A 115,343-nucleotide genomic window follows, 5' to 3' on the forward strand; every position below is an offset into this window, starting at 1 on the left:
GCGCAAGAAGTCCACCTTCATGGATATCAATAGCACTGTGACCATCCATACCGATGCAAACGCTACCGTTGACGATGCCACATGGCTTTATCAAAAAGGTGGGGCGCTTATGGATATCTATGGTAATAATGGTGATAGTCGACTGACGCCTTACCGCATCACGTCGGCCTCGCAACTCCTGTCGTTTGCCAAGGAAGTAAAGGCTGGTGTGGATTTCAAAGATAAGTTTATCCGCCTGGATGCCGACATCACCATGCAGTCGAGTACGGCCAAGACGAGTGCAGAAGACTCTACTGCCACTCTCAAGGCCGTCGAGTGGATTAGCATCGGCGATGCCGACCATGCTTTCAATGGCACCTTCCTTGGTGGCGACCGTTATATCAACCGTCTCAATGGTAACCCTCTGTTTGCAAAACTGGGCCCGGCTGCTCTTGTCGAACAGCTTTATATCACATCTATTGGTAGTATCACAGGTGGTGGAGCCCTGGTCGATTCCAATGAAGGCGTTATCGGTGGTTGTAAGGTGGTAGATGATGTCATCACCACCGGTGGTGCACTTATCGGCACCAATACGGGTACGGTCTATGCCTCCTATTATACGGGTGAGACCGTTACCACTCAGTTGGTAGGCACTAACAATGGTAAAATGGTTGGCTGCTATCAGTCTGCAGATATCGCATCCTTTGACGAGTCCCTGTTGGTGAACCTGGTAGAAAGACTGAATAATGAACTCACGGCATGGTATAAGGATAACGCCTATACCCGGTTCTTCTTCGTCTATCTTACTGCCAGCTACCCTACGGTACAGAAACAGTAACCCTCATGGTATAGGCAAAAAAAACTTAAATAGTTTGCAGAATCGAAAATAGTTTGTATCTTTGTGGCCACCAATGTTGTATAATATATATAAATAAGGTATGGCACCTCTTCTTCAACCAAGGTTAGTTCTGAAAGGACACGAAGAAATATTCTTCATCGACCTAAACAACGTACTCTATTTTCTTGCAGATGATCATTACGCTCACGTTTACTACGCCAGCGGCTATCATTGCATGGTGCCTTATGGACTGTCTAAGATCGAGACCCTCTTGCAAGAGATGGACGATGATACCTCGTTTATGTTGCGCCTCAGTCGCAAATACATTATCAATATCAATAAACTTCAGCGCATCAGCACCGTAAAGGCAGCCATTGTTCTCCTCGACGATGCTGGCAATGCTGTTACGCTCCCTGTTTCAAAGGCTGCTTTACGTGAAAATATAGACGTGCTTTCAGGATTATAGAGTGTTCTTTTTCCTTAAATTAAGCGAAAATGTGCCAAATTCTGTAATTTCACGTAAAATTCTGTATGTTTCACGAAAGATGTCGGTACTTTTTAGATGCCTTAAGTTTTTTTCTTGTATCTTTGCGCTTGTTAGCATGTGAATGCTATGTGTATATTAATGACACTTTAACTGAATTACTAACCATTTTACTGTACCATCTAATATCGAATTCTAGCGTTTAGATACGTGTTAAATATATTATAAAATTATTAACTTAAAAACGACTAACTTATGAGAACAGAATTTGTTTACTCGGTAATTGCTTTAGGCGCAATTCCAGTTATGGCAAATGCAGCCGACGTTAATGTGAAGGCAACACAAATTAATGCTCAGGTACTCCAGTCTGCTAATGGCAAATTGGATCTTGGCAAATTTGCGCTTGCTCCTGGTATGTATGCTTTGAAGGGCATAGTTACAACAAATGTTTATGATGTTAAGATTAAGGTTGATGGCGAAGAAAAGTGCCGCATCTCTGCTGGTCCATCAGCAGTAGAACTGGGTGATAATGATGAAAATAATGTTGTCATCGATCTGACCAAAAAGACAGGCATCACTGAGGTTGCAATTTCTCTTGAAAGTACCGATCCTGAGGAGTCTGGTGCTGATTTCACGTTTGGTGCCCCCTTTATCAATCTGACATTCGATTTTGCTGGTGCTGTTGAAGCGCTGAAGGGCCAGTCTTCCACTTTAGCTGCCAAGATTAATGGCTATGCATATTCTGATGCTTTCGAGTCATTAGGCAAGAAGTATGCTGCTAAGAAAGAGGATGCTGATTCTCTTGAAAGGATTAACCTGAAGATTGGTAATATCAAGACAAATGCAGAAGCCAGCTATGATGACTATGTGAACTTCAAACTTTATGCGGAGAAGTCTACTATCCAGAAAGAGATTGAGGATTTGGATGCTAAGACTGCTGCTGCTGAGGCTGCTTATCTGAATGAGCAGGCTTACGCCCGTGTAAATGCTGTTATCACAACCATCAAGGGTAAGTACAACGCTGCTGTTACAGAATTGGAGCAGGCTCTTATTAAGGAGGCTGCATATCTGCTTGGTAATGCTGAGAAAGAAAACACAGCCAAGTATGATCTGAATGAAAACATTAATAAGAAGATCACTGAGGCAACTCAGGCCAGCTATGCTTCTTATACCGGTAAGACCGCTGCTGCTGACGAAGTTACAAATAAGGGAAAGATTCCTACAGAGGAGCAGATTAGTGATATCGTTGCAAAATGGAAGGGTAAGGCAGTAGATAATCAGAAGGCCTACGATGATTTGCATGCCATTGTGACAGGTTTCCAGACCCGACTTGATAATGTTAAACCTAAGTCTAATGATATTTCAACCGCTTGGCCTAAGACTGAGGCTGAGAACGCAATTAACGCACTCAACACCAAGATTGAGAATGCTAGGAACTCTGCTGCTCAGGTAGGTCTTGACATTACAACAGAGCAGAAAGCTGCTGAGACAAAGCTTAGCACCCTGGAGAGTAAGGTGGCAACAGCTAATGCTGAGTTTGATGCCAACAAGGCTACAACTGAGGCTATCGCTACTTTGCAGACCAACTTGAATAATGCTAAGACCGCTGTCAACGCATTGAAATCTACCGATGGTCTGTATGAGGCAAAGAACTACTATGAAGCATACGTAAATGACATTCAGAATAAGATTTCAAAACTCACAAGTGATGCTGCTAAGGCCTATAAGGCAGACGGTACAGGTACCGCACGCACCTTCAATGAAGCACTGAAAACCAAAGATATTCAGGATTTGATTGATACTTATGCTGGTACTACAGAGCCTGCTGTTGATGGTATGCCTAAGCAGGCTGTTGCTAAGTATAATGCTTTGCAGACAGCTATGGCTAAGTACAAGACAGATCTCGACGCTGCTCGCGACCAGGTGAAGGATCTTGCAATCTATACTGCTGAGGGTTATGACTATAAGACAAAACTCGACCTGATTCAAAAGCGTATCAATGACATTAAGAAGGCTATTAAGACTGCTCAGGAAAAAGTTGGTGCAGAGCACTGGGCAGCTATGCTCGACATCAATGCTGATGAAGCTATCACTACCGACATTGCAACTTTGCTGACTAACGTTCAGGCCGACCAGAATAGCTTCGACGCTACTGCATTGGCAGATTCTCTTACAGCCCTGAATGATAAGATTGGGGCATTCTCCGCTAAGGACGCTTCGAAGCTTGGTGCTGATGTTGCTGCATTCCAAGGCGTTGAGGGTGAAATTCAAGCTAATTACGCTGCAGTTGCTAATGCAAAGAATGCTATCAATCCAAGTTCTGAGACAACAGATTATACCGCAAAGGTTAGTACAGCAGCAAGTGCTTGGGGTGGTGTGGCATGTCCTGGTGATAATTCATTTGCAGAAACATACGGCACAGCAAATGCTGTAGCTCAGACTGGAGTAATCATGCAACAGAAAGTGAATGTCGAGAATGGCATCTACACTGTTGAACTTTGCGCTAATGCAAACTTCACTCCAGGTCGTGGCTTTGAAAGTGACTTGGTTGACGGGGCTACTGATGTTGCTTATGTTTTTGCTAATGGAAAGCAAACTCCAGTTGTTGCTCATGTTAATGGTGGTTTAGATGGTTCATATACTATTGAAAATGTCATTGTCAGCGATGGTGTGTTAACTATGGGCTTAGGTAAGGCTAAGGCTGGTACCAACTGGCATACCCTCAAGATTAAGTCTCTGAAGGCTAATACAGCTTCTGTACTTCAGGGCTTGGCTAAGAAGGTGGCAGACCTTAACAAGCAGCAGACAGCTCTTGAGACCTTTGCAAAGAATGTTGAGGATAGGGTTGCTGCCAATGGTAAGGCAAAAGCCGATCTCGCTACAAGCATTGGTAATAAAGAAGCCACTCCAAAGACTGGTTTGTGGAAGAAAATCGATGACTTCAAGACAACCTATAAGATCGGTACTGATGAATCGACGCTGGGTAACACTGGTAAGGCCAGCGGTGCTGTCGCAACAGAGGTTGGTGATCTGGAGAAGGCTCTCACCGCGCTGCAGGGTAGCAATGATGGTTTTGATCCGACAGCAGTAACCAATGTTGACAAGACAGATAAGGTTAGTAAAGAAGCTGCTGCTTGGGGTGGTTCTGTTCCTCCATTTGGAGATCAGACTATTGTTGAAAAGTACGAGTCGACAACGGAAAATACTGGTAATATTATGAGCCAAAAAGTCACGGGTCTGGATAATGGTATTTACGATGTGACACTTCGTGCAAATGCCAACTTTACCCCGAATCGTGGTTTTGATGGTCTAAGTGGCGATGCTACTGACGTTGCTTACATTTATGCTAACGATATAAAGCTTTTCATTACTGCAAAGAAAGATGGTGGCACCGACGGAGAATATACTATTTCTAATGTTTTAGTAACTGATGGAACATTGAATCTGGGTATGGCTAAGGCTAAGCCTGGTACCAACTGGCACACTATCCAGATTAAGTCTCTAAAGTATCACGAGAATGACCAGACCCTTGTCTATAACAATACTGATGAGAAGGCTCCTGGCTTAAACGTTAAGTACACTAAGTTGTCTGCTCAGCTGACTGCTCTTGAGGAAGCTGCTCCTGCCATTAAGGCTAAGGTGGAAGCTAATGGCAATCTTAAGACTTCCGCATTAAAGGCTGTTACTGATTTGCAGGCTGCAGAACTTGCTGCTCTGAAGAGCTTGAAGAATGTAACGAACGAAACTGCAGTGAGCGATGATGCAACAGCTAAGAAGGGAGACTTCAAGGTATTTGAGACTGGACTTGCTGCCGACAAGTCTTATACTGCTAAGAAGGCCGCTATCGATGCCGACATCGAAGCTATGAGCACGGCAATCGCTGATTCTGCTGCTGCAGAAACACTGGGTAGTGCATGGAAGGACAATAGCATCTCTGTCACCAAGAAGGTAAATAATAAGGATGTTACCACCGTTTATTCTATCGCCACAATCACTCAGGCTATCAATAACTTGAAGGCTGAAGCTAAGGCTGAGAGCGATAACTGGGAGGCTTACAAGGCTCTGGTGGACAACAATATGGCTAAGTTGCAGCCTGACACCATCTTCACGAAGACGGATGGAAATAACCTCGTTGCATTGTCTGAAGCAGAGATTGCAGCAGTTTGCGGTGAAGCTGCCAAGGATTACTACTTAGGTTTACAGCAAGACTACGCTACTAAGAAGGCTACTATCCTCACTAACATGAAGAAAGACCTGACTGATCGTAAGTCTGTAAGCACTAAGGATGCCTTCGTAACAGAGATTACTAACCTTATCGCCAAGGTGAAGGCTGTTAAGAGCGATGCTATTGCCAATAAGAAGAAGTACGACGAGCAGAAGAAAGCTGCCGATGCTACTCAGACTCTGTGGAACAATACTTATACAGAGATTGCTGCTACCGACCTTAGTTCTAAGGTGCAGGATTGGCTCAATGAACTCGATTCTATCCAGGTAACACTGACTGGATATAAGGAGGCTGTAGAGGCTAACTATAAGGAAGGTAAGTCTGTTGCCGGTACTAAGGACTTCGCTGCTATCCAGGCAAGTATCGAAGATGTGAAGGCTCGTCAGAACGCATCTTACAGCGAGTTCGTTACTGCTGACAATAAGGCTGCTCACGAGAGCTTCATGGGTTACGAGAAGGATGGTAAACATGTAGATGGTACTATTGACCTGGCAACAAAGGCTTATCAGACAGCCGTTGAGGAGCGTGCTAAGTACAGCTCAACCAATGCAGCCATCAAGGATGCTGTAGATGCTGCTGCCGCTGATCTCGATGCAGCACTCTATAGCTGTCCGACAGACATTGCAACTCTGACACAGAAAGAGAATGCTGCTTATGTTGCTACTGTTAGTCCTGAGGTATTCAGTGTGGACGACTATAACACTCAGGCTACCACTATTCAGCAGAATATCACAACCGCTCTCAATACCTTCAAGGATGCCGTTAAGACTGCTATTAAGGACAATGTATGGACTCCCAAGAAGGATACATTCAATGACAAGCTGTCTGCCGCTAAGAATGCTATCAAAGCATACGATGCCGATGCCCAGAAGGATGCCTTCAAGGATGTTGAGGACTTGATTGCCGCTGGTGAGAAAGCTCTGAATGAATGGAGTCTCGCAGACGTTGAGGCTGCTATCGATGGTTTGGCTGATATCGACAACATGCTGGCTGACGACAAGGACGCTGCTGCTGCTAAGGATATCGACAAGCGCATTAAGGCTGCTGACGATAAGTATGCAGAGATTAAGGCTGACATCGAAAAGAAGACTATTGCTGACGACGTGAACAACGTTAAGGCTACTCAGTTGGATAATCTTGAGAAGGCATACGACGACAAGGATGATAAGACGAAGACCGACGTGGCTTACGCAAAGTCTTTGAAGAAGAATTTCGCAAATCGTGACGAAGCCGCTGGTATCCTCGATGAATTCCTGACAATTGCAGACAATGCTCAGAAAGCAGTTGACAATGCTATTGCTGCCGATAAGGATAATGCCAAGGCTTACGAAGAGATTCTGGCTGCAATTAAACCTCTGGAGGATAAGTTGACTGAGGCTAAGGCTGCAATTGCTCCTTATAAGTATGCCACTTCGTCCGCTACACTCGAAGGCTTGGTAAAGCAGGGTAAGGATGCTGCCAAACAGTATAAGGAGGCAGGTACTGCTGTTGCAAAGAAAGCTACATTACTGGGTTATATTGAAAGTCATGCTAACGATGTCGAGGAATATCTGACTACTGCCTTTGGTACTGAGAAGACAGGCCTTTCTGCCGACATCACCGAGCTGAAGAACCAGTACAATGCTTATGTGGCTGCTAATGGTCTGGGCGAGACAGCAACTGCTTATAAGAAGGATATCGACGATCTGGAGGCTGCTGTTGCTGCTATCGCTATCGAGGACCTCGACAAGCCTGCAGATGACATCCAGTATGACGAGATCTTGGCTGCTACCGCTAAGTTGGTTAAGCTGCAGAACGATATCGCCGACAAGGAGACTGAGTTGCTCGCTGCTAATGCAAGCACAGCTAATGCCGACGTACTTGCTGACTTCAATACTCAGATTGGAACTCTGGAGACTACTGCTTCACTCGAAGGCAACGATGCATGGGTAGGTGATCAGAAGGTTGGCGACAAGAAGATTTCTGACGCTATCGCTGAGATCCAGGCACAGATTGCTGATGTCAAGGCTGCTATCCAGGGCGAGGATAACATCTCGTTCTACAAGGATCAGTATCAGGCTAAGCTCGATGCTATCAAGACAGCTCTGACTCCTGTTGCCAATGCTATTAAGGGTTACCAGGATCAGTTTACTACTAACGCTACGGCTTATGAAAAGCTGTCTAAGGAAATTGACGATCTCCAGAAGGCAATCAATGATGCTAAGGCTAAGGTTGGTACATACGAGTATGTTGGTGATGCCTATCTTTATAGTATTGAGGAGTATAACGATGCTGAAGAACCCGAACTAACCGGTGGCGCTCAGAAGTATTTGAATGATGCTGCAAAAGCCATTGAAGATGCTAATAAGACAAAGTCTTTGACAGAAAATTCTGCAGTGGCTAATAAGGCCAACATTGAGTCTCTGATTCAGAACTATCTTAATAATAGTGCCTACTCAGAACTTGATGCGCAGAGACAGGCACTGTCTGATGATCTCACAAATGTTATCAATGTTAAGTACAAGGCAAATACATACTCTAATGCACTTTGGGCAAGAGTGATTGCTGAGAAGGTTAATATCGTCAAACATATTACGGCTCTGTGGAAGGAATATTACACTTCTATGCAAACGTATGTTGGTTCATTCGACGTTGAAGCACAATACTTCCTCAATGTTTCTGGACTTGGTTACTATTACGTCAAATATGAAGATGGAAAATTCTTCTATAAGGATTGCACCAGTGATGCCGACTTTGCAGAACAGATGAAGACTGTAGCTGCTATTGCTAAGGAGATTACTGACCTTGCAGATGCAATAGATAACCTCAGCCTGCTTGGTGATGCTAATGAGGATAAGGCTGTGAACGTGCTCGACTACCAGAAGGTACTCAACATGATTCTCGATCCTACTGCTCAGCCTGCCGGTGATAGCGACTTGTTCCAGAATGTCGATATCAACCAGAATGAGGTGATTGAGGTTGGTGACCTGACCGCCATTGTCAACTACATCCTGACACACGACTGGAATGGCTATGCTGCCGCTCGTGCCGAGAAGATGGAGGGCGAGAGCCTGACAATGACACAGGGAACAAACCGCATCGCTGTCAACCTGGCCAACGTTACCGACTACACCGCATTCCAGATGGATCTGGTACTGCCAGAGGGTATGAAGTTGGTAGGTGCTCAGTTGAGCGACCGTGCTGGCGAGAGCCACAAGCTCTACAGCCGTACACAGTTGGATGGCAGCATCCGCATGGTAGCTTCTTCTGTGAAGGGTGAGACCTTCAGTGGCAATGAGGGCGCAGTGCTCTACCTCGAGGTTGAGGGCACAGGCACACCAGAACTGCTGAACATCCTCTTCTCTGACGCTAATGCCGTAACTCGTAGCTTCGCTATTGGCAATGATGCTACTGGTATCGATACTGTTAGCACCTTTGAATCACTGAAGCAGAAGGTTTACGACCTCGGCGGACGTGTGAAGAACGGTCTGAAGAAGGGTATTAATATCATCCGTCGTGCTGATGGTACTACCGGTAAGGTGGTGAAGTAAGCACGCACTTCTCTAAAAATGTAATTGTTGGGTGGCAGCTTCGCTGCACTCGGCATCGCTGCCACCCTCATTTCTAATACATTAATCAATAAAATTCATGAATATGATTAATATAACGACAATTAGAAAACGGATGACTAAAGGCATGCTGCTGATGTTGCTCTTCTTGGCACAGACAGTGATTTCATCCGCTCAAGTGAAACTCTATTTGGAGGACTTTTCTGTATCAAGAGCTGATATAACAAGTGCTGAAGGCAAGGCTGTTTCACTGATACTTGACAATAATGCAGTTGCCACACAGCTGCAAGTGACTATAGACCTCCCTGAAGGTCTGGAATATGTTCCTAACTCAGCAAAAAAGACAGACCGTATTAAGAGTGGTGATGCATATGTTGATGCTTCTACCGCTACTGGTAAGCTGGTTATTGTGGGAACAGACGTGAATGTGGCTGTTGGCAGTGGTGCTGTGATTACTTTCAATGTAAGACCCGACGCCACGCTGAAGGACGGTGATCATCAGATTAAACTGACTGAGATCGTTGTTTCTGACGAGAATGCCAATCTGCTCAACAATGTTACTGCATCCACAAGCACAGTGACGATGCTTAGTCTGGGTTCTTGTAAGATGGAGGCTCCCGCTATGCTGGAGGCAGAATTAAACAAGGAGTATCAGATTGATGTCACCCTGAGCAATGAGGGCGTTGATAATGTTGCTGCTGTTTCAGGTACTGTTACTGTTCCTGCCGGCTTGGAGATTATCGCAGGCGAAGAGGGTAAGTTCATCCGTTCTGACCGTGCCCAGTCTCCTCTGAGCTTCAAGGTGAAGGAGTTTGATGGCTATACCAACTTCGTACTGAGTTCTAATAGAAACACTGTGATTACTGGTACGGATGGTGTCCTCTTCTCTTTCAAGGTAAAGGCTGATGCCTCTCTGGCTGCCGGCGCCGCTATCAAGTTGAGCGACCTCCGTGTTGCTGATACAGATGGTAAGTCTGCTCCGATGTCAGATATCGAGATTAAGGTGGTTATCAACAAGCTGAGTGTTGCTAAGTACGAGTTGAGCACTGCTATTGAGAAGGTGAAGGCTATCGAGACAGAGGGTATGGAAGGTGCCGACGCACTGGCTGCCGCAATCCGTCAAGCTGAGGCTGCTCTTAATGCCACAACTATCGATGATGTTGACGTTGCCAAGGAAGCACTGGCACAGGCTGTATCTGTGTTCAACAAGGCAAACTTGGCCGATGGCCTCGTAGAGATTGCCCAGAGTCAGGGTAAGGATCTCGACGACTTCACACGTGCTGAACTGGTAGAGGGTGAGGGCTATAACACCTATACTGTAAATGGCGATCTGAACATTGCTATCAAGATGATGAATATCGATGTAAAGGGTTGCGACTATGTAGTTATTAAGTTTGCTGAGCCTGTTGCTGCAGGATGGCATCTCGCATTCTGGTCTAACCAGGATCTGGTTGATGTTCCTGCCGGTGCTACCGAGTTCAAGTATGTGTTTGCCGATGATCCCAAGTGCGGTGTTTCTGCAGATGGCATTCTGCCACAAATCTGCATGATGACCTTCTTCGGTGGCTTCCAGGCTCCCCTTGTTGCCAAGGTTGAGGGTATCTACAAGCATGTTGAACCCGTTCATACTTGGAACTTCACAAAGTGGAGCGAGGCTACTGTTGCCAACCTGAAGGCCGATGCAGCTGCTAGTAAGGTTGCCGGTTGGAGCGATGTTGAGAAGAAAGCTGATGCCGAAGCTGGTAACGATGCTCCTGCGGCTACTAAGGACAACTGCTTCTGGGCAGTTATTGCCGAGGGTGGCGAGTTGACCGCTAATGGTGAAGTTATCGAGGAGTTGAAGGGCCTGCAGTTTGGTGCTACCTTCGCAGGCAACCGTTCACTGGCTATCGCTGTGAACTATCCTACAACAAGTCTTGGAACTTACGCCGGTCCTGCATACCTCTGGCTGGGTGGTAAGAACTTTGAGTGCTTCACTATCCCTGCTGTCAAGGGTGGTACCACCATCAAGATGGGTGTTGAGTCACACAAGTTGACTGAAGCTCGTGGCGTACAGCTGTTCGCAGGTGAGACAGAGTTGAAGGATGCCGCTGGCAATGCTGTCGCAGCTCCAAAGACTTACACCGAGCAGACTTGGGTTGTTCCCGAAGGCAACGCTTTCGACATCGTCGTAAAGAATACAAATGGTTGTCACATCTATTTCATCGATGCTGAGCAGGATGAACAGACACTGACAAGTATTAATACCGTGAAGAGTAGCATCAATGATGGTGTTATCTATAATCTGAACGGTCAGAAGGTGAGCAAGGCTCTGAAGGGTCTATTCATCATCAATGGTAAGAAGGTCGTTATTAAGTAATAATATCAAGCCTTAACACGATCCGCCCCCTGTTGTCGAGTTTACAACGGGGGGCTTTTTTTGTGGTATTGTTTGGATAATCCGGGGAATATTTGTATTTTTGCAGCATCAAAAAATATCATGATGATGAAAAGACTTTATATCACACTGGTAGCGCTGACGACAGCAGTGCTCGGCATAATGGCTCAGAATCCGCAAAAGGGCAATTATGGTTATTTGTATTGTCACATGAGCGACAAGGGTCAATGGACGGCCTTTGCCGTGAGTCGCGACGGCTATCACTATCAGGATATCAAGGGAGGCAATCCCGTGATGGACCCCAAGGAGCATGCCCGTATCGAGGGCGGCCAGCGAGATGCCTATATCTGCCGCTCATGGAACGGAAAGGGTTACGTCATGGTCACCACCGACATGAACAATGCCATGACCAAGGCACTGAAGAAACAGAACGACTGGGACAACTACGGCATCGACCTGCTCACCAGTAAGGACCTGATCCACTGGGAGAGCGTGAGCTTCGACTATCGCCAGGGTGTGACCATCTTCTCTAATCCCGAGGCCGAGAGCGTGTATAAGGACTGGAGCACCATCAACCGTGTGTGGGCACCACAGATTTTCTGGGACCCCGACTACGTATGGGAGAATGGCGACAAGGGCGGCTATATGATTTATTACTCCATGTGGAACCGTGCCGAGGAGAAATACGACCGTATGTACTACTCGTATGCCGACAAGAGTTTTACAAAGTTAACCCAGCCCAAACTGCTGTTCGACTGGGGCTATGCTACCATCGATGCCGATATCAATCTGCTCAGTGATGGCAAATATCACATGCTGATTAAGAAAGAAGGCGGCAAGCCTGGCATCTATACTGCTACCAGCGACCACCTGACCTACGGCTGGGGCGAGCCCATTGAGGACGATTATGTATCTTTTGAGGGTAAGAAGAAATGCGAGGGCTCCAGTGCCTTCCAGCTGATTGGTGATAAGACATGGCGCGTGGCCTATATCCAGTATAGCGACCGTCCTAAGCACTATCGCATCTGTAAGGCCGACGAGAACCTGCGCAATTTCCACGACCCTGTGGATATCGAGGGCGTCACCGCTCCACAGCACGGTTCGTTTATGCGTCTAACCAAGAAGGAATACAAGCGGCTGCTGAAGTGGTCGAACGGTTCCCTTGCTGAATAAGCAGCATCACCTCGTGATTAAAGTCATCGGCATTGAGCAGTTGTTCAATGTTCAGGTGCATGCGGTAGCGCCAGTAGTGACGCGGATTGGCAGGGATATTGATACGCTCGGCATTCTGGTCGGGCAGACGCAGCTTCTCATCAATAGCAATCCAGTCCTGAAACGACATCAGACAGAGCATTGAGGGCGATAGCAGATGGCGTGATAGAACTTCCTTTGCCAGTTTGCCGGGCAGGGGATGCGGTGCCTCACCATCCATGTGGAGCACGGTCTCGTAGTATTCCTGGGCACGCTCCTCATCCTCGTCCCACCATTGGCGCAGCGTGGGCATGTCGTGCGTAGAGAAGGTACATACCGAACGGTAGGGGTTGCGCTGCAGATGACCGAAGCGCACACCATACTCCTTGGGCATGGTCTGAATCTCGAGCGAAAGGATACGCAGGTCGTTCATCACCCATGCCACGCATTCGGGCACCATTCCCAGGTCCTCTGCACATACCAGCATACGGGTGGCCTCCGTCAATCGGGGCAGTTTCTTCATGGCCTCGTTATACCAGAACTGGTTGTTGCGACGATAGAAATAGTCGTCATATAACCGACAGAAATGCCATTGCTCACCTTCGGAGAGTTGCTTGAATGCCTCCAGTTTGGTGGCGTTGATACGTGGGTGCCACATATTCTTGCGATAATGATCCTCCAGAAATAGATCTTCCACAAAGGGCAAGCCATAGGCTTCCACCTCTTCACGTGACATTGGCAGTGCCGGCTGGAACTGTCCGTAGAGGCCGCTCTTCTCGGGCACGGGAATCTCCCAGATGCGGAAGAAGCCCAGAACATGGTCTATACGGTAGGCATCGAAATACTCAGCCATCTTGCGGAAGCGGCGTACCCACCATGAACAGCCGTCCTTGAACATCTCCTCCCAGTTGTAGGTGGGGAATCCCCAGTTCTGTCCGTCCTCACAGAAAGCATCGGGTGGGGCACCCGCCTGTCCGTTGAGGTTGAAATAGCGCGGTTCTACCCATGCCTCCACACCGTCGCGACTGATACCGATGGGGATGTCGCCCTTCAGAATTACGCGTTGTTTACGGGCGTGGACATGCACGTCGTGCATCTGTTTGTCCAGATGATACTGCACGAAATACCAGAAGTCGAGCACTTTTTGCTCGGGCTTTGGCAGTTTCTCGGGCCAGGTGGAGAAGACCGCCGTGCCAAATTTATCCCTGTAGTAGCAGAAGCGGGCATAGGGCTCCAGCCACTCACGGTTGGCCTCGAAGAACTGCTTATAACTGGCGCGGCGCTTCAGTCCCGCACGCTCCTGTTCGAAGATAATCTGCAGATAGGCCATCTTTGCCTCGCTCATGCGCTCATAGTCTATCTGAGGCAGGGCGTTGAGCTCCTGTCGTATCTCCTCATATTTCCTGTTGAGTGCCTCGTCTTTTATCTTGGGCAACTGTCGCAGGTCCATATACTGCGGATGCAGGGCATAGATACTGATGGCATTATAGGGATAGGAGTCCTGCCAGGTGCGCGACATCACGGTATCGTTGATAGGCAGAATCTGCAGGATGCTCTGATGCGTCTTGGCACACCAGTCCACCATCATCTTCAAGTCACCGAAGTCGCCCACGCCGAAGCTGCCCTCACTGCGCAGGGAGAAGACGGGAATCACGGTGCCGGCACCCTTCCACATCGGGATAGAGAACCAGGCCTGCGGCAGTTCATACACCATCACCTGTCCCTGTACCAGTTCCGGCTTCTCTAGGATACGGTTCTCACAGTTCTCCCAGATCACGGTCAGTGCCTGCTTGCGGTCCAGTGGCAGTATCACGAACTTATATTCCGTGCGTTGCGGCAGTCGGTCGGCATCCAGACTAGCCACCCACTCATGACATTCATGTTCGGCCATGGGCATGGCCTTGGCGCAGTTCCAGCAACCCAGGTAATCCGCAGAGCCCACCAGGGCCAGACGCTCGCCGTTGCGCAACTGTGGCGCACGTACTTTCAGACGGATGGTGTGGTCGTATTCTGTCTTCGTGCTCAACTGGCGTTTGCGTGCCATCACACAGTCCGTGAAGGCCGAAGAATACATATAACTGTCCTCTGGCATGTCCAGCCAGTGGTCGTTCACGGTATAGTATGCCCCCTTCACAGCAGCTAGTTCCAGTCGGTGCGGCTCTGTCAGCCACTCATGGCGCATCTCTTTCTCGCCGCGCATCACACTATAATAGTAGTCCATATAGGTACCACTATCTTTCAGGCAGTTCATCTCTATCTGCCAGTGCAGTCCGTCGAGGCTTTGCATGGCATGCCTGTCCACTTGTCCGTTATCTTCCAGAAAATTCAGTGCAACATGCTCACCGAATCCCGTGCGGTATTCCAGGTTAAACTGTAGTCTCATATATATATATTATCTATCGTCTTCGCTCGGCGCTTGCGACGCTTTTACAAAGGTCGCAGACCGACTAAAAGAACTCCTTTAACTCCTTTAACTCCTTAACTCCTAAATAAGAACCAGATATGCATCGCCACCGTCGTCAGCAATCCGTAATGGCGTCGCATCACGTCGAAGCGTTCCTTCAGCGAGGCACGGTGATTCTTGGTTGTTGCTCCCTCCTCGGTATAGTTGGCCACCACCATATTTATATTATATAGAGGTAAGCCCATGCGTTCCGACTCGCGCATCACGCGGATACACCAGTCCACATCGGCCGAAAAACGGTAACGCGTGTCGTACGTCAGGTTCTTCGCGATATCCAGTCGGGCATAGAATGCCTGATGACATACCAGCATGCCCTGACGGAATGAGCGCCATGTCAGTTTTGCCGGCGGTTGCAGACGGCGGGGATGCAGGAATCGTCCCTCGTTATCCACGATGTCCGTATTGCCATAGAGCACACCCGGCAGTGCTTCCGAGGGATACTCCGTCAGTTTGCAGCGGTGCACTATCTGTTCCAGTGTATCATTCTGTGGAAAGAAATCGCCGGCATTCAGATAGACCACGTAGTCGCCATAGGCCTGTGTCAGTCCTTTGTTCATGGCGTCATAGATACCGTGGTCGGGCTCCGACTTGATAATCACCTTATGTCCGCTGTCCGAGGCATCCGACTGTTGTTTGTAGGCTTCAGCCATAGCCAGCGTGCCATCCTTTGAGGCACCGTCGATAATCAAGTGTTCCACGCCTTCGTAGGTCTGGTGCAGCACACTCTGCAGCGTACGTTCCAACACCTGTTCTGCGTTATAGGTTATCGTGATGACTGTAAATCGAATCATAACATGAAGTGTTTTTGTGCCAAAGCCTGCTGATAGACCTCGGTATATTGCATGGCCACCTGCTGCCCTGTGTAGTGGTGGCGCACCTTGGCGATGGCGGCATCAGACAGTGCCTGATAGTCGGCCTGATGCAGTATCCAGTTGATGCCACGGGCTAAGTCGGTAGCCGACTTATACTCGGCTACATAACCATTCTTCTGATGGTCAATCTCCTCGGGGATGCCGCCTACACGGAAACCGATGCAGGGCACGCCGCAGGCCATCGCCTCCATAATCGTGTTGGGCAGGTTCTCGCTGAGCGACGGCAATACGAATACGTCGGCAGCCCTATAGATTGTCGCCATGCGCTGCGGGTCCGACACGTAGCCTAAGGGGTAGGCAGCGAAGGGCAACTGGTCGGCTACCTCCTCGGCATGGCCGCCCAGGATCACTACCCCCGTCTGTTCCTTCATCTCCGGATGCTGCGCGGCCAACTGCCTGCAGGCTTCTATCAGGTACGACATCCCTTTATTAGGATTCGTCACGCGCTGACATACAAAGAGAATCAGTCGCTTGTCGGCAGGCAACTGTTCATCCATGCGGGCTTTTGCCTTGTCGCCAGGACAGAATATACGGGTTTCTATGGGGTTGGGAATACTGGTGATGGTCTGCCCTTGCAGCAGACCACTACTTTTGGCTTCCTGTTCCAACCATTTGCTGCAGGCAACAAAGGAGATATTCCCCTCACTGAGCATCTGACGCTTGCGGCGCCATACCTTTGCCGCGAGGTCGTTGTCAGAACCGCTGCCAGGCAGATATTTGCAATGACAGCATGACTGGCGGAAAGCGGTGCAGCCTAATGTTAGATGACAGATACCCGTTGCGGGCCAGATGTCGTGCATGGTCCATACCACGGGTTTGCCCGAACGCAGAATCCTGCGGATGCCCTTCAGCGACAACATGCCCTGATTGATCCAATGCAGGTGAATGATGTCGGCTTCCTTAAACTCACGTAGTTTCGTGATGTCCGTACCACTATTAGCGATATCCAGTTCAAAGAGGTGGTCGCGCTTGAAGTGTAGGTGAAGGAAAATCACCAGTCGTTCCCACAGGAAATGCCATTTCTTGCCAATTGTTCCTTCCAGGCCTGCCACGCAGATATCACCTGTTTGCTTGTCGCGTACCAGCATCTTGGCCTTTACGCCATGGTTGTTCAGCGCATCCATCAGACGGTTGGCTGCAACGGCTGCGCCACCCGTCTGTTCGCTTGTATTTACTATCAATACTTTCATTGCACGGACAAAGGTACGAATAAACGAGTGAAATGCAAAAGAAAAGTCTATTTTTCTTTTCATTTCCGAGTGAAAGTACCTTCAACGATGTTAAAGGTACGAATAAACGAGTGAAATGCAAAAGAAAAAAGGGAATTTTGCTATGTTTGCGCACACAAAGCGTTGATTTAGGTCAAGAACAATGGGTTTTTATACACTTATTCTGCAAAAAGTATTGCGTAGTTCGGAAAATCGTCGTACCTTTGCATCGTCAAAAGGTTAATAGATTGTTTTAGGTTAGTAGTAATATTTATAGTTTTAGGTTTTTAGTTATTGGTAAAAAAGAAAGTTTTCAACTGTAGGATAACAGGTGGTCGCTGTGAAGCTCCCATTTAAACTTTCAAATTTTTAGTCCTTGTGGACTGAAAATTTCTTTTTAGAAAAAGGATTTTTAGTTAAACATAGGCTTGTTCCGCTGTTGCTCGAGAGAGTTGCAGCGGACTTTTTTTTTGTCACCAGCAGTTATTTGTCTGAAGACAAAAACATATAATCCTTGGACAAGCCAAGTATTGTATTGGGTGGTCGCCTTCGGCTCAAAATTTAAAGAAAATCTATAATAAAAATTATAAGGACCTAAAGGTCCCGAAATTAAGGGAGTGCGCTGACGCGCAGAAATCTAACAAATCTATTCAAAATCTATCAAATCTTTTTTTCTTGAACATATAATTATCATGTAATTGGAACATTCGCTCGGCTCTGCCGCTTTTACAAAGGCCTTAGCCGACTAAAAGAATTTTTCATTAATTATTTATATTACGCTAGGCAATTGGAGTAGTTGAAAGATACAGCGAAGCAATTAATGACAATTAATGGTTAAATTAATGGCAATTAAAGTTCAAATATATTTTTTGTTTGATTTGGAAAGATTTGTTCGATTTCTTGCGTCCCTTTGGTAGCAAGCGTCTCCTTCGTCGCCGAGCGCTATCCGAAGGACACTCCATCCATTTCAGGACCTTTAGGTCCCTATAATTTTCCAAATTAATTTTTTTACAATTTTGAGCGTAGCGACCCCAACCTCCTGAATCGCTTGCGATTCTTTATGTTTTAATGTTTTTTTCCAAAATTATTAGCCACGGATTCAAATAAATGTTGTACCTTTGTACCAAATAATAGTGTTCAGTAAACAACATAACTAATTAATACAATAAAATGAAGATGATGACTAAGACCTTGCTAACTGCTGTGCTGATAGCCGTTAGCGCCAGTGCTACCTTCGCTAAAAAGAAACAAGTGGCCCCACAGCCTACGGATCCCAACGAGATGGTGGCTTACCTCTTTACTTATTTTAATAGTAATGACCCCAAGGACGAGCAGATATGCTATGCCCTGAGTGAGGATGGCTATAACTACACACCGATTAATGACGGCATGCCCGTTATTTCCAGTGACACCATCGCCCTGACACAGTGTGTGCGCGACCCGCATATCTTGCGCTGTGAGGATGGCAAGACCTTCTATATGGTGGCCACCGATATGAAGTCAAGCCTGGGTTGGAGCAGCAACCGTGGTATGGTGCTGCTGAAGAGCACCGATTTGATCAATTGGCAGCATACTGCCATCAATTTCCCCACTCGCTATACCAAGACCTGGAAGAACGTGAACCGTGTGTGGGCACCCGAGACTATCTACGACCGCAAGGCGGGTAAGTATATGGTGTTCTATTCCCTGGCCTCAAGCGACCGTGGTGCTTACGACAAGATATACTATCAGTATGTCAACGACGATTTCACTGATTTGGAAGGCGAGCCAAAATGGCTCTTTGATGCCGGTTGTGCTACTATCGATGGCGACATTGTCTATAATGAGGCCGACCAGATGTACCACCTCTTCTATAAGCAGGAGGCGGGTAGGGGTATCTACCAGGCTGTGGCCAAGGAACTCACCGATAAGTGGCAGATGATTGGTGGTAATGTGGAGCAGACAAAGGAGTCTGTCGAGGGTGTTGGCGTGTGTAAGGCTATCGACGGTAAGTCATGGATTATCATGTACGACTGCTACGGCAATGGTCACTATCAGTTCTGTAAGTCGGAAGACCTGAAGACGTTCCAGTTTGTGCAGAACACTGAGATGCGAGGTAAGTTCACCCCTCGTCACGGCACTATCATCCCTATTACCCGTGCTGAGAAGGAGCGCCTCTTGAAGGCTTTCCCCAATCATAAGCAGCCTATCCTCTCTGGTTTCCATGCCGACCCAGAGGTGCTCTATTCCAATAAGACTAAGAAATACTATATCTATAGCACCACCGACGGCACTCCTGGCTGGGGCGGTCACGACTTTAGCGTGTTCTCTTCCACTAATCTCATTGACTGGAAAGACGAAGGCAAGATGCTCGACGTGAAGGGTGATCAGGTGAAATGGGCTACCGGTAATGCCTGGGCTCCTTGCATCATCGAGAAGAAGGTGGGCAAGGCATACAAGTATTTCTTCTATTTCTCGGCCCATAACCCCAAGAGCAACCGTAAGGAGATTGGTGTGGCCGTGAGCGACAGTCCCACCGGTCCTTTCGTGGACAGTGGTGCGCCTATCATCACCGATGCCGACCGTCCCAAGGAGGCACGTGGCGGACAGGCTATCGATGTGGATGTGTTCCAGGATCCAAAGACGGGCAAATGCTATCTCTACTGGGGTAATGGCTTCATGGCTGGTGCCGAACTCAATGCCGATATGCTTTCTGTGAAGAAGGAGACCATCACACATCTGACACCGAAGGGGGGCAACCTGCAGACATGGGCTTTCCGAGAGGGTGCTTATGTGTTCTATCGCAAGGGCACCTATTACTTCATGTGGAGTGTTGACGATACCGGTTCTCCCAACTATCACGTATGCTACGGCACGGCGAAGTCGCCCCTCGGTCCTATCACCATCGACGAGAACAATTATATGGTTATCAAGCAGAAACCCGAGGACAAAATTTATGGCACGGCCCACAACTCTGTGCTTCAGATTCCTGGTAAGGACGAGTGGTACATCGTCTATCACCGCATCAACAAGAACTTCGTTCATCACGAGCCAGGCATCCACCGCGAGGTATGTATAGACCGTATGACGTTCGACAAGCAGGGACGTATCATTCCCGTCATACCTACGCTCGACGGTCCCGCTCCGTTGGCGGTCAAGAAATAAAAGACAAAGAAGAAAATCCATGAATAATTTAGGTTAGAAATAACTTTTTTATTTAGCCTTCACCTTTTCTGCAAATTGTTGATTATTAAGCAGATATGGTGAAGGCTATTTTTGTGCCTTTGAAACTCACTGATTTTGAGGTCCTATCTCATAGACTTAGGGGTCGTAACTCATAGGTTTACGCATCGTAAACCTATGGTTTAGGACCTCAAAGTCCCTATTTCCCGATTCCTTAACCTATGGTTTCTGAAACGCCCCTCTTTTATATAGTGGAAAAAAGCAGCAAAAAGCCGATGTTTTTGCTGCTTTTTTCTTTACTTCATCATCCATTTTCCCTGATACTCCACCATCGGCACCACAATCTCCTCGCGTGTGCTGTCGCCGTAGTTGACCATCATGAAGACCTGCATCACCTGTAGCAGGGAGTCGTCCTCCGCACGCGTGGGTACGAAACTCACCACCCCCTGGTGTGCCTCCTCCTGCTGACGCATGAACTGTTTGAATGCTGTAAGCAACTGCTCGCGAAAACTGTCGGGGATACTATCCATGTGGGCACGTCCGTTAAGGAATGCCTGATAGTCGCCTTCGAGCAGGGCAGCATAGTATTCCCGTGCTGCCTCTTTTGCCTTGTCCTCGCGCGAGGCCTCACCACAGCTGATGAAGCCCATTAGCCCCATCAAGCCCATCAGCCCCATCACCACAATCCTCCTCATCATCACTTCTGGCGGATAAACACGTTGATGGGTGAACCGGTCAGCGTCCAGTGCTGACGAATCTGGTTCTCCAGAAAACGACGATACGGCTCTTTGATGTATTGAGGCAGGTTGGCATAGAACACGAAGGTAGGAATCTGCGTGTCGGGCACTTGCGATACATACTTAATCTTGATATACTTTCCCTTGATAGAGGGGGGTGGTGTGGCCTCAATGATAGGCAGCATCACCTCATTGAGCTTATTGGTACCAATACGGGCCTTACGGTTCAGATAAACCTCCTTAGCCGTCTCGAGTACCTTGAAGATACGTTGCTTGGTCAGTGCTGAGGCGAAGATAATGGGGAAGTCCACGAAGGGAGCCATACGTTTGCGGATAGCCTCTTCGAAGGTCTTGATAACAATCTGCGACTTATCCTCTACGAGGTCCCATTTATTCACCACAACCACCAGCGACTTGTTGTTCTTCTGTATCAGCTGGAAGATATTCATGTCCTGCGCCTCGATACCACGGGTGGCATCAATCATCAGCACACACACATCACTATTCTCAATGGCACGGATAGAGCGCATCACGCTATAGAACTCCAGGTCCTCAGAGACCTTGTTCTTACGGCGTATGCCGGCGGTGTCAACCAGATAGAAGTCGAAGCCGAACTTATCATAACGGGTGTAAATACTGTCGCGTGTGGTACCGGCGATATCGGTCACGATGTTACGATCCTCACCAATGAAAGCATTAATCAGGCTCGACTTGCCAGCATTAGGACGTCCCACCACAGCAAAGCGGGGGATACCATCTTCCAAGTCGTCCTTCTCCTTTTTAGGCAACAATTCCAGGATCTTATCCAGCAGATCGCCCGTACCACTACCGGTAGCGGCACTGATACAATAGGGATCGCCCAGACCCAGTTTATAGAACTCATATTGTCCGTAAGTATCCTTGTTGTCATCGGCCTTGTTGGCCACCAACAACACGGGCAACTTCGCACGGCGCAGAATCTGCGCCACGTCCATATCCCAGTCGGTTACACCATTCTTGATATCACACAGGAAGAGCACCAGGTCGGCCTCCTCCGTAGCTATAATCACCTGTTTGCGGATTTCTTCTTCAAAGATGTCGTCACTATTGACCACCCAGCCGCCGGTATCGACCACGGAGAACTCATGCCCCGTCCATTCGCACTTACCATACTGGCGGTCGCGCGTCGTACCGGCTTCATCGCTCACGATGGCCTGACGACTATTGGTCAATCGATTAAAAAGTGTGGACTTGCCCACGTTAGGCCGTCCTACGATTGCTACTAAATTTCCCATAATACGTATTATATTTGGGGACAAAGGTACAAAAAAATCTGCAAAAAGCAATGCTGCGAGGTTAAAATACCATAATTCCGCTTTACTTTTGATTGTTTTACATATCAACTCCGTATATTTGCATCCGATTTTTGTGGGAACACAGGAGTTAACTCCATAACTCCTTAACTACTAAATATTACTTTAATTATAAACTAAAAAAGAAAGAGTATGAAGAAAGTTTTTTTGTTTGCAGCTACGGCTGCCATACTGCTGAGCAGTTGTGCCAGCAAAAAGGAACTGATGAGTTGTCGCGATGAGAACAAGTCACTGACATCCAACCTCCAGTCAACAAGGGAGGATCTGGCAGGCAAGAACGCCCGTATTACCTCACTGGAGGAACAGTTGCGCGGCATGCAGCAGGCACTGAAGACCTCAGAGCAGAAGTACGCCAAGCTGCAGGAGTCGCTCGACAAGAGTCTGAGCAATGCCTCACAGAACAATATCTCTATTGAGAAACTGGTGGACCAGATTAACGAGTCAAACCAGTACATCCGCCATCTGGTGGAGGTGAAGTCTAAGAGCGACTCGCTGAATATGGTGCTCTCAAACAACCTGACTCGTTCGCTGTCTAAGGAGGAACTGAAAGAGGTTGACGTGCAGGTGCTGAAAGGTGTTGTCTATATCTCTCTGGCCGACAATATGCTCTATAAGAGTGGCTCTTACGAGATTAACGACCGTGCTGCCGAGACACTGTCGAAGATTGCCAAGATTATCACCGACTACAAAGATTATGATGTGCTGATCGAGGGTAACACGGATAATGTGCCCATCTCAAAGACCAACATCCGCAACAACTGGGACCTCTCTTGTCTGCGTGCGTCGAGTGTGGTACAGGCTCTGCAAAATAAGTATGGTGTTGACCCCAAGCGCCTTACTGCTGGTGGACGCGGCGAGTACAATCCCTTGCAGAGCAACGATACCGAATTGGGCAAGCAGCGCAACCGCCGTACCCAGATTATCATCACGCCAAAACTCGACGAGTTCATGGAGTTGATTGGTGAGGCTCCTGAGACGAAGTAATCTATTCGACTACGAATAATTTTAAGGACCACAGATTTCACTGATAACACGGATGATAGTGGCTAAAGCCACGATTAAAGAAATCCGTTAAATCCGTGCAATCCGTGGTCCTTTCTTTATTCCCAGTCCTTCAGTGTCTGACAGATGTCAAGGAGATAATCGCGGTGACGCGTAACACGTTCGTCGAAGAGCGTACGGCATTCGTTGATGACAGCCTCGGGGAACGAGTCGCTAAGCGCCAGCCAACTGAAGCTTCTGACACACGAAAGCGCTTTTATCTGCTCCTTACGCAGAGCAACCTCATCGGCCGGCAGCCCCTCGAAATAATAGTCAATAGCACGGTTCCATAGCTCAGTACCAAGTTCGCGCGGTATCCCAATGATTTTATCGTAGTCGCCCACCAGTGTAACCATGGCTGAGTAGGAGTGTGCCAAATCGAGTATCGGATGACCATAGCCCACCTCGCCCATATCTATCAGCATCAGCTCATCATTTTGAATCATCGCATTCTTGGCCTGAAGGTCAAGATGCAACAGACGGTTGCTGGCGGGAACTGTATCGAGGATTTGCAGTAAGATGTCTATCTTCTCCTGAGGGAAATAGCGACGGATATGCATCACCTGGTTGCGCTCGTGTTCCAAAGCATCAGGCACACTGCTATCGGCAGGCACCTGAATAGCATGCAGTTGGCGGAAGAGATCGGCATATTTGCGTGCCAGTTCATCCACCCGTTCGGGTGCCTGTTTCAGACAAGCACTCAGCGTTTGAGCTTGCAACAACTCATACACCAGTCCGTATTGTTCACCAACCTTTACCACGTCAAACGAGATAGCAGTGGGCATACCCATGACAAAGGCTTCTTTCGACATGGTAATCTCCTTGAGAACCTCGTCCATGGTCGTGCCTTCACGGAACACCTTGATGATGGTGTCGTCGTTGAGTCGGAAGACGGTTCCCACACCACCTACACCGATTACCTCGCAGCCCTCAACACTCAGTTGGCGCAGAGCACGCTCTACTGTCATCATCTTGGTGAAACCAGTCATATTCAGCACATCGTAAACTTCTGGGTTCACACCGATAATCCTAAAAGGCTTAAAGCGCTTAGCCAGCATCAGCAGGATGCGAAGACCAGAACTTGAGATATAGCTCAACTGACCAGCATCTACGGTGAGATGCTGGATGGTGCCCGCTGTATCCAGTAACTGTTGGATGTCACTACTCACCTGGGATGAGACAGCAGTATCCAGTCGTCCGCAAAGTGTCAACGTAGCTTCTCCTTCGTTATTAATTAGTTGCGTAGTCATATTCGTTTGCAAATATACAAAAAATCAGATGAATAGCAAGAAAAAAGTATTATTCTTTTGCTTTTCACGCGTTTCTTCGTATTTTTGCACCATAAAAACAGATTAGACAATGAAGAAAGTATTAGCAATCGTATTATTTGTATCTTGCATCGCCACCACGCTGATGGCCCAAGACCTTGACTCTCTGTATGCCCGCGACCTGTTGACAGTAGGGACAGTGGCACCAGAACTGACCGATGCCGAAGGAAATACCATCTCAATGGAAAAATACCGCGGCCATTACATCGTGTTGGATTTCTGGGCTTCTTGGTGTCCTGACTGCAGAAAAGACATGCCCCAGATGAAGGAGCTCTATGCCCAATATCATACGAAAGGAGTGCAATTCCTCGGCATATCTTTCGACACCACCCGTGAAGCCCTCGACAACTACCTGAAGAAAGAGGCTATCGCATGGCCACAGGTCACCGAACTGAAAAAGATGAAAGAGTCAAAGATGGCGCAGGCCTATCACATTAGATGGATTCCCTCTATCTACTTGATAGATCCCAACGGCAAGGTGCTGCTCGCTACTGTAGAGATAGAGAAGCTGAAGACTCTGCTGGGGGAGATTTTATATTTTTTGCGTATATAATGCGCGATAAAGGCAGTGAACATTGTAAAATACCCCCTTTGCGACTGTTTTTATGCTTTTTTTTTGGCAGTTTAAGGAAAAAGGAGTACCTTTGCAGCAACAGTTCCCGCCACGCCTCCTAACAATGCGTACCACGGCGGGACTTCGTTATTTATATAGGTATGAGATATAACAAGCAACCAACCGATATTACCACTCAACTTGCTATGCTAAAACAGCGTGGTCTCATTGTTAATGATGAAGACACTGCATTGAAGCAACTAGCTTCTATCAGTTACTTTCGTCTAGCAAGTTATTGGAGATTGTTTGAGATTGATACTACGAATCATCAATTTGTCAGTGGCACACGTCTCGAGGACGTTATTTCTCTTTACAATTTCGACAAAAAGCTCCGCACTATTATATTTACGGCAATTCAAGACATAGAAGTCGCTCTGCGTACACGTATCATTCATTTTTTCTCTTTGGATCATGGAGCATTCTGGTTTATGGATGCCTCAAAATTCACCAATCGAACTATATTCCAGACCTGTATAGATAACATACAGAACGAACTTAACCGTTCAAAGGAGGAGTTCCTGCAAGAACATTTTGCAAAATACGACTCACCTTCAATGCCTCCTGTATGGAAAACCTTGGAAGTCGTTTCTTTTGGTAATCTCTCGAAGTTGTATGCAAACATGAAAGATACTAATGTAAAAAAGGAAGTGGCAAGAAGCATGGGACTACCCAAATATGATTACATGGAGAGTTGGCTGCGGAGCCTAACAGTACTCCGTAATTGTTGTGCTCACCATGGACGTGTATGGAACAGACGTTTTCCAGCAATGCCTCAGTTGCCATCAAGACTTCCACTTTCATGGGTTGATACCAGTCACATTAGACCAATGAAGTTATACGCCCAACTTTGTACGATTTTATACCTAGAACAAAATATAGTACCCAATAGTAACATTAAACAACAATTATTGGAACTGTTTAAAGACTACCCAAATGTTAGCTTAAGGAGAATGGGATTTCCCCATGGATGGGAAAGTGAGCCGCTGTGGACCCCCAAAATACATTAGCAGAATTTTCTTCAAATTTTGAGCCGAAGGCGACCCTTATACATGCGAGAAGTGGTATGAGTTTGGCGTAAGAACTTGTTCTTAAAGCCAAAGACATACCACTTATCACTAGAGCTCATTAAGAGCTACAAACATCAAAAAGTGTTTTTTCTGTTTTTTTTCTCTCACTTAATCACGACCTTTTTGCCATTCACAACGTAGATACCCTTCTTGCTAGGAACGGTGACCTTGCGGCCATTCATGTCGTAGATGGTCTTACCGGCAATAGCCTTGATGGTGCTGATGCCAGTAGCAATCTGACCAAGTTCCTCGTAGGTCTTCTCGGCAACGGTCAGCACCTCAAGGTTAGTCACCAGTGCCTTCTGATCCTCGGTCAGTGCCGTGTAGGCATTGCGGGCAGCATCAATCAGGTTCTTGCAGGCCTCGGTGTAGGCCACCTCGCCGATGGCGTTGATCTTCGCGATGACATCATCAGCAGCAGCCTTGTCGGCAGCGGACTTCTCAGCGGCAGCCTTCAGGTTGGCATAGGTCCTCTCGGCAACGGTCAGCACCTCGATATTCGTCACCAGTGCCTTCTGGTCGGCAGTCAGCGCATCATAGGCATTGCGGGCGGCCTCAATCAGCGCCTTGCAGTCCTCGGTGTAAACCACCTCGCCGATAGCGATAATCTTGTCGATGACTTCACCGGCAGCCAGCTGGTCGGCAGCGGCCTTCTCAGCAGCAGCCTTCAGGTTGGCATAGGTTGTCTCAGCAGTGGTCAGCACCTCATAGTTGTTAACCAGAGCCTTCTGATCCTCGGTCAGTTCACTATATGCGTTACGGGCAGCGTCTATCAGAGCTTTGCTCTCAGTGGTGTAAGCCACCTCACCGATAGCCGATATCTTACCAATGACAGCGTCGGCAGCCTCCTTGTCGGCAGCAGCCTTCTCTGCAGCGGCCTTCAGGTTGGCATAAGTCGTCTCGGCAGTAGTCAGTGTCTCCAGGTTGGTCACCAGTGCCTTCTGGGCATCCGTCAGGGCATTATAGGCATTGCGGGCAGCGTCAATCAGCGTCTTGCTGGCTTCCGTGTAAGCCACCTCGCCGATAGCCGTAATCTTACCCATGGCATCGTCGGCAGCAGCCTGGTCAACGGCAGCCTGGTCCACCAGGACGGTGAGCTTGCCGGGAACGAAGGTGATGTCGTAGTTCTTGGCGGTAAGACCCGATGGGGTGATGTCGTAGGTGCTGCCCACGGCACTCTCCTTGGTATAGCCGCAGGCAACGGCCAGCGTGCCTTCCAGCACGGCCACTGTCTCATCGGCCACGAAGCCCTCGTAGGATACCTCGTACTCGGGCACCTCGCTGCCATGGATGATGTTCACGTCGGCAGCCTTGACGGTGAGCGGCGCCTTCTTGATATTGAACTTCTGCGTAGCCGCACCGGTGAAGTTACTGTTCTTCACGGCGCTGGCCGTTACCACAGGAGCCTTGGCATCCGCAGTGCTGGCCACGTCCTTGTTGTTGATATACGAGAAGACATAGTCCTTGCCCTCCACCAGTGTGATGCCGTCGTAGGTCAGTGTGGGAGCAGGCTCCTGCGCCTTGCCGTTGTAGGTCAGGTCGGCCACCTTGCTCATGAAGCCGTCCTCCAGCGTCTTCTTGCGGATGGTGAACGTCTTGGAGTTCTCACCCACATAGAAATCATGTCCCTCCACGGCCTTGATGGTCACGGTAGGAGCGTTCTCCGCAGCATCCTTGTCGCAGGCCATCACATTGTCAGAGTAGGTCACGGTATAGTCCGTGCCCAGTACCAGCACCTTGCTGCCGTCCTTCACGGTGAAGGAAGGTGTATGTGCCTGTGCGTTGTAGGTCACGGGCAGGATGTTGGAGATGGTGATGTCCGGATGGTCCAGATGCTTCTTGTACACCACGCTGAACTCTGCCTTGGCGCGCTGCATCACGAAGGTGTAGGTATGTGCGCCGGTCTGTGCGTCCTCAGAAACAAATGTCACGTCCACATCCTGCAGCAGGCCGATGCCGGCTGTACGGCGGGGAGCCTTTGCCATGGCGGCAATCCACTGACCAGTAACATTACCGATTGACCAGCCGTCATCAGGCGTCACCACGATGGTCACGGTCTCGCCTTCCTTGGCCTTTGTCACCTCATCCTGGCCCACATAGAACTTCATGGTACTGTGGTCGTTGGTGCCCACGGTGAGGTCGTAGGTCGGAATGATATCCGCCCACGCGCCCGTCACTGCTGCCATGAGCAGCACGAGCAATGAAAATAATTTTCTTTTCATATATCTTATAGTTTTATGTTCTTTTTTCTTCTGAAACGAAGGCTTTGTTTTTATTTGGAAACTAATTCCCGTAATTAACATAATTGTTCCATAATTAATATTATAATTTTTTATTATGGCCATTATGAATAAATTACGCTTATTACGGCAATTAGTTTCTTAAACATATCCTTCGTTTCTTATTCACTCTCACTTCACCACGACTTTTTTGCCGTTCATGATGTAGATGCCCTTCTTGCTAGGAGCATTAACCTTGCGGCCATCGATGGTGTACCACTCGCCATTCGTGATATTCGTGATATTCGTGTTCGCAATCTTCGTTGCATCCTCGAAGACAATCGTGATTCGTGCGCTGGGCACGCCAGTGTTGATGCTCAGCCAAGCCTTGTTGGCGGCGACGGGGAGGTCGTTCTTCACGAAGACGAAGGCCTTGCCGTTGAGGGCATAGTTGGTCTGGTCGTCGGTCGAGGCGGCGATGGTCGTGGCCTCTAAGGTGCCGACGAACTCAGGTGCTACGGTGAGCTGCAGGTTAGGCTTGGCGTTGGCGGGGATCAGCAGGAAGGTCTTGGCCTCGTCGCTGTTGTTGAAGATGAGCAGCGGGGTGCGGGCGGGCGCGGTCTCGATGGCGGCGCTGAGTGTGGCCTGGTCGCCGTTGACGCTCTGGATGGTGTAGATCACGGCGTCGGCCGATGTCTCGGTGTCGGCGTAGAGGGGCTCGTCCTTATAGTAGGTGATGAACTCCTTGGCGGCCACTTCTACCTCATAGCCCTGGAAGAGCTGGAAGGTGTTGGAGAGGTCGGTCTCGCCGGCGTAGTCGCTACCGTCGGCTGCCACTGCCCTCACGGCGTAGATGCCGGGCTCGAAGGTGAAGGTGGCGAAGGTCATGGGGTTGCCGGTGGGATGTCCCTCAGCGTCGATGGCGTAGATCTGCACGATGTAGTCCTGGGTCTGTGTGAGGGCTTTCTGCTCGATGCCGTCGTTCACGGTGAAGAGTGCGGGCACGGCAGCCATCTCCATGTCGGCGGGGATGAACTTGTTGTTGCCGTCTTTCTTCACGCGGTAGCGCACGCCGTCGGTGCCGTCGCCTACCTGTGCGGTCACGTCCACCGATATGTCGCGCTTGATGGTGTAGGTAGCGGTCACGTCGTACTGCGGCATCTGGAACGTGGCCTCGGTCTTGTCGTCGTTGACGGTCACCTTGATGGGGGTAGGCAGCGGCTGCAGGTCGCCCACGAAGGTGACGTTGACGCTGCTGAAGTTGTTCTGATAGGCGCTCAGGTGCTCGGCAAGCACGTGGCACTGGGTGGCCTTGTTTTCCTTGAAGCTCATTTTGGTATTGCCCCAAGTCAGGTTGTCCGGGTTGGCGTAGAGATTGACGTCCGATATGGCTGAGCTTTTCATGAAGGCATAATCGCCGATGCTCGTCACCGTCGAGGGGATGGTGATTGATGTCAGGCTGCTACAGCTTTTGAAGGCAGAAGTGCCGATGCTCGTCACCGTCGAGGGGATGGTGATTGATGTCAGGCTGCTGCAGTCGCTGAAGGTCATACCGTTGATGGCCGTCAAACCTTCGGGCAGGGTGACGGAGGTCATGGCTGAGCAGCCTTCGAAGGCACCTTCGCCGATGCTCGTCACCGTCGAGGGGATGGTGATTGATTGCAGGCTGCTGCAGTTGCAGAAGGCATAAGGGCCGATGGCCGTAAAGTCTTCGGGCAGGGTTACGGAGGTCAGGTTGGAGAAACTCTCGAAGGTATTTTTGCCCACGGATGTTACGCTGCTCTCCACCACCACGCTGGTGATGTCGTTTCTGTTGCCGTCCCATGGCCGTTTGTCACTCTGAGTGTAGTCCGCCATTGCGCCGTTGCCGCTGACGGTCAGCGTGCCATTGCTAAGTGTTACGGTGCAGCCGCCGCTGGTCCACTGCGTCTGCGCCCACGCTCCGCCGACTGCCGTGAGTAGCAGTGCGAGCGTCATTATATATCTTGATATTGTTTTCATATATTGTATTTCTTTATGTTGTTTATACCTTTTATATTATATACGCGCGAGAGGGGTTAGAACGCGAGGCAGGCGCGGACATATTGGGTGGCGCCCTTACCGCCGTTGGTCCATTTGCCGCCGTCGAAGGTGTAGTACCACGCGCCGTAGGAAATCGGCGTAGACGACCAGTAGAAGTCCGACTGCATATTCGTTCCGCCGACGCTGCTGAAGCCGTCGCGCAGGGCGGTGTGGCTGCCGGCAGCGGTAATCATGTTGCTCCACTCATCCTTGGTGGCCAGCTTCCACGTGCCGCCGGTGATGGCCGGCGTGTGGGCGGCGCAGGTAGTCTGTGCCGTGCTCCAGTTCATCTCGCCCGCCTCGTCGGCCAGCGCCAGTGCCAGGCCGTGGCCATTGCCATCGACGTAGCAGACCTTGGCCACGGCGGTCACGCCCTTGGGCAGGTTGTCCTTGTCGTCGGCGGCGTATGTCTTACCGTCGCTGCCTACTATTTCGCCAAACTTAGCTGATGTGAGTGCATGGCCTTCAGCCGGGCCCTTCTTCTTCGCCTCTACCTTGTCGATGACGTAGCCGCGCTTGGCTTTGATCTTCACCTCGGTTTCGGGGTCGATGCCGGTCTTGCTTGCTTTGCCGTTGGCGTCGATGGTGACGGACCCGCTGCCTACGGTGACACTCTCAACCTTGCCCTTCGAGAAGTCGTTGGCGGGCTTCACGGTGAGGTCGTACTTCTCCACGACGGTGAACTGGCTGCTGTAAACCGTGCCGTCGTAGGGGCTGTTCTCGTCGGTGGACTCGGCCTTAATCCAGTAGTAGCCGGGCTTCATGTCGGCAAGGAAGGCTTCGAAGGTGATGGGGTTTTCCTGGTCGAAGTCGATGGCGCCCTGTCCGTTCACTGCGCCCACGAGCACCTTGACGGTGATGCCGTCGGCAGCGATGATGTTCTGAGCTTCAGCAGCGGCCAGGGGGTCGATGAGCTGGATGGTGAGTGCCTCGGCGGGCTGATACTTGCCGTTGTCGCCCTTCTTCACGACGATGTTGCCAGAGCTGGGCAGTCCGCTGAAGATGACGGGATTCGTCTCGTCCTGCATGTCGCGCACCAGCATGTAGTTCACCGTTGCGTCGAAGGGGGGCATGGTGAACTTTGCCTCAGTGAAGAGGTCCTGGGCACTTGCCGCGTCGGTGGTTACCTCGATGGTGGGCACTTCCGGCTGGGCGTCGTCCACAACCTCGCTAACGAGGACATTGTCGATAGCAAAGTTAGCGGCGTAACGGGATGTTACGAAGGTCATCTTGCCAAGACCGCCTGCCACAGAAAGCGTTGGGATTTCCGTTTTGTCGAATCCGTCGATAATGTTGTTCTGTTCATCCTTCAGAGTAAGATAAGTCTTAGCATTCTCGCCTGCGATATATGTTACCTGAACGAAAATCCAACTGAGTTCATCTAGGGACTTTCCGCCACCGGCTGATACCGTAGCAGTCTGAGTGCCACCATTGATTTTCCATGCTGTAGCACCTGCCGAACCTTCAGCAAAAGAGAGGATTGGAGCAGAGTTTGCAGCATCGTAGATGTTGAAAGCTGTAGCAGACTGGTTAGTAGAAGCTCCAAGCTTTACATTGAAAGTCATCGTGAAGTCCTTACCGGCATCTACTTTTCCTTGTGTCGCAGTACTAGTAAGGGTAGTACCATTGTTGTTACGTTGATTCTGGTTAACTGTGAGATAACCGTTCTCAACGATAGGTGTGAACCGTCCACCAGTAGCCGTGCTCCAATCAACAGTTTCCGTTGCGTAGTCCTGTTGGAAGTAGATTGTAGGTGTCTGCGCCCACGCTCCGCCGACTGCCGTGAGTAGCAGTGCGAGCGTCATTATATATCTTGATATTGTTTTCATATATTGTATTTCTTTATGTTGTTTATACCTTTTATATTATATACGCGCGAGAGGGGTTAAAAAGCGAAGACGGCGCGGACATGGTAGCCATTGGTCTTTAATTCAGTATTGCCGCCAGGACTGAAGGTAATACTTCCATTTTCAATTTTTATGCAACACGCATAATAGCTATTATTCTTGGGCGTAGATGTCCAGTAGCAGCCATTCTGCAAACCAGTGCCTCCCGCAGCGGTCATATACGTGCTCAGGCCTGCTAAGTTACCTATGCCAGCGCCCGTGAATATATTGTACTGCCATTCACCTAAGGTTGGCACTTTCCATGAATAGCCCTCGACGGCAGGCGTGTGGGCTTTTGCTCCGTTGTTGCCAGTGGCAGTATCCCAGTTCATGTTGGTGGCTTCGTCGGTCAGTGCCATGACCAGGCCGTTCTTGCCGTTCTTATAGGCTACAATGCCGACTGCGGTCACGCCACTTGGCAGGTTGTCCTTCATGTTGACGGGGTATGCCTTGCCGTTAGTGCATACAATCATGCCGACGGTTGACTCGTCTAAGCGCTTTGAGCCGTCGCTCTTCTTCACCTCCACCTTGCGGAACTTATAGCCATCCTTGGCTTTGAGCTTCACCTCGGTGCCCATCTTCACGCCCTCGAGCTTGCCCTCGGTGACGGTGGCGGCTGTGCCACCTACAGTAACGGTGGCCTTGCCGGCCTCGATGGTGTTGGCGTTAGCAGCGTTGAACTGGATGTCGAACTTGTTGGTGAGCACGGTGACGGTGAGGCAGGCGGGCTCAGAGTCGTTGAAGGTGTTGTCCTCGGTGGCTTGCTGGCCGTCGGGGGTGTCGGCGCCCTGGATGTAGTACCATACGTAGAGGGTTGCTCCGTCGTCAGCGACGTTCTTGGCTGTGGGCACTGTGGCGCTGAAGGCGGTGAGTGCGGGGGCCTGGGTGGCTGAGGTGCCGATGGCGTACATCAGCGTGCCCTGCGTGACCTCGGTGCTCGCTGCGGCGAAGGCCACGATGCCGGTGCCCTCGGCGATGAGCGATGCGTCGGTGCCGGCGATGACGCCTTCAGCGGCTTCGGGCAGCAGCGTCTTCACTTCGGGATCGGTGCCCGTGGTGGCGAATGCGGCTGCCTTGGCGTAGATGGGAGTCAGCACCACGTCGCTGCCGGGCATCTTGAAGGTGCCGGTCTTCTTGGCAGCGTCCCAATCGACCTTGGGGTCGGAGGCGGAAGAGGCGGCGGTGTAGACCTCAATCTTCTTTATGCCTGGACCGCCTATATACACTGATTGGGTAGCATCGGTGAAGACAAACCCTGCATAGAGATAGACCGAGGGGCTCTCTCCCTCAACGGTGTAGCCAGTCTTTGCGTCGTCGCTATTGGTGTAGAACTTGCAACTGGTGATGGTGTAGCCATTGGTGCCAGCCACGGTCAGCAGCGATTCATCAGCATACCATCCATTGTCGTCGCCGTCGTTGGAAACCCAGTTACTAAAGGTGACGGTGACCTTGTCGTCGAAGGTCTTGCTCCCGCTCAGGAAGGACGTGTTATCTTTGCTCTCAATCGTTAAGAGCAGCGTCTCGTCGGCCCACGCTCCGCCGACTGCCGTGAGTAGCAGCGCGAGCGTCATTATATATCTTGATATTGTTTTCATATATTGTATTTCTTTATGTTGTTTATACCTTTTATATTATATACGCGCGAGAGGGGGGCTCAATTCGTCGGCTCAAGGGTGAACACAAACGATGAGACAACAAACGAGCAGTTATCCATATCGTTACCCGAACCATTCAACGTGACGGAGGCAGCGGGAGTGCCGCTCCATGTGAATGTACTGGAGTGGGACACGTTATAACTACCTGGCCATCCGTCACCAGATCCCCACCAATTGCCACTTTCATGGTTGATGTCGATTCGCTTGATTTTTCCAACGCTTGATGTGAATGTGTAGGTGCCTGTCGCAGGAATAGGATCCCCAGTTTCACCATCAATTGCTGATACCTCCATATAACCAGTTGTGAAGAAATGGGCATCTCCTGAAACTTCAATGGTGATGCCGTTAATGGTCTTACTACTGCTTGTTAAGTCACCTATCTCTCCTGGGGTCAATGTGACGGTGGGCTCAGCCGCCTTCTTCTCGGCCTTCACGCCGATGACTTTCTTCGAGCCGGTGTAGGTGACGGTGACGGTCTCGCCCTTCTTCACGCCGGCGTTGGGCTCGGCGGTCCACTTGTCGGACTCTTCGGTGCCCTCGGCGAAGGTGACGGCGTAGGTGGGCGCGTCGGCGATGCGTGCGATGATGGACTGCAGGCAGATGTCGCCATCGCTGTAGGTGGCGGTGGCGCCATCGACGCCCTCGTCAGTGCCCACGGGGTAGTACCATACATAGACGATGCCCTGCTGGGTGAAGCCCTCGGCGGTGGGCAGCTGGTCGGTCCAGCCCTCAGCGTCGTAGGCGGGTGCGGGGGAGCCGCTGTTGCTGACGAAGTACATCAGCTTCTTGGCGCCGGTGAGCTTCGTGGCGTCCACCTTCACCAGCGGGTCGTCGGTAGTGGCGCGCGCGTCAGCGTCGGCAGCGGTCACACCACCGTCAGCCACGGTGGCCTGGGGGTAGTACTCGGGCTCCAGTGTCACGTTGCCGCCGGGCATGGTGAACGTGCCGGTCTTCTTGTCCTCGTCCCAGGCGACCTCGGGACCGGAGGAGGCGGCAGGCTCAGTGCCCCCGGAGATGACGACCTTTGTCTGGTTTAAGACACTTCCGATTGTGCTGTTGCCGTTCGTCACGCTGTACCCGGTCGTCTGGGTGAAGTCCACGTCGTTGGCAAAGGCTTTTCCAGCAGAGCCGCTGGAGGCATATCTTTCCTCGTCATCGATATAGCCGCCGCTGCCGGCTGAACCGCCGTTTGCAGTCACAGTGCCGCTCTTGTAGGTCAGTGTGCCTGCGAAGGCTACACCGCCGTTGCCGCCGGTGCCGGCTTCCAATGCACCGCTGCCGCCGGTGCCGCCGGTGCCGCCGGTGGCAGTCACGGTAGCGCCACCCTGTACGATGATGTTGCCACTGATGGCTACACCGCCGTTGCTGCCGTCGCTGGCTTCCCAACCGCTGGCGCCGTTGTTTCCTTTCGCGCCGTTTACCACGAGCGTGCCGGGGCCTGTGACGGTGAGTGTGCCGCTGGTGATGTTGAGACCGTTGTTGATGGTGACGGTCACGCCGGTGGCGATGGTGACTTCCATGCTACCCGACACGGTTACTGCGTTGAGCGTCGCGTTCGACGAGTATGACGACGCGAGCTGGTCGGCCCATGCGCCCGTCGCGGCCGTGATTAGCAGCGCGAGCGTTAGTATTGTTTTTTTAATTTGTATCATAATCTTAATGTTTTAATGTTTCTATGTTCTTGATTCTATTCACTCTAAATATCGATTGTATTGACTACAAATGGAGTTTTTTGCCTCTGGGCGTGCTCTGTATTGACTGCAAAGCAAGTTTTTTGCCTCCAAGCGTGCTTCCGGACGACCCGAAAGCAAGTTTTTTGCCTCGGAGCGTGCTTCCGGACGACCCTGGACCATTTCCTTCATCATTTTCATCGCTCTATATATATAATATAATGTTCACGCGCGAGAGGGATTAGAACGCGAAGCAGGCGCGAACACGGAGGTCGTCGTCCACATATGTGTCGCCGTACCAGTAGGTAGCGCCACCGCTGAGGAACACGTCCCAGGTGTAGCTTTCACCGTTCGGCGTAGACGACCAGTAGTCGCCGTTCTCCGGCAAGACTGTGCCTCCGGCGGTAGTGATAGCAGAGTTCAGACCGCTGTAGCTTCCTTCGTTGCCGCCGTTGGCACTGAACATCTGCTTCCAATCGTCCTGGCTGGGCAGCTTCCATGAATTGCCGCCGATGGCAGTTTTGCCTTCGCATGTCGATTTAGCCGTAGCCCAATTCAACTTGCCTTCGTCGGCGAGGGCGATGGCGAGACTGCTACCGGCCGTGGCACTCTTGTATGCCACCATAGCCACAGCGGTCACACCCGTGGGCAGGTTGTCCTTGTCGGCTGCGGCGTATGCCTTGCCGTCGCTGCCAACAATTTCACCGACAGCGGAGGCAGAAAGGGCATGGCCCTCAGCAGCGGCAGGTGCCGCCGGGTCGTAGATAAGCGGGCTCTGAGCCAGATAGGTGTCGCCGCCGTTCACGGCAGCCTTGTTCTCCCAATACTTCGTGCCGCCGATGGTTACTGTGCCGCAGGTGGCATCATCACCGTCGCCCTTGCCAATACTGTAGGGAGCTTCCTCGCCCGCCGTGGCGGTCACCTTGGTCACAGTGTTGGCAATCGTGATGTTGCCGCAGACAACTTGAGCAATTCTACCATTACCAGTACCGATACCGGCAGCGTAGCCGCCACCTTTAGCAGTTATCGTTCCGCCCGTGATGATGATGTCGCCACAAGTTGCTTCACCACAATCGGAGCCGATGCCAGAGCCACCGTTGCCACCCTGTGCGGTGATGACGCCGCCCTCGATCCTGATATTGCCGCAGGTGTTGTTGGTGTTCGAATAACCACCGCCGATGCCCGCGCAATAATTTCCGCTTGTTACGTTCAGCACGCCCGTTGAGCCCTGGATGGTCAGCGTCGTATTAGCGTCGCCAATCGAGAGGGCAGGATAATCGGTACTCGTGCCGGTCAGCGTGTTCTTCGAGCCGTCCTTCAGGATGATGGTGGCGTCGCCCAAGCACTTGATGCAGTAGCCGTATTTGGTGATGTTCACGCCGTCGAGCGTCACCGTGGCGCCGGCGGCTATGGTCACTTTGCAGGATGTTGTCTCACCCGTCAGCACGTCGCCGTCCTGCGCCTCGTAGTCGGCCGTCAGCGTCGACAGGTCAACGGTCTTGCCAGCCGCCGGTGCCGCCTCGCTTGTAGCCTTCACGCCCTTCACCTTCAGGCGTCCGTTGTACTGCAGCGTCACGGTCTCCGAGCCGTTGCCCTTCAGTCCGCCGATGGGCAGCGCCTGGGCCTGGCCGTCGCCAACCTTCACCGTCCACTTGTCGGCATCCTTCACGCCGTCCTTCAGAGAAACGGTGTAGCCAGCGGCGGCGGCGGGAGCAGGGTCAGCGGGGGCGGCGGGAGCAGGGTCAGCAGCCGCTATAAGTTTGATGGCATAGACATTAAAATCCGCATCGTCTGAACCGCTGGTTCCATGAAGAAAAATGGAATACTCGTTGGTAGCAGTCAACGCAACTTCGGTATACCATGTGTTTTTTTGTCCGGATCCGATGATGTTGCCTGTCTTGCTGCCGTCCCTTAGTTCAATGTACCTAGAGGAATTTCTCTCATGATAAACAATAACCTTAGAAACTCCAGTAATTGAGAGCGTAATATTTTTCCCTTGGCCAGTTCCTTTAACAGAATAGCAACTCACAGTACTTGAAGTTGACACCCCCCCATTGTTGGGATCACCAGCTTTCTTATTAGAAGTTGAGGCAGACCCTCCCCAAGCGATAGCGCTGTGTGAAGAATACCCGGAGTTTGAGGCGTTGTAAACCTCATTCAGGATGATTACCTCGTCGGTAGAGGGCGCGTAGTAGTCCTGCGCCCACGCGCCCGTCGCCGCCGTCAAGAGCAGCGCGAGCAGAAGTAATAATTTGTTTTTGACCTGCGGTCGAAATTTCTCACGCTCGGCAAAGCTCAAGCCTGCTTGGCTTTGCTCTCTCTTAATCGAAATTTTACTCATAATTTTAAGTTTTAAATTGTTATTAATTAGGTTATAAAAATATATTATTATTCGGTTCGTCTACCCCTTCCCTTCGCCTTCTATCTCCGTGTCCATGTCCTGGATCACGTCCTTCAGGTCGCGGTTCTCGTCGGTGAGCCGGTTCAGCCGGTCGTCCTTGCTGCCGATGGCATAGCCCATGCAGCAGCACAGGATGGTGAGCAGCGCCACCACCCCTACGAGTGTTAAGATCATAATGTTTGTCATGTTCATTAGGTTATAGTTTTCGGGTAAGTATTATGTTCTGTTGGCAAAGTTAATAAAAATCTGCGAAACATGCAATAGTTTTTGGCCTGAAAGTGAAGTTTTTGTAAATTCTGCCACTGTTTTTTGTAAATTCTGCCACTCCGCGGGGGCGGGGCATCAAAGCCCCTAAATAATAATCCCTCCGCATGGAGTGTGCGGAGGGAGTATAAACGAGCGCGACATGAAGCCAATGCTCTCGAAATTCTATTTTTTGCTTCTGTCTATCCAGTTCTCAATTCTTAAACCGGGTATGCGGCTGAAGTGTTTTACGTTGTCGGTGACGAGGATGAGATCCTCATGCAGCGCCGTGGCACCGATAATCAGGTCCATGCTGTCGATGCGTTGCCCAGCGCGTTCGAGCTGCCAGCGAATGTCGCCATACTCGCGCATGCAATGACTTGTGGAATACTGTTCAAATAGGTTCTGAATCTCTATCACGTCGTCGAAATGCTCCGGACGGCCCGACTTGTAGGCGCCGAAATAGAGTTCGCCGATGGTGAGGTCGGAAATCTTGCATTCGCTTACTCCCACGCGGCGGATTTGCTCCACCACGGCGGGGTCTTGCTTGATGAGTGCGATGCAGATGCAGGTGTCTAGCAGATAGGTTCCTCGTGTCAGCATGGCTTACCAGGTTTCAACGGTTCGTGAATTCTCGCGGCTGCTGCGCAGCTCATCGGCTATCTCTCTCGCAGTGCCTTCGCCCCCCCAGTCCTTATGGAACTTGGCCAGCGCGGCATCAAGCTTGTCGTCGTCCATCGTCGCCCATGCTCCGGCAAAGTCGTCGACAGTCACCTGTTTGTCTTCGCCTGCAGCATGAGCCTTTTTGGCTGCAGCAGCCCAGCCTTTGCGGGCGGCAACGCCAGACTTCTTGTTCTGGGCTACAACCAGTCCCTTTACATACGCAATGATCTTCTTCATAGCCGTTTCGCTATCAAGCAGCGGATTCATCTCGCGGAACAGTTCTTCACGTAGTTCTATTGCTGTCATAATCGTTGTTTTTTATATGTTTCTGGCTGCAAAGATACATATTTTCCGCGATATTCAGTCGCCTGCGGCGAGAAATCTTACAAATCGTACCAAATCTCAAAAAATTTTTTATCTGTTTGCCTATGCGTTACATAAGAGAGCCGAGGTTAAATTCCTCGTCCTGGCCGGGCGCAGCGGCTACCGTAGCTACAGCACCTTCAGTCTGGCCTTCAAGCAGTATACGGGCTTCAGTGTCACCAACTGGATGTATAAGGAGTCTGGGAGTTTTTTTCTATGATTATCATGAATTCCTAGGGAAAAGTCTTCGCTTAATCGAAAATTTGGAGTACCTTTGCAGCGTTGTTTGAAAAAGGATAAAGAGAAGACATGAAAAGGCTATATTTATTTTTACTTTTATCGTTGATTGTTGAGGCCGCGAGCGCGCAGGTAAAGGATACGCTGAGAGTGCTGGCCATTGGTAATTCATTCTCTGAGGATGCTGTGGAGCAGTATCTGTGGGACTTGGGTAAGGAGGCCGGCGTGACCTTTGTCATCGGTAATGCCTATAGAGGGGGATGGAGCCTGATAGGGCATTGGAATGATGCCCGTTCGCTGGCGGTGAACACGGAATATCGTAAGGTGACCGACGGCAAGAAGGTGAACCGGGGAAAATATACGCTACGGGATATTATCACTGATGAGCCATGGGATGTGATTACCCTGCAACAGGTGAGTCAGGATGCTGGTCGCCTGGAGAGTTATGAGCCGGGACTAAGTCTGATGATAGGCTATGTGAAAGCGTTGGCGGTGGACTCTGTCCGACTGGGTTTCCAGCAGACGTGGGCCTATGCAGAAGACTCTGAACATAAGGGTTTTGCGAAGTATAACTATAACCAGTTTGTGATGTATTCCAGCATTACCGCTGCCGTGGAGAAGATGATGCGTAACCATCAGTATGACCTGCAGTTTTATATTCCTACGGGCACTGCCATACAGAATGCAAGAACCACGGTGCTTGCCACGGCAAGCACAAAGGATAATATCGTGAATCGTGACCTGACACGCGACGGTTACCATCTGAATCTGACGATGGGACGTTATATTGCTGCTTGTACTTGGTTTGAGAAACTCACGGGAAAGAGTTGCGTGGGCATGAAGACGCGTCCGAAGGGACTGGCAAAAGGACTGGCTGTAATTGCCCAGAAGGCAGCGCATGCTGCAGTGCTGTCGCCGGCGTCTGTTACGCCGATTTAAGGAGTTAAAGGAGTTAAGAAAGGATGTAATGGCCCGTTGCCGTGGCCGATGGAAATGTTGGCAGAACGGCGGATGGCGGCTGTGATGAAATCCTTTGCTTGAGATATGGCCTTGGGTAATGAGTTGCCCAGGGCCATATTTGATGCTATGGCAGATGACAGGGTGCAACCGGTGCCGTGGAGGTTGCTGCTGGCAATCTTCTCTGTGGTGAACTCGCTGACGGTGCCATCGGACATTATGAGACGGTCTGTCATCTGCGTGGACTGGGCATGGCCACCCTTCACCAGAAAAGCGGTGCAGGGATGTTCCAACTGATCTTTCAGTCGATCGGCCTCTGGAAGATTGGGGGTGACGAGTGTGCAGAGGGGGAAAAGCTGCTCTGCGATATAGTTGATGGCATCGGACGACATGAGCTGATAGCCACTGGTGGAGATCATCACGGGGTCGTAGATAATGGGAACTTGTACCTCTTTTAGTGCTTCAACTATGACCTGAGCTACGGCCTTATCGGGTATCATGCCAATCTTGATAGCTGAGAGGTGAAGATCGCTGAGGACGGCGTGTAACTGTGAGGCTACGACGTCGGGTGGAACAGACATGGACGACTGCACACCCAGCGTGTTTTGCGAGGTGAGAGCAGTGATAACGGTGGCACCATAGCAGCCATGGGCCGTGATCACCTTGAGGTCTTGTTGGATGCCGGCACCGCCCGAGGGGTCGCTACCGGCTATGGTCAGTACTATTTCCATGCGTCGCCGAGGATCATGGCTCCTCCGAAGCCCATTTGTTTAACTTCTTCAATCTTACTGAATGTGACACCCCCCAGTGCCATCACGCGCTCGTCAATAAGACCCTGTAGGCGTGCTTCTTCAATCTGTTTGCAGGTAAATGCGGCATGATAACCTTGCTTTGAGATGCTGTCGAAGATGGGGCTCAGACTCATATAGGCATACGACTGCTTTCTGGCCTCAGCCAACTCCTTGAACGTGTGGCATGAGATGCTCACGGCGCCCGTCCAGTCTGCCGGCGGATTGGGATTGCGTCTGTTGAGATGCACGCCCCTCAGTCCGTATCTCATCGCCAGGGGATGGTGGTCGTGAAGCACCAGTCGAGGGTAGAGCACTGCCGGCAGGTCGCACAGCAATTGCTCTACCTCATACTGGCTGGATTGAGGTTTACGGATATGTATCAGGTCGGCCTTCCCACTGGTGAGCAGGGCGGTGATACGCTCGGCCTCGCCAGCAAAGAAGTCGGGTTTTGTGAGAACAATAATCATATGCACTTCTTAAATAGGTCGAACGAGGCATCCCAGTCTTTCCATACAGGTTCGCGTCCTAGTTCTTTGAGGCGGGCATTGATGACCTTGGCGGTGCGCTCGTCGCTCACAGTGAACTGCTCCAGCGCCTGGGGATAGGTGTGATAGCCGCCAGGGTTGACGTGGCTCTCGGCCGACATGGTGGTGACGCCCAGCGTGCACATGTTGTCGCGGATATAGGCCGGCTCACGGGTAGAGTAGGAGATATCTACGTCGTGGTCGAAGATACGCATGGCAAACGTGGCCTGCGCCAGTTCGCGGTCGGTCATAAAGCAGTTGGGCTGGAATCCTTCGTTCTGCGCAGGGCGCATGCGGGGAAAATTGATGGAGTACTTGGTGCGCCAGTAGTGCTTCTGCAGATAGCGCAGGTGGTGGGCCATCATGGTGACATCCGTGCGCCACTCTTTCTCTAATCCAATCAGCACACCCATGCCGATAGAGTGTACACCGGCCTGACCCATGCGGTCGAACCCGTCGCAACGCCACTCAAAGCGGCTCTTCATGCCACGTGGGTGGTACAGCTGGTAGTGATCGCGGTTATAGGTCTCCTGGAAACAGATCACGCCATTGAGGCCGTGGTGGGTCAGTTCCTTGTATTCCTCCATCTTCAGTGGCATCACCTCTATCTTGATATTCGAGAAATAGCGCTTGGCAATATCAATGGCCTTAGCCAGATAGGGCACACCGGCCTTGGCGGGATTCTCGCCCGTGACGAGCAGGATATTCTCGAAGGGTGCCAGTTGTTTGATGGCACGATATTCGTCCTCAATCTGCTCGGGGGTGAGGATAGTGCGTGCCATGGGGTTCTCTCGATGGAAACCGCAATAGACGCATGAGTTGGAACAGGAGTTGGTGATATAAAGGGGAATGAACATCGACATGGTGCGGCCGAAGCGCTCCTCAGTATATTTACGCGAAAGGCGTGCCATCTGTTCCAGGTATGGCTCGGCAGCAGGCGAGAGCAAAGCCATGAAATCGTTGATGTCACAGTGGCTCTTTCCTAAGGCGCGGCGCACGTCGGCATCGGTCATTGAGGCGATACGCTCTGTGGTCTCATCCCAACTGATATTTTTTAGTTCGTCGGAAAACATATTGTTTATTTTGATTTACAGGGTTGGAAGGCATATTCCTTCAGTTCATGAATGGTTGGCTCTATGCCGCAGAGGGCACAGTCGGAACGCTGGGCGAAGTCGAAGCGCTGCCACTGCATCGAGAGGGCATCGAAGGTGAGAAGACTATTGGTGAGCAGATTGCCCACGTTAGCAAGATATTTGATACACTCGGTGGCCTGAACGGTACCCAGCATGCCGGCGATAGAGCCGAGCACACCAACGGTGGCGCAGGTCTCTACGTCCTCTTTGGCGGGTGGCTCGGGAAACAGACAACGATAGCAGGCTGAGCCGGGCACATGGGTCATCAATTGTCCGCTATAGCGACTGATGCCGCCCATGGAAAAGGCCTTTCCTAACATTACGCAGGCGTCGTTGACCAGATATTTCGTGGCGAAATTATCGGTGCCGTCGATGATGAAATCGTAGGGACGTATCAGTTCGAGGGCATTGGCCTCACTGAGATAGGTCTCGTAGGTCTCGACCTTGACATCAGGATTGATGGCCTGCATGCGCTCTTGGGCTACCTCCACCTTGGGACGTCCTACGTCGGGTGTGCTGTGAAGTACCTGTCGCTGCAGGTTGGTGATGCTGACGGTGTCGCCATCCACAACACCGATGGTACCCACACCTGCAGCCGCCAGATAGAGGGCAACTGGTGAACCCAGTCCGCCTGCCCCTACCAGCAGCACCTTCGACTGCAATAATCGCTCCTGTGCATCGAGGCCGAAACCATCGAGAATGAGGTGGCGATTGTATCGCCTGCATTGTTCACGAGAGAGTTCCATTAATGTTTAATGTTTAATCTTTAATGTTTAATCTTCCTCAGGTCGTGCGTCAGTTTGGCTGCGCAGAAGTTGGGGCCGCACATGGTGCAATACTCCCCGTCGGTGTGGCCTGCCTCGGTGAAATACTGCAAGGCTAATTCGGGGTCGAGCGAGAGATGGAACTGGTCGCGCCAGCGGAAATCGAAACGGGCTTTCGACAGGGCATTGTCGCGGATAGTGGCTCCGGGATGTCCTTTGGCCAGGTCGGCGGCATGGGCCGCTATCTTATAGGCAATGATACCTGCGCGTACATCATCTTTATTAGGCAGGGCCAGATGTTCCTTGGGGGTGACATAGCAGAGCATCGCAGTGCCCAACCATGCTATCTGGGCGCCACCGATGGCGCTGGTAATATGGTCGTAACCAGGGGCTATGTCGGTGACGATGGGGCCGAGGGTGTAGAAAGGTGCCTCGTGACATTTCACCAGCTGGCGCTCCATGTTCTCGCTGATTTTGTGCATGGGTACATGGCCGGGTCCCTCGATAAAGGCCTGCACATTTTTCTCCCACGCACGCCCCACTAGTTCACCCATGGTGTCGAGCTCGGCAAACTGAGCGGCATCGTTGGCATCGGCAGTACAGCCAGGGCGCAGTCCGTCGCCAAGCGATAGGGCTACATCGTATTTCGCCACGATATCACAGATATCATCGAAGTGCTCGTAGAGGAAACTCTCCTTGTCGTGCAGCAGACACCACTTACTCATGATGCTGCCACCGCGACTCACGATGCCGCAGAGACGACTGTCGGCCAGATGTACGTTGTGGCGACGGATGCCGGCATGGATGGTGAAATAGTCAACGCCCTGCTCGCACTGTTCGATGAGCGTGTCGCGATACACTTCCCAGGTGAGGTCTTCTACCTTGCCGTCCACTTTTTCCAAAGCTTGGTAGATGGGGACTGTGCCCACAGGAACAGGACAGTTGCGCAGAATCCATTCGCGTGTCTCGTGGATATTATTACCAGTGGAGAGGTCCATCAAGGTGTCGCCACCCCATTTGCACGACCAGACAGCCTTGTCCACCTCTTCATCGATAGAGGATGTGGTGGCTGAGTTGCCGATATTGGTGTTAATCTTCACCGCGAAGTTTCGACCGATAATCATCGGTTCGCTCTCGGGGTGATGGATATTGGCGGGTATGACGGCACGGCCGCGAGCCACCTCGTCGCGCACAAACTCGGGGGTGATATGGCTCTTGATGCCCAGTGCCTCGCAGTTCATGTTTTCGCGGATAGCCACATACTCCATCTCGGGAGTGATGATGCCGGCCTTGGCACATGCCATCTGGGTGATACCCTGCCCCTTTGCCGCACGGTCGTTAATCCACTGCTGGCGCAGGTGGGGCAGACCTTTCTTGAGGTCAACCTGATAGTTGGGGTCTGTGTAGGGACCACTGGTGTCGTAGATATACACCGGTTCGTTCTTCTCTGTATGGGTCTTGCCATTGTCATCCTTCGTCACCGTAGGGGTGAGGTTGACCTTGAGCATACCGACCTTCAAATCAGGGTATATCTTACCCTGCATATAGTATTTCTCACGCTGAGCGTAAGCCTTGTGATCGTTGATCATTATAGATTAAACATTAAAGATTAAACATTAAACATTAAGAAATGCGGTCAATGGGCTTGACGCCTCGGCACTGTCGGCAATGGCTCCAAGACCAGCCTCATAGGCTTGTCGGCCGGCGATGACGGCCTGACGGAAGGCATCGGCCATCTTAACGGGGTCGCCTGCCACGGCAATGGCGGTATTGACTAAGACACAGTCGGCACCCATCTCCATGGCCTCGGCAGCATGACTAGGCGCTCCGATGCCGGCATCAACGACTACGGGCACGGTGGCCTGGTCGATGATAATCTGCAGGAAGTCCTTCATGCGCAGACCTTTATTGGTGCCGATGGGGGCGGCAAGGGGCATCACCGTGGCAGCACCGGCCTCTTCGAGATGCTTGCACAGTGTGGGGTCGGCCTGACAATAGGGAAGTACCACGAAACCGAGTTTTACCAGTTGCTCGGTGGCTTTCAGCGTCTCTACAGAGTCGGGCAGCAGATAGCGTGGGTCTGGGTGAATCTCCAACTTGAGCCAGTTGGTGCCGAAGGCCTCGCGTGCCATCTGGGCGGCAAAGACGGCCTCCTCGGCATTACGCACGCCAGAGGTGTTGGGCAGCAGTTGGATGTTGGGGAATTGGGTGATGTGGGTGAGTAATTCGTCATCCTGATCGTCAAGTTCTACTCGCTTCATGGCAACGGTCACCATCTCCGTGGCAGAAGCCTCGATGGCGCGCGCCATCAGTTCGTTGTTATTGAACTTGCCTGTGCCTAAAAAAAGGCGAGAGCTAAACTCCCGCCCTGCAATAATTAGTTTACTCATGATTAATGATGTTTATGATGTGTTTCATTTCTGCAATGGGGTCGTCGGCACGCAATACGGTGCCACTCAGTGCAATGCCCGTGATACCTGTCTGGAGGATGGCGGGGATGTCGTCTTTGGTGATGCCGCCAATAGCCACCACGGGAATCGTGATATTGGCAGCACGCAGTTTTCTGATGATTTGACGATAACCGTCAAGTCCCAGGACAGGGGCCAGTTTCTGTTTGGTGGTGGTGAAACGGAACGGGCCGCAACCAATATAATCGGCTGAGGCTTCGTAGTGGGCTTTTGCTTCCTCGAAGGTGTTGGCTGTGCCACCGATGATGAAGTCGGGCCCTAAAATCTGTCGGGCCTCACGGATAGGCATGTCGTTCTTTCCCAGGTGCACGCCGTCGGCCCCCAGTTCGCGTACCAGTGCCACACGGTCGTCGATGATAAATTTGGCTCCATAGGCACGGCAAAGCTTTTGGGCTTCGACAGCTATGGGGCGTACCTCATCATCGGTAGCATCCTTCATGCGCAGTTGTATCCATCGACAACCGCCCTCAAGAGCCAGTTGGATGGAGTCCAGATAACTATAACGCTCGGAATAGTGGGAAATAAACTGTACCATCTGCCTTACCCCCCGCATGCTGCTTTGATAATAGTGATACATGCGCCTTCCTGAAGAGGTGTGTCGTCCCAGGTGCTACGTGGTTTCAACTGATTATCGATGGCGATTGCCACACCTTTGGGCGGCAACTGCAGTTGGGTGGCAAGCTCTGATATAGTAGAGGCTTGCGTCTCGTGTTGTTTGTTGTTAATATTAATTTTCATATTTCTTTCCTCCGACGGCATTACCCGCGTCAGGTTCTATGGGTATTTTCTCAGCTTTGGCACATGCCTCAGCACCCCGAATATTTGTTTTTGCGCTGCAAAAGTACAGATTTTATTTTAATCTGACAAAGAAAACTGGAACTTTTTTTATGGAGAAAACTGGCAAAATATCGCCATATAGCTGAAATCATGAATTCACTCGAGTGATTTCATGATTTGAGCTAACTCAATCGATGAAATCACTCGAGTGAAGATTTTGGGGTCCCGGAAAACTCGAGGCGAGTTTTTCCGGGACCCCAAAAATAATTGTCGTGATAATGATTTAATTCCTGAAGACCAGGCCGTCGCCGAAGGAATCCACGATGATGGGCTTCTCGCGATTCACCTCGTCGGCCAGCAGTTTCTTCGACAGGTCGTTGAGCAGATACTGCTGGATGGCACGCTTCACAGGTCGTGCACCATAGTCGGGATCGTAGCCTTCCTGTGCCAGCCAGTCGATAGCCTGTGGGGTGACCTCCAGGGTGAAGCCCTGTGGCTCAAGCATCTTCTGGACACGTGTCAACTGTAGTTTGACGACATCGGCAATCTCCGCCTTTGACAGTGGTGTGAAGGTGATAATCTCGTCGATACGGTTCAGGAACTCAGGGCGCATAGTCGCGCGGAGTTGTTCGCGTGTGGCATTCGAGGTCATGATGATGATCGTGTTCTTGAAGTCGGCCGTACGTCCCTTGTTGTCGGTAAGTCGTCCGTCGTCCAATACCTGTAAGAGGATATTGAATACATCGGGGTGTGCCTTCTCGATCTCATCGAAGAGTACCACGGAATAGGGCTTGCGGCGTACAGCCTCGGTGAGCTGACCGCCCTCATCATAGCCTACATAGCCCGGAGGTGCACCAATCAGGCGGGAGACCGTATGCTTCTCTTGGTATTCCGACATGTCAATACGCGTCATCATAGTCTCGTCATTGAAGAGATATTCTGCCAGCGTCTTGGCAAGTTCAGTCTTACCCACACCAGTGGTACCTAAGAAGATAAATGAAGCGATAGGACGCTTAGGGTCTTGCAAACCGGCGCGACTGCGGCGCACGGCATCAGAGACGGCTGTGATGGCCTCGTTCTGACCGATGACGCGACGATGGAGCTCCTCCTCGAGGTGGAGAAGTTTCTCGCGCTCGCTCTGCATCATACGGGTGACGGGGATACCTGTCCAGCGTGATACTACCTCGGCGATATCATCGGCGGTAACCTCCTCGCGGACCAGTCTGGTACCCGACGGAGATCCGTCGGGAGTAGTGGCACTGTCCAGTTGGCGCTGGATGGCGGCGATGTCGTCCTCAAGGGCCTTTAGCTTGGAGTAGCGTATCTCAGCCACCTTACCGTAATCGCCTTCGCGCTCGGCACGCTCGGCTTCCAGTTTGAGATTTTCCATCTCTTGCTTGTCTTGCTGAATCTTGTTGATGAGCTGGCGTTCGCCCTCCCACTTGGCGCGGAAATCGCGCTCCTGGTCTTTGAGCTCGGCAATCTCGCGGTCAAGCTGCGAGAGCTTATCCCCAGCGGCCGAACCACTGGGCACGGAAGCTTCGCGCTTGATGCTCTCGCGCTCAATCTCGAGCTGTGCCAGGCGGCGCGTAATCTCATCGAGCTCCTCGGGCAGACTGTCGCGCTCCATGCGGAGTTTGGCGGCGGCCTCGTCCATCAGGTCGATGGCCTTGTCGGGCAGGAAACGTTCGGTGATATAACGCTCGGAGAGTTGCACGGCAGCGATACAGGCATCATCCTGAATACGTACCTTGTGGTGGTTTTCATAGCGCTCCTTCAAACCACGAAGGATGGAAATGGCAGAGAGTTCATCAGGCTCGTCAACCATCACAGTCTGGAATCGACGTTCCAGGGCCTTGTCCTTCTCGAAATACTTTTGGTATTCATTGAGGGTGGTGGCACCGATGCTGCGCAACTCGCCTCGTGCCAATGCAGGCTTCAGGATGTTGGCGGCATCCATGGCACCCTCGCCCTTGCCGGCACCAACGAGCGTATGAATCTCGTCGATGAAGAGGATGATACGTCCGTCAGAAGCTGTCACCTCGTTGATAACGCTCTTCAGGCGTTCCTCGAACTCGCCCTTGTATTTCGCACCAGCCACCAATGCACCCATATCCAGCGAGAAGAGTTGCTTGTCCTTCAGATTCTCGGGCACGTCGCCACGTACGATACGTTGGGCCAGACCTTCAACGATGGCTGTCTTACCTGTACCGGGCTCACCAATCAGGATGGGGTTGTTCTTTGTGCGGCGCGATAGAATCTGCAACACGCGACGAATCTCGTCATCACGTCCGATGACGGGGTCGAGCTTACCTTGACGGGCCAGGTCAACGAGGTTTTTAGCATATTTCTCCAGCGACTGATAGTTGTCGTCAGCGCTCTGACTCTGCACACGCTGCCCCTGACGGAGTTCGAGGATAGCCTGACGCATATCCTTCTCGTTGGCACCCGCGTCTTTCATCATACGACTCACGGTGGAGTTGACGATTAAGAGAGCCAACAGAATTGGCTCACACGAAACGTACTCGTCGTTCATCTCGTGGGCAAGGTCTTCGGCTTTCTGCAGAACCTTCTGACTGTCGTTTGAGAGATAGGGTTCGCCACCTTGCACACGGGCCAGATGCTGCATCTCCTGTGAGACCAGCATGTTGAGTTGCTGGACGTTGACACCCAGTTTCTGGAAAATAAATGTGGTAATGTCTTGCGCCTTGTCCATCAGGGCCTTGAACAGATGCACGGGCTCAATGGACTGCTGACCGTTTTGGCGGGCCATGTTGACGGCCTGCTGTACGGTTTCCTGCGCCTTGATAGTGAATTTGTCGATTGTCATAGTTAACTCCTTTCTTATTTGTTTTGTTTCTGATGACAGGGCATCAAACAGCGTGCCGTCTGCTAAAAACATGACAATTTGACGGAAAGTGATGACAGAACGTCGGTTGCGCAAATCCGTAAAATGCGTTAAACTTTCCTATTTTAGGGCAATTTTGGAGTAACGAAATATGGATTGTCAGATTTTTTTTATATCTTTGCTTTCTAAAACAATGTTCGCATATGAAAAAGATTGCATTAGCCGTTATATGGATGATTCCAGCGTTTTTGTTTGGACAGTCGTATGAGTCTTTGTGGAAACAAGTGGAAGATGCCTTGAACAAGGATCTGCCGCAGACGGAACAGCAGGTGCTACGCCAGATAGCAGCCAAGGCAGAGAAAGAAAAGAATTACGGACAATTACTGAAAGCAGAGTTGGAGGCCGGTCAGGCATGTACTTCGGTGAGCCGTGACTCGCTGAAGCCTGTTGTAGAGCGTTTGCAGCAGCGTGAGGAGCGTGCAAAGGATCCTGTGTTGCGTGCTGTTTATCAGACCGTGCTGGGTTCTATCTATGAAAGAAACTACTTTCTTGGCGAGAATCACAGAGAGATTGCCAAGCATTATTATGATATGGCATTGCAGCATCCGGAGCAGTTGGCTGCGGTGAAAGCTGATAGTTTCCGGCCATTTGTGAAGGAAGGCGAAGACAGCCGCATTTATAGTGGTGACTTGCTTAGCGTGATTGGTTATGAAACTAAGCATTATGATGTGTTGCGTGATTATTATCTGAAGAAAGGTAATCGTGTTGCAGCGATGATGAGTAGTTTGGAATGGCTCATGCAACAAGCACCTTATGACGACGAAAAGTCAAGCTGGTCTCCTTTTTTTGCACGTTTGGACTCGCTGGCTGAGGCTTATGCTGACCTGCCGGAGACGGGCGAGGTGGCAATTCGTCGTTATGGACTCATGGAGGAGAATGCTCAGGTCTCGGCAAAAGAGAAATGGGAATATATAGATGTTGCCTTGAAACACTGGGGTACATGGGACCGAATGAATGAATTGCGTAATAAGCAGAAGGAGCTAAAGTCCTTGAATTATTATACTTGGGCGCATGAACCGGTATTGCCTCATAGGGAAATAACCGTAGGAATAGGTGATATCCGTGGTATTTCTAAGCTTACTATGCGTGTCTATCGCGTGAATGCCACCGCCATGGATCTGAAAGATATTGATCCGAACAAGGAAAATGACTATCGGAAAATCAAAGGAAGATTGACGGAGAAACCAGAACTGACACAGGTGCGAACCTATGGTGGCAAGGCTCCCTATGAACAATTCAATGATACCCTGAAGTTGTCGGCTTTGCCCGTGGGTGTCTACATGGTAGAGGTTGAAACCTTGCCAAGTATGAAGAAGGTGGAGCGTAGTTTCTATTACGTTAGCAACCTGCGTGTGCTGTCTCAGCATCTTTCCAAAAGTAAGACTCGCTATGTGGTTGTAAATGCGACCACAGGACAGCCCGTGGGTGGTGCCAAACTACGTTTTAATTCGAATGGAAAGATTGTCACCCTGACCACCGATAGTAAGGGTGAGGCTGTTAGCGAGACTGGTAGTTTGCGCGTCACAGAACTCTTTGTTACTACTGACGATGATAAGGCTTGCGCGGAGATGAATCATTATGGCTATTTCACGTATTATAAACAACAGGAAATGAGAGAGGAAGCCAGAATCTTTACTGACCGTTCCATCTATCGTCCTGGGCAGGTTGTTCATGTGTCGGTCATCCTTTATAAGACAGAGAAGGGCTTCCAACATAGTGTGCGTAAAGGTGAGAAAGTACAGGTTACCTTAGAAGATGCTAATGGAAAGGAGATTGGAAAAGAGTATGTAACTACTGATGATTATGGTACTTGTTCCGCACAGTTTACACTGCCACGCAAGGGCTTGACAGGACAATACTGCGTACGAGTGGATCGTGTAAGCAACTGGTTCCGTGTGGAAGAATATAAGCGCCCAACTTTCGAGGTGGAGATGCCAAAGGTGACGGTTGACTATAAAGATGGTGATACGCTACAGGTGAAAGGTATAGCCCGTACTTATGCCGGAACACCAGTACAGGGTGCCAAAGTGAAATACACGGTGGAGCGTACCAGGCATCAATTATGGTGGCGCTATTCGTATTATTGGAATCAGATCACTATTGGGGAGGATGACGGTACTCACATGATGGCAGAGGGTGAGGTCGTTACTGATGCTAATGGACACTTTACGATTCCTACCCCTATGGTATTGCCCATGACGAAATATGCCATGCTATATAATTTCGAGATTGATGTGGATGTGACAGATCAGGCGGGTGAGACGCATTATGCCGAGCTGTCGTTACCGTTGGGTAACCGCAAATCGATGTTTCTCATTGATTTACCCACAAAGATACTGAAAGAGGATGGGGGTAGTATGACCTTTATGATGCAGAACTCTGCTGGTGTTGATACGGATGCGAGTGTGCGCTATCGTGTGGATGGTGGCAGATGGAATACTGTCAAGACCATGACGAAATGTCCTCTTGCCAAGGGACAACTGAAGGTGGGTAAGCATACCGTGGAGGCCATCTGTGGTGAGGATTCCCTGAAACGTGAGTTCGTGGTGTTCTCGCTCGATGATAAACGACCTGTTGCTGAGACAGACGATTGGTTCTATGCTTCAAGTAATTATTTCCCTAATGATGGTACGCCTGTTACCGTACAGGTTGGATCGTCAGCCAGCGATGTACATGTGGTTTATACTATTCTTTCGGGCGACAGACTAATAGAAAGCGGTTCTGCTGACCTGACAAATGAACTGTTGAATCGTAAGTTTACATACAAAGAGGACTATGATAATGGTATCCTGATAAGTTTTGCATGGGTGAAGGAAGGTAAATCCTATGTTCATGATATTTCTATTGAACGTCCAAAACCGGATATGAATCTGAAACTGCAATGGCAGACTTTCCGCAACCGATTGGAACCTGGACAAAACGAAGAATGGACGCTAACCATCTTAGGCCCAGACGGGAAACCCGTCAAGGCGCAGCTGTTGGCTACGCTTTATGATAAGAGCCTGGATCAGTTGACTCCCCACGAATGGTCTATGAGTGTCAATAGACGATTGCCATTGCCTCAGACAAGTTGGTTCTTCTATGATTGCAGATTTGAAACTCCAAATGCTTCTTGGACAGAGTCATTACTCAAGGTGCGTCAACTGACATTCAATCGTTTCGATCATTCTATCTATCCTGATGCTTCAAGTTTCAGAAGGGGTGTCTATATGACAAGGAACACCCGATTGATGGGAAGCTTGGCAAACAGAGCATCAGAAATCTCATATGGCACACAGACGCCAGCTCCGAAGGAGTTCGCAGGTATGGCAATGGCAACGGTAGATGAAAGTCTGCAAGGTCGTATTGCTGGGATGGATATCTTAGAAACGAAGGAATCGGTAGCGGATAATCTTGTTGGGATGAACGTGTCTGACAAGCAGAATGGAATTGAGCAGATGCAGATGCGAGAGAATCTGCAGGAGACAGCATTCTTCTATCCGCAACTGCTGGCTGATAGCGAAGGACGGGTGTCGATGAAATTCACTTTGCCAGAGTGCCTGACCACCTGGCACTTCATGGGCTTGGCTCATACACAGGATATGAAGACAGGAACATTGACTGACGATGCTGTAGCTAGGAAAGAAGTCATGATTATACCTAATATGCCTCGTTTTGTGCGCGAGGGTGACATGGCCACTATCTCGGCCCGTATTCTGAATACTAGTGAGAAGGCTATCATCGGTAAAGCTCGTCTGGAATTGCTTGATCCAGAGACCATGCAGGTGGTGTCTGCTCAGGAGCAATATGTTCAAGTGACGGCTAATGGCACTAGTGCGGTAACCTTCACTTATGACAGTCGTAGCACCTCTTACACTCTGCTGGTTGCTAAGATGATGGTTAGTGGCGAGGGCTTTAGCGATGGTGAGCAGCACTATCTGCCCATTTTACCTAATAAGGAGCGTGTCACCGTAACGGTACCTTTCACACAGACGGAACCTGGGATAAAGACGATAGACTTGTCTGCCTTGAAAGATAAAACGAATAGTCAACTGACGTTAGAGTATACCAATAACCCAGTCTGGCTGATGATTCAGGCCTTGCCCACGGTGGGTCATCCTCACGATAACTGTGCTATCTGTCAGGTATCAGCTTTTTATGCCAATGCTATAGGGCGCCATATTCTGAAGCAGAACCCGCAGACAAAACATATCTTTGAGACTTGGAGTCGTGATGAGGTTTCGTTGCAGAGCAGTCTGCAGAAGAATCAGGAACTGAAAGACCTCGTACTTGATGAGACACCTTGGCTGGCTGATGCTAATCGCGAACAGGAGCAGAAAGAGCGACTGGCTGATTTCTTTGATGAAAACCTGATACAACAGCGGCAGAATAGCTCTTTAGATAACTTGCGTCATTTGCAACTTGCTGATGGCTCATGGAGTTGGTGGCCTGGTATGGATGGGTCAATATATATGACGGTTGAAGTCAGCGAGATGCTGGTACGTCTGAACCAGATGACCACTACTCAAGATGCTACCAAACAAATGCTCACCAGGGCTTTCGACTATATGGGGAAAGAGATGGTGAAGATGGTTGATGAGATGAAGAAGGATGCCAAGAAGGGATGGAAACCAACCTTCCCCAGTCACATGGTACTACAGTGGCTTTATATTTGTGCGCTCGACGGTCGGCAGTTACCTGCCAACGTGAAAGAGGCTAATAACTATCTCATCCGTTTGTTGAAGAAAGAAACAACTAATCAAAGCATCTACGACAAGGCGATGTCGGCTATTGTTCTAAATAATAAGACGTATATCAAGAGCCTGAAAGAATACACGGTTTATCGTGAGGATATGGGACGCTATTACGATACGAACCGTGCCCTCTACTCATGGCGTGACTACCGCATCCCCACACAGGTGGCTGCTATCGAGGCTATCAAGCGACTGACGCCTGAGGATACCAAGACCATCGAGGAGATGCAGCGTTGGCTGTTGCAGGAGAAACGTACACAGGCTTGGGATACGCCCGTGAATAGTGCCGATGCTATTTATGCTTTCCTGAATGGCAATAGTGAGTCACTGAAAGCGCAACCGAAGACTGTGCTGAAGGTTGACGGTGAGGAACTGCAGACATCACAGGCTACGGCAGGTATCGGTTATGTGAAGACTACGATGAGTGGTGACAACAAGCAGACCTTCACTGCCGAGAAAACCTCTACAGGAACCTCATGGGGTGCTGTCTATATGCAGTATATGCAGTCTGTTAGCGATATCGAGGCGCAAAACAGCGGCATCAAGGTGAAGCGCGAGATATTAAGTGCGGCAGCAAATCTCAAGGTGGGCGACCGCATCAAGGTACGCATCACCATCGAGGCCGACCGTGACTATGATTTTGTGCAGGTTGTTGACAAGCGTGCTGCCTGCATGGAACCGGTGAACCAGTTGAGCGGTTATCATTGGGGCTATTATACAACACCGAAGGATTGTGCTACAAATTATTATTTCGACTTGCTTGCTAAGGGTAAGCATGTCATAGAGACGGAATATTATATCGACCGCGCGGGAACATACGAGACAGGCACCTGTACTGCCAGTTGTGCTTATAGTCCTGAGTTCCGTGGTGTCGCTAAATCGCAAACTATAAAAGTAGAATGAAGAAGACTTTAGTAATAATAGGCCTTTGTATGGCCTCTCTGATTGTATCTGCGCAGAGAGTGCAGGTAGATAAGTCAACGGTTAATGTCGGAAAGACGGGGTTTGAGGTGCCTGTCACGGCGACGTTTGAACTGAAAAATAGAAGCGGACGTCATCTGACTGTTACAAGTGTGAAACCGGATTGTGGATGTACCAAGGTGGAATACCCTAAGAAGAGTGTAGGTGGCGGTGAGACATTCAAGATTTCGCTGACCTATGACGCCCGTATGCTGGGACATTTCCGCAAGCAGGCTGCTGTCTATGTACGTGGCTCTAAGAATCCCGTATGGCTGACCATGGAGGGTGTTGTCCTTGAGGACTGGAAAGACTATAGCAGGATGTATCCCTATAAGTTTGGTAATATCCTGGCTGATGTTGACAATGCGGAGTTTGATGATGTGAATAAGGGTGACCATCCGGAGATGGTTGTCAATATTATTAATAATGGTACGGAAACGGTGGTGCCGAATATGCTTCATTTGCCGCCATATCTCTCGGCTTTTGCTGTGCCGGAGAAGTTGGAACCGGGGAAGACCGGTAAGCTGACGTTGACACTGAATTCGCAGCATCTGAACAGTTTTGGACTGACACAGACCACGATTTACCTGGCGGAGCAGTTGAGCGACAAGGTGAGCAGTGAGACGGAGTTCCCTGTCTCAGTGGTGTTGTTGCCTAATGCAACGCTTTTCGAAGGAAAAAACAAACAGTATGCGCCCCGACTGGAGTATTCCACCGACTCTATTGCTTTGGGAATGGTGGGCAAAAGGAATGTGAAGAAGGGGGTTATCACCTTGGCAAATAAGGGCCGCGTGCCTTTGAAGATATCATCGCTACAGATGTTTACAAAGGGCATGAAAGTGACGCTGGATAAGAGTGAACTGCAACCTGGTGAGTCCACGAAGTTGAAGGTCGTGATAGACAGGGATCAGGTACTGAAGGCTCGTCAGCGTCCGCGTGTGCTGATGATTACCAACGACCCCGACCACTCCAAGGTGGTTATCAAAGTGAGTGTGAAATAATTATCAATTCAAACAAATGGAACATCCCGAGAATAGTGCTGAATATGCTGGCTTGCAGGTGAATAGTGGGGTAGAGCAGCCTTCTATCATCAACCCTTACCTGAAGCGTAACCGTTTCCGCAGGCGTGAGTTGAGCGTCGGCGAGATGGTTGAGGGTATCGTGAAAGGTGACGTGACGATTCTCTCGCAGGCGGTGACGCTGATAGAGAGTGTGAATCCCGACCATCAGGCTAAGGCGCAGGAGGTGATCAATAAGTGTCTGCCCTATAGCGGAAAGAGTGTGCGTATCGGTATCAGTGGCGTGCCGGGAGCTGGTAAGTCGACCTCTATTGATGAGTTTGGCGTTCATCTGCTGAAAGAGAAAGGCGGACGCCTGGCGGTATTAGCTATCGACCCAAGTAGTGAGCGCACCAAGGGAAGTATCCTGGGAGATAAGACACGTATGGAGAAACTGGCCATACATCCCGATTCGTTTATCCGTCCCAGTCCGTCGGCCGGCTCTTTGGGCGGTGTGGCACGAAAGACACGTGAGACCATCGTCCTTTGTGAGGCTGCGGGGTTCGACAAGATATTCGTGGAGACGGTAGGTGTTGGTCAGAGTGAAACGGCCTGTCACTCGATGGTAGACTTCTTCCTGTTGATACAGGTGGCTGGTACAGGCGATGAGTTGCAGGGTATCAAACGCGGTATCATGGAGATAGCCGATGGCATTGTCATCAATAAATGTGATGGTGATAATGTGGACCGTTGTCAGATGGCTGCAACCAATTTCCGTAATGCCCTGCATTTCTTCCCCATGCCAGAGAGTGGCTGGACACCAAAGGTGCTATGCTATAGTGGTTTCTATGGCACGGGCGTGAAGGAAATCTGGGATATGATATACGAGTATTTTGATTTCGTGAAGGCCAATGGCTATTTCGACTATCGTCGCAACGAACAATCGAAGTACTGGATGTATGAGACCATCAACGAACAGCTGAGGCTGAATTTCTATCATAATCCCCGGATTCGTGAACAGCTTCAGTTGGCAGAGCAGTCGGTGCTGCAGGGACAGAAGACGAGTTTTGTGGCAGCACAGGATTTGCTGGAGATTTACTATCGTGATAACGTCATAACGAGACAACTAGATAACGAGTAATAATGATTCAGATAGAGATAGATAACGGCAGTGGTTTCTGTTTTGGCGTGACTACGGCCATTAAGAAAGCGGAGGAGGAACTGGCTCAGGGCGAGAAACTCTATTGTCTGGGAGATATTGTGCATAACGGCATGGAGTGTGAGCGCCTGCGACAGATGGGGCTTATTACTATTAACCATGAGGAGATGCGTGAGCTGCATGATGTGAAGGTGCTGTTGCGTGCTCATGGTGAACCACCTGAGACCTACGAACTGGCACGGCGGAATAATATTGAGATTATTGATGCAACCTGTCCTGTGGTACTGAAACTGCAGAAGCGCATCAAGGAACAGTATGATGCAAACCTCCAGTCGCAGATCGTTATCTTTGGTAAGAAGGGTCATGCCGAGGTGTTGGGACTGGTTGGACAGACACAGTCTTCGGCTATCGTCATTGAGAATTTCGATGAGGTGACGAAACTGGATTTCTCGCGTGATATCTACCTGTATAGTCAGACGACGAAATCGCTCGATGAATTCCATCGTATCATTGACTATATCCAGGCACATATATCACCAAATGCGAAATTCCAGAGCTTTGACACCATCTGTCGTTCGGTGGCCAACCGAATGCCGAATATCTCACAGTTCGCTGCCAAGCATGACCTCGTCCTGTTTGTTTGTGGTCGTAAGAGTAGTAATGGAAAGGTGCTTTATAATGAGTGCTTGCGCGTGAACTCTAATACTCATTTGGTGGAAGGCCCGGAGGAAATAGCGTCTCAGTGGCTGGAAGGCATCAATACCGTGGGCATCTGTGGTGCCACGTCAACGCCTAAATGGTTGATGGAACAGTGCAGGGATAAACTTTTGATGTTTGATGTCTGATGTTTGATGTTGGAGGTTTGAGGTTTAAACTGATCATAGTACTGTTGTGCCTGCTGAGCATCCCTGTTCTTGCCCAGCGACCTCAGTATGGCAAGATGTCACCTCTGCTTCGTCAGTTGGCACGCAGTTCATCTCCTATCCCCTATCTTCCCTCATCCATCTTACATCTTCCTTCTTCCCTCTCCCCTCATCCATCTTCCCTCTTCCATCATCCCTCTTCCGTCTGCGCTTTCGTGAAGGTTGGTGATAACGGTGAGGATGTACTTCGGGAACATGGTTGCAAGGTGCTGGCACGTATAGGACAGGTATGTATTGCGGATATACCCGTACGACAACTGGGTGCCCTGTCGCTTGATGCCCGTATCCTGCGTATGGAGGCGCGTCAGGGAAACTGCTTGTCCACCGATCAGATGGCTACCCATTTGAATGCCTTGCCTGTCTATGCCGGCCAGAACCTGCCACAGGCTTTCACGGGTAAGGGCGTGGTCGTGGGCGTGATGGATGTAGGCTTTGACCTGACCCATCCGAATTTCTATTCTGCTGATACGACGCAGTATCGTATCAGGAAATTCTGGGATATGGTGACACAGGATACCGTGGGCAGCGGACTGTATGTAGGACGTGATTACGAGGGACGGGAGAACCTGTTGGCCCTGGGGCATTCCCGTGACGGTCTGGATATGACGCACGGAACATATACTACAGGCATTGCTGCAGGCAGTGGCGTGGGGTCGCCTTACCGGGGCATGGCGCCAGAAGCCGACCTCTGTCTGGTTGCCAATGCCGTGACCGATGATATTGTCTATATCGACTCAGCCGACTACTATAAATATACCTTTGCTACCGATGCGCTGGGATTCAAGTATCTGTTTGACTATGCTAAAAGCGTGGGGAAACCCTGTGTGGCGTCGTTCAGTGAAGGTTCGGTGCAGGATTTCCGCGGTTATGACCAGTTATATTATGAGATGTTGGATAGTTTGGTTGGACCTGGACGTATCTTGGTGGCTGCTGCAGGTAATAATGGTGCGGTGAAATCTTGGTTCCGCAAACCTGTTGGCGAGGTTTCGGCCGGTACTTTCATTTCAAAAAGTGGATCGGATATGATGCTGACCTTTAAGTCTTCCCTGGATTTCCAGTTGCGTTTTGTGACTTATTCCCATGCTAACGATACCTTACTGATACGCCTGTCTGACGTGCTGTCGCAGGAAGACTCGTTGCTGACATCCGAATTGAACAAAGACGATTATCAGTTGACAGTGACCACAGAAGCATATCCTTCTTGTTATCATGCTGATGAGATATGTTATGATGTGACGGTACATACCACAGGCGATGTCGGTACAGCACGCCCATTGTCTGTTGAGGTTGTGGGCAGAGATGCTGATGTGGAGTTTTTTCGAGTGAATGGTAATCTCTATACGTCAACACTGAATCCTTCCCTGAATGCCGGCGAAAGCGTCTGTTGTATCCACTCTCCCTCCAGTGCCCCATGTGTCATCAGCGTAGGGTCTACCTCCTATCGTGACAGTATACAGAATATGAGAGGGGAGTGGAAAAAATACTGGCTGGGAAATAGTGGCGTCTGGGCACCATTCTCGTCTGTTGGTCCCACATTCGACGGACGGATAAAACCTGACGTGATGGCCCCCGGTAATAATATTATCTCTTCTTTCAGCTCGTTCTATATGGCTGCCCATCCGGAAGCGTCGGACCTGACCTGGGACCTGGATAGATATGAGTTTAACGGCCGCTCCTATGCCTGGATATCCAGTAGTGGCACCTCTGCATCCTGTCCTGCCGTGGCTGGTGCGATAGCATTATGGCTTCAGGCTAAACCCGATTTGACACCTCAGGAAATTAAAGAGGTACTGAGTCTCACTTGTCGTCATTATGACAAGTCGCTCACTTATCCTAATAATAAATATGGTTATGGGGAGATAGATGTCTATCGTGGTCTGCTGTATATCCTCGGTGTTGACCGTGTAGAGGAGGTGTCAAAGACGCATACATCCGCTCGTATTCGTTATGCAGATAATCAGTTGTCTGTTTCTTTCGAACACCCTCTGTCTTCCTCTGTCCGTTTGCGTCTCTATACGATGAATGGACGCCTTGTTCATACGTCAACAGTTAAGGCAGGACAAACATCCCAAATCCTTTCTTTAGGTTCTCTGCCTGCAGGCATCTATGCTGTTCAACTTGATGGACCCTCATCCGTTAAGGGCTCTACACTCATTAGGAAATAGTGGCTTATTGGTGATAAGCAATCTCTTCCGCCAATCTGTTTAGCATCAGACATTGCTCGCGTGAGATAATTCGGCGTTTCATGTGATATTCCCAAGGGCAGATTTGTAAGAGACGTCCATTGGAACATGCGTCGAACGATTCTCCAGAAGGCTTATATAAGGGGGGAAACCCATTCTCCCTTACAAGAATGATACGGTAGCCTCGATTCATGGCTTCGCGCATGACCTCCTTCTCGCGTGTTGCAATGGCTGCGCTTACCAAGATACCGCCAGCCTCGCCGCATGCCAACCATTCTTTTTTGTATTCTGCATATTCTTTGTCGCTATAAGCACTATGCACAATCACTGCGACTTTCTGCGGGATGTCAAGTAAGAAACGATTACCTACTATCTGACAATGCCACTCTGCGATGTCAATATAGTTTAGGGTAGTGAAAAAATCAGGGTGAAGCCGTTTAATGGCTAAGCGGCGAGGATTGTCATCGAGATAGTGCTTCCAGTTGTCAAGCTGGCTATCGTTAAGCAGGATGAGGTCGTTGTAGCCGCGCTCGAAGAGGGAGGGCATTCCCGCCGCCGATGCGGCGGGAGTGGTGGCTGCCACCACTCGCTGCGCGTCAGTAGCCGCCACCACTCCCTGCGCGTCAGTAGCCGCCACCACTCGCTGCGCGTCAGTAGCCGCCACCACTCGCTGCGCGTCAGTAGCCGCCACTACTCGCTGCGCGTCAGCGCAGGGTCTATCCATCCTCCACCAGGCCCTTGAGCATCCTCCTTTAAAGCCTGCCACTATATGCCCTAAATGCTTGCCCTCAGGCAAATCCTCTTTTATTCTCACTATCATGTGAATATGATCGGGCATTATGCAGAGCTTCCATATTTCAACCATCTTGTAGATGGCTGATATCTTCTGTACCTCTTCATTTCGAATGGCCTTCCCGAGAGCCATCAATTCTACGGATGTATCTTGTTCTCCAGCGGACATGATTAGTTTTCCCAGCACAGGCCGTCTTCCTTCAACAACCAGTGTCACCATATATGTGCCCTTGCGATGGTAATCGTGCCAGGGTTTGCGGCGTTTCATCTTGTGCTGGGTTTCTCTGACCTGCACACCTGCAGCAATAGCTTCCTCTTTGCTTCTTGACATATTGGTTTTTGGTGATACGGTTGATACCTATGAAATAGTAAGGAAACGTATCGTTATTTCGTAGCCTTCTCAAACTGTTCCATCAACCACTTGTTCTGTTCATCGATTGTCATGTGACTGTTGTCGAGCAGGAGGGCATCATCGGCCTGGCGGAGGGGTGATACCTCACGGTGTGAGTCGATATAGTCGCGCTCCTGTACGTTCTTCAGGATATCGGCATAGTCAGCGGGCATGCCTTTCTGTTGCAACTCGTCGTAGCGGCGCTGGGCACGTACCTCGGCACTGGCTGTGACGAAAATCTTGAGTTCGGCATTGGGGAATACGGTCGTACCGATATCACGTCCGTCCATCACAATACCGCCTTCACGGCCCATCTTCTGCTGTTGTGCTACAAGGGCAGTGCGTACAAAGGGGATAGCGGCGATGGGACTGACATGATTGCTCACTTCGAGGTTGCGGATCTCGCGTTCTACATTCTCGCCATTCAGGAATGTGGTGGTCTTTCCGTCAATCAGACGCTGGTCGATGTCAATCTGGGGCATGGCCTCGCGAAGCTGCTCCTCCAGGACGGCGCCGTCGGCTGTGAAGAGCTGATGGCGCAGGGCATAAAGGGTTACACAGCGATACATAGCGCCTGTGTCTACATATACATACCCCACTTTGCGGGCAAGTTCTTTGGCCATTGTGCTCTTTCCGCAGGAAGAATGACCGTCAATAGCTATTGTAATTTTTTTCATATGGTGTTTTTTTTGTAATGGGTCTGATGGGCTTTATGGGCCTAATGGGCCTAGAGGGCGTAGCTGAAATTAATCATCAGGGAGGTGCTGCTCACATGGTATTTCCCGTAGGCCACATGCAGCTGCATCCGCTCCAGCATCATACCGGCACCGATGGAAAGGGCTGCCCCGTGACTGCTCTCATCGTTTTCTCCTGCACTGATCTTCATCTCCGAGGCGCGCATGGCATTGTAGCCGGCTGCGATATAGAACTGGTCGCTCAGCAGGAGGTCGGCTCCCAGCACCAGGTGCTTGCCGATGCCGTACTCCCAGTTGTTCAGACGTACCAGCGTGGCAGAGAAACGCAGTGGTGAACTGGCCAGGCGCTTGCTGACACCCAGTTGCACGTCGAGTGGCATTCGCTCGAAATCATCGTCATAGGCTTTCAGTTGCCCGCCCAGGTTGCGGGCCACGGCACCGATGCTCCAGTTGCTCTCTTCGTCAAAATAGTTGAGGCCCAGGTCGACGGCTGCGCCCATGGCATTATAATGGCCGATGTACGAGGCGACCATCTTGGCGGTGATACCACCGCTGATATGTTCTGTCAGTCCATAGGCAAAGGTGCCGCCTACGGCAAAGTCGCTGGCATGAAAGGTTCCTGTCTCCTCATTGCTGACAGTGGTCTGCTTCATTTCACCATAGTTGATGAAACGTCCCTGGATGCCCCAGGAGCCGCGGTCGCCGACAAACTGTGAATAGGAGGCACTTCCCGTTACCGAGCCCTGCATGTAGGTCATCATGTTGAGACCGAGTGTGCGGTCACTGACGAAATTCAGAAGGGCAGGGTTGTGGAATACCATGGCGGCATCATTGTCTGTGAGCGTCACATTCTCTCCACCCAGGGCAGCAGCATGGGCGCTGGTGGGCAGTCTGAGGAAATTGAACGCAGTCTGACTGTCTTGCGCCTTGATGGGAAGCGCAAGTAGCATAAGCCAGGTGAAAATGATGAAAAATCTCATGCCAATGGTACTATTCGGGCACAAAGGTACGAAATATGCCGCGTAAATCTGACTTTATAACGAATATTTTTTATTTTTATTTCCCCCTTTCGGCTTTATTTAGTATTTTTGCACCGCATTATGGAAGAGAAGAAAAGTAAAAAGGCTGATTTGGAGCATGGATGGATACGCAGGTTCCTGCTGGGACTTGTGATTTCCCTGCTGTGTTTCTTTGTGGCACTGATAATGCCTTTTCCAGAGGATGACCCACTTGATGATCCTGATTTGCTGGACATGTTCTCCATGGATGAAGAACTGCCGTCGCTGATGCGCCCGGAGAATGAGCTTGCATTGGCCCCTAAGGTGGAACCGGAGCCTTCCAAGAAACTGGTGGTGAAGGAGGAAGAACAGGACCAGGAACAGAAACTCCTGAAGGATAATGAACCTGTAGAGACGGATATGGATGATGACATGAGTGCTACGGATGAGGATGAAAAGGAACCGCCCAAACCCGAGGAGGAAGCAATCAGTTTCCGTGTGGTAGAGGATCTGCCTCAATTCCCCGGTGGTGCCATTGAGATGATGAAATGGCTGCAGCGTAATCTGAAATATCCCCCAACCATACAGGAACGGAAAATTCAGGGAAAGGTAATCGCTGAGTTTATCGTAAACAAGGACGGGTCGGTGACGGACGTGAAGGTGGTGAAATCGCTGAATCCGCTCTGTGACCGGGAAGTGCTGCGCGTACTTCGTATGATGCCCCGCTGGACGGCTGGTATTCAGAATGATGAACCTTGCCGTACGAAAGTGTGTATCCCCGTTGTCTTTAAATTGTAATCAATAAAAAACCGATATAGTTATGATGACATCTGAAGAGATTCTGAGAGTTGTTAATAAGGGATTGGAGTCCCTTGCGTATGACCGTAAGCCCGCATCGCTCTATGAGCCTATCCGTTATGTGCTGTCACTGGGCGGTAAGCGTATCCGTCCTGTACTGATGTTGCTGAGCTATAACCTGTTCAAGGAACATCCCGAGGAGATTCTGATGCCGGCCCTGGGTCTGGAGACCTATCATAACTATACGCTGCTCCATGACGACCTGATGGATAATGCCGATGTGCGACGCGGTCAGCCCACGGTTCATAAGAAATGGGATGCCAATACGGCTATCCTCTCAGGAGACTCTATGCTGGTGCTGGCCTATCAGCGTGTGGCCCAGTGTGACAATGCCCATCTTGCCCAGGTGCTTGACCTGTTTACGGAGACTGCCCTTGAGATTGGGGAAGGTCAGCAGTTTGACATGGACTTCGAGACACGTAATGACGTGGAAGAGGAGGAATATATCGAGATGATCCGCCTGAAGACCAGTGTGCTGCTGGCCTGTGCCTTGAAGATGGGTGCCCTCTTGGGCGATGCATCCCAGGAGGATGCTGACCTGCTCTATCGCTTCGGTGAGAAGATTGGTCTGGCATTCCAGCTTCAGGACGACTTGCTTGATGTCTATGGCGATCCGAAGGTCTTTGGTAAGGCTATCGGCGGTGATATCACTTCGAATAAGAAGACTTATATGCTTATCAATGCCGTGAATCGTGCCAATGCCGAACAGCGTGCAGAACTGATGCGCTGGATTGAGGCGAAGCAGTTTGACCGTGCGGAGAAGGTGGCTGCGGTGACCCGCCTGTATGACGAGATCGGTATCCGTCAACTCTGTGAAGAGAAGATAAACTGCTATTTCGAGCAGGGTAAGCAGTTGCTCGAAAAGGTGAACGTGCCTGCAGAGCGCAAGGAGGTGCTTCGCCAGTATACGAACGCCATGATGCACAGGGAGAAGTAAAAGGGAAGAGTGAAGAGTGAAAAAATTCTTGCCGTGCAAGCGACCAAAGGTCGAGCGGCTACCGCAGTGGAAGTTTCTTTCGTAGATACACATTGCCATTTGGATGGTGAGGAATTTGACCTGGATAGGGCAGAGGTGATGCAGCGGGCCCGTGAGGCTGGTTGCAAGGCTATCTTCCTGCCTGCTATCGACTTTCCTACTTCCCAGCGTATTCTGACCCTTTCTGAGCAATACCCCGACTGGCTCTATCCGATGGTGGGACTCCACCCGGAGGAAGTGCGTGCCGACTGGCGTGAGCAGCTGGAGAAGATAAAAGTTCTCATCCATCACCCTTCTTCCGTCAGCCCTCTTATTGCTATCGGTGAGGTTGGCCTTGATTTCTATTGGAGCAGGGAGTTCGAAAAGGAACAGCTGGAGGCTTTCGAGGTACAGGTGCAGTGGTCGGTTGAGACACAGTTACCCCTGATGATTCATTGTAGAAAGGCCCAGAACGAGATGGTACATATTATAAAGAGGTATGCCGACCGGTTGCCTGGAGGTGTGTTTCATTGCTTTACGGGGAATGACAAAGAGGCGGCAGAACTGTTGCAGTTCGACCGGTTTGTACTTGGCGTTGGCGGTGTGCTGACATTTAAGAAGAGTCATCTTCCCGAAGTCCTTCTGACTAGTGTGCCCCTTGACCGCCTGGTGCTGGAAACGGATGCCCCCTATATGGCACCTGTGCCTATGCGGGGACAGCGTAATGAGTCATCGTATATCCGTCATGTCATCACCCGTCTTGCAGAGGCCTATGGCGTGGATGAATTGGAAATTTGTCATCATACGAATGAAAATGTGAAAAAAGTATTTGGTATTCAGGTATAAATTGATTACCTTTGCAGCCGCAAACAATTAGGAGAGGTGCTCGAGTGGTTGAAGAGGCACGCCTGGAAAGCGTGTAACCGGCAAAACCGGTTCGCAGGTTCGAATCCTGTTCTCTCCGCAGGATTAATAGGATTCAAAGCTTCGAGGCAACTCGAGGCTTTTTTCGAATCCTGTTCTCTCCGCATTAATTAGGTTTCGGGATTTTTTTTCCCGAAACTTTTTTATGAAATCGCTTTATTAGCCATTTTCTGTCGAATAGTTCCGCGTTTTTATTGTCTTTTCCCCTTTTGTTGCGATGGATTGGTGATATGAATCGATAGATGATGCTTTTCTTGATGTAAGTTAATGAATAGTAGAATTTTATTATTCGTTGATGATACAAATCAGAAAGCACATGAAACGTTTTTCGTTGAAGTTTGTACGAAATAGAAAGCCCGTGGGATGTAAATAAAAGCAATTTTAGCATAAATTACTTAATTTTGCATCCGATTACGAACTAACCGCAAATAATTGTAAACAAAATAATAACCAAAAACAAAATCGAATGAAAATCAAAAAACCGATTGACCTGCAGAGGTCGCTTGCATTGCAAGATTTCTGGAAACGGAGCCGGTGTCATCTTCTCGCTGTTGGCTTAGCGCTGACATGTGCTGGTGGGTTTGTTTCTTGTTCGGAGTACGACTTGGATGAAAACACCCCCGCAGGGTGGGATCGCAGCATCTACAGTTGGCTGGATGAACAGGATGACTTTACCACCATGGTGAAGTTGATTAATGACCTGGACTACCGTGATGTGCTGGCAAAGACGGGTTCGAAGACCCTGTTTGCCGCCGACGACCAAGCCTTTGACCGTTTCTTTAAGAACAATTCATGGGGCGTCAAGAAGTATGAGGACCTGACTGTGGCCCAGAAGCGTAAACTGCTTTTCGGTGCCATGATTAACAACAGTTATCAGGTACAGACACTCTCAAGTACCCCCAACGCCAGTGGAACTCCTGTTGAGGGTGATGCCATGCGTCGCAGTTCTGCACTTGAGCCTTTCGACAATGTGCAGATTCTGGAAAAGAAAGATATCCCGAATGCTGACTATTGGTCCATGTATCAGGGAAGAGACTCTTTGGTGGTGCTGCATGATGCTACCGAGACGCCGATGATTCATTTCATTGAGCGTTATATGGTGAACAAGCAGATTACCAATGAAGACTATGACTTCCTGTATAATCATACAACCCATCGCCAGAGTGGTGACGCTTCTGTGAACGGTGCCCAGATTGTGGAACAGAATATCCGTTGCCTGAATGGTTTTATCAACCGTATGAGTGAGGTGGTGACACCTCTGCCCAATATGGCTGATATTATTATGTCAAAGCCAAACACGACAGTCTTTGCACATCTGCTGAACCGCTATTCAGTGCTGGATTGTATGGACGATGAGACGAAGGATTCCTACAACGCCAGCAGAGGTACTCATGTAGACTCTGTGTTCCAGTTGCGCTATTTCTCTGAGCGTTCTCAGGGTAAGGCCTTCAATAAGTCGCATAACCAGGTGAGTGAGGACTTCGGTGAACTGCCTTATGATCCAGGATGGAACAGTTATAATGTACCTTCTAATTCTACTGGAAGTACCGCTATGCAGCAGGATATGGCTGTGATGCTGGTTCCTTCTGATGAGGCTTTGAACAAGTACTGGGAAGAAGGTGCCGGTGCTGCCTTGCGTAAGAGCTTCGGTTCTTGGGATAATGTGCCTTACAGCACCCTGACCGAGTTTATGAGCGCCAATATGCTTGAGTCACTCTCAGGCAGTGTGCCCAGTAAGTTCCAGTTCATCCTGAATGATGCAGCTGATCCCATGGGTATTAAAACTACCGATGTGGACTCTGTATGGCTCGCTTGTAACGGTGCTATCTATCTGACGAACCGTGTGTTCACACCTACTTCATTCGTCAGTGTGATGTACCCCACTGTGGTGGATAAGAATATGTCTATCATGCTTTGGGCTATCAAGAAACTGAATTATCAGGCTTATCTGAACTCACTGAATGCCCGCTATAGTTTCTTCTTGCCATCCAACAAGGCACTGCTGGAATATGTTGACCCCTGTTCATACGGAAAACCACAGCGTCAGATGCTGCGCTTCCATTACGATTCCGATCGTAAGGGTAATGAGGTTTATGCAAGTATTCATAACATAGATCCTGAGACAGGCGTAGCCGGTGACTCTGTTGGCGTATATACCAATAGTAATGGTACGAATCTGGACTTGAACCCGATTCTGAACCGATTGTATACCATTCTTGATGATCACGTGGTGATTGGTAATGTGGAGGACGGACATGAGTATTACCGCACGAAGGGAGGCTCAATACTCCGCGTGAAGAATGCAGGACAGAGCTCTATGCTGGTTGAAGGAACCCGCCAGATCAACGGTGAGACCCCATCAGTACCTGTCAGCTATATTTATGACCAGACACCTGAGACACAGGGCGGTAACGGTAAGAGCTATATCCTGGAGCAGGGTCCTGTGCTGGGTACACGTCAGACCGTATTCAATATCCTGGGTCAGCATCCTGAATTCAAGCGTTTCCATGACCTGCTTGAGGCCAGTGAACTTATCGAGACCAAGCATGATAAGAAGTTTGCTTGCAGTGACAGCTGTATCAGTGTGTTCAATAACTTCCATTATACGGTCTATGTACCTACCAATGAGAGTATCGACCAGCTGATTGCCGATGGTGACCTGCATACCTGGGATGATGTGGCTGCCCTGGATACGACCATCGCCGAACAGAACACATTGTATCATCAGTATGTGAACGAGATTGACGCTTTCCTGCGTTACCACATCCAGGATAATGCCATTGTGATCAATGCCGATAACACCACTGGCATGGATAAAATGGATAGTGAAGGCAATTTCACAACTCCTTATGAGACGGCTTACCTGGCAACTGAGAAGACCTCAACCGGTAAAATCAGGGCTTTCAAGAAGTTGAACGTGAAGACCAATGAGAAGGGTTCTGATATCTGGATTATTGATGCCGGCGGCAATACCCGTAAGGTTGTGAAGACTCCCGGACTCTATAACCTGATGGCTCGTGAGTTTACGTATGCACAGAGCGAGAAGAGTCAGGCAAGTATTATCCACAACTCTTCATCGGCCGTGGTTCACCTGATTGACGGACCGTTAATGACTAAGAAAAAGAACTGATATTGATAATTATTATGATGAGTAAAAGATTTGCTAGAATTTTAGGATTGATAATTTTCAGTTGTCAGTTGTCAATTATCAGTTCCTATGCCCAGAAAGCGGGCGATATCATCAGCGGAACAGTGACTGATGCCTTCGGTCCTGTGATGCAGGCCAACGTCATTGAGATAGACGCCGCCAACCGTATCGTGGCCGCTGCTACAACAGATATGAATGGTAACTTCTCCTTCAAGCTGAAGAATCCGAAGGATAAGTTGAAAATCTCTTATGTGGGATGTAAGACGCAGATTCTGCCTATCAACAAGACCCACTATAATATTAAATTGGTGGACCAGACCACGCTGACGGGTGTTGAAATCGTTTCAAGTAAGAAAGCCGGCGGTTCAGGTCTGCAGATTCCCGTCAAGGAAATCTCGTCTGCCCGTCAGAGCATCGACATGAAGGAGTTCGAGGGTCTGTCAGTGACAACCGTCGACGAGGCTCTGCAGGGTCGTATCGCCGGTCTGGATATCGTGGCCAACTCAGGTAACCTGGGTAGCGGTACTTCAATGCGTCTGCGTGGTGTGTCGAGTATTAACAGTTCAAGCGAACCTCTGATTGTGGTCGATGGTAATGTGTTGCAGGGTGGTGCACCTTCCGACTTCGACTTCCAGTCGGCCAATGATGAGAAATTCGCTGAACTGCTGAATATCAACCCCGAGGATATCGAGAGTATCTCAGTATTGAAGGATGCTGCTGCTACCGCTATCTGGGGTTCACAGGGTGGTAATGGTGTTATCGAGATCAAGACCAAGCGTGGCGCACGTGGTAATACGCGCGTAACCTATAGCTTCCGTCTGACCGGAACCTATCAGCCCAACGGTATGAAACTGCTGAACGGTGACGAGTACACCATGCTGCTGAAAGAGGAGTATTTCAATCCTCACATGGATCCCAATGCCAGTGATGACATCAATGAGATTAACTATGTCTCTGGTGGTAAGTTCTCTGAGTATCAGATGTATAACAATAATACCGACTGGGTAGATGCTGTGAAGAAGACCGGTTGGCGCCAGAACCACTATGTGTCACTGAGCGGTGGTGGTGAGAAGGCTAACTTCCGTATTGCTGCCGGTTACGACCACGAGACTGGTTCTATCATCAAGCAGCAGTTGGACCGTTTCACCACACGTGTGGCTTTGGACTATTTCGTGTCTGACCGTATCAAGATTGCGACCAATGTGTCGCTGACTTATACCGACAACCATAAGAACTATTCAGACCTGCTGTCTGTTGCTTATCGTCGTATGCCTAACCTGAGCATCTACGAGGAGGATAAGAATGGTAACTCGCTGAGTGAGTTCTATAACATGCTGCCCAGCTCCAATAAGGTGTTTGAGGACAACCAGTATAAGGACTACAACCCCATTGCTCTGGCTTATCTTGCTCAGAGCGAGGAGAGTAGCTATAATATTGAACCTGAGTTCAAGTTGAACTATGAACTGTTGGGTATAGAGAATGAACAGACCCGACTCACTTACGAGGGTAAGATTGTGTTCAATATCTCTAACCGCTATAATGATATGTTCCGTCCTGTGGAACTGAGTACAGGCGGATGGACAAGTAAGGATGCCAACCTGGCTACCAGCACTGCCAATAAGAGTCTGGGTGTTACCACAACACATACGCTGACCTTCGTACCACAGTTCCGTAACAAGGATCACTCTTTGATGATGTTGCTGCGCGGGCAGTTGACAAAGGGTACAAGCACCAACCAGAATACCAGTGAGTACGGTCTGCCTTCCGGTACTATCCGTTCTACCAGTGCAGCAGGTATCATTGACGCCTTCAGTGCTTCACCTGGCCAGTGGCGTAGCTTGTATTTCACCTATTCGGCCCACTATGCTTACAAGGGCCGTTACGTAGCCGACTTCTCTGTACGTCGCGACGGTACGACCAAGTTTGGTAATGACAAGCGCTGGGGTAACTTCCCTGCTTTGTCAGGTAAGTGGATTGTCAGTGATGAGCCATGGATGAAGAAAGGTCTTCCTTTCGTGTCGATGCTGGCTGCCCGTTTGGGATGGGGTATCGTAGGTAACCCTCCAGGCGGTGAAGGTCTTTACTACAGTAAGTATACCGGTGGTAAGGGTTATATGAACTACGGTTCTGTGTACCAGAAGAATATCCAGTTGAAGAAACTGAAGTGGGAACAGAAGGAGACCATCAACTTCGGTCTTGACTTCGGTTTCTGGAATGAGTTGATTAGTGGTAATGTGGAGGTGTATCGTCAGAAGACCACCGATCTGCTGATGGGTAACCGCTCACTGCCTTCAAGTTCTGGTTTCCCCTCTCTGGATTATCAGAACGTAGGTGCCATGGAGAATGTGGGTTGGGAGTTCAACCTGAATGGTAACCGTATCATCAAGGCCGGTAAGTTCTCGGTTGACTTCAACGTTACTTTTGCCAACAACCGCAATAAGTTGACAGAGATGGATGAGACCGTGCTGGCTTCACTGAATAATGACTTCGACAAGAAGAATGGCAGCTACCTCTCACGTGTGGAGCTGAACCGTCCTCTGGGTGGTATCTATGGCTTCCGCTACAAGGGTGTATACCAGTACAGCAAGTACTCTGAGGTAGAGGTTCCTGGTGTCAGTGGTCCCAATGCTCCTGTGGCACGTGATAAGGATGGCAATGTCATCGTGGACAACTACGGTCGCACGAAGCCTATGAGATTCTGCTACACCGGCATCGAGGAAGATGAGAAGGAGTTCAAGGGTGGTGACGCTATCTATGAGGATATCAACCACGACGGACAGATCAATGAGTTGGATATCGTATATCTCGGCTCTTCTCTGCCTAAGTTTACCGGTGGTTTCGGCTTTAAGTTGCATTTCGGCCGTCTAACACTGAACAACCAGTTTAACTTCCGTTATGGCAACAAGATTATCAATAAGGCACGTATGAATGCAGAGAATATGTATTCAAACAACAACCAGAGTCGTGCCGTGCTGTGGCGCTGGCGTGTTGAGGGTGACATCGCCCCCATCCCGCGCGCGCTATATAATTATGGTTATAACTGGTTGGGTAGCGACCGCTTCGTGGAGGATGGTTCTTTCATCCGTCTGAACTATACACAGCTGAGCTATGCTGTACCACAGAAGCATCTGAAAAAGCTCGGTCTGAACCAGTTGAGTCTGTATGTATCGGCTAACAACTTGTTTGTACTGACTAAGTATTCTGGTGCCGACCCAGAGGTGGGTTACGGTGGCTATGGTGTCGTGACGGATAATGCACAGACACCTCGTGCCAAGTCATTCACCGGCGGTGTTACTATTTCTTTCTAATTGATAAAAAACTGGAAATTATGATTACCAAAAACATAAAACATAACTTGGCCGTTCTTGCAATGGGCTGTGGTGTTGCCTTTACTACAGCAGGCTGCAATGATTTCCTCGATGTGCTGCCCATGAATGATGTGGTGCTCGAGAACTACTGGACCAAGGAGAGCGACGTCACCAGTGTGCTGATGGGTTGCTACGAGAGTCTTCAGTCGGGTGATTGTGTGACCCGTATGGGACTGTGGGGTGAGGTTCGCTCTGATAATATCAGGATGGGAAACTCGTCGGCACAGGACCTGGAGCAGATGTTGAAGGAGAATATCCTGCCAACAAACGGTTACTGCAACTGGACGGCTTTTTATCAGACTATCAATCGTTGTAATATTCTGATGTACTATGCTCCCAAGGTGCAGGAGTTGGATCCAAACTATACGCAGTCGGAGATGAAGGCCAATATTGCTGAGGCTACATTCATCCGTTCACTGTGTTACTTCTACCTGATTCGTACTTTCCGTGATGTGCCGTTCACACGCGAACCCAGTATCGATGATACCAAGGAGTACCGTATTCCCGCTGATTCATTCAACGTGGTGCTCAATAATATCATTGCTGACATGGAGGCTGTGAAGGATGATGCACCCATGTATTTCCGCAAACCGAGTCCTGACAGGATTGACAGTGATGCTGAGCGTGACAATACGGCTCGCGTCACCCGTCCTGCCATGTATGCGCTCCTGGCCGACCTCTATCTGTGGCAGGGCGACTGGAAGAAGTGCGTGGAATGTTGTGACTATGTGATTGACTTCAAGAAAGATGAGTTCGACAAGCTGCTGAAACGTCGTTTGCAGAATGATGTGCAGTTGTTCAACGAGATACCTCTTTATCTTGAGAAGGTAGGTAGCCTTTCCGGTAATGCCTATAATGCAATCTTTGGCGAAGGTAACTCTTTTGAGAGTATCTTTGAGATTTCTTATGTAAGTAGCAATACCGATAATCAGAATTCATATGTTGGTTCGTTCTTTACGCACGTGAACAATAATCAAATTACCAGCGGTAATCTGGTGGCTTATGATGGATTCTATGATGGCTTGCCCACAAAGAATACGGAACTCTTCAATACCAAGGATTGCCGTGCCTACGAGTCAATCTACGAGCGAGGAACAGCCTACTGGATTTCTAAGTATGGTGCCCAGACGGTTGAGCTGGATAATACGAAGACCAACTGGAAACCAAGTTATAGCTGGCGTTCGGAGAATTTCTCCAATTGGATTGTCTATCGCCTTACTGACGTGATGCTGATGAAGGCTGAGGCGCTGATAGAGCAGGGTAGTGACAATTATGAGGATGCCTTCACGCTGATTAATGCTGTGAACCGACGTGCTGTCAACTCGTTGACACCCGGTAGTGGCGAGGTGCTCAAATTTGATGACTATAAGAACACCCTTGATGATATGAGAAAGCTTGTGATGGAGGAACGTCAACGTGAGTTCATGTTCGAGGGTAAGCGCTGGTTTGACCTGGTACGTATGGCCCGTCGCACTGGCAGCACCAGGGAACTGGCTAAGACTGTTACCAAGAAACAGCTGACGAATATCGGTGGTATCCAGATCCGTCTGGCCGACCCCAATGCGCTTTATATGCCTTATAGCCGTTCAGAACTGAAGGTAAACCCCTATTTGACGCAGAATCCTGCCTATAATACAGGTGGTGATGCCGATCTGCAGAAGAACTAAGACGATAATTGACAATTGAACATTGAAAATTATGAATATAATGAAAATATATAGAAATATATGGCAACTGGCCGCTGCATGTTGCCTGTTGGCTGTTGGCGCAGTGACGACTTCTTGTTCTGACGACGACAGCGACGCACCTCTGAATTTCTATTCTTCGGTACGTCTCACTGCTGCAGAGTTCATCGAGGCCGATGATGCGCAGTTCAGTGACTTCAAGTATATCCTCCAGAAGGGTAACTATCTTGGTATGCTGAAGACTTACGGACACTATACCGTCTTCGCTCCAACCAATGAAGCTATCCAGCTGTATCTGAAAGAGAAAGGCTATCCTTGTGTTGACAGTCTTCCTAAGGAGATTTGTGACACCCTCTCACGCACGCATATTGTGAGTGACAAGGCTTACTTCACAACCGATATGGGTGATGAGGTGTCGCCAGTCAACATGAATGATAACTATATCAACATGACCTCGGACAGTGATGTGGTCAATAATAATGCGCTGGTATTCTATGTCAACGAGAAATCACGTCTGATTCAGCGTGACGACTCGGTGACCAATGGCGTAGTTCATGTCATTGACCATGTCATCAAGGCCAGCAACGACTTGCTGCCAGCCCTGATTGAACAGAATCCCAAGCTGAGCATCTTCTATCAGGCTCTTCGTCTGACTGGCATGGCCGACTCGCTGATGAAGTATATCGACCAGACCTATACAGTAGACCCCGACTCTGCTATCGGTGGTAAGGGCTTTGGCGTGGTAAACTCTACGGCCGGTGACGGCTCTGGCCAGAAGACAACGACCTATTATCCCAAGGAACGTAAGTTCATGTTTACGGCCTTTGTGGAAACCGACTCTGTCTTTGAGGCAAATGGTATCCATAACCTGGATGAACTGATTCAGTTTGCCAACACAATCTATCATGAGTCTTACCCCGATGACTTGGACTACGACAACGACTACAAGGATCGTCGTAACCCATTGAACCGTTTCATCAGTTATCACCTGATGCCATGTAAGGGCGACCGTGACTACTGGGTTCACTGTAAGGGTGCACTCTGGAAGAACAAGTTCCTGGTAGAGTCTTACGACCCTGAAGAATATTTCGAGACAATGGCTCCTCATACCATCATGCGTTTCAGCAGTCCTGCCGGTGAAGAGGTCTATATCAACCGCAAGGAGACTTATGCTTCTGTGAATGGTGTATGGACGAAACCTAAGAAGACGGTGGAACAGGAAGGTATTCATGTGCTGAAGGAAAAGGGCGCTGAGTGTAGTAACGGTATCTATCACTATATCGACGGTATCCTGGTTTATTCCAAGGATGTACGCTCAAATGTGCTCAACCGCCGTATCCGTATCGACAGCAGCTGTCTGAGTCCTGAGTTCATGAACTCTCATGCACGTTACTATTACATGGGTAAGGACCGTATGATGATTGGCTACAAGCATGGTTATCTGATGAACTTCAAGATGCACAATGCCAATACCTTCGTGGGATGTGGAAACGAGCAGGAAGGATGGGTACACTATGAGGGTAGTGGTGTATGTATCACCGGTGAGCGCTTCGATGCCTCTATCAAACTGCCTTCTGTGCCTATGGATGGTACTTATGAGGTACGTATCGGTTACTCACAGGGTGATGACCGTGGTATTGCCCAGGTTTACCTGAATAATGAGGCCTGCGGTATCCCCGTCAGTTTCCGTATCCTTGATAGTAATGCCGGTCGTGTGGACGATACTGGTGATGTGGAGGAAGACCGCGCAAACGATAAGGCTATGCGTAACCGTGGTTTCATGAAGGCTATGGCCAGCTATGGTACACGTAATGGTACCAGTCTGCGTGACCAGAGCAACTGTTTACGCCGTATCCTTGTACGTCAGACGATGCGTGCCGACCAGGACTACTGGCTGCGTTTCCGCCAGATCCTGCCGGGTAACTCGCTCTATATGTCTCTTGACTACGTAGAACTCTGTCCCAAGGATGTCTATGATGATCCGGAAGGTGAAAATCCATTCTAATTGACAATCGAAAAAAGAAAATTGATAATTATGACAACGAATAATATCAAACATTATTTCTTAGCGTTCTGCGTAGGCTGCGGGGCCGTGTCTCTGACAACGGCCTGCAGCGAATGGGACGACCATTATGAGGATCCTATTACTCAGGCCAATGGTCAGCAGTCTTTGTGGCAGACCATCCAGCAGAACCCGGAATTGAGCGATTTCAGTGAGGTGCTCAGCAAGACGATGGTACTGCGCCAGCATAAAAAGACAGATATCAGTTATGCTGATCTCCTAAATGGCTCGCAGACCTATACCGTGCTGGCACCCGTCAATGGCACATTCAATAAGGACTCTGTGCTTGCCCTGCTGGAAACAGATAAGGGTGACTCTATGGTGGTACGCTCATTCGTGGGTAATCACCTGTCGTTCAGTCTGACGAATGATACAGAACAGCCAACTGATTTCTTCCTGCTGAACACCAAGCGTGTCTCTATCGGTAACGGACAGGTGATGGGTGTTAATCTGAAAAAGAAGAATATGAGGGCTAAAGGTGGTATCCTGCATGTCCTGGAAACCACACTGCCTTATCGTCGCAACCTTTACGAGGTGCTGATAAACGATGACCGTTATACGAAGATTGGTGAACAGCTGACCAGTTACGAGGAGGATGAGTTCAGTCCTTCACTTTCCGTGGAAGGTGACATGGTTGACGGTGAGCAGCTCTATGTGGATTCTGTGTTCATTGAACGTAACAAATTGCTGGAACAGGTTGGCAGAATAGCCGATGAGGACTCTACCTATTATATGATTGTGCCTTCAAATGACGAATGGCAGCGCGTATGGCAGGAGGCAATGGCGTATTTCCGTTATGACTCAAAAGTTGAGGGTGGTGACTCTCTGCAGCGTTTGTATGCCAACTCAGCCCTGTTGGCAGATGCCATTTTCAGTCGTACCATTCAGGCCAGTCCTGAAGACTCACTGAAAACGCGGGCATATGATAAGAAGTATCCCAAGTATCATGTGTTCTATAAGCCGTTTGAAGAAGGTGGTATCTTCTATGGTGCTACACCGGCTACATGTAGTAATGGTACACTCTATACGACCGATAAGTGGCCATTTACGCCACAGACAACCTATCAGCGCGAGATTCGCTGCGAGGGTGAGGCTAAGGGCGTGATTATTGATAATACCTTGTCAAGTTACACCACGCGTCATCATGTGGCAGATAGCGTGTCGGAGAACTGGTATCTGGTTATCTCTCCTGAGAAAAATACCAGTAACTGGACAATGACCTTTAAGTTGAGCAACACGTTGGCAGGTACCTACGATATCTGTATCGTAACGCTGCCTCAGACGGTCTATGACCCCACCAAGACCAATCTGAAGCCTTGTCAGTTCCAGGCAGAAATCAACTATGTTGATGAGAATGGTAATGCAAAGACATTTGACTGCGGTAATAAGCAGAAGTTCAAGACCCGTCCGGAGGTCGTTGATACCGTAGTGGTTGCCGAGGACTTTAAGTTCCCCGTCTGCAACTATGGTCAGACGAATAACAAGGTAACGGTTAAACTGAGATGTAGCATTCTGGCTAAGGATACTCCAAACTATTCACGCGAGATGTTGCTCGACTGCATCTACCTGCGTCCCAAGAAAATGAAGAGTGAAGAGTAAAAAGTAAAAATAGAACGAATATGAAAACAGTAATCTATAATAATATAAAAGGTATAGTAAAAGGTATTCTGCCTTCTTGCCTCTTTATCTTTTTGCCCTTGACAGTGACAGCTCAGGAGATGAAGAAGGTGAGCGGTTATGTGATGGATGCTGCCACGGGCAAGCCTTTGGCCGGTGTCATCGTTGAAGCCTATGGTAACCATCGTTTTACTGCCATGACTGATGAGACTGGTGCCTATGAGTTGAAGGTGCCCGAGTACGTGAGCAGTGTCAGTATGCGTGTTGAGGGCTATCAGGTCCTGCAGAAAGCTATCCGTACCAATACGGAAAAGACCAACGCAGAGCTTTATCCTAATACGTTCAGTCCTATCTATGAGCGTTCTACAACATCTGTATCCAGTCGTCGTGCCGAAGGTTTCGAGAATACGGCTCAGGTAAGCATCGACCCCCTGGTGGCAGAGCAGTTGGGTGCTGATATCCATTCTGTTGGCCGCAGTGGCCAGTTGGGTATTGGTAATACCATTTTTATGAATGGTCTGACCAGTCTTCAGACAAATGCCCAGCCCCTGGTTGTGATTGATGGTGTCATCACAGACATGCAGTACGACCGCGAGATGTTGCATTCCGGTTACTATAATAACCTGTTGGCCAACTTGAGCGTTACTGATATTGAGAGTGTCACCGTGTTGAAGAACGGTACGGCTATCTATGGTGCCAAGGCAGCTGGTGGCGTCCTGCTCATCAAGACCAAGCGCAATAAGTCGATGGCTACCAAGATTGATGTGAATATCAACGGTCAGTTTATGCTCCAGCCCCGTCTGCCAAAGATGATGGGTGCAGAGGACTATCGCCTCTATGCTACTGAGTTGTTGAGCGGACTCACCTCTAATGTACAGAGCATGGAGTTTGTCAATGCCGATCCCAGCAATTATTATTATAAGACCTATCATAATAATACCGACTGGACAAAGGAGGTTTATCATAACACGTTTGTGTCTAACTATGGCATCAATGTGCAGGGTGGTGATGAGGTGGCTAACTATAACCTCTCTGTAGGCTATTCTTTCGGTGAGGCTACACAGCGCGGTAACGACTTCTCGCGTTTCAACATGCGACTGAACACCGATATCCATGTGTTCCGTGGACTCGATGTACGTTTCGATGCTGCCTATAGTGACGTGAACCGTGACTTGCGTGATGACGGTGCGCCTGCCGACCTGACCGTGGGTACGGTAACGGCACCTGGTTTCCTCTCACTGATTAAGTCGCCATTCCTTTCACCTTATGCATACGACGTCAACGGCAGACTGAGTCATTATCTGTCGGCTGCCGACGATTATGCCAGCAAGGCTTTCGAGGATGATGGCAATATCTATGCCAATGCAGTACGCCTGGCTAACCCCACAGCTATCCTGAATCTGGGTAATGGCGAGAACCGTAATGAGTCTGGTAACCGTATGGTGACTTTCAGCATCACACCGCATTATCAGTTCAATGACCACCTCTCACTGCAGGAGCATTTCAATTTCACGCTGGTAAATACCAACGAGAACTATTACCTGCCTCTTGAGGGTACGCCTCCTTTCCGCCTGATGACTTCAAGCAATATCCAGGTGACGAATATGGCACAGAGCATGGCTGCACGTCAGAATGCTATCGTGAGTGACACCCGTCTGATGTGGAACAACCGCTATGGTGCTCATAAGATTGATGTCTTTGGCGGCGTACGCTACCAGAGCAGCAAGTACAAGCTGACAGCCCAGCGTGGTTACGATACCGGTAACGATAAGTATCCTAATACGGGCAATACACGTAACTACAAGTCTACATGGGGTGCAGATGACAAGAGCCGCGATCTTACATGGTATGCTCAGGCCGACTATAACTGGGCTGAGAAATACTATGTACAGGCTGGTTTCTCTGCCGAGACCAGTTCACGTTTCGGTAGTGATGCCGACGGTCTGAAACTCGGTGGCGTGGTATGGGGCCTCTTCCCCAGCGTGAATGCCGCATGGGTGCTCAGCAACGAGAAATGGCTGGCTAATGTCAAAGGTATAGACTATCTGCGTCTGAATGCCGGTTTCGATGTGACAGGTAATGATAATATTGACTATATCGCTTCAGAGACCTATTTCATTCCTAATAATATGCTGACCCAGAAGGTTGACGGAAAGTCTATTGGTAATATCGGTAATACTTCCCTGAAATGGGAAACTACCAATCGCCTGACACTTGGTCTGGAGGGTAATTTCTTCAATAACCGCCTGAATGCCCATGTCAATTATTTCAAGGGATGGACCAGCAACCTGCTTACCCTGCGCCAGTTGGCCTGGACCAGTGGCTTGGCAGAGAACTGGAGCAACGATGGTAAGCTTGAAAACGAAGGTTTTGAGGTAGGTGCCAGTCTGAAGGTGCTCAACCTGAAGGACTTCGGATGGGAACTGGGAGCATCTGCTGGTCACTATGTGAACAAGATTACTGCACTGCCCAATAACAACAGATCATTTGAGACAGAGGCCTATGGTGCTACGATTCTCTCACAGGTAGGCACTGCTGCCGGCGTGTTCTATGGCTTTAAGACCAATGGCGTCTATGCCACTCAGGCTGAGGCCGATGCCGATGGCTATTATCTGGTGAACGACCGTGATGAGAAGCAGTATTTCGCTGCTGGTGACATGCGTTTCGTCGACAAGGATAATAATGGTATCATTAATGACGACGACCGTTTTGTTATTGGCGACCCCAATCCCGATATCTACGGTAATATCTATACTCGCTTCAACTGGAAGAACTGGTCTCTGAATGCCACATTCCGCTATTCTATCGGTAATGATGTGTACAACTATCAGCGCTCACTGCTCGAGGGTGGCTCTCGTTTCTACAACCAGACCACGGCCATGCTGACTCGCTGGACTGGTGAGAACCAGCAGACCAATATGCCTCGTATCAGCTATGGTGATCCTATGGGTAACAGTCGTTTCAGTGACCGTTGGATTGAGGATGGCAGCTACCTGCGCCTGAGCAATGTCACACTGAGCTATTCTATCCCCATCCGTAGTACCTATCTGCAGGGCATCACGCTCTGGGGCGGTGCCTATAATCTCTTCACCATTACCCGTTATCTGGGTAGTGATCCCGACTGTGGCGTAAGTGGCAATGCCTTGTTGCAGGGTATCGACCGTGGCTTGCTGGCCAACGCCCGTTCTTTCGCTCTTGGTGTGAAGGTGAACCTCTAAGTGTAAATTGAAAATTGATAATTGAAAATTGAAAATTATGAATATCAAGGTATATAATAAATGGATGATAGGCGTTGGCTGTTTGTTGATGGCTACCAGTGTGATGTTTTCTTCCTGCGCTGATTTGATGGAGACCGACAGCGAGCTGGTGGAATATGAGAAGGATAATCATCTGGATTCACCCTCAGACAGCGTTTATAGCGTGATGGGTATTATCTATAAGCTTCAGACCATTGCTGACCGTACGGTCATCCTGGGTGAGGTGCGTGGTGACCTGACGACTGTCCAGGCTGCTGCTTCCAAGGATCTGAAGGCTGTAGCCAACTTCACTGTTGACACGGAGAATGCATATAACCGTATTAGTGACTATTATGCTGTTATCAATAACTGTAACTATTTCCTGACTAACGTCAAAAAGGACCTGGTACGCCATGACCGTACTGTTTTTGAACGTGAGTACGCTGCCGTCAAAGGTTTCCGCGCATGGACTTATCTGCAGTTGGCACAGATTTATGGTGAAGTTCCCCTGGTAACAGAGCCCCTGCTTACTGAGGAGGCTGCCCAGAATGCGATGAACCAGACACCTGTGGGCATTGATGAAATCTGCAAATATTTCATTGATGACTTGAAACCCTATGTGGACACACCTGTTCCTGGCTATGGTAATATTGATGAAAGACCTTCAAAGAAATTCTTCATCCCCATCCGTGCCCTGTTGGGCGACCTTTGCCTCTGGGCTGGTCGTTATGATGAGGCTGCAATGTATTATCACGACTATCTGGCCTTGCGTACAAGTCCTGTGACTACTGGTACGGCTCATGCCTTTTGGGATGATACGGATACCAAGGAGTTCCGTCTCGTCAACGACAACCTCTCTTTTGGCGGTAACGAGTGCTTGTGGGCTATCCCTATGGAGATTAATGAGTTTTACGGTATCCATAGCGAACTCGTGAATATCTTCAATTCTACAAGCTTGAATATGCAGTATGCCCAGGTGATGCCAACCCAGCAGCTCCGCGATTTGTCAGCATCATGTGACTATTGCTATATCCAGACAAAAGTAGATGGTTCTCTTGATACGCTTTATGCTCCCAGGGAGAATCTGACGAAGAAGGAATATCTGGGTGACTTGCGCCTTGGTGCTCTTTACTCGAATGTTGTAACTAGCGCAGACCGTTTCGGACGTGTTTCAAATGAATATCAGTATATCTATAAGTTCAGTTCTGAAGAGGTAGTTCTTTATCGCGCCAATATGGTTTACCTGCGTTATGCTGAAGCCCTGAACCGTGCAGGTTGTCCTCAGTCTGCTTTCGCAGTTCTGAAGTATGGACTCTATCCTGATATGGTCGCAAAGCATGTGGACAGCCTGGAGCAGGTGAAAGCCGGCACGCTTATCGACTTTGACGTGACATTGTTTACAAGCGAGAATACCCAGGGCATACATTCCCGTGGTTCTGGCAGCGCTGAGTGTGATACGCTCTACCGCATGCCGATGCCAGCCGCAGGTGAGGCTGCCACCCGTCAGGATACCATCAACTACCAGATTCCAAAGATTGAGGACATGATAATCAAGGAAATGGCATTGGAGGGTGCTTTCGAGGGCTATCGTTATTACGATTTGATGCGTGTGGCACTCCGCCGTAACGCTCCAGAATACCTTGCCGACCCCATTTCCAAGCAGAATGGAAAGGCGGATGATGCCCTGAGAGCCCTCTTGATGGACAAAAAGAACTGGTATTTACCTCGTCCGTAAGGCGACTATATACTTCATTTGTTTCCAACGGTTGTCAAATGGTTGCATTTTCGCAGAAAAAGTGATAAATGTTCAAAAACGTAAAGAAACGAAACATTTGATATAGTCTATAACGGAAAAAGGTCGTACTTTTGCATCGTCGATAAGACAAAGTGATGTTAGATGATAATAGTAATGATTCATTTTATAGTTATAGTTAGTAGTTGGATTTTAGTTTTGTAGTATATTAGTTATGGTAAAACTAATGCAAACGGTCACCTGTATGAGAATATCGGTGACCGTTTTGTTTTTGTCATTTTTAACCTGAGATTGTTATAAATGCCTGTTTTTGGCCTCATGAAACAAAAACAAAAGAAAAATTAACTTAATAAAAAGTTTTGTTTTCTTTTCTTTTTTGTATCTTTGCATCCGGATAATGCATGTTTTACCATAACGAACGTATGAAACGTACCATATTATTACTGCTCCTGTCAGTACTCTTTTCTGGGCTGTCTTATGCTCAGGCAGGATATTTTATTTCATCCGACCGCTTCTCCAGCAGTCTTATTTCTGATTTGTGTCAGGACCGTCAGGGTTCTGTATGGATTGGTACCGACTATGGCTTGAACCGTTTTGATGGCTACCGTTTCCAGACGTTTCTTCATGATGATAAAGATCCCAGTTCCCTTTCCGTTAATGTGGTGGTATCGTTGCTCAATGATCGTGAGGGACGCCTGTGGATAGGTACCAACCGTGGTCTGGATCGTTTTGATCATGATACGGAGACATTTGTACATTATCCATTCCCCAATAATATCCAACCTCGTGTGTCCAGCCTGTGCCAGAGCAAGGATGGCAGTATCCTGGTTGGTACATCGGGCTATGGCATCTTCAAATTAGGCCCAAGTGGCAAGTTGGAAGATGTTAATGCCAGTCGTCGAGAGATGTATTTCAGTCGCCTCTTTGAGGACAGTCGCGGCTGGGTATGGAAGAGCGGCTTTGATGAAGACATTGTGGTTTACGATGGTAAAAAAGTGACCCGTTTCAAGTCGCAGGTAGGTAATCCGCAAGGTTTCGTAGAACATGATGGCGAGGTACTTGTCGTTTGTCTGCATGGTTTCATGTCATACCGCAATGGCAAGATGGGTGTCGCCAATATTGATGTGAGTCAGGCTGTATCCCGTGAGGCCGTTTTCACCAATGTGTCTATTGATGAAGGAGGTAATATATATATAGGTACACGTGGTCAGGGACTTTACCGCCTGTCGTCAGACCATTCCCGCCGTTTGGAGCGTGTTGCTATAGATGCCTATGGCATTGACTCTAACACCGCAAAGGTCAGTAGCATTCTTTTTGACCGTAGCGGTAATATGTGGCTGGGCTGTCACCGCAAAGGCCTGCTGTTGATGCCCCTGCGTCCCATGCCGTTTAAGAATTGGAACTTCTTGTCTCAGGGAGTCAACCTTGGTTCTACGATATCTTCCGTTTGCGAAGGCGACAATGGTATGGTGTGGTGTACGGTACAGGGCGTAGGTATCTACGGCTTTAATACCGAGGGACGTGTCGTTGCCCATCCTGCATCACCGGATGCCGTGGAGTTTATTTTCCGTGACCGTCAGCAGCGTTATTGGGTGGGTACTGACGATGGCTTGTTTGCCTATGACCCCGTAACAGGCCGTTCAGAGCTGAAGGTGACATATGACTGTGACCGCTTTAATGATATGACCAGTGATTCCAGTGGCCGTATCTATATCTCCACCTATTCTCGTGGTTTCTGTATCTATGACCCTCAGACAGGTGATTTGCGCAACTATAATTTCTATCAGAATGACTCTGTGCGTGGTAGATTGTGCAATAACTGGATTATGGGCATGTCGTCCGATACGCAAGGATTGATATGGATGGCCACATCTTATGGCGTGTCTTGCTACGAACCCAGTACAGGCAGTTTCCGTTCGCAAGGATGGGAAACATTGCTCGAAGGTGTCGTATGCTTCGATGTCTGCGAATTACGTGGCGGACAGTTGCCCGACGGCCGTTCTCTCCGTGGCTTTATTGCCATTGGTACCGAACAGGGACTGTATCTCTACGACCGCAGGGCACATCAGGTGGAACGCTTCCCAGGCAGTGAACAGCTTAATAATAAGACAGTTTGTTATATCGTCCAGTCAAATGATAACAACCTGTGGTGCTCTACCTCACAGGGTATCTGGAAGTATCAGGTCAATTCGCATAATTTTATCGGTTATGTAGGAGGAAATGGCCTTACCCAGAAGGAATTCCTTTATGGTGTTGGTATGCACACGGATGAAGACCGTATCTTCTTCGCCCATAGTGATGGCCTCACGGTGTTCAATCCCAAGGATCTTAAGGATGATATCGCCTCTTTGGCACCTCTGCAACTGACAGGTGTGCTTGTCGGTGGTCGTGCTGTGACCTGTAATACCGAACTGAATGGTGTCATTGTTACAGATAAGCCGGTGAGCGAGAGTGATCATTTTACACTGAGCTATCTGGACCATACGATTACGCTGGGCTTCTCACAGATGAATTTCGATAATCCCATGAACGTGATTTTCGAATATCGTGTTGATGATGGTGACTGGATTCGTAATCCGGTTGGTGTCAATGAGTTTACGTTGAGCCACCTGCAGCCCGGTACTTATCATATCCATGTGCGTGCCCAGCAGGGTGGGGAATATACGCCAGAGAAAGAGGTCGTATTGGAGATACGTGCTCCTTGGTATCGCACCAAGCTGGCCTATTTCATCTATTTCGCCATCCTGATGTCCATAGGTATCTATGTCTTTGTGACCTATCGTCGTCGTGCTACCGAGCAGATGAACGAAGAAAAGATGAAATTCCTGATTAATGCCACGCACGATATCCGTTCGCCGCTGACATTGATTATGAGTCCGCTGGCCAACCTGAAACGTCGTCTTACCGGCACTGATCAGACGGATGCCCTGCGCGATATCGATACCATCGAGCATAATGCGAAACGTATCCTGAATCTGGTGAATCAGATCCTGGATGTACGTAAGATTGACAAGCAGCAGTTGCAGTTGCATTGTCAGCAGACGGATATGGTGAAATTCGTCAATGGCATCTGTAAGATGTACGAGTATAATGCCAGCGAGCGCAATATCACCTTCCGTTTCAATCATGAGGACGAACGCCTGGAGGCCTGGGTTGACCGTAGTCAGTTTGATAAGGTGGTAACCAATCTCCTTTCAAATGCCTTTAAGTACAGTTTCGATGGCGGTACGATAGATGTCAATCTCTCGCACGATGACAAGAATCTCAAGCTCCAGGTCGTTGATACCGGTGTGGGACTTGATGGTGACAGCCTGAAGCATATCTTTGACCGCTTCTATCAGGGCACCAACTCTTATCGCCTGCATATTGACGGTACGGGCATTGGGCTGAACCTCTGTAAGATGATTGTCGATATGCACCATGGTACTATCGAGGCTCGTAACCGTCAGGGTGAGAAGGGTTCTGTCTTTGAGGTCTGTCTGCCATTGGGTAAGGAACATCTGACGGAGCAGGAGGTTGTCGTGGAAACAGTTGACGCTCAACAGTCTCCCAATACCCAACACCTGACATCCAACAAACATCGTGTGCTGGTTGTTGATGATGATGAGGAAATCTGCCGTTATATCTCTACTGAACTAGGACGTTACTATAAGTTCACCACAAGTCCTAATGGTAAGGAAGGCATAAAAGAACTGCTCACAGGCGAATATGATGTCGTGGTGAGCGATGTGATGATGCCCGAGATGGACGGCTTCACCATGCTCCGCATGATTAAGACCAATGTCAATATCGCACATATCCCCGTGGTGATGCTTACTTCCAAGGCCGATGTGGCCAACCGCCTGGAGGGTCTCGAGCGCGGTGCAGATGCTTTCCTGGCCAAACCTTTCGACCTTGAAGAACTCCACATGGTGATTGAGAACCTGATCCAGGGTCGCCAGCGCCTGAAGGGTAAGTATAGCGGTGCCCAGCAGCAGGTGGATAAACTGGAACAGCCAGAGGTGAAGGGTAATGATGAACTGCTCATGGAACGTATCATGAAGGCGGTGAACAAAAACCTGTCGAATAGCGACTTCAATGTGGATATGCTGACACAGGAAGTTGGTATCAGTCGTGCACAGCTGCATCGTAAGATGAAAGAGATGACGGGTATCTCTACCTCAGAGTTTATTCGTAATATCCGATTGGAGCAGGCTGCCCGTCTGCTGCGTGAGCAAAAAATCAATGTCACGCAGGTGGCTTATACCGTAGGCTTCTCAAATCTGGCTCATTTCTCCACCATCTTCCGTAAACATTTCGGTATCGCACCGTCGGAGTATGCTGAGAAAAATGGTGAGGTAGATGCATAAAATACCCCGTTTTGATTTTATATAAACGTGAGTTTCTGATTCAGATACTCACGTTTTTCTTTCTATGTATCGTTGCAAAAGTATTTGCAATACGCGTATTTTTATGTTTTTGGACAAAAAACAAAGTCTATGAGACAAAAATCAAATAGTGTTCGCGCGATTCATATTAACTTTGCGGCGTTTAAAATCGAAACTATCATTTATTATTCACATTTTATTAACTTAATTATTAACTTAAAACTTTATGCACATGAGAAAAACTTACATGATGCTGCTCGCACTGGTGCTCACGATGTTGGGCGTCTCTGATGCGATGGCTCAGGAGAAGATTTATCGCGCAGAGCTCGATAAGTCGATGTTTAAGGCATGGACAAGCGATCAGCCTGGGGCTACCGAAGTAGAGAACCCTGAGGCTATTGATGTCTCGGATGAAAATCCGAATGGTACTCCATTCTCTTGCGACAACAATCTTTATAAGGAGATTGGTTCGTGGAGTGGTATCTTCGGTAATACTGCAGCTTACTATCTTTGGTATGCTGACATTACTGGTACCAAGAAGATGTACTTCAAGGGTACACCTGGTTTCAAATTCTATGTTCAGTTCAACCGTCAGGCTCCTGAGGAGGGCGGTGACGCCCATGGTGGTGCTATGGTTCAGCAGGAACTGACCATTGGTGACGATGGAACTGCTACTTATGACATTCCTGAGAGCATGACCTATGTTCACTTGAACTGTATCAAGACTAAGGGCATCGATGGTACCGGTATTCTCAAAGGTATGGAAATTGAGGGTACTGTTAAGCCCGTTACTGGTATTCTTAGTATGATTAACAATGGTGATGCTGAGGGTGACGATCTCTTAAGCTTCCCTGTTTCTTGGGATGGTCCTAACAATAATGACTCTGCTCCCGATTCACCTGAGATTGTTGAAGGTGGCGTTGATGGTAGCAAGTGCTTCAAGGTGACTGCTTTTGCAGAGCCTACACAGACTTGGCATTCTCAGTTCTATATCAAGGCTGACGAAGTAATGCCTAAGGGAACTAAGTGGAAGTTGAAGATGGCTATTAAGGCTAGCAAGGAGTCTCATGTTACTACCTCTGCACAGGGTCAGCCCCGTCAATGGAAAGGTGGCATGATCAATGAATTTACCGTAGGCACTGAGTGGACTAACTATGAATGGTCTGGTGAGATTGGTGTTGACGATTTCCAGAGCATTGCCTTTGACTTGAATAATGGTGATGAGCGTAATGCTGATGACAATGGTTGGCTACCAGGTAATGGTGGTACGGAATTCTTCTTTGATAACATTGAGTTCGGTATTGACCTCGGCGGTTCTAACCCCTTGAGCTCTGTAAGCGCAGCTTCAGGTAATGACGTTGTTCGTATTGACCTCGGAGGTACCACTAATATGAAGGAATTGGTGGCTGCTTCTCCTTTGAAGACTTTGGTCTTTGATAATAGTACTGTAACTCTCACTGTTGATGGTGAGCCTTTCGAAGATATTGTTTCTGTTGAGGGTTATAGTGATGGTAATCTTTATATCTTCCTTGAAGAGGATCTCTATGCTGAAAATAAAGTGAAGGTTGCCTTCACGAATCCTGAGGATGATGCTCATCGTCTGCTCTTCGCTACTGGTAAGTGGGAAGGCGAGGCTGTTCCTGATTTCAGCGGAATGGAAGCTCCTTTCGATGTTGAGCTGGCTAATGCTGGTTATGTATCTTATCTGTATGGTGAGCCTGAGATGGTAAAGATTGATCCAGAGAATGGTTCATTCAACCTGTCTAACGATGTAAAGGCATTCACTGTTACCTTCAACCAGCCTGTATTGGTTTCTTCTGTTGTGGCTAAGTTGGGTTCTGAGGCTCTGACTGCTTCTGGTGACGATGAGTACTCAAAGGTTATTACCCTGACTCGTACTTCTGATGCTGCTTTGACAGGCGCTGTGAAACTTGTTATCTCTGCAGCAGAAGGTAAGGCTGGTGATGCTTTCGGTTTGGCAAACGATATCGTAGTTAATTATAGCTATGGTCCTGTTTCTCTTGATGGTGATGATCAGCCTGCAGTTATCTATACTTCTAACTTCGCACGTGAAGGTGTCGACGCTAATGGTGCTGGTTGGTATGTAAATGCAGGTACTGCTTTGCAGCCTGCAGGCTCTGATTCTGGTTGCCGTATTATGCACGATCAGGGTGCATTCTCTAATGACCTCGTATACATTGCCCAGCGTGATGCTGCCAAAGGTGGTGTGGCTGTTTATGGTATCGACGATGATTATAAGCTGGCTCTTGAGGCTGGTAAGACATACCACGTCACATTGAAGGCTTGCCGTCATGACAGAACTGATGTTGCTTTGCGTGTTCAGGTTCTTCCAGAGGCAGCTGTAAGTACTGAGGATGGTAGTTTGATTGATTCTGAAGCTATTTTGGCTGAGGACTTCCAGGCAATTACTCCTGAGAAGAGTTCTAAGCTGGCTGTTAACTTTGACCTTGCCGTTACTCCTTCTGAGGCTGGTAATTTCGTGATTCGTCTGGTTCCAAGTAAGGAGAATGGTTCTTTTGCTGGATACGATGACCCTGTTTGCTTCGGTGACGTTAAGGTTGAATACATTCCTAACGTAATGGGTATTGTTGAGACCAAGGCCCTGCAGACTGCTCTTGCTGATGCTAAGAATACACGCGATACTAATAATGGTGAGCGTTATGCCGGTGAGGCCTTCACTGCTCTGGATAACCTGGTTAAGGAGGTTGAGGCTAATATGGGTTCTTACTATGCTCCTTCTACTTATGCTAAGAAGACCGAGGAACTTAACGAAACTGCAAAGGCTCTGACAGACCACGTTGCACTTTGCGACGAGTACGACAAGTTGCCTCAGCAGGCATTCGACCTCTGGGTAGAGAAGAAAGAGTCTAAGTTCATTGATACTGAGTACTTCAAGAATCTGGTTACTATTGTAAATAAGTACTGTACTTATGGTGATGAAACCACATTCAATGAGGAGACTCAGGAAGAGGTTACCACACTTGTTCTGAAGGATTTCGTTAAGTACTATACAACTGCTGAACTGAACGCTGCTAAGAAGGAACTGTCTGACGTAATCACCATGGCTAGCAAGTGGCTCACTGAAGGTCCTTCAACCAAGGGCTGGAACCAGATTACCACTGGTTATGCTGCACTCCACGAGCGTATCCGTCGCGGTGTTGAGTTGCTGAAGAGCCTTGGTGTTGCTGACGATGATCCTCTGATTGTACAGGCTGATGCTGAGCTTGGCGATAACGACGAGATTGCTGATGCTATTGCATTCCGCGCTAAGTCAATTATCCTGGAAGACCTGGCTAAGGGCGCAGAATCTACACTGTTTGCTCCTGCCGGTGATGAGGGTGAAACTCCTTCTTATGACCTGAGTGTATTCTTCAAGAACCCCAACTGCTACGGACCTGCTAACTCTACAGAGGTTCCCGGTTGGACCAGTGCAGCTGGTAACGGCTTCGCATGGAGTTCTTGGGATGGTGCACAGAACCACAGCGCTAACACTCCTTATCCTGAGGATTGTGATATTCACGCAGGTTGGCACCCCAATCCTTATGCAATCGTAGAACAGACTGTTTCTGAACTGCCTGCAGGTACCTATGTTGTTACTGTTAAGTGTAATGACAACGGCAATTCTTGGAATGCAGCTACTGACGAAAATCCTGGAAGTGGAACATGTGCTTTCGTAAGAACATCTGCTAATCCTGCTATTGAATCTGGTGCAGAGGTTGACCGTGAGACGGATTTCGCTGCTTATCTTACTGGTAGTGGTGATTTCGGCGGAGAAGATGGAATTACAATTGAGGATGGTCAGCTGACTGTTGGCTTCTACTATGGTAGTACTTCTCAGGCATTCTTCGAGGAGATCACATCTGTGAAACTGATTGCTCCTCTTGCTGGTCATGACTACAAGAATGACAAGGAGACCAGCATCGAGACAGCCGCTGCTCCTTCAGTACGTTCTATCCTGGTTTATGACTTGAATGGACGCCGCGTCATCAAGGCTAACAAGGGTCTGCAGATTGTGAAGAAGCAGATGAGCGATGGTTCAGTACGTGTTGAGAAGGTTGTGAAGTAATTCTTCGATACAATTCATATCAAGGAGGTGTGCTAGAAATAGCGCACCTCTTTTTGTGTTTGTAGCATATATGCAACAAATAGAAACAGATAAGAAACATACGTAGGTGTTATTTTACAATCTTTTTTGTTACCTTTGCACGCAGTAAAAGAATAAAAACCCAAAACGAATGAAAAAACTGTTACTTACCTTAGCCGCAGCGCTCCTGTTGGGAGCCGGCGCACAAGCGCAAATTAAGAATCCTATGCTTTGGGCCGACGTGCCCGATCCAGATGTCATCCGTGTAGGCGATACTTTCTATCTTGTATCTACCACCATGCATCTGATGCCTGGCGGTCCTATCATGGCATCAAAAGATTTAAAGAACTGGGAGACCGTGGGCTATATCTTCGATAAGCTTACCGACTCGCCCAAGTATGACCTACAGGAAGGAACTGTATATGGTCGCGGACAGTGGGCCACTTCCCTGAAATATCACGATGGGAAATTCTGGGCTCTACTGGCTCCCAATGAGCCAGGTTCTATGGGCGACACGTATATCTTCACGGCAGATAAGGCGGAGGGTCCTTGGACTATCCATTCCCGTTTGCGCCATTTCCATGATGCCACTCTTTTCTTTGACGAGGATGGCACACCCTATGTTTTCTTTGGAACAGGTGAGATGTGTCAGTTGACACGCGACCTGAAAGGTGTTGTGGATGGTTCGCTGCGTCATTATTTCCAGCGTGAGGCCGATGAGCGTGGATTGTTGGAGGGTACACGTGTCATCAAGCACAATGGTACTTATTATGCTCTGCTTATTTCTCATGTCTATGCCCCTGGCCGTCATCGCCGTGAGGTGTGCTACCGCACCAAGGATCTGAATGGCACATGGGAGAAGAATACCGTGCTGGAGTCTGACTTCGGTGGTTTCTCTTATCTGGCACAGGGCACTATCGTGGATACCCCGGAGGGCGACTGGTATGGCGTCATGTTCCAGGATCGTGGTGGCGTCGGTCGTGTGCTGACGTTGAGTCCCGTTCGCTGGATTGACGGTTGGCCACAGTTGGGCGATGAGAATGGAAAGGTGCCTGAGACGATGCGTCCTTATCGTAGTGGAATGCCCGAGAAAGGCATCGTTTGTTCTGACGATTTCTCAGGTGAGAAGTTAGGCTTGCATTGGGAATGGAATCATAACCCCATCGATAATGCGTGGAGCTTGAAGGAGCGTCCTGGATTCCTGCGTCTGAAGACCAATCGCGTGGTGGAGAACCTGTACCTGGCACCCAACACGCTGACGCAGCGTATGGAGGGTCCTACCTGCAGTGGTTATATTGCCATGGATATCTCAAAGATGAAGGATGGCGACTGTGCTGGTCTGGCTGCCTTTAATGGCGACAGTGGTGTTCTGACCATCAAGAAGCAGGGTAAGAAATATGTTCTTGAGATGAGTGAACAGAAGGTGAGTCTCACTGATCGTGAGAAGGCTGTGACAAATGTCGAGGTTAAAGTCATCGAGACCGTGGACCTGTCTGCTGCCTTTAAATCTCAAACCTCAAAAAGCAAGTCTCAAATCATCTACCTCCGCCTTGATGGCGATTTCCAGCCCGGTCATCATGATGTGGCTAATTTCTATTATAGTCTGGATGGCGAGAACTGGACAAAGATTGGAACAGAGAACTATCGCATGATTTTCGATTATCGTCGTTTCTTTATGGGCACGAAGTTCGGAATCTTCAACTATGCTACCAAGAAAACTGGCGGCTATGTTGACGTGGATGCGTTTGTATATAGCAAGAGTGAAAAATAATATATATCAATGACTAGAAAGAAAAGCACTATGAAGAATCGTTTGATTGTTTTTGCGGTGGCATTGATGCTTGGCCTTGCAGGTTGGGCACAGAGTGTAAAACCGCTGCCTTCACTCCATGTAGAAGGCAAATGGCTGGTGGATACCTATGGTAATCATGTGGTGTTGCACGGTGTGATGGACACACCGAGTGCTTACTTCAACGGCGGACGTTGGGGATGGAACTATGATGCCAATGGTGCCAAAAACTGTGTGGCCTATTTTGAGAAACTGTTTACAGGACTGGAGAAGGCTAATTGTGATGTGTTCCGTTTGCATCTTGATCCTGCATGGACCAATAGTAGCAGCGTTACTGCCGCTGGATTCACAAGTAAGGAGGTTGTAGAGAATGGCAAGACTGTTACTAAGTATTACGACCCGATAGGTCAGGAGGTGGGTGGCGAGGCTAATATTATGCATTTCAGTGCCAAGCGCCTGTCTACCTATATGAAGTCTGTATATGTGCCTATCATGAAAGAGGCTATGAATCATGGTATGTATGTCGTGGTACGTCCGCCGGGTGTCTGTCCTGGTGAAATTCGTGTAGATGGCTACTATCAGAAATACCTGATGGAGGTATGGGACAGCGTTTCAAAAAATGAAACGGTTCGTGCCTTTGCCGGTCAGATTAGTCTGGAGTTGGCCAACGAGCCTGTCAGTGTAAAGAATGCATCAGGTAATAATGACAAGAAGGCTCTGCATGACTTCTTCCAGCCTATCGTGGAAAAGATTCGTGAGAATGGCTTTACGGGCATTATCTGGATTCCAGGTTCTGGTTGGCAGGCTAACTATGCGGATTATAAGACATATCCTATTACGGGTGACAATATTGGCTATGCTGTACACGACTATGACGGATGGTATGGCTGTGCCGACAAAAATCTGAGTGCTTCTGACGTACCTGCTGCTACGCAGAGAAAAATTACGCAATTCCACAATCAGGTTCCTGTAGTGGATACCAACCCTGTCATCATTACAGAGATTGACTGGAGTCCTTATAAACCAGGCACGGATCATGTTAATGAGCATGGTGAAACCGTATTGTCAAACTATGGTACATGGGCTACTGGACGTACCTCTGTGTGGGGTACTATCACCAAAGGCGTGCACGACCATTATGGTAATATCTCAATGACCCTTTCTGGTACGGCTTGCTTGATTGATATTGATAAGTTGCTGGCAGACGGCTCCGTGGTTCCTGCCTTTGATGGACTGGAGGAGGCCTGCGGTAAGGCATGCATGGACTGGTATGCAGAATATGCCAAGGTCAACAACCCCGTGGCTGACTATCAGTGTGATGTGCCCATTGCTGACAATGGCAACGGCACCTATACCAACCCTGTGGTGAGGGCTGATATTCCCGATCCTGATGTGATTCGTGTGGGCGACACCTATTATATGGTATCTACCACGATGGTACATTTCCCTGGTGCCACCATCCTGAAGTCGAAGGATATGGTGAACTGGGAGTATTGCGCTAACCCACTGGAGAAACTGCTCGATGACGATAGGTATAACCTGCGTAATGGTCAGAACTTCTACTCTAAGGGTATGTGGGCTTGCTCTATGAAATATCATGACGGTAAGTTCTATATCCTGATTAATGGCAACGACAGCCGCGCATGGTTGCTCACGGCTACCGACCCCGAGGGCAAATGGACGGTGAAGCGTCTGGCACATAACTACTATGACCCAGGCATGCTTTTCGATAATGGAAAGGTCTATATCGTTTGCGGTATCAATCATCTCACGATGGTGGAACTGGATGAGAATTTCAACGAGCTACGCAGTAAGGTCGTCGTGGTACGTGATGATGCCGGTCTCGAAGGTTGCCACCTCTATAAGCATGGCGACTACTATTATATCTATGCCACCTATGGTGGCTGGCCCAGTGGTCAGGTTGCTTTCCGTTCTACCGATCCGTTTGGCACCTACGAGGAGAAGATGCTGGTGGAGAAAACCATCAATGGTCAGGTGAACACCATCCATCAGGGTGCCCTTATCGAAGATACTGCAGGAAAGTGGTGGACCATTATGCAGCAGGATCTCGGTGCCCTGGGACGTTTCCCCAACCTGCAGCCTGTTACATGGGTGGATGGTTGGCCTATCGTCGGCAATAACGGTGTGCCTTATCAGACCTATACCAAGCCTGCCGGTACCAATGAGTATCCCAGACAGATGACTACTACCGATGTGTTCCGCAATTTCCCACTTGACATGCAATGGGAGTGGAACCACCTGCCACAGGCAAATGGCTATAGCCTCTTTGAGCGTGCCGGCTGGCTTCGCCTGAAGGCTACCAGCACCACCAACCTGTTGTCTCAGGCACAGAACACGCTGACACAGCGTATCTATATGCGCAGTGATAAACCAGCTATTGGTACTGTACGTTTAGATGTCACCAAACTGGCTGACGGCGACCGTGCCGGTATCTGCATCTTCCAGGATCCCTATGCCCAGATTGGTGTAGAGAAAAAGAATGGTGAGTATAAAATCTACTGGCGTCAGGATGCCTTGGATGGTGCTGCTGCCTCAACGAAGGAACAGTATGCTTCGGCCACAGTGACGGATATCGTCTATCTGCGCGCCTCTTTCAACTACAATACTAGTAAGACGAAGTTCTACTACTCGCTGGATAACAAGACATGGTCTGCGCTTGGTGGTGAGACCTCTATGGGATTCAACCTGAGTGTCTTCGTTGGTGCCCGTTTCGGCCTGTTCTGCTATGCTACCAGTGCGCTTGGTGGCGGTTCTGCTGACTTTGACTGGTTCTCTACCGAGGAAGACTTCGATGAGGATGCCCTCTATCAACCTTTCACCAGACCGCTGGATGAGTCGATGTTCACGGCTACCCAGTTGGCACCTGCAGCTACTTCTATGTATCTGAAGATTGGTGCCTTGTATGCGCCCCGTATCACGGCTACCTTCAAGGATAAGCACACGGAGAATGTGTCATCGCAGGTTACTTACGAATCGTCTAATCCAGAAAATGTGGAGATTGTTAATGGTCAGTTGCGTGGACTGAAACAGGGGTCTTCTGTCATTACGGCTTCTTACACAGATATTCTGGGCAATAATCTTGAAACATCGTTTACGGCTAATGGCACCTACTTCCCCTTGGGACAGGATGATGTGAAGGTCCTGAAAGGTAGCGGTACCTATACAGAGAAGAACCATATCTTTGTTCCAAATAAGAACGGACGTATTGGATGGTCTTATGATACGCCTATTGATATCTCAGAGTTCAGATATTTGGTTATCAAACTGATTTCGTTGACAACAGCAACGCCTAATTTTGGTGTTATCATCTGTCCCAAGATAAGTAATGTATGGTATGCTTCTGAACTCGCAAGAAACAAGGTGACTGTGATTGATTTGCAGTCGGCCCGCTATACCACGGCAGTGAAGAAGAATCAGCCACTTGACCTCACCAATATTGCTTCTATCAGTCTGACAAGTGACGGTACGACTGCTACGGCAAAGATCTATGTGAGCGAGGTGTACCTGACCAATGAGAATCCTGTAGGTATTGACGAGGTGGAGGTAACACCTGATTCAGAGATGGTAAATGTCTATACACTGGGTGGTCAGTTGCTCCAGACTGGTGTCAACCGCAGCGAGGCCGTGAAGCAGCTGCCTGCTGGTGTCTATGTCATCGGAAAGAAAAAAGTGATTATCAGATAATAATGAAAAAAGTTTTGTTTTTTAGTAGCCTGTTGCTGACATGCTTGTCGGCACAGGCTTTTGAGAAAAAGATAACAAGTCCTGACGGAAACCTCGTGGTGACTGTCAATGATGAGGGTGGAAAGCCTGGTTATCAGGTGGATTACAAGGGCACGGCCATGTTGCTGCGCTCGCCACTGGGACTGGTGTTGAACTTTGAGGATCTCACAAAAGACCTTGTCATTAAAGACTGTCCCACACAGACGGTGACCGATGATTATTCGCTGAAGACCATCAAGCAGAGCACCGTACACTATGAGGCTACCGAGGCTGTTTGTCAGGTTGAGAAGAATGGTCGTCATGCCATGGATATCATCTTTCGTGTGAGCAACCGTGACGTGGCTTTTTCATATAAATTGTATTCAAGGAAGAGTCGTGGTGGCGAGACGCTGGTGGCTATCGTAGAGAATGAGGCCAGCGGTTTTGTATTGCCCGACGGTACCACCACCTTCCTCTGTCCGCAGTCAAAGCCAATGGGTGGCTTTGCTCGCACATCTCCCAGCTACGAGACCTCTTATACGCTCGATGAGCCTATGGGTAAGAACGGCTGGGGCGAGGGCTATTCGTTCCCTTGTCTGTTCAAGGTGCCGGTTGCTGCAACCAAGTCGCAGCCCACGGGACAGGGCTGGGTACTGATTTCTGAGACCGGTACCGATGGCAACTACGTGGCCTGCCGTCTGCTCAACGACGGTGGTGCCAACTATAAGATTGGTTTCCCTCAGCAGGGCGAGATGAATGGCTGGGGCACCACGACAGCTTCTGTCAGTCTGCCTGCCCAGACACCTTGGCGTACGATTACGGTGGGAAATACCTTGCAGAATGTGGTGGAGACCACAGTAGCTTTCGACCTGGTAAAACCGAAGTATAAGGCTAGCCGTGACTATACCTATGGCGCCGGTTCGTGGTCATGGATCATTGGTATGGACTCCAGCTGTAACTTCGACGAGCAGAAGCGTTATATCGACTTCTCTGCTGCTATGGGCTGGCGCACGGTACTGATTGATGCCCTGTGGGACAAACAGATTGGTTATGAGAAGATGGCAGAACTGTCTCGTTATGCCAAGTCAAAAGGCGTGGGTCTCTTCCTGTGGTACAACTCTAACGGCTCTTGGAATGATGCCCCTCAGTCGCCCCTGAACAAGATGAATCGTTCTGCGGCTCGTCGTCAGGAGATGAAATGGATGCAGGAGAATGGCATTCTGGGTATCAAGGTTGACTTCTTCGGTGGTGACAAACAGGCTATGATGCAGCTCTACGAGGATATCCTGACCGACGCCAACGAGTTTGGCATTCAGTGTATCTTCCATGGTTGCACGCTGCCTCGTGGATGGGAACGTATGTATCCTAACTATGTGGCTTCTGAGGCTGTGCTGGCATCAGAGAACCTGCACTTCGGTCAGGGCTCATGCGATGCTGAGGCTTTCAATGGCTGTATCCATCCCTTCATCCGCAACACGGTGGGTTCAATGGACTTTGGTGGCTCAACACTGAACAAGTTCTATAATGCCGACAATAAACGTGGCACACACCGTGTGACCAGTGATGTCTATGCCTTGGCAACGGCCGTCTTGTTCCAGAGCAGTGTGCAGCATTTTGCCATGGCTCCCAACAACCTGACGGATGCTCCCTCTTGGGCTGTGGATTTCATGAAGAACGTGCCCACGACCTGGGACGAGGTGAAGTTCATCGATGGCTATCCCGGTAAGTACTGCATCATGGCACGCCGTCATGGTGATAAGTGGTTCGTGGCTGGTATCTGTGCCGACAAGCAGCCTCTGAAGAAGACCATCACTTTGCCGATGTTCGCTAAGGGTACCGAACTGCAGGTCTATAGCGACGATGCACAGTTACAGGGTAGCGTAAGCACAGTGAAACAGAATAAGAAACAGCAACTCACCGTGACCATCCCCACGAATGGCGCTGTTGTAATTATGAATTAAACATTAATCATTAAAGATTAAGCATTGAAAAGATGAAACGGTTGTTTTATATAGGTATAGTCACCTTGCTTGCCATCCCTGCGATGGCAGGCAAGGTGTCGTTTGGTAAGGGAACATTGAATGTGCGCCAGATAGCACGTAATGCGGTGAGAATACAATATTATGAGCAGCCGATAGAACAGCGTCTGCCAGAGTGGCTCTATGTCAAGGATGAAGAGGTGAAGTCTAAGGATATCACCGTTGACGTGGATGCCAGTAGGCAACGCGTTGTCATCAGAAACAAAAAGGGAGAGGAGGTCTTCTCTGCTACAGCACACCAGATGCAAGGCAGCGAGGCAACCCTTTCTTTTAATTCTCCGCAGGATGAGCATCTTTATGGATTGGGTCAGTTTCAGGATGGCTTTAACGATGTGCGTGGTCTCTCTCGCCGCCTGACGCAGGTCAACACCCAAATCAGTATCCCCATGCTTTTGTCGAGCAAGGGCTATGGCGTGTTGTGGAACAACTACGGTATGGTGGAGTTCAATCCGTGCCGTCAGCGTGTAGCTCTGCAGTTAGGACAGTCTGGAGAAGGTGGCACTGAGGTGGTAAATGTTACAACGACGGAGGGCGGACGCCGTGAGGTGCGTCAGCGTAATATCTTTGAGGCCGGTATCGACCTTGCCGAGGATGGCGATTATTCGCTGTTGCTCGATGTAGGTCAGAAGATGGCTCGTCGTCATAACCTTACTATCGATGGGCAGACGGTCATAGAGATGCAGAATACGTGGCTGCCACCTACAGCCTCTACAATTGTGCGTTTGAAGGCTGGTCATCATGTGGTGAAGGCCGAACTGTCGAGAGGTGATCATCCGGTATTGTATTATGATAAGGTGCAGGACGAGACGGTGCTCCGCTCTCCTGTAGCCCAGGCTGTTGACTATACCGTGTTTGTCGGAACACCCGATGAAATCATCGCTTCCTATCGTCATCTGACGGGCGATGCCCCCTTGATGCCCCGTTGGGCACTGGGCTATATCCATTGTCGTGAGCGTTTCCATTCGTCGGATGAGATTCTTCAGACGGCCAATCGTTTCCGGAAAGAGAAGATGCCTGTGGATGTCATTGTGCAGGACTGGCAATACTGGGGAAAGTATGGTTGGAACTCCATGCGCTTTGACGAGCAGTTCTATCCCGATCCTAAGGCGCTGACAGATAGTCTGCATGCCATGAATATGCGTCTGATGGTCAGCGTATGGTCAAAGATTGACAAGAATTCAGAGGTTGGCAAGCAGATGGGCGCCGACAACTATTATATCCCCGGCACCGACTGGATAGACTTCTTCAATCCCGATGCCGCTGCCGCCTATTGGAAGAATTTCTCTACCCGCCTTGTTCCCCTGGGTATTGATGCCTGGTGGCAGGATGCCACGGAACCAGAGAACGACGACCTCCTTGGACGCCGTGTGAACAACGGCAAGTGGAGTGGGGAAGAGGTGCGTAATGTCTATCCGCTTCTCGTCAACAAAACGGTCTACGAAGGCTTGACGAGCGCAAGTGCGGTAGCAAATTCTTCACTCTTCACTCTTCCTTCTTCCCTTAAACGTCCCATGATCCTCACCCGTTGCGGCTTCCCTGGTATCCAGCGTTATGGCTCTGCCATGTGGAGTGGTGATGTGGGTAACGACTGGGAGACGTTCCGCCGTCAGATAACGGCAGGCTTAGGTATGCAGGCTGCCGGTATTCCTTGGTGGACGTATGATGCCGGCGGTTTCTTCCGTCCCGGTAATCAATATACCGACCAGGCTTATATCGACAGGATGCTGCGCTGGATAGAGACCAGTGTCTATCTGCCCCTGATGCGTGTGCATGGTTATATGAGTAATACAGAGCCTTGGAACTATGGTGCCGAGGCAAAGCAGATCATCTCTGATTGTCTGCAGGAGCGTTATCGCCTCTTACCTTATATATATAGTATAGCGGCCAACATCACTTTCGACGGTTCTACGCTGATGCGCCCCTTGGTATTCGATTTCGCCGATGATGCCGAGGCTTTGGATCAGAAATATGAGTATATGTTTGGTCCGGCACTGCTCATCAGTCCTGTCACCGAACCCGATGTGAAGACGTGGAAGACCTACCTGCCTAAGACGCAAGGCGGCTGGTACGACTATCATACCGGTCAGCATTATGATGGCGGACAGACGGTGACGACGACCGTTACCAAAGCTCGCATCCCTGTCTTTGTGCGTGCCGGCAGCATTATCCCCATGAGCAATGACGAACTGCATGTTTATGCTGGTGCAGATGCTTCCTTTACGCTTTATGAGGATGACGGTGTATCGATGGCTTATCAGAACGGTCAGTGCTCGCGCATCACTTTCCAGTGGAAGGATGCCAAGGGCAAGTTGAAGACAAGCCGACAGAAAGGACATGATTTTAAAATAACAATACACAATACTAAGAAATGAAGAAGACTATGATGAGTGCAGCCATGATGGCACTGACTGCTATGGCTGCTCAAGCACAGAACCCCTTTGTGCAGACCTGGTTTACAAGCGACCCCGCACCAATGGTATGCGGTGACCGCATGTATGTTTATACTGGACATGATGAGGATAATGCCGATTTCTTCTGGATGCAGGAGTGGCGCGTTTATTCTACCGAGGATATGGTGAACTGGACCGACCATGGTTCTCCACTGGCTTTGGAGAGTTTCTCTTGGGCTGACGACCGTGCGTGGGCCAGTCAGACGATAGAGCGCGACGGTAAGTACTATTGGTATATCTGTGCCCATAGCAAACTCTCTGGTGGTATGGCCATCGGCGTGGCCGTGAGCGACAGTCCTACAGGTCCTTTTAAGGATGCCCTTGGTAAGCCCCTCTTTGAGAATGGCTCGTGGGATCATATCGACCCCACGGTGATGATTGATGATGATGGTCAGGCATGGCTGATGTGGGGTAATCCTCAGTGCTACTACCTGAAGTTGAACCGTGACATGATTTCCTATAGCGGTGAACTGGGACGTCTGGATATGACCGAAGAGGCTTTTGGTGGTCCTATCATGAGTAAGCGCGAGAAGGGAAAACAGTATAAGGATTCGTATGTAGAAGGGCCCTGGCTCACCAAGCGTAATGGTGTATATCAGTTGCTCTATGCTGCCGGTGGTGTGCCCGAACATATCGCCTACAGTACCGCTTCCTCGCCCACAGGTCCTTGGAAATATGCAGGCGAGATTATGCCACTGAGCAATACTGGTTCTTTCACCAACCACTGTGGTGTGGCCGATTTCAAGGGTCATTCATATTTCTTCTACCACACTGGCAAACTGCCGAAGGGTGGCGGTTTCGGTCGTAGCGTGGCTGTTGAGGAGTTCAAGTATAACGCTGATGGCTCTTTCCCCAAAATTCTGCCTACCGATGAGGGCGTGAAACCTATCGCCACCTTCAATCCCTACAGAAAGGTGGAGGCCGAGACAATGGCTTTCAGCCGTGGCGTGAAGACCGAACAGAATGATGAGATTGGTGTTTATGTCACTGAGATCCATAATGGCGACTATATCAAACTGCAGAACGTGAAGTTCGATGGAAATGTGGCTAAGCAGTTCTTCGCCCGTGTGGCCTCTGGCTTGCGTGGCGGAAAGATTGAGGTACGTATTGACAGTCTCAGAGGTAAGCGCCTTGCCACACTGGAAGTGCCCGCTACTGGCGGTTGGGAGAAATGGCAGACGCTGTCTGTTGACTTTGCCGAGAAGGCTGAGGGTACCCATGACCTGTATTTCGTCTTCACTGGTCGCAAGGGACCAAAACTCTTCAATTTCGACTGGTGGGAGATCAAAGGTCTGCAGTCACTTGTCGTAGAAGAGGGCGGACTGGGTAAGTATAAGGCTATCATGAAGGAAGAGGCTACCCTTGAGGCCCACACCATTTTCGTGCCTCAGGATCTGTCGGCTTTCAATAAAAAGAATCCCTTGCCTGTTCTCGTATGGGGCAATGGTGCCTGCACCAACTCTCCATGGGAGCACTATAAGTTCCTGAACGAGATTGCCTCTCATGGTTATATCGTGCTGGCCACGGGTTATATCCCCATGGAGGAGAAACCCTATAATGGACCGATGTCAACCACGCAGCAGCAGATTGAGTCTATCGACTGGATCATCGCGCAGAATGCGGATAAGAACTCACCTTATTATAACAAGATTGACGTGAAGAATATCTGTGTGGCTGGCATGTCGTGCGGTGGTCTGCAGACGCTCTACAACTGTGCCGACCCTCGCATCAAGACGCTGATGATCTGCAACAGTGGTCTCTTCAAGAACAGCAACCGCAATCAGGCTGTTGGTGGTATGCCTATGCCCGACAAGTCTAAGCTGAAGGATATCCACTCCAGCATTATCTATATCCTGGGTGGCAAGGAGGATATTGCCTATGAGAATGGTATGGACGACTTCCATCTGATTAGTCACGTGCCTTGCTGCGCTGCCAATTTCCCCGTTGGTCATGGTGGCACCTATCGTCAGCCTCATGGTGGCGAGTTCTCTGTGGTAGCTCTGAACTGGCTCAACTGGCAGTTGAAGGGCGACAAGCAGTCGGCTAAGATGTTCAAGGGCAAGGACTGCGGCTTGTCAAAGCGTCAGGGATGGACCATTGAGAAGAATGCGAAGTTTGACAAATTGAAATAATTTCTTTTTGAAACAACGAATTTAACGAATTACACGAATTATAATTTATTGAAACAACGAATTTAACGAATTACACGAATTGATTTTGTTGTAACGAATTTGTTTTTATGCTGAAACATAAAAGACTTATATTTCTCTTAGCGGCTCTGCCGTTACTTGGTGCTCAGGCACAGAATACTGTTATTGATATTAGAAACGGGAACGGTAATAATACCTCAAGTAATTATATTACCTACGACAAGGCTATTTCTGTAGCTTCAGGTAATACTGCCGATGTGAAATTGGCCCGTTATTGCTATCTCACGTCGGCTGTCAGCGGTAAGGGCACTATCAATCTCTATGCTGGCGGTGAGCGCTGCTATCTGGGAACCAAGAGTGGGGCCTCATGGGCTAACTGGACGAATTTTAGAGGTGACGCCCACATATACCCTTTCAAGGAGAATTCTCCCTCTGCAGGTTCTTACAATGTCGTCCTGGCGCATGGTGGAAAGGTCTTCTCGCCCGAAAATATTGACGACTGTATCAAGGGTGGCAAACTGAATAATGCCATGCAGAACTGTAAGGTGACGGTGCATAGCGGTGCCATTCTCTGCAATGAGGCCAACAATGCCAATGCCGGCGGTTTTCGTATTGGCGAATTGCAGATGGAGGCCGGCTCTACCTTGCAAGGCTATATGAAGAAGGATCGCAAGTCCTATTATCTGGTTGGCAACCTGAACACCGATGCCGTCTTGGCAGGTATGATAGCTCCTAATAGCGGTAGCATCCTGGGACTCATCAAGGAGGGCACTGGAACCTATCGCATCACGGGTAATCAGAATAACCTCACCGGCGCACTGCGTGTGAAGGCTGGTAAAGTGCTGATCAACAATGACCGTGCTGAGGCTGAAAGCAAGAAATACAGTGGCGCGCTGGGGGCGATGAGCAGTGAGTCAACGCCTGTGGCCTACGTCCTGACCAATGGTGTCCTCGGCGGTACGGGTAGCATTGGCGGCATGGTGGATAACTATGGTACCATCGAACCTGGCGACGAGACTCCGGGCGTGCTGACCCTTAAGAACTATGCCGCACCAACGAAGAATGCCAACCTCACGGTGCATCCCGCTTCTGTGTTGCGCTTCAAGGTGGCTTCTGTCGACAGTTATGACCAGTTGGTAGTGGCAGGTAGCCTCAACTATAGTAATATGACGGAGGATTTCTCTACGAGCGAGGTGGCTCCAGTTATCACGCTTGCCCTCGAAGAACTGCCTTTTAAGGTAGGAACGGAGATTACCGTCTTAAAGGCAAAGAGCAAGTCTGGCAACTGGCAGTTCCACCTGTTGCAGCCGGGCAAGGGCACCTGGGCTCTTGAAGAGGTAACAGATGACGAGGGCTATAAGGTGGTGCTACGTCTGGCTTCTACAGAAGATGCCGACCCCAATAATCCTGTAGATCCGAATAATCCGGAGATTCCAGAGAGTACCATGGGTGCACTCTATGATGATGGTATCAATGACAATACCGACAGCAAGACGTTGCGCTACTATGCCGAGAAGAATGGCAAGAAGATAGGTATGGCATTCTGTACCTACAAGGGACTGGATAGCGACCGTTCTGAGGCTGCCCGCCAGTTTAGTATGATGGTGGCCGAGAACGAGATGAAGATGGATGTGCTGCAACCCTCACAGGGAAATTTCAGTTGGGGTGCCGCCGATGGCCTTGTCTCTTTGGCGAAAGCAAATAATATGACTGTTCGTGGTCACTGTCTGGTATGGCATACCCAACAGCCTACTTGGCTGAGTAGCGATGGTAAGAAGAATGACAAAGGCTGGACACGCCAGCAGGCATTGGACATCATGAAGAATCATATCACCACAGTACTCCAGCATTTCAAGGGTAAGGTGGTAGAATGGGATGTCGTCAACGAGTGTCTGGACGATGACCAGAGCATTATCCGTACCAATCCAAATGGCTATAAACTGCGTCCTACGGTATGGCAGCAGGCTATCGGTGATGACTATATCGACTCTGCATTCGTTTATGCCCGTAGGGCGGATCCGGATATCCAGCTCTATCTGAACGATTATGATGTGGAGATGCAGGGTAAAGCCAAGGCTGTGGCTTTCTCTAATCTGGTGAAACGTCTGCAGTCAAAGCAGATTCCTTTGGATGGTGTCGGTCTGCAGTGCCACTTCTCTATCGGTGATGTGGACTCCGTGAAGTTGGAAAAGACCATCCGCCTTTTTGGCGAGGCCGGTCTGAAATGTATTATCACGGAACTGGATATGGGCGTACCCTCTACGACGACTGCTAATCTGGAGGAGCAGGCACGTAACTACCGTATGATAACCGATATTGTGCTGAATAACGACAATTGTCCTAACCTCGTTATCTGGGGTATTAAGGATAATGACTCATGGCGTAGCAATTCTAATCCGTTGCTCTATAACTCCGGTCTCGGAAAGAAGAAGGCGTGGTATGCGGTGCGTTCCGCTCTGCGCCACCGTTATCTCCAACAGGAAAAACTGCTTGCCGATGTTCCTGAGATCGACACGAACACCAATCGTTCTAAGCCGCATGTCTATACGACGAAGGGCACTAAGCTCGGCTCGTTGGAGATATGGCCTAAGTTACCACAAGGTATTTATATTGTTGAAGGAAAACTAAGAATGAAATAATATAATGAAAAAGGTATTTTTCTTGCTTTTTACGTGGAGCATGACATGCGGCATGTATGCTGCCGACATGGTATCGCCCAATGCGAAGTTAAAGGTTGTAACAGCGGGTAAAGGCTGTAAGGTCTATTATCAGCAGCAACAGGTGCTTGACATCCCTGTACTGGGAAATGGCAACTCACAGATTCAGAAGGTGAGCAAGGCGCATCATGTAGCAGCCGATTATCAGATGCTGACAGGTAAGCGTCTGCATTGCATCAATGAGGCCAACGAGTATCAGCTGACACTCAGTAAGGATATCCGTCTGACGATGCGTCTGTATAATGATGGTGTCGCCTTCCGTTACGATGGCTTGTCGGACAAGGAGAAGACGGCCTATAAGATTTCTCAGGGTACCAAGCGGTGGATGCAGAAATGGTCCGACGGCTATGAGGGCTTCTTTCCTCTGAACACCAAGGCAACAGACGGCCGTTGGGGCTATCCCGCCCTCTTGGAGCCTGCCGATGGCGTGTTCGTTCTCCTTTCTGAGGCAAATATCTGCAAGGGTCAGGCAGCTTCCAGTCTGCATAGCAAGGGCGACCTCTATCAGGTAGTGCCCGATGGAGCCACATCAAACCTCAAATCTCAAACCTCAAACCTCAAATCTCCCTGGCGTGTCGCAATCATCGGTTCTCTGGCTGATGTGGTGGAGTCAACCCTGATAACGGATGTCTCCGAACCCAGTAAGATTGAAGACACCAGTTGGATTCATCCAGGCACCGTGTCATGGGTCTATTGGGCCTATAATCATGGTTCCAACGACTATAACATCATCAAGAAATACGTGGATATGGCAGTGGCGTTGCAGTTGCCCTACGTCCTGATTGATGCTGAGTGGGACGAGATGAAAGATGGCAAGACCATTGAGGATGCCGTGAACTATGCTAAGTCAAAGGGTATCAAGCCCCTTATCTGGTACAACTCCTCTGTGGGTTGGGTAAATGGTGCTCCCGGTCCTAAGTTCCGCTTGAACAAGCCCGAAGACCGTGAGAAGGAGTTTGCTTGGTGCGAGAAGATTGGCGTGGCTGGTGTGAAGATTGATTTCTTCTCTGGCGATACCCAGCAGAATATGGACTATTGCATCGACCTGCTGGAGAGTGCTGCCAAGCACCATCTGCTGGTTAATTTCCATGGTGCCACTATCCCTCGTGGCTGGCAGCGCACCTATCCTAACCTGATGAGTACCGAGGGCGTCTATGGTGCCGAGTGGTATAATAATGTGCCTACCTTCACCAAGAAGGCGGCAGCCCATAATGCCACACTGCCTTTCACCCGTAATGTGATTGGTCCGATGGACTATACCCCTTGCGCATTCAGCGACTCACAGCATCCTCATATCACTACACATGCCCATGAACTGGCACTGACGGTGCTCTTCGAGAGTGGTTTGCAACATCTGGCCGACCGTCCCGAGAGCTACTTGGCCCAGCCCCATGACGTGCAGCAGTTCCTCTCGGCCCTGCCTACCGTTTGGGACGAGACCCGTCTGCTCTCTGGCTATCCCGGTGAGTCGGTGGTCATGGCACGTCGCAGTGGCAAGACATGGTATGTCGCTGGTATCAATGGTACCGACGAAGAGAAAACTTTGCCTCTCGACCTCTCTTTCCTGAAGCAGGGCAAACAGCATGGTGATATCATGCTTTACGGCGATGCTGGCGATCGTGGCTTCCATGTGGCTCTTCAGGAAGATTATCCTGCTTCTATGAAGCTGCGTCCCCGTGGTGGCTTTGTCTTGGTGGTCTATCCTGTCAACGACCCGTTGAACGTTAATATGCCACTCTTCCAGACAAAATATACTGCCGACCCATCACCTATCGTGGTAGGCGACACGCTGTTCCTCTTCACCTCGCACGATGCCTCTCCCGAGGATATCCCTGATGCCAATGAGAAGAATTCGGCTGGTTTCTTTATGTACGACTGGCTCCTGTGGTCAACCACCGATATGGTGAACTGGACCGAACATGGTGCTGTGGCTTCTTTGAAGGAGTTCTCTTGGCGCACCCGCGACAATGGTGCATGGGCTATCCAGACCGTAGAGCGTAATGGCAAGTATTATCTCTATGCACCGCTTCATGGTCATGGCATCGGCGTCTTGGTAGCCGACTCGCCTTATGGTCCTTTTAAGGATCCTCTTGGCAAGCCCCTGGTGTGGCAGACGGAGCACTGGGATGATATCGACCCCTCTGTGTTTATCGATGACGACGGACAGGCATATATGTATTGGGGCAACCCGCATGTCTATTGTATCAAACTCAATGAGGACATGATCTCTACCAGTGGCGATATCTTTGTGCTCAACCAGAAGGATGGCGTGATGCGTCCTGTCAAGGAAGAGGGTGCTAAGATCAACCTCCGTGCTTCATGGAGCGAAAAGGCTACCTGGAAGGTGAAGAACTACCAGGAAGGTCCTTGGTTCTATAAGCGTAATGGTAAGTATTACCTGGCTTATGCCACGACTTGCTGTCCTGAGGCACTGGGCTATGCCATGAGCGACTCGCCCATGGGACCCTGGGAGTGGAAGAACTATATCATGCGTCCCACACAGCGCGACCGCGGAAATCATCCTGGCATCTGTGACTATAAGGGACACTCGTATGTGTTTGGCCAGGACTATGACCTGATGCACCTGGATACCTATATCCATCACGAGCGTCGTACGGTGTCGGCACAGGAGATTACGTATGATGCCGATGGCACCATTCCCGAGATACCTTACTGGTTGAACCAGAAACCTCTGAAGCAGATTGAGTGGCTGAACCCCTATAAGCGTGTTGAGGCCGAGACCATGAACTGGGGCAACGGTTTGAAGACCGCAAAGATGGGTATCGAGAATACCGGTGTCATCAAGGATATGCCTTACTCTACTGGTAAGAAGAATATGTATGTCTTCGATATCAATGATGGCGAGTTTATCCGCCTGCGTGGTGTTGACTTCGCCACCGGTGCCCGCCAGTTTGCTATCAGTGCTGCCTCTACGGGATTTGTTGAACTGACGCTGCGTCTGGATAGCAAGGATGGTCCTGTTATCGGTACCGTGAAGATTGGCGCTACTGGTTCTGTGGAGACCTATAAGTCGTTTGCCACCAAGGTGAAGAAGGCTGCTGGTGTTCACGACCTGTACCTCTGCTTCAGCAAGACATCAGGTGATGTGCGCCTGGATTATTGGGAATTCAAGGGAAAAGACTGATGTCTTAACTCCTTAACTTCTTAACTCCTTAACTCCTAAGAGAGTAATCAAATACGAAACTTGAAGAAAATGAAACGTTTATACGTTATTTGTGCTTTGGTAGCTCTTTCCGCTGTGCGGATGATGGCCGAGGTAGATCCTAATTTCTATATCTATATCTGTTTCGGACAGTCAAACATGGAAGGAAATGCCCAACCAGAGTCTATAGATAAGACGGGTATCGACAATCGTTTCCGCCTGTTGGCCACCTGTAACTTCTCCAATCCCTCACGTACCAAAGGCAACTGGTACAAGGCCACACCGCCATTGGTCAGTCCTAACGGTGGACTTGGTCCTACCGACTGGTTTGGACGTATGATGTGCGAATCATTGCCTGAGCATATCCGTATCGGTGTGATCCCCGTTGCCATGGGTGGCAGTCCTATAGAGATGTTCGACAAGGATAAGTATCAGCAGAAGTTGCAGCAGAACCCCAATGAGTGGTGGGCCATTTTGGCCAAAAACCATTATGGTGGTAATCCTTACGGACGTATCATTGAGATGGCTAAGAAGGCACAGACGGTGGGTGTCATCAAGGGCATCCTGCTGCATCAAGGATGCTCGAATAATGGTGATCCCAACTGGCCCAATATGGTGAAGAAGATTTATAACGATATGTTGTCCGACCTAGGCTTGGCTACAGATACCGTGCCTCTGTTTGTTGGTGAGACATTGCGCCAGGAGCAGGGTGGGGCTTGCTATGGCCATAATACGCAGGTGGCAAGGATGCCGAGTGTTGTAAGAAATAGTCATGTGATTAGTTCTGAGGGCTGTCCTGGTAATGGCGCCGACCCTTGGCATTTCAATGCTTTAGGCTATCGCATGATGGGTAGCCGCTATGCTGGTGAGGCACTCTACACGCTGGGTCAGGTATATCCTTATTTCTCTTTTCATCAGTTTGACCTTATAGCAGGTAAGAATTGTTCTTATACGGAGTCCACACGCACACTGACAGCTACGGCTCCTGGTATTGCCACATGGACCTACCCAAGACTGGCCGACTGGTCTTCTTATAAATATCTTGTTGTAAAACTGAAAGAACCCCAGACTGCAAATGCTCAGATATGGCTATATAAGAAGAGTGGAACTTCTGGAAGTATCGCCTATCGTGATACTATCAATGATCGTACAACTGTCGTCATCGACTTGCATCATTTGAAATACGCTAACAGCACCATGGATCCTTCTAAGGTCTATAAGATGGTTTTCCGTTTTGTTCAGGCAGGTACGATTAAGCTTGATGACGTGTTTCTTTCCAATGATGAACAATACGATTCTGCTCTCACTGCCATTCGTGGCGTGGTGTCCGATGACAATGATTTCCGTGCACCGCTCTATTCGCTTGACGGTCGTCTGGCTGAGCCCAGGAAACTGAAGGCTGGCATCTATATCAATAAGGGCAGGAAAATTCTTGTTAGATAATTCATTCAAACCATTTATTAATAACTATTATGAAGATTAATTCTCTAAAAACCTTGACGATGGCAGCCCTTCTGTTGGCACTGCCTTGTAGCGCGTCTGCCCAAAAGAAGGCAGTCGCGAAAAAGACGAAGGTGAGCACCATTCGTCAGACTGCAGCCGAGAAGGTGGCGCAGCCCGATCCTAATTTCTACATCTTCCTTTGTTTCGGACAGTCTAACATGGAGGGAAATGCCCGTCCAGAGGCTGTTGACCTGGAGAGCCCAGGTTCTCGTTTTCTGCTGATGCCCGCTGTTGACTTCCCTAATAAGGGACGTAAGATGGGTGAGTGGTGCGAGGCTTCAGCACCTTTGTGCCGTCCTAATACTGGTCTGACCCCTGCCGACTGGTTCGGTCGTACCATGGTGGCTTCTACGCCCGAAAATATCAGGATCGGTGTGATCCACGTAGCTATCGGTGGTATCGATATCAAGGGCTTCCTGCCCGACAGCATTGAGAACTATGCCAAGAATAAGGCTCCACAGTGGATGAAGGGCATGCTGGCTGCTTATGATAACAATCCCTACGAGCGTCTGGTCACGCTGGCCAAGAAGGCTCAGAAGGATGGTGTCATCAAGGGTATCCTGATGCATCAGGGCGAGACTAATACAGGCGACCCGAAGTGGGCCGGCATGGTGAAACAGGTGTACGAGAACCTCTGTGGCGACCTGCAATTGAAACCCGAGGAGGTGAACCTCTATGTTGGAAATATCGTGCAGGCTGGTGGTAAAGGTGTCTGCATCGGCTGTAAGAAGCAGATCGACGAATTGCCCAATACTATCCATACTTCTCAGGTTATCTCTTCCGACGACTGCTCTAATGGTCCCGACCGCCTGCATTTCGATGCTGCCGGCTATCGTGAGTTGGGTTGCCGTTATGGTGAGGCCGTAGCCCGTCACCTCGGTTTCGAGCCCAAACGCCCCAAGAATCTGCCTGTAGCTATCAAGAAAATGGTGGTTCCTGCCGATGCCGTTACAGCTGAGAATGCTATTCCTGGCAACGAGTTCCCCAAGGTTGACAGTCAGCGTCGTGCTTATTTCCGCATCCAGGCACCTCAGGCCAAGAAGGTCGTTGTGGATATCTGCAGTAAGAAGTACGACATGCAGCCTCAGGGCAATGGTGTCTTCATGGCTGTCACCGATCCTCTGCCCGTAGGTTTCCACTATTATTTCCTGAATATCGACGGTGTCAACTTCATTGATCCTGCTTCCGAGACCTATTTCGGTTGCAACCGTGAGTGCGGTGGTCTTGAGGTACCCGAGGGTCCTGAGGGCGACTACTATCGTCCGCAGCAGGGCATCGCCCATGGTCAGGTGCGCAGCATCTACTACCACAGCCCCAACTCTAAGTTCGGCGAGTGGCGCCACGCCTTGGTTTATACCCCAGCAGAGTATGAACTGACAAAGAATGCCAAGAAGCGCTATCCTGTGCTCTATCTGCAGCATGGCATGGGCGAGGGCGAGACCAGTTGGATGCTTCAGGGTAAGATGCAGCACATCATGGACAATGCCATTGGCAAGGGCGAGGCCGTGCCAATGATTGTGGTCATGGAGAGCGGTGATATCAAGCAGCCCTTCGGTGGTGGCAACAACCAGGCTGGTCGCAGCGAGTATGGTGCTTCTTTCTATCCCGTACTGCTCAACGACCTGATTCCTTATATCGATGCCAACTTCCGTACCAAGACCGACCGCGACAACCGTGCTATGGCAGGTCTCTCATGGGGTGGTCATCAGACCTTCGATGTGGCTCTGACCAATCTGGATAAGTTCGCTTGGATCGGTACCTTCAGCGGTGCTATCTTCGGTCTCGATGTGAAGACTGCCTACGATGGCGTATTCGCCAATGCCGATGAGTTCAATAAAAAGGTGCACTATATGTATATGAACTGGGGATCTGACGACTTCGTCAACAGTCAGTCTATCGTTGACGGCCTCCGTCAGCTTGGCATCAAGGTTGACTCTTCTGTCTCTCAGGGCACAGGTCATGAGTTCCTCACCTGGCGTCGCGGACTCCATGAGTTCATTCCTCATCTGTTTAAGAAATAAGAGTTAATTTTTCTTTACATATTATCCCAGCTACATTTTCCGTGGCTGGGATATTTTTTTTGTGCAAAAAACTATAATACCCTCAAAAACTTCACTCGAGTGAATTCATCGATTGAGTTAACTCAATTCATGAAATCAATCGGCTCAATTCACGATTTGAGCTATATATAGTAAGATATCCGTCGAGGCCCCGCCGCAGAACATGAGACAGGTACCAGTCCCCGACTGACTCAGCCTTCAGACCTCTTCTCTCTTACATCTTACCTCTTACATCTTCCCTCTTACATCTTCCCTCTTACATCTTACATCATCCCTCAGCCATACTCTAGCCATACTCTAGCCTGCTTCTAGCCATACTCTAGCCATACTCTAGCCATACTCTAGCCTGCTTCGTGAGTGCTCCACGGAGCAGCCTAGGAGCAGCCTAGGAGCAGAGTGATTGCTGCCTAAGAGCAGGCTAGAAGCTGAATTAGTGAAAACACAAAAAAGTTGTGACATGAATTTCATTCCATCAGAATCAGATTCGCATAGCCTATACAGAAGAAATACAAGCCAGACAATGTTCATTAGGAACAGATCCTTTTAGTAAACCACAGACTTATACATCGTAAACCATAGGTTAACACATCGTAAACCATAGAGTAACGACTTAAAAACCATAGAGTAATGAAGCAATGAGGAGCTTTTTGTGCTATTTTTCTACCAAGATTCTTGTATCTACAGCGATGATGTCGTCGCTATATCTGTCTGCAGATACCAAAGGGGCAGTATATCGACAACGCTGGCGAGATAGACTATGACCAGCTCTATGCACAGGTGAAGTCCATTAGTTGTGCGCAGATACTGGAAATCATTCATGAGAAGTTCAGTTCTGTGGACGTAAGCCAGTCCCCGACTGACAGAAAAAAGTCTCAGTTATATTTGCATGATAAAAAGATTTTACCTATCTTTGCAGCATGCAACGGATTAATCACCTCCTAATCATATTATTCTGCATAGCTGTATGGGCATGCAACGACCACCAGCAGATGCTGAGCCAGCTTGAAGAGCTGGAACGACAAAACCTTGCCGACTCTCTGATGACCAACGACTCGTTGGCTTTAAGCCTCTGTGAATATTTTGACAATCATGGTACTCCCAACGAGCGTATGCGTGCCCACTATATGCACCTATGAGCATATCGCGGTTGCTCGACAAATCACCCCAGTTCTTGTACTCTCGACGCAAGAAATTACATAAAGACCTATTCGATACTAATGGAAAACCTGAGGAGTTTGATTTAAAAATCCTTAAAATCAAGTAGTGTATTAAACAAGAATGTTCTTTTTTGTTTCAGCAACTTATATTTTTGTTTCATTTGTGTGCATTCGTATGAAATAAATGTTTGTGTGGATTTCGTAAACTGCTGATAACGAGAAGAATGCGTGTTTGTTTAGAACTTTTCTGGCGAAACTGTTGCGTCGTTTAATGATTTTATTTACTTTTGCCAAAACAACCAAAACATAAAACCTGAAATTATGAAAAAATTCTTTTATTCTTTTGTGGCATGCTTGCTGATTGCCGGTGGTGTTGCTATTGTTAGTAGCTGTAATCAAGAAGACGATTACGATGGTTTTGTGCTTATCTATTGATTTTCAGAAGTTATGCGTAAACATTTACTTGTAACATATCT

68 protein-coding genes, 1 tRNA gene, 1 pseudogene and 1 riboswitch (2 of these 71 cut by a window edge) are annotated in these 115,343 nt (G+C 49.4%); of the genes and pseudogenes, 42 read left to right on the top strand and 28 right to left on the bottom strand.

All coding sequences use genetic code 11. The features are described 5' to 3' along the window. From L6468_RS02350 to L6468_RS02370, 5 genes are all read left to right on the top strand, one after another. Nucleotides 1-817, top strand: partial view of a fimbrillin family protein gene (locus L6468_RS02350; RefSeq protein ID WP_237794749.1) — the 3' end only. The gene continues 1,115 nt to the left of window position 1, outside the view; 817 of the gene's 1,932 nt are visible here — the last part of the coding sequence; the start codon falls outside the window, past its left edge; the stop codon is at nucleotides 815-817. Nucleotides 818-917: 100 nt separating this feature from the next. Beyond that, complete coding sequence (locus tag L6468_RS02355) at nucleotides 918-1,283, top strand: LytTR family DNA-binding domain-containing protein (RefSeq protein WP_237794752.1); 366 nt, start codon at nucleotides 918-920, stop codon at nucleotides 1,281-1,283. Nucleotides 1,284-1,556: 273 nt separating this feature from the next. Then, nucleotides 1,557-9,056, top strand: coding sequence for a hypothetical protein (locus L6468_RS02360; RefSeq protein WP_237794754.1), 7,500 nt, complete (start codon nucleotides 1,557-1,559; stop codon nucleotides 9,054-9,056). A 133-nt stretch (nucleotides 9,057-9,189) separates the two neighbouring features. Beyond that, nucleotides 9,190-11,433, top strand: coding sequence for a COG1470 family protein (locus L6468_RS02365; protein WP_237794756.1), 2,244 nt, complete (start codon nucleotides 9,190-9,192; stop codon nucleotides 11,431-11,433). A 126-nt stretch (nucleotides 11,434-11,559) separates the two neighbouring features. Continuing rightward, complete coding sequence (locus L6468_RS02370; protein WP_237796634.1) at nucleotides 11,560-12,624, top strand: glycoside hydrolase family 43 protein; 1,065 nt, start codon at nucleotides 11,560-11,562, stop codon at nucleotides 12,622-12,624. Here L6468_RS02370 and L6468_RS02375 read toward each other — a convergent pair. The 3 genes from L6468_RS02375 to L6468_RS02385 all read right to left on the bottom strand — a co-directional run bounded on the left by L6468_RS02375 (nucleotide 12,557) and on the right by L6468_RS02385 (nucleotide 17,168). Beyond that, a complete protein-coding gene (locus L6468_RS02375; protein ID WP_237794758.1) occupies nucleotides 12,557-15,025 on the bottom strand; it encodes a 4-alpha-glucanotransferase in 2,469 nt (822 codons plus the stop codon). The genes L6468_RS02370 and L6468_RS02375 overlap by 68 nt on opposite strands. 95 nt (nucleotides 15,026-15,120) lie before the next feature. Continuing rightward, the gene (locus L6468_RS02380) at nucleotides 15,121-15,897 is read right to left on the bottom strand and encodes a glycosyltransferase family 2 protein (protein ID WP_237794759.1); all 777 of its coding nucleotides are present in this window, start codon (nucleotides 15,895-15,897) and stop codon (nucleotides 15,121-15,123) included. Next, nucleotides 15,894-17,168 (bottom strand): glycosyltransferase family 4 protein, encoded by a 1,275-nt coding sequence (locus L6468_RS02385; RefSeq protein WP_237794761.1) that lies wholly within the window; start codon nucleotides 17,166-17,168, stop codon nucleotides 15,894-15,896. Before L6468_RS02385 ends, L6468_RS02380 begins: the two co-directional genes overlap by 4 nt. A gap of 1,197 nt (nucleotides 17,169-18,365) precedes the next feature. Here L6468_RS02385 and L6468_RS02390 point away from each other — a divergent pair. After that, the gene (locus L6468_RS02390; RefSeq protein ID WP_237796635.1) at nucleotides 18,366-20,330 is read left to right on the top strand and encodes a glycoside hydrolase family 43 protein; all 1,965 of its coding nucleotides are present in this window, start codon (nucleotides 18,366-18,368) and stop codon (nucleotides 20,328-20,330) included. 314 nt (nucleotides 20,331-20,644) lie between these two features. Here the strand turns inward: L6468_RS02390 and L6468_RS02395 are convergent, their stop codons facing one another. Then, nucleotides 20,645-21,046, bottom strand: a complete 402-nt coding sequence (locus L6468_RS02395) for a hypothetical protein (protein ID WP_237794763.1) — start codon at nucleotides 21,044-21,046, stop codon at nucleotides 20,645-20,647. Then, the gene (gene der / locus L6468_RS02400; RefSeq protein WP_091814410.1) at nucleotides 21,046-22,359 is read right to left on the bottom strand and encodes a ribosome biogenesis GTPase Der; all 1,314 of its coding nucleotides are present in this window, start codon (nucleotides 22,357-22,359) and stop codon (nucleotides 21,046-21,048) included. Before der ends, L6468_RS02395 begins: the two co-directional genes overlap by 1 nt. 210 nt (nucleotides 22,360-22,569) lie before the next feature. Here der and L6468_RS02405 point away from each other — a divergent pair, with 210 nt between their 5' ends. Then, complete coding sequence (locus L6468_RS02405) at nucleotides 22,570-23,421, top strand: OmpA family protein (RefSeq protein WP_237794765.1); 852 nt, start codon at nucleotides 22,570-22,572, stop codon at nucleotides 23,419-23,421. A gap of 116 nt (nucleotides 23,422-23,537) precedes the next feature. Here L6468_RS02405 and L6468_RS02410 read toward each other — a convergent pair whose 3' ends face one another. After that, on the bottom strand, nucleotides 23,538-24,728 hold the full coding sequence (locus tag L6468_RS02410) for a phosphotransferase (protein ID WP_237794773.1): 1,191 nt from the start codon (nucleotides 24,726-24,728) through the stop codon (nucleotides 23,538-23,540). A gap of 109 nt (nucleotides 24,729-24,837) precedes the next feature. On the opposite strand from L6468_RS02410, the gene L6468_RS02415 reads away from it, so the two are divergent. After that, a complete protein-coding gene (locus L6468_RS02415) occupies nucleotides 24,838-25,359 on the top strand; it encodes a TlpA family protein disulfide reductase (protein ID WP_091850810.1) in 522 nt (173 codons plus the stop codon). Between the two features lie 161 nt (nucleotides 25,360-25,520). Further along, complete coding sequence (locus L6468_RS02420; protein ID WP_091850807.1) at nucleotides 25,521-26,426, top strand: Abi family protein; 906 nt, start codon at nucleotides 25,521-25,523, stop codon at nucleotides 26,424-26,426. A 164-nt stretch (nucleotides 26,427-26,590) separates the two neighbouring features. On the opposite strand, the gene L6468_RS02425 is transcribed toward L6468_RS02420, so the two are convergent. The 5 genes from L6468_RS02425 to L6468_RS02445 all read right to left on the bottom strand — a co-directional run bounded on the left by L6468_RS02425 (nucleotide 26,591) and on the right by L6468_RS02445 (nucleotide 35,242). Next, the gene (locus L6468_RS02425; protein WP_237794775.1) at nucleotides 26,591-28,708 is read right to left on the bottom strand and encodes an MBG domain-containing protein; all 2,118 of its coding nucleotides are present in this window, start codon (nucleotides 28,706-28,708) and stop codon (nucleotides 26,591-26,593) included. A gap of 189 nt (nucleotides 28,709-28,897) precedes the next feature. Beyond that, nucleotides 28,898-30,706, bottom strand: a complete 1,809-nt coding sequence (locus tag L6468_RS02430) for a leucine-rich repeat domain-containing protein (protein WP_237794777.1) — start codon at nucleotides 30,704-30,706, stop codon at nucleotides 28,898-28,900. 56 nt (nucleotides 30,707-30,762) lie between these two features. Next, entirely contained in the window at nucleotides 30,763-32,595 is a 1,833-nt protein-coding gene (locus L6468_RS02435) for an Lcl C-terminal domain-containing protein (protein ID WP_237794779.1), read from the bottom strand. Between the two features lie 56 nt (nucleotides 32,596-32,651). Continuing rightward, nucleotides 32,652-34,247 carry a DUF1566 domain-containing protein gene (locus tag L6468_RS02440; protein WP_237794781.1) on the bottom strand — a complete coding sequence of 532 codons (1,596 nt, stop codon included), beginning with the start codon at nucleotides 34,245-34,247 and terminating at the stop codon, nucleotides 32,652-32,654. 59 nt (nucleotides 34,248-34,306) lie between these two features. Next, nucleotides 34,307-35,242, bottom strand: a complete 936-nt coding sequence (locus L6468_RS02445; RefSeq protein ID WP_237794784.1) for a hypothetical protein — start codon at nucleotides 35,240-35,242, stop codon at nucleotides 34,307-34,309. A gap of 397 nt (nucleotides 35,243-35,639) precedes the next feature. Between L6468_RS02445 and L6468_RS02450 the strand changes: the two genes are divergently transcribed. Further along, nucleotides 35,640-35,975 carry a hypothetical protein gene (locus L6468_RS02450; protein WP_237794786.1) on the top strand — a complete coding sequence of 112 codons (336 nt, stop codon included), beginning with the start codon at nucleotides 35,640-35,642 and terminating at the stop codon, nucleotides 35,973-35,975. Nucleotides 35,976-36,218: 243 nt separating this feature from the next. Here L6468_RS02450 and L6468_RS14735 read toward each other — a convergent pair whose 3' ends face one another. The 4 genes from L6468_RS14735 to L6468_RS02470 all read right to left on the bottom strand — a co-directional run bounded on the left by L6468_RS14735 (nucleotide 36,219) and on the right by L6468_RS02470 (nucleotide 39,590). Beyond that, nucleotides 36,219-38,318 carry a hypothetical protein gene (locus L6468_RS14735; protein WP_284438410.1) on the bottom strand — a complete coding sequence of 700 codons (2,100 nt, stop codon included), beginning with the start codon at nucleotides 38,316-38,318 and terminating at the stop codon, nucleotides 36,219-36,221. Between the two features lie 60 nt (nucleotides 38,319-38,378). Then, nucleotides 38,379-38,564 carry a hypothetical protein gene (locus L6468_RS02460; protein ID WP_237794788.1) on the bottom strand — a complete coding sequence of 62 codons (186 nt, stop codon included), beginning with the start codon at nucleotides 38,562-38,564 and terminating at the stop codon, nucleotides 38,379-38,381. A 243-nt stretch (nucleotides 38,565-38,807) separates the two neighbouring features. Beyond that, nucleotides 38,808-39,224, bottom strand: coding sequence for a PIN domain-containing protein (locus L6468_RS02465; RefSeq protein ID WP_237794795.1), 417 nt, complete (start codon nucleotides 39,222-39,224; stop codon nucleotides 38,808-38,810). Between the two features lie 3 nt (nucleotides 39,225-39,227). Continuing rightward, nucleotides 39,228-39,590, bottom strand: coding sequence for a hypothetical protein (locus L6468_RS02470; RefSeq protein WP_237794797.1), 363 nt, complete (start codon nucleotides 39,588-39,590; stop codon nucleotides 39,228-39,230). 366 nt (nucleotides 39,591-39,956) lie between these two features. Between L6468_RS02470 and L6468_RS02475 the strand changes: the two genes are divergently transcribed. Then, nucleotides 39,957-40,823 carry a DUF4886 domain-containing protein gene (locus tag L6468_RS02475; RefSeq protein WP_237794799.1) on the top strand — a complete coding sequence of 289 codons (867 nt, stop codon included), beginning with the start codon at nucleotides 39,957-39,959 and terminating at the stop codon, nucleotides 40,821-40,823. Here L6468_RS02475 and thiD read toward each other — a convergent pair. From thiD to clpB, 9 genes are all read right to left on the bottom strand, one after another. Beyond that, nucleotides 40,820-41,572 carry a bifunctional hydroxymethylpyrimidine kinase/phosphomethylpyrimidine kinase gene (gene thiD / locus L6468_RS02480; RefSeq protein WP_237794801.1) on the bottom strand — a complete coding sequence of 251 codons (753 nt, stop codon included), beginning with the start codon at nucleotides 41,570-41,572 and terminating at the stop codon, nucleotides 40,820-40,822. The two genes, L6468_RS02475 and thiD, sit on opposite strands and share 4 nt — an antisense overlap. Further along, nucleotides 41,563-42,099 (bottom strand): thiamine phosphate synthase, encoded by a 537-nt coding sequence (locus L6468_RS02485; RefSeq protein WP_237794803.1) that lies wholly within the window; start codon nucleotides 42,097-42,099, stop codon nucleotides 41,563-41,565. The genes thiD and L6468_RS02485 overlap by 10 nt, the downstream gene beginning before the upstream one ends. After that, complete coding sequence (gene thiH / locus L6468_RS02490) at nucleotides 42,096-43,229, bottom strand: 2-iminoacetate synthase ThiH (protein ID WP_237794805.1); 1,134 nt, start codon at nucleotides 43,227-43,229, stop codon at nucleotides 42,096-42,098. The genes L6468_RS02485 and thiH overlap by 4 nt, the downstream gene beginning before the upstream one ends. Nucleotides 43,230-43,234: 5 nt before the next feature. After that, nucleotides 43,235-44,035, bottom strand: a complete 801-nt coding sequence (locus tag L6468_RS02495) for a HesA/MoeB/ThiF family protein (protein WP_237794807.1) — start codon at nucleotides 44,033-44,035, stop codon at nucleotides 43,235-43,237. Nucleotides 44,036-44,055: 20 nt separating this feature from the next. Then, nucleotides 44,056-45,642 (bottom strand): phosphomethylpyrimidine synthase ThiC, encoded by a 1,587-nt coding sequence (gene thiC, locus L6468_RS02500; protein WP_237794809.1) that lies wholly within the window; start codon nucleotides 45,640-45,642, stop codon nucleotides 44,056-44,058. A 27-nt stretch (nucleotides 45,643-45,669) separates the two neighbouring features. Further along, nucleotides 45,670-46,443, bottom strand: coding sequence for a thiazole synthase (locus L6468_RS02505; protein ID WP_091814331.1), 774 nt, complete (start codon nucleotides 46,441-46,443; stop codon nucleotides 45,670-45,672). Next, nucleotides 46,436-47,056 (bottom strand): thiamine phosphate synthase, encoded by a 621-nt coding sequence (locus tag L6468_RS02510; RefSeq protein ID WP_237794811.1) that lies wholly within the window; start codon nucleotides 47,054-47,056, stop codon nucleotides 46,436-46,438. Before L6468_RS02510 ends, L6468_RS02505 begins: the two co-directional genes overlap by 8 nt. A gap of 5 nt (nucleotides 47,057-47,061) precedes the next feature. Then, nucleotides 47,062-47,259 (bottom strand): sulfur carrier protein ThiS, encoded by a 198-nt coding sequence (thiS, locus tag L6468_RS02515; protein WP_091814326.1) that lies wholly within the window; start codon nucleotides 47,257-47,259, stop codon nucleotides 47,062-47,064. Continuing rightward, nucleotides 47,246-47,348: riboswitch (TPP riboswitch) on the bottom strand. It overlaps the preceding gene by 14 nt. 233 nt (nucleotides 47,349-47,581) lie before the next feature. Next, nucleotides 47,582-50,128 (bottom strand): ATP-dependent chaperone ClpB, encoded by a 2,547-nt coding sequence (clpB, locus tag L6468_RS02520; RefSeq protein ID WP_237794813.1) that lies wholly within the window; start codon nucleotides 50,126-50,128, stop codon nucleotides 47,582-47,584. A 221-nt stretch (nucleotides 50,129-50,349) separates the two neighbouring features. Between clpB and L6468_RS02525 the strand changes: the two genes are divergently transcribed. Genes L6468_RS02525 through L6468_RS02545 form a run of 5 tightly spaced genes read left to right on the top strand, consistent with a single transcriptional unit; the run spans nucleotide 50,350 to nucleotide 61,144 of the window. Next, a complete protein-coding gene (locus L6468_RS02525) occupies nucleotides 50,350-55,842 on the top strand; it encodes an alpha-2-macroglobulin family protein (RefSeq protein ID WP_237794823.1) in 5,493 nt (1,830 codons plus the stop codon). After that, on the top strand, nucleotides 55,839-56,900 hold the full coding sequence (locus tag L6468_RS02530; RefSeq protein ID WP_237794825.1) for a DUF1573 domain-containing protein: 1,062 nt from the start codon (nucleotides 55,839-55,841) through the stop codon (nucleotides 56,898-56,900). Before L6468_RS02525 ends, L6468_RS02530 begins: the two co-directional genes overlap by 4 nt. A gap of 16 nt (nucleotides 56,901-56,916) precedes the next feature. Further along, nucleotides 56,917-58,038, top strand: a complete 1,122-nt coding sequence (gene meaB / locus L6468_RS02535) for a methylmalonyl Co-A mutase-associated GTPase MeaB (RefSeq protein ID WP_237794828.1) — start codon at nucleotides 56,917-56,919, stop codon at nucleotides 58,036-58,038. Nucleotides 58,039-58,040: 2 nt separating this feature from the next. After that, nucleotides 58,041-58,901 carry a 4-hydroxy-3-methylbut-2-enyl diphosphate reductase gene (locus L6468_RS02540; protein WP_237794830.1) on the top strand — a complete coding sequence of 287 codons (861 nt, stop codon included), beginning with the start codon at nucleotides 58,041-58,043 and terminating at the stop codon, nucleotides 58,899-58,901. A 17-nt stretch (nucleotides 58,902-58,918) separates the two neighbouring features. Further along, nucleotides 58,919-61,144: a S8 family serine peptidase gene (locus tag L6468_RS02545; RefSeq protein ID WP_237794832.1), complete on the top strand. Its 2,226-nt coding sequence runs from the start codon at nucleotides 58,919-58,921 to the stop codon at nucleotides 61,142-61,144. Between the two features lie 4 nt (nucleotides 61,145-61,148). Here L6468_RS02545 and L6468_RS02550 read toward each other — a convergent pair whose 3' ends face one another. From L6468_RS02550 to porQ, 3 genes are read right to left on the bottom strand one after another with little or no spacing between them, the layout of a single operon-like run. Further along, a complete protein-coding gene (locus tag L6468_RS02550; protein ID WP_237794834.1) occupies nucleotides 61,149-62,285 on the bottom strand; it encodes a transposase in 1,137 nt (378 codons plus the stop codon). Between the two features lie 53 nt (nucleotides 62,286-62,338). Further along, entirely contained in the window at nucleotides 62,339-63,022 is a 684-nt protein-coding gene (cmk, locus tag L6468_RS02555) for a (d)CMP kinase (RefSeq protein WP_091814309.1), read from the bottom strand. Nucleotides 63,023-63,072: 50 nt separating this feature from the next. Continuing rightward, the gene (gene porQ / locus L6468_RS02560) at nucleotides 63,073-64,020 is read right to left on the bottom strand and encodes a type IX secretion system protein PorQ (RefSeq protein WP_237794836.1); all 948 of its coding nucleotides are present in this window, start codon (nucleotides 64,018-64,020) and stop codon (nucleotides 63,073-63,075) included. A gap of 120 nt (nucleotides 64,021-64,140) precedes the next feature. Between porQ and L6468_RS02565 the strand changes: the two genes are divergently transcribed. From L6468_RS02565 to L6468_RS02675, 23 genes and pseudogenes are all read left to right on the top strand, one after another. Beyond that, the gene (locus L6468_RS02565) at nucleotides 64,141-64,836 is read left to right on the top strand and encodes an energy transducer TonB (RefSeq protein ID WP_237794838.1); all 696 of its coding nucleotides are present in this window, start codon (nucleotides 64,141-64,143) and stop codon (nucleotides 64,834-64,836) included. 22 nt (nucleotides 64,837-64,858) lie between these two features. Continuing rightward, on the top strand, nucleotides 64,859-65,833 hold the full coding sequence (locus L6468_RS02570) for a polyprenyl synthetase family protein (protein WP_091853464.1): 975 nt from the start codon (nucleotides 64,859-64,861) through the stop codon (nucleotides 65,831-65,833). A gap of 66 nt (nucleotides 65,834-65,899) precedes the next feature. After that, a complete protein-coding gene (locus tag L6468_RS02575; RefSeq protein WP_255779409.1) occupies nucleotides 65,900-66,697 on the top strand; it encodes a TatD family hydrolase in 798 nt (265 codons plus the stop codon). Nucleotides 66,698-66,727: 30 nt separating this feature from the next. After that, nucleotides 66,728-66,815, top strand: a tRNA-Ser gene (locus L6468_RS02580). A 426-nt stretch (nucleotides 66,816-67,241) separates the two neighbouring features. Beyond that, nucleotides 67,242-69,905 (top strand): fasciclin domain-containing protein, encoded by a 2,664-nt coding sequence (locus tag L6468_RS02585; protein ID WP_237794840.1) that lies wholly within the window; start codon nucleotides 67,242-67,244, stop codon nucleotides 69,903-69,905. 17 nt (nucleotides 69,906-69,922) lie between these two features. Beyond that, entirely contained in the window at nucleotides 69,923-73,231 is a 3,309-nt protein-coding gene (locus L6468_RS02590; protein ID WP_431356597.1) for a SusC/RagA family TonB-linked outer membrane protein, read from the top strand. A gap of 20 nt (nucleotides 73,232-73,251) precedes the next feature. Further along, complete coding sequence (locus L6468_RS02595; protein ID WP_237794856.1) at nucleotides 73,252-74,958, top strand: RagB/SusD family nutrient uptake outer membrane protein; 1,707 nt, start codon at nucleotides 73,252-73,254, stop codon at nucleotides 74,956-74,958. A 31-nt stretch (nucleotides 74,959-74,989) separates the two neighbouring features. Then, nucleotides 74,990-76,981, top strand: a complete 1,992-nt coding sequence (locus tag L6468_RS02600; protein WP_091814287.1) for a fasciclin domain-containing protein — start codon at nucleotides 74,990-74,992, stop codon at nucleotides 76,979-76,981. Nucleotides 76,982-77,011: 30 nt separating this feature from the next. Further along, nucleotides 77,012-78,637 (top strand): fasciclin domain-containing protein, encoded by a 1,626-nt coding sequence (locus L6468_RS02605; protein WP_237794858.1) that lies wholly within the window; start codon nucleotides 77,012-77,014, stop codon nucleotides 78,635-78,637. A gap of 20 nt (nucleotides 78,638-78,657) precedes the next feature. Beyond that, on the top strand, nucleotides 78,658-81,873 hold the full coding sequence (locus L6468_RS02610; protein WP_237794862.1) for a SusC/RagA family TonB-linked outer membrane protein: 3,216 nt from the start codon (nucleotides 78,658-78,660) through the stop codon (nucleotides 81,871-81,873). A 37-nt stretch (nucleotides 81,874-81,910) separates the two neighbouring features. Beyond that, complete coding sequence (locus L6468_RS02615; RefSeq protein WP_237794870.1) at nucleotides 81,911-83,626, top strand: RagB/SusD family nutrient uptake outer membrane protein; 1,716 nt, start codon at nucleotides 81,911-81,913, stop codon at nucleotides 83,624-83,626. A gap of 440 nt (nucleotides 83,627-84,066) precedes the next feature. Beyond that, on the top strand, nucleotides 84,067-87,993 hold the full coding sequence (locus L6468_RS02620) for a hybrid sensor histidine kinase/response regulator transcription factor (RefSeq protein WP_237794873.1): 3,927 nt from the start codon (nucleotides 84,067-84,069) through the stop codon (nucleotides 87,991-87,993). Between the two features lie 250 nt (nucleotides 87,994-88,243). Further along, nucleotides 88,244-92,098, top strand: a complete 3,855-nt coding sequence (locus L6468_RS02625) for a hypothetical protein (RefSeq protein WP_237794875.1) — start codon at nucleotides 88,244-88,246, stop codon at nucleotides 92,096-92,098. A gap of 169 nt (nucleotides 92,099-92,267) precedes the next feature. Next, entirely contained in the window at nucleotides 92,268-93,887 is a 1,620-nt protein-coding gene (locus L6468_RS02630; RefSeq protein WP_237794882.1) for a glycoside hydrolase family 43 protein, read from the top strand. A 30-nt stretch (nucleotides 93,888-93,917) separates the two neighbouring features. Beyond that, nucleotides 93,918-97,610, top strand: coding sequence for a family 43 glycosylhydrolase (locus L6468_RS02635; protein WP_237794884.1), 3,693 nt, complete (start codon nucleotides 93,918-93,920; stop codon nucleotides 97,608-97,610). 2 nt (nucleotides 97,611-97,612) lie between these two features. After that, a complete protein-coding gene (locus L6468_RS02640; protein ID WP_237794886.1) occupies nucleotides 97,613-99,589 on the top strand; it encodes a glycoside hydrolase family 97 protein in 1,977 nt (658 codons plus the stop codon). A 32-nt stretch (nucleotides 99,590-99,621) separates the two neighbouring features. Continuing rightward, nucleotides 99,622-102,039, top strand: a complete 2,418-nt coding sequence (locus tag L6468_RS02645) for a glycoside hydrolase family 31 protein (RefSeq protein WP_237794888.1) — start codon at nucleotides 99,622-99,624, stop codon at nucleotides 102,037-102,039. Then, nucleotides 102,036-104,249: a glycoside hydrolase family 43 protein gene (locus tag L6468_RS02650; protein WP_237794889.1), complete on the top strand. Its 2,214-nt coding sequence runs from the start codon at nucleotides 102,036-102,038 to the stop codon at nucleotides 104,247-104,249. The genes L6468_RS02645 and L6468_RS02650 overlap by 4 nt, the downstream gene beginning before the upstream one ends. Before the next feature lie 107 nt (nucleotides 104,250-104,356). Next, nucleotides 104,357-106,906: an endo-1,4-beta-xylanase gene (locus L6468_RS02655; protein ID WP_237794890.1), complete on the top strand. Its 2,550-nt coding sequence runs from the start codon at nucleotides 104,357-104,359 to the stop codon at nucleotides 106,904-106,906. Between the two features lie 67 nt (nucleotides 106,907-106,973). Further along, nucleotides 106,974-108,665, top strand: a pseudogene (locus L6468_RS02660) (glycoside hydrolase family 97 protein); the annotation flags it as partial. Next, nucleotides 108,645-110,129: a family 43 glycosylhydrolase gene (locus L6468_RS02665; RefSeq protein ID WP_237796637.1), complete on the top strand. Its 1,485-nt coding sequence runs from the start codon at nucleotides 108,645-108,647 to the stop codon at nucleotides 110,127-110,129. The pseudogene L6468_RS02660 and the gene L6468_RS02665, both read left to right, overlap by 21 nt. A gap of 69 nt (nucleotides 110,130-110,198) precedes the next feature. Then, entirely contained in the window at nucleotides 110,199-111,590 is a 1,392-nt protein-coding gene (locus L6468_RS02670; protein WP_237794891.1) for a sialate O-acetylesterase, read from the top strand. Between the two features lie 29 nt (nucleotides 111,591-111,619). Then, nucleotides 111,620-113,671 (top strand): bifunctional carbohydrate acetyl esterase/feruloyl esterase, encoded by a 2,052-nt coding sequence (locus L6468_RS02675; RefSeq protein ID WP_237794898.1) that lies wholly within the window; start codon nucleotides 111,620-111,622, stop codon nucleotides 113,669-113,671. A gap of 717 nt (nucleotides 113,672-114,388) precedes the next feature. Here the strand turns inward: L6468_RS02675 and L6468_RS02680 are convergent. Next, nucleotides 114,389-114,529 (bottom strand): hypothetical protein, encoded by a 141-nt coding sequence (locus L6468_RS02680; RefSeq protein ID WP_176756976.1) that lies wholly within the window; start codon nucleotides 114,527-114,529, stop codon nucleotides 114,389-114,391. Between the two features lie 98 nt (nucleotides 114,530-114,627). Here L6468_RS02680 and L6468_RS02685 point away from each other — a divergent pair, with 98 nt between their 5' ends. The 3 genes from L6468_RS02685 to L6468_RS02690 all read left to right on the top strand — a co-directional run. Further along, nucleotides 114,628-114,846, top strand: a complete 219-nt coding sequence (locus L6468_RS02685) for a hypothetical protein (RefSeq protein ID WP_237794900.1) — start codon at nucleotides 114,628-114,630, stop codon at nucleotides 114,844-114,846. 342 nt (nucleotides 114,847-115,188) lie between these two features. Continuing rightward, the gene (locus L6468_RS14745; RefSeq protein ID WP_348535123.1) at nucleotides 115,189-115,302 is read left to right on the top strand and encodes a Vmc-like lipoprotein signal peptide domain-containing protein; all 114 of its coding nucleotides are present in this window, start codon (nucleotides 115,189-115,191) and stop codon (nucleotides 115,300-115,302) included. Nucleotides 115,303-115,314: 12 nt separating this feature from the next. Next, nucleotides 115,315-115,343, top strand: partial view of a leucine-rich repeat domain-containing protein gene (locus L6468_RS02690; RefSeq protein ID WP_237794902.1) — the start only. The gene runs 1,495 nt beyond the window's last position; 29 of the gene's 1,524 nt are visible here — the first part of the coding sequence; its start codon is at nucleotides 115,315-115,317; the stop codon falls past the right edge of the window.

It is taken from the genome of Prevotella communis (assembly GCF_022024115.1).
Lineage (GTDB): Bacteria > Bacteroidota > Bacteroidia > Bacteroidales > Bacteroidaceae > Prevotella > Prevotella communis.

What these genes read in the sequence shown, in the direction of transcription:
- L6468_RS02565 (WP_237794838.1), top strand. Translation starts at nt 64,141, where the DNA reads ATGGAAGAGAAGAAAAGTAAAAAGGCTGATTTGGAGCATGGATGGATA.
- thiH (WP_237794805.1), bottom strand. Translation starts at nt 43,229, where the DNA reads ATGTTTTCCGACGAACTAAAAAATATCAGTTGGGATGAGACCACAGAG.
- L6468_RS02385 (WP_237794761.1), bottom strand. Translation starts at nt 17,168, where the DNA reads ATGAAAGTATTGATAGTAAATACAAGCGAACAGACGGGTGGCGCAGCC.
- L6468_RS02605 (WP_237794858.1), top strand. Translation starts at nt 77,012, where the DNA reads ATGACAACGAATAATATCAAACATTATTTCTTAGCGTTCTGCGTAGGC.
- L6468_RS02460 (WP_237794788.1), bottom strand. Translation starts at nt 38,564, where the DNA reads ATGACAAACATTATGATCTTAACACTCGTAGGGGTGGTGGCGCTGCTC.
- L6468_RS02410 (WP_237794773.1), bottom strand. Translation starts at nt 24,728, where the DNA reads ATGACTACGCAACTAATTAATAACGAAGGAGAAGCTACGTTGACACTT.
- L6468_RS02390 (WP_237796635.1), top strand. Translation starts at nt 18,366, where the DNA reads ATGACTAAGACCTTGCTAACTGCTGTGCTGATAGCCGTTAGCGCCAGT.
- L6468_RS02665 (WP_237796637.1), top strand. Translation starts at nt 108,645, where the DNA reads ATGAAGCTGCGTCCCCGTGGTGGCTTTGTCTTGGTGGTCTATCCTGTC.
- L6468_RS02510 (WP_237794811.1), bottom strand. Translation starts at nt 47,056, where the DNA reads ATGGTACAGTTTATTTCCCACTATTCCGAGCGTTATAGTTATCTGGAC.
- L6468_RS02640 (WP_237794886.1), top strand. Translation starts at nt 97,613, where the DNA reads ATGAAAAAAGTTTTGTTTTTTAGTAGCCTGTTGCTGACATGCTTGTCG.
- L6468_RS02550 (WP_237794834.1), bottom strand. Translation starts at nt 62,285, where the DNA reads ATGTCAAGAAGCAAAGAGGAAGCTATTGCTGCAGGTGTGCAGGTCAGA.
- L6468_RS02595 (WP_237794856.1), top strand. Translation starts at nt 73,252, where the DNA reads ATGATTACCAAAAACATAAAACATAACTTGGCCGTTCTTGCAATGGGC.
- der (WP_091814410.1), bottom strand. Translation starts at nt 22,359, where the DNA reads ATGGGAAATTTAGTAGCAATCGTAGGACGGCCTAACGTGGGCAAGTCC.
- porQ (WP_237794836.1), bottom strand. Translation starts at nt 64,020, where the DNA reads ATGAGATTTTTCATCATTTTCACCTGGCTTATGCTACTTGCGCTTCCC.
- L6468_RS02360 (WP_237794754.1), top strand. Translation starts at nt 1,557, where the DNA reads ATGAGAACAGAATTTGTTTACTCGGTAATTGCTTTAGGCGCAATTCCA.
- L6468_RS02630 (WP_237794882.1), top strand. Translation starts at nt 92,268, where the DNA reads ATGAAAAAACTGTTACTTACCTTAGCCGCAGCGCTCCTGTTGGGAGCC.
- L6468_RS02495 (WP_237794807.1), bottom strand. Translation starts at nt 44,035, where the DNA reads ATGGAACTCTCTCGTGAACAATGCAGGCGATACAATCGCCACCTCATT.
- L6468_RS02645 (WP_237794888.1), top strand. Translation starts at nt 99,622, where the DNA reads ATGAAACGGTTGTTTTATATAGGTATAGTCACCTTGCTTGCCATCCCT.
- L6468_RS14745 (WP_348535123.1), top strand. Translation starts at nt 115,189, where the DNA reads ATGAAAAAATTCTTTTATTCTTTTGTGGCATGCTTGCTGATTGCCGGT.
- L6468_RS02430 (WP_237794777.1), bottom strand. Translation starts at nt 30,706, where the DNA reads ATGAAAACAATATCAAGATATATAATGACGCTCGCACTGCTACTCACG.
- L6468_RS02405 (WP_237794765.1), top strand. Translation starts at nt 22,570, where the DNA reads ATGAAGAAAGTTTTTTTGTTTGCAGCTACGGCTGCCATACTGCTGAGC.
- L6468_RS02525 (WP_237794823.1), top strand. Translation starts at nt 50,350, where the DNA reads ATGAAAAAGATTGCATTAGCCGTTATATGGATGATTCCAGCGTTTTTG.
- L6468_RS02655 (WP_237794890.1), top strand. Translation starts at nt 104,357, where the DNA reads ATGCTGAAACATAAAAGACTTATATTTCTCTTAGCGGCTCTGCCGTTA.
- L6468_RS02685 (WP_237794900.1), top strand. Translation starts at nt 114,628, where the DNA reads ATGCAACGGATTAATCACCTCCTAATCATATTATTCTGCATAGCTGTA.
- L6468_RS02420 (WP_091850807.1), top strand. Translation starts at nt 25,521, where the DNA reads ATGAGATATAACAAGCAACCAACCGATATTACCACTCAACTTGCTATG.
- L6468_RS02680 (WP_176756976.1), bottom strand. Translation starts at nt 114,529, where the DNA reads ATGAATGATTTCCAGTATCTGCGCACAACTAATGGACTTCACCTGTGC.
- L6468_RS02650 (WP_237794889.1), top strand. Translation starts at nt 102,036, where the DNA reads ATGAAGAAGACTATGATGAGTGCAGCCATGATGGCACTGACTGCTATG.
- L6468_RS02505 (WP_091814331.1), bottom strand. Translation starts at nt 46,443, where the DNA reads ATGAGTAAACTAATTATTGCAGGGCGGGAGTTTAGCTCTCGCCTTTTT.
- L6468_RS02620 (WP_237794873.1), top strand. Translation starts at nt 84,067, where the DNA reads ATGAAACGTACCATATTATTACTGCTCCTGTCAGTACTCTTTTCTGGG.
- L6468_RS02450 (WP_237794786.1), top strand. Translation starts at nt 35,640, where the DNA reads ATGATGTTGCCACTGATGGCTACACCGCCGTTGCTGCCGTCGCTGGCT.
- thiS (WP_091814326.1), bottom strand. Translation starts at nt 47,259, where the DNA reads ATGAAAATTAATATTAACAACAAACAACACGAGACGCAAGCCTCTACT.
- L6468_RS02395 (WP_237794763.1), bottom strand. Translation starts at nt 21,046, where the DNA reads ATGATGAGGAGGATTGTGGTGATGGGGCTGATGGGCTTGATGGGGCTA.
- L6468_RS02625 (WP_237794875.1), top strand. Translation starts at nt 88,244, where the DNA reads ATGAGAAAAACTTACATGATGCTGCTCGCACTGGTGCTCACGATGTTG.
- L6468_RS02485 (WP_237794803.1), bottom strand. Translation starts at nt 42,099, where the DNA reads ATGATTATTGTTCTCACAAAACCCGACTTCTTTGCTGGCGAGGCCGAG.
- L6468_RS02440 (WP_237794781.1), bottom strand. Translation starts at nt 34,247, where the DNA reads ATGAAAACAATATCAAGATATATAATGACGCTCGCGCTGCTACTCACG.
- L6468_RS02570 (WP_091853464.1), top strand. Translation starts at nt 64,859, where the DNA reads ATGATGACATCTGAAGAGATTCTGAGAGTTGTTAATAAGGGATTGGAG.
- L6468_RS02610 (WP_237794862.1), top strand. Translation starts at nt 78,658, where the DNA reads ATGAAAACAGTAATCTATAATAATATAAAAGGTATAGTAAAAGGTATT.
- L6468_RS02380 (WP_237794759.1), bottom strand. Translation starts at nt 15,897, where the DNA reads ATGATTCGATTTACAGTCATCACGATAACCTATAACGCAGAACAGGTG.
- L6468_RS02675 (WP_237794898.1), top strand. Translation starts at nt 111,620, where the DNA reads ATGAAGATTAATTCTCTAAAAACCTTGACGATGGCAGCCCTTCTGTTG.
- L6468_RS02425 (WP_237794775.1), bottom strand. Translation starts at nt 28,708, where the DNA reads ATGAAAAGAAAATTATTTTCATTGCTCGTGCTGCTCATGGCAGCAGTG.
- L6468_RS02435 (WP_237794779.1), bottom strand. Translation starts at nt 32,595, where the DNA reads ATGAAAACAATATCAAGATATATAATGACGCTCGCACTGCTACTCACG.
- L6468_RS02540 (WP_237794830.1), top strand. Translation starts at nt 58,041, where the DNA reads ATGATTCAGATAGAGATAGATAACGGCAGTGGTTTCTGTTTTGGCGTG.
- thiD (WP_237794801.1), bottom strand. Translation starts at nt 41,572, where the DNA reads ATGGAAATAGTACTGACCATAGCCGGTAGCGACCCCTCGGGCGGTGCC.
- L6468_RS02475 (WP_237794799.1), top strand. Translation starts at nt 39,957, where the DNA reads ATGAAAAGGCTATATTTATTTTTACTTTTATCGTTGATTGTTGAGGCC.
- L6468_RS02600 (WP_091814287.1), top strand. Translation starts at nt 74,990, where the DNA reads ATGAATATAATGAAAATATATAGAAATATATGGCAACTGGCCGCTGCA.
- meaB (WP_237794828.1), top strand. Translation starts at nt 56,917, where the DNA reads ATGGAACATCCCGAGAATAGTGCTGAATATGCTGGCTTGCAGGTGAAT.
- thiC (WP_237794809.1), bottom strand. Translation starts at nt 45,642, where the DNA reads ATGATCAACGATCACAAGGCTTACGCTCAGCGTGAGAAATACTATATG.
- L6468_RS02355 (WP_237794752.1), top strand. Translation starts at nt 918, where the DNA reads ATGGCACCTCTTCTTCAACCAAGGTTAGTTCTGAAAGGACACGAAGAA.
- L6468_RS02585 (WP_237794840.1), top strand. Translation starts at nt 67,242, where the DNA reads ATGAAAATCAAAAAACCGATTGACCTGCAGAGGTCGCTTGCATTGCAA.
- L6468_RS02635 (WP_237794884.1), top strand. Translation starts at nt 93,918, where the DNA reads ATGAAGAATCGTTTGATTGTTTTTGCGGTGGCATTGATGCTTGGCCTT.
- L6468_RS02615 (WP_237794870.1), top strand. Translation starts at nt 81,911, where the DNA reads ATGAATATCAAGGTATATAATAAATGGATGATAGGCGTTGGCTGTTTG.
- L6468_RS02445 (WP_237794784.1), bottom strand. Translation starts at nt 35,242, where the DNA reads ATGCCCGGCGGCAACGTGACACTGGAGCCCGAGTACTACCCCCAGGCC.
- clpB (WP_237794813.1), bottom strand. Translation starts at nt 50,128, where the DNA reads ATGACAATCGACAAATTCACTATCAAGGCGCAGGAAACCGTACAGCAG.
- L6468_RS02670 (WP_237794891.1), top strand. Translation starts at nt 110,199, where the DNA reads ATGAAACGTTTATACGTTATTTGTGCTTTGGTAGCTCTTTCCGCTGTG.
- L6468_RS02365 (WP_237794756.1), top strand. Translation starts at nt 9,190, where the DNA reads ATGACTAAAGGCATGCTGCTGATGTTGCTCTTCTTGGCACAGACAGTG.
- L6468_RS02470 (WP_237794797.1), bottom strand. Translation starts at nt 39,590, where the DNA reads ATGACAGCAATAGAACTACGTGAAGAACTGTTCCGCGAGATGAATCCG.
- L6468_RS02590 (WP_431356597.1), top strand. Translation starts at nt 69,923, where the DNA reads ATGAGTAAAAGATTTGCTAGAATTTTAGGATTGATAATTTTCAGTTGT.
- L6468_RS02370 (WP_237796634.1), top strand. Translation starts at nt 11,560, where the DNA reads ATGAAAAGACTTTATATCACACTGGTAGCGCTGACGACAGCAGTGCTC.
- L6468_RS02415 (WP_091850810.1), top strand. Translation starts at nt 24,838, where the DNA reads ATGAAGAAAGTATTAGCAATCGTATTATTTGTATCTTGCATCGCCACC.
- L6468_RS02530 (WP_237794825.1), top strand. Translation starts at nt 55,839, where the DNA reads ATGAAGAAGACTTTAGTAATAATAGGCCTTTGTATGGCCTCTCTGATT.
- L6468_RS14735 (WP_284438410.1), bottom strand. Translation starts at nt 38,318, where the DNA reads ATGAGTAAAATTTCGATTAAGAGAGAGCAAAGCCAAGCAGGCTTGAGC.
- cmk (WP_091814309.1), bottom strand. Translation starts at nt 63,022, where the DNA reads ATGAAAAAAATTACAATAGCTATTGACGGTCATTCTTCCTGCGGAAAG.
- L6468_RS02375 (WP_237794758.1), bottom strand. Translation starts at nt 15,025, where the DNA reads ATGAGACTACAGTTTAACCTGGAATACCGCACGGGATTCGGTGAGCAT.
- L6468_RS02465 (WP_237794795.1), bottom strand. Translation starts at nt 39,224, where the DNA reads ATGCTGACACGAGGAACCTATCTGCTAGACACCTGCATCTGCATCGCA.